This window comes from Stutzerimonas decontaminans, from assembly GCF_000661915.1.
GTDB lineage: Bacteria > Pseudomonadota > Gammaproteobacteria > Pseudomonadales > Pseudomonadaceae > Stutzerimonas > Stutzerimonas decontaminans.
Genome location: NZ_CP007509.1, coordinates 1 through 112498, shown reverse-complemented (window position 1 = coordinate 112498; position 112498 = coordinate 1). Strand labels below are relative to the sequence as shown.

Genomic DNA, 112498 nt, shown 5'->3' with positions numbered 1-112498 from the left:
TTTGCCGAATGCATAGATATAGTTTTCAATATACCCTCGGCTTAAAACGACCAGCTATTGGTAACGGCCTAGCCGTATGGCTTTACTTCACTTGCATCAGCCTTATAGTTTATTGGATCAGCATGTTTATTGGTTTTGTTGGCCATCAATTTGGAATAAGCATCTTGAATTGAATTGCTATGAGCAGATACGTCAGCGACTCTTCTATAATCCGCAGATTAACTTCTTCTGGCGCAATAGCTGAAAACCGAATGCGCGATTAGCGTGAGAAGCTGAATTCGAAGGCTACCCATCCAAGCAGGCACAACCGTTCGGCAGCCAAACGGTGGCGGCCGATGAACGGGCAGGGATTAAGTCGCGCGAAGTGACAAAATGACATCACAGCTGCGGGTGCAGCCCTTCTGATGATCAGAGTCACTTTCATGTCCGCCAATCGCCGCTATTCCATCATCCTCGACCACACCGGCCAGGTCCTGCTCGAGCAGGCCTCACTTGAGCAGGTCGAGGCGTTCTGGGACGCCAATGATGCTCTTTACTTCGGCCTGCGCATCGAAGACGCGCAGAGCGATCACGCTCGCGTGTTCGTCACCGACGTGATTCCGGAAGACGAGGAAGCGATTTTCTCCTGAGTCGGCAAAACCGCGCCTTTCCCGCCCGGCCCGCTGTGAGTTCGGCATAATCGTCGCCCCGCCCGCGGAGCCAACGCCATGCAGATCGACGAAGAACTGACCCTGAAGAAGCTGGAAGTGTTTCTGGCCTTCATGCGCAGCGGCAATCTGGGCAAGGCGGCGGTCGAGCTGAACACCAGCAATGTCAGCGTGCATCGCGCCATCCATTCGCTGGAAAGCGCGCTGCGCTGCCCGCTGTTCAAGCATGAGGGGCGCAATCTGATTCCGCTGGAAAGCGCCTACGTGCTGGAAGAGCGCGCCCAGCAGCTGATCAAGGACGTGCTCGAGACGGTGCGCCAGACCCGCGAAGCCGCCGGCTTCTCGGCCGAGCGCTTCAAGCTCGGGGCGCTGTATTCGCTGACGGTGAAGACCGTGCCGCAGCTGATCATGGGTCTGAAACTGCGCCGCAGCGAACTCAACATAGACCTGATCCTCGGCTCCAACGTCGACCTGCTCTACAAGCTGAAGAACATGGAGCTGGACGCCATTCTTGTGTCGCTCAACGAAAGCGTGGCCGACCCGGACTGCGCCCAGGTGCAGCTGTTTTCCGACGACATTTTCCTCGCCGCGCCGGCCGACTCGCCGTTCGCCAACCAGGCCGAGGTGGACCTCAGCGACCTGCGCGACGCCACCTTCATCACCCTGTCCCAGGGCTTCGCCACCCACCAGGACGGCAACCGGGTGTTCCAGCTGGCGGGCTTCGAGCCGAAAGTGGCGATGCAGGTGAACGACATCTTCACCCTGCTCAGCATGGTCAATTCAGGAGTTGGCTATGCGCTGCTGCCGGGGCGCGTGGGCATGGTCTACGAATCGCGGGTGCGGCTGATCCCGCTGCAGGCGCGTTATCACCTGCAGCAGCATATCGGCGTGGTATTCCTCAAGGCCAAGGAGCGCGACCCCAACCTGCTGGCGCTGCTCGCCGAATGCCGGATGTACAGTCTGAAACATCCGAGCTGAAGCGTCGGCATATGGCCAGCCGGATCGGCATGATCGGCGCCGCAGTGGTGGAAGAGGCTTCGCCGTCTTCCACCCTACGACGGCTGTGTTGGGCGAGGTAGGGTGGATAACGCGAAGCTTATCCACGCGGCCTTTCGCAACGCCGCAGGAATACGATGACGCCAATGCCGACATGGCCAATCAACGCGGGGCCGGAACGCACAAGGCTGCACCCGACGTGAAGCCAGCCACACCGTGGGTGCAGAGCCGGCGCCGCAGCGGTGGAAGAGGCTTCGCCGTCTCCCACCCTACGGCCGACTGCGTTAAGCGACGGCTGTCTGCTCGGACGCTACCGGAGCCGGGCGGCCCAGGCTTTGCGCCACCACGTCACCGATCATGTCCGCAGTGATCGCGCTCAGCGTCCAGCCCAGGTGCCCGTGGCCGGTGTTGTAGAACACGCAAGGCGAGCTGCCGCGGCCGACCTTGGGCATCATGTTCGGCATCATCGGCCGCAGGCCGGCCCAAGGCACCACGCTGCGGGTGTTAACGCCGGGGAAGCACTGATTGACCCAGTCCACCAGCGGACGGATGCGATCGGCACGAATGTCGCGGTTGTAGCCGTTGAACTCGGCGGTGCCGGCGACGCGGAAACGATCATCGCCGAGACGGCTGCTGACCAGCTTGGTCTCGTCGTCTAGCAGGCTGACGATGGGTGCCGAGGCGCGGCTGATCTCGTCGCTCAGGTTGACGGTGATCGAGTAGCCCTTGACCGGATAGATGTTCACCCGGTCGCCGAGCTGCGCGGCCAGTGCACGGCTGGCGGTGCCGGCGCAGATCACCAGGCCATCGAACTCCAGGCGCTCGCCACCGGCCACGCCACCCAGCGTCACGGTCGCGCGCTTGCCGTCAGTGGCCACCGCCTGCACGTCCTCACCATAGCGGCAACGCACACCGAGCCGCTCGATCGCCATGGCCAGGCCATGGGTGAACTTGTGGATGTCGCCGGTGGAATCGCACTCGGTGAAGTAGCCGCCGTAGTAGGTACCGGCCAGGGTCGGTTCGATCGCGCGCATCTCCTCCGGCGTCACGCTGCGCCGCGGCAGGCCGCCTTCGGCAAGCAGGCGTGAGACCAGCCCGGCATGCTCGAAACCGGCCTTGTCGCGGTAGATGTGCAGGATGCCCTTCTTCTTCAGGTCGAAGTCGATGCCTTCGGCCTCGGCCCAGGCGAACAGGTGCTCGCGCGCGGCGATGGCCAGGCGTGCGGTTTCGATGGTGTTCTGCCGATAGTTGGGAATCGAGCCGATGAACTCGGCGAACCAGGAGAGCTTGTGCCAGCTGGGCTTGGGATTGACCAGCAGCGGCGCATCGCTCTTGAGCATCCACTTGAGGCCCTTGACGATGGTCGACCAGTGGTTCCAGACCTCGGCATTGGACGCGGACAGCTGGCCGCCGTTGGCGAACGAGGTTTCCATCGCCGCGTAGCGGTGCTTTTCCAGCAGGGTGACGGAGAAGCCGCGCTTGGCCAGGGCATAGGCGGTGGTGACGCCGGTGATACCGCCACCGATGACTGCGATTGTTTTCATTGTTGTCGCTCCAGAACGTCAAGGGGGTCATAGCCCGTGCGCCCAACGCGCGGCGGGCGCCCCCTCTGTTCTGGACCTGAGAGATTCACGAGCGCGTGACGGCTCGCTTGCTCCTTCGGTGCGCCCGGCGACGAAAACCAGGCGGCTCTTCAGAGTTTCAGCAGTGATAGCGGTCCTTTTGCCTGAGAGTTTCCGGGGCGGTTGCTCCTTCGGCGCTGCCATGCGGCAGTCTCTCCCGCAATCACATCGATCCACGTCGACCGCCAGCTGTGGCAAATCGTCACGCAATCGCAGGAGACACCCTGCCAGAAAAACCCACCGCTGTAACCCCCGACGTTGGGCCGGGTGGCCAAGAGGCCGGGTGGCAGCAACATCAGCTCACGCGCCGAATCCGCTGGCGGAATCGCTTCAGACCTGGAAACGCGCGGTCAGCTCCTGCAGCTCGCTGCCCAGCCGGGCCAGCTCCACGGTCGATGCTGCGGTCTGCTGCGCGGCGGCGGCTGACTGGTCAGCCACATCGCGCACACTGAGCACGCTGCGGTTGATGTCCTCGGCCACCGAGCTCTGCTCCTCCGATGCCGTGGCGATCTGCAGGTTCATCGCCTGGATGGTGGAGATGGTGCGGGTGATGGCCTGCAGCTCCTCGCCGACATCACGCGCCAGGCTGACCGTCTCGCCGGCAAGCCCGCGGCTGCTGTCCATCAGCGAAGACGCATGCAACGCGCCCTTCTGCAGATTGCCGATCAGCTCCTCGATCTGCGCCGTGGACTGCTGGGTACGCTGCGCCAGGCCGCGTACCTCGTCGGCGACCACGGCAAAACCGCGGCCGGCATCACCGGCGCGGGCCGCTTCGATGGCGGCGTTGAGAGCGAGCAGGTTGGTCTGTTCGGCAATGCCGTTGATCACCGTAAGCACGGTGCTGATCCCTGCGGTTTCCTGGTTCAGCTGCGCCATGGCTTCGGCGGACAAGCCGACCTGGGACGACAGCCGGTCGATCTGCGCCAGCGCGCGCTGCACCACGATGTCACCCTGGGCCGCCTGGCGGTCGGCATGCTGGGCGGCGCTGGAAGCTTCGTCGGCATTGCGCGCCACCTCCTGCACGGTCGCGGCCATCTCGTGCATGGCGGTGGCGACCTGATCGGTTTCCAGGCGCTGGCTCTGGATGCCCGCGCTGGTCTGTTCGGTCACGGCCGAAAGCTCCTCCGCGGCACTGGCCAGCTGGCCGGTGATGGCGCTGATGCGGCCGATCAGATCACGCAGGCTGCCGCGGGTACGGTCCAGCGCATCGAGCAGCTGACCGAACTCGTCGCTGCGCCGCTGCCGCGGCTGCTCCGTCATATCGCCTGCGCCGATGCGCTCGGCGATGCGCACGGCCTGGGCCAGCGGCTGCGTGAGCTGACGCACGATCAGCCAGCTGATGACCAGCCCCAGGGCGATCGCCAGCAGGGTAATGCCCAACAGCAAGGCCTTTTTCTCGCCGGCTTCGGCGCTGCGCTTGTCGGTCTGCGCCTGCACGATTTCGCTGGTGTTGCGGTAAATGCTGTCGAAGATGCCCTGCATCTCCTGACGCGCCTGCACCTGCGCGGCGACGATGGGCGGCAGTTGGCCGAACTGGCGGACGTAGGTCGCCACCGAGTCACGCAGAGGCTGCAGATCGACGCCGGGCGTGCCGGCCAGTTGCGCATCCAGCCGGTCAACGGCCGCCTGCAGCGTGCTGAACTGCTGCTGCAATTGCTGCAGCGACTGCTCGGTCTCGGTCATCAGGTAGCCGCGCACCATGAAGCGCACCATGCGGTTGTGCTTGGATACCTCGCCGGCCTGCAGGCCGATGGCTGCGCTACGCGGATCCTCATGCATGACCGGTGCGTCCGGCGTGCCGGCCCAGCGCGCCTCCAGCTCGGCGATCAGTGCATCGGACGTGTTGCCGGCCTCGACCCAGCTGCTGCGGGTCTTCACCTTGCGCTCCCAGAGCGCCGCCAGATCGAGGAAACGCTGGCGGTAATGCTGCACGTCGGTGGTGATCGCCTGCAGGCGCTGCAGGTCCTGCGGATCGCTGAACTCGGCCTTCTGCTGCTGCACCAGTTCGACGATGCGGGCGACCGATTGCTCGACCGCCTCGACATGCAGCGGATCGCCGCGGGTCTCGAAACTGACCTGCGCATAGCGGATGCGGTTAGCCTCATCGAGCAGGCGAGCCGCGCTCTGTGCCTTGTCGCTACGGGAGACCAGCGCGTCCATGCCGTAGATGCCGATCAGGGCAACGCTCAGGGTTAGCGCCAGTACGGCAGCAAAGCCAAGAATCAGCTTATGACTGACCTTAAGAGTGCTCATCTTTCTACCTTCCTTGTTGAACGCAAGCGCGCTCCGAAGAGCGCGTTGCGAATGACGACGGGGGTGAGTAGCAGCGCGCTAGCCAAGCAGCCCGCGCATGACGAAGAACAGCAGCGACGGGCCAAGCAGGCAGCCCAGTGCGGTATAGAACGCGGCCGTCAGACAGCCGTAGGGCACCAGCTTCGGATCGGTGGCCGCCAGGCCACCGGCGACGCCGCTGGAGGTGCCGATCAGGCCGCCGAAAATAACCGCCGAACGCGGGTTGTTCAGGCCGATGTAGGGCGCGACAAAGGGCGTCGCGACCATCACCACGATCGCCTTGACCAGGCCGGCGGCGATGGACAGCGCCATAACCTCGGAGCTGGCGCCAATCGCTGCGCCGGTGACCGGGCCAACGATGTAGGTCACCGCGCCCGTACCGATGGTGGTCAGGCTGACCGCATCGGTGTAGCCGAACGCGAAGGCAACTGCCACGCCAGCGACAAAGGAGGCGAGCACACCGATGAACAGCGCCAGCACGCCGACCATGCCAGCCCGCTTGAGCTCGTCGACGCTGACGCCAAAACCGGTGGCAACGATGGCGAAGTCACGCAGCATGGCCCCGCCGAGCAGGCCGATGCCGGAGAACAGCGCGATATCCACCAGGCCCTTCTGCCCGCCGGTAACGACGCCGCCGATGTACGACAGCAAGAGACCGATGAGGATGGCCACTGCAGAGCCATGCAGTCGGCCCTTGGTGAGCTTGTCGGAGAGCCAGTAGGACAGCCACATGGTGGCGCCGATGATGGCGAAGCCGCTGATCAGACCGTAGCCGCTGATCACTTTCATGAGCGATTCGTACATGGCCGTTACCCCCGTGCGCTGCTGGTGAGCGGCTTGGCTGGATCAGCCGGCAGTGTCGGGTCGGCCTCAAGCTTTTTTCGGCCGATCCGATCAAGCACCGGGACCAGCATGAAGGCCAGCGCGACCGCCGCGACGCCGGCAAGAATGGCCATCGGCCCGCCGCTGAGAGCACCGTAAACGTTCTGCTGCGCGGCCATGGCGACCACGATAGGGATATAGACGGCGCTCCAGAACTTGATGCCCTGCTCCGATTCCGGATTGAACAGGCCGCGTTTCTTCAGATAGCTGCCGATGAGGATCAGCAGCACCATGGCGATACCAACGCCGCCGACGTTGGCCGGCACGCCGATCGCCTTGCCGAGCAACTCGCCGACGAAGATGCCGGTGAGGGTACACAAGGCCAGGAAGGCCACACCAAAGATGATCATTGTTCTTGTCCTTTTTGGTTGCGCTGCAGCCTGCAGAGGGCTGGGCGCGTGTTGTCGAGGTAGTTGTTTTTATCCATCGATCAGTCGGCGAGTTAAGGCTGCTCGCGCTGAATCTGCACGCGGTCTATTGGCTCTGGCTGCCCTCCTGACGCAGCAAGGCGTCCAGTGTGTCGAGCCGGGCGCCGTCGAAGGCAACCAGCGTACCCTGTTCAAAAACCCGCCGCGCCAGCCCGGTCAGCACCGAGCCCGGCGGCATTTCAATGTGTAGGCGCACGCCTCGCTCGTAGGCGGTGCGCAGGGTGCCTTGCCAGTCGACGACGCGGCACATGTTGAAGGCGAGGTCGTCGCGCAGGCGCTCGGTATCGAAGATCGGGCGCGCCGATGAACCGCTGAGGTAGCGAATCCGCGGCGCGCTTAGCTGGACCTTGGCGAAAGCCTCGGCCAGCTGCTGTGCCGGCTGCTCGAGCAGCACGCAATGCGAGGGCACGCTCATCGCCAGACGCCGCGCGCAGGATGCACCGAGCGCTTTGGCCTGGGCAGCGACTGCAGTCATGGCGGCATCGCTGCCGGCGATGACGATCTGGTTGTCGGCGTTGATATTGGCCAGGTAGGCGGACTCCGCAGCTTCCGCCAGCAGCCGCTCGACCGTCGCCAGCGACAGCCCGAGGATCGCGGTCATGCCATAGCCCTCGGGATAGGCTTGCTGCATCAGCTCGCCCCGCAGCGCGACCAGACGCAGTGCATCGGCGTAATCCAGCGACTCGGCAACCACCGCCGCGGCATAGGCACCGATGGACAGCCCGGCGACGTAATCCGGTCGCTGCTCACCACGCATTAGCAGCCGCGCGCCGGCGACCCCGGCGATCAGCAGGCAGAGCTGCACGGCACGGGTCGATTGCAACGCCTCGGCCGAGTCGAGCAGCAGTACATCCTCGCCGAGCACAGCGCTGGCCTCGGCCAGGGTCGCGGCAACTTCCGGCGCTTCGGGCAGGCGCTGCAGCATGCCGGGCTTTTGCGCGCCCTGGCCGGGAAAGGCGAACAGGCTGCTCATGCCGCACGCTCCGCTTTCCAGGGATCGCCGACAAGCCGGGGGCCGTCCGCAGTCTTGACCATCACCCGCGCCGCGCCACTCGCCCATTCGCTGAGCGCCACGCCGCCCAGCGGGGTTTCCAGTTGCAAATCGACGCGGCAGGCGCGGCGTTCCAGCAGCTGCAGCAACGGGCGCGCTTCGCTGCGTGGCAGCGGATGCTCGGTTCTGAGCAGCAGATCAAGATCGCTGTCCGGATGCGCCGTCGGGAGTCCGGTGGCGAGCTGAAAGCCCGCCGAGCCGGTAACGCCCCAGACATACCCCAGCGCATCGAGCAACGGGCGGATCTCGGCCAGCACGCGGAACACTGGCAGATCCTCGCTGGCCTGACGAGCGAGCAATGCTTCCGGCGCGAGCCGACGACTGATCGCCTCGATCGGCATCAGGGCGGCCAGGCGTTGATCACGCGTCGCACCCCGCAGCCCCACCGCGACCAGACCGGCGGCCACACGCGCACGCCGCACCACCACCGGCTGGCCGGCGGCGAGCACGGCGACCGCCCAGGCCGGGGCATCGGCCGGCAGCTGCTCGCGGGGCATACCCCAGAGCAGGTCGTGGGGGCGCGGAGTGTCGTGCATCTACAGCCTCCTCGGGATTGTTGTTGTCGAGTCGCTGATCGGTTCGGCGGATACCGCCGCTTCAGGTGTTCGCTACCACTGCGCGCGCAACAGCTCGCGCACCCGCGACGAGGCCTCGCGGTTCGGCGCACCGAGGCGGCCGCGCAGGTCGGTGCTGCTGCCGATGTCCTCGACGGCCTTGGCCAGGCAATCGCGCACTCGCTGCAAGTCGGCCGCCGCGGGCTGCTCGATGTTCTCCACCGAGAGGGTTTCCCAGAGCAGGCCGAGGGTCGCGTAATTGTCGATGTCGTAGGCCATCGGTGGCACCGATTCGGCCAGGGCTTCCAGCTCCTCGACGCTGCGCAGGGTGATGCGCGCCGCCGCGGCCTTGCCCATGGCGTGCACCATCACGCCCGGATCGCGCAGGGCGATGATCCGCTGGGCCTGATAGCCATGAGCGAGAAAGGCGCCGGACATGGCCTTGCCCACCAGCAGCGCGATCACCGGATGCCCGGCCAGCCGTGCGCGGGCATAGCCGTCCACCGCACCAGCCAGCGCCTGATGAATGCCCAGCGCCTCTTCGCGACGGCCGTAGGCCTGGCTCGGCACATCGACTATGGCGACCACCACACGCTTGTCCGCCTTGTCGCGATCGGCTTCGATCACCTCGTCCAGCGCCTGACCCAGCGCCCAGCCTTCGAGCAGGCCGACCTCGCCATTGCGCGCGCGCGGGAAGGGATTCTCGGCATCCGGCACCACGGCGATATAGCGCGCGGCGCGCTCACCCAACGTGCCGTCAACCACCTTCACCGAGGCCGGATAGCCCGCCAGTGCCTGACCGCCGGCCAGGGCTTGCAACCAGTTCAGTCCACGGCTCATTGGGCATCTCCTTCGTAGAGGGCTCGCACGGCGGCGGCATCGAGCTGCGTGCGGGTGTCGACGTCAGCCAGCCGCTGGAGGAACCAGGCGTGGCGGCGACTGCGTGGCTGCAGCGGCTTGCCGAGGGCGAACAGTTCGTGCAGTTGCGCGCGGATGGCATCGGTGTCGTCGGCGACGTAAGCGTCCACCAGACCCGAGGCATAGCGTTGCTCGCCGCCGGTCAGGCTCCAGATGAACGGACGGTCACGCGAGTCGTACTCGTCGAGCCCGGCTTCCTGCTCGATCACCTGCGGGCCATTGAGGCCGACGCGGGCTTCGCGGGTGACGACCAGGTAGCTGCACAGCCCGGCAGCGATGGACATGCCACCAAAGCAGCCGACGGAACCGGCGACCACGCCGATCACCGGCTGGTAATCGCGCAGCTCGACGATGGCCGCCTGGATTTCGGCGATGGCGGCCAGGCCCAGGTTGGCTTCCTGCAGGCGCACGCCGCCGGTTTCCAGCAAGAGCACGGCGCGGGTCGGGATGCCGTTGCGGTTGTCTTCGGCAGCCAGTTCCAGCGCGCCGGCGATCTTCGCGCCGCCGACCTCGCCCATGCTGCCGCCCTGGAAGGCGCCTTCGATAGCGGCGATCACCGCCGGCTGGCCGTCGATGGTGCCCTTGGCGACCACCACGCCGTCGTCGGCCTGGGTGACGATGCCCTGCTTCGGCAGCCAGGGCGAGGTGACGCGATCGAACGGATCGAGCAGTTCGCGGAAGCTGCCTTCGTCCAGCAGTGCGCGGGCACGCTGGCGGGCACCGAGTTCGACGAAGCTGCGCGACTCGAGTAAACGGGCCACGGAGTTAGCGGACACATCAGTCATGGCCGACCTCCTCCAGTCCCTGCTCCAGGCGCAGACGCACTACGCCGGGCGTGGCCCCAAAATCGTGAATATCGATGTTCAATGCCGGTGGCGTCTGCTCGCGGAACATCCGCTCGAACAGGCTCTTCCAGCGTTGCTCGGCACCATTGACCGAGGTGACTACCTGGATCGCCAGCTTGCCGGCCTGGCCGGGTTCCAGCAGCACTTCCAGATCGCCCGAGCCGACCACGCCGACCAGGGCCTTGCCGCGGGCGGGTTGCCCCGCGGCGAATTCGAAAGACAGGGTTTCCATGTTCAGTTGCTCCCAGTCGGCGCCGGCGCATGCGGCGCCAGGCGGTCGAGGAAAAGGGTGGCGGCCAGCAGGTCGGCGGCGCCGCCCGGCGAGGCGTTGAGGGCGAGCATGTCGCGATCGAGCAGCCGCAGCTGGCGACGACCGGCGAGGCTGGCGGCACCACCGGCTTCGAGCACGGCGCGGGCACCGGCCTGCATGCGGGTCAACCCTTCAAGACCGGCGCGATGCAGCACGCAGGTGTCGGTAAGGCTGCTCATGATCGCCAGCAGCGCATCGAGCCTGGCGTTCTGCTCGCCGGCGCCGGCGCGGCGGCTGGCGTGGAGCTGCGGCACGCCGTGCTCGATGACCGCGGGAAAGCCGTGCTGCGCCTGTTCGCGGGCGCCGAGCACGCCGTAGCGACGGCAGACCCGCGCGCCGTGGCTGTCCGGGTTGTGCGGCGCGGCCGGGTCGTCCAGCCGCGCCAGGGCGGCCGCGCTGGCGGCAATCTCGCCAGCCGAAGCGCCGCTTTCCAGCATCGCCGCCGCGCTGAGCAGCCCCAGCGCCCAGATCGCGCCGCGATGGGTGTTGACCCCGGCAGTGACGCGCAACATCTCCGCTTCGCCGTCGCGGCCCAGCTGGCCAAGGGTTTCACGCAGCGCCTGGCTGACCCGACCTTCGCTCCGCGCCGCATCGGCCATGGCGGCGAACGCCGGCCACAGCGACTGCGCCGAGGCGTGCATCAGCCCCAGATGCAGGTCCTGATGGGCGCCACTGCCGCGCCGGTCGACCAGCCCCGGCTTGGGCGACAGGTCGGCCTCGTCGACCAGCGCCTGCACCGCCAGATCGGCCAGGCGTTCGGCCGCGGACGGCGCCTGTCGTGCAATGAGTGCGCTCATCACCAGCTCCTGAACTTGGCAGGCGGGTTGTAGAGGCCGCCGGACCACTCCACCAGCTCGGCGATGCTCTTGGCGGCGAGCAGCTCGCGGGTGGCGTCGTTGCGGCGGATGCCGAGGTCTTCCGGCAGCGCGATCAGCCCTTCGCGGCGCATGCGCTCGGTGTCCTTCGGGTTGTGCCGAAGGCCTATGCTGGTGACGCCGGCCACCGCGGCGATCATCGCCTGACGCTCTTCCAGCGAGCGGGCCTTGTACAGGTAGGCGATGCCTTCCTCGGTGAGCAGGTGGGTGACGTCGTCGCCGTAGATCATGATCGGCGCCAGCGGCATGCCGCTCTTCTTCGCCACCTCCACCGCGTCGAGCTGCTCGACGAAGGTGGGTTTGCCGCCTTCCTGGAAGGTCTCGACCATCTGCACCACGAGCTTCTTGCCGCGCTCGAGCATGGTCACCGGGGCCTCGCCGCCGGGCATGGCCATGTCCAGCCAGGCCGGCGTGGGGTGGCGGCGACCACGCGGGTCGTGGCCCATGTTCGGCGCACCGCCGAAACCGGCCAGGCGGCCGCGGGTGACGGTGGAGGAATGGCCGTCGCCATCGACCTGCAGCGTCGCGCCGATAAACAGGTCCACGGCGTACTGCCCGGCCAACTGGCACATCATGCGGTTGGAGCGCATGGAGCCGTCGCGGCCGGTGAAGAACACGTCCGGGCGCTGGGCGATGTAGTTCTCCATACCCAGCTCGGTGCCGAAGCAATGCACGCTTTCGACCCAGCCGGTCTCGATCGCCGGGATCAGCGTCGGGTGCGGGTTGAGCGTCCAGTTGCGGCAGATCTTGCCTTTCAGGCCCAGCGATTCGCCGTAGGTCGGCAGGATCAGCTCGATGGCCGCGGTGTTGAAACCGATGCCGTGGTTGAGCGACTGCACGTTGTGTTTTTCGTAGATGCCGCGGATCGCCATCATCGCCATCAAGACGTGTACCGGCTTGATATGGCGCGGGTCGCGGGTGAACAGCGGCTCGATATAGAACGGCTTGTCGGCCACCACGACGAAATCGACCCAGCTCGCCGGGATGTCCACGCGCGGCAGCTCGTCGACGATCTCGTTGACCTGAAAGACGACGATGCCATCGCTGAAGGCGGTCGGCTCAACCAGCGCCGGAGTGTCCTCGGTGCTCGGGCCGGTGTAGATGTTGCCGTGGCGGTCGGCCTGGAAGCCGGCCACCAGCGCGACGTTGGGGATCAGGTCCACCAACAGGCGCGAATAGAGTTCGATGTAGGTGTGGATGGCGCCGACTTCTAGCAGGCCGTCTTCCAGCAGCTGGCTGATGCGCAGGCTCTGCGGGCCGGCAAAGGAGAAGTCGAGCTTGCGGGCGATCTGCCGTTCGAACAGATCCAGGTGCTCGGCGCGACTGACGCTCGGCATGATCATGTGCAGGTCGTGCAGCTTGCCGGGGTCGGCCTTGGCCAGGGAGCGGGAGAGGAAATCCGCCTGCTTCTGGTTGTTGCCCTCGAGCACCACCCGGTCGCCGGGGGCGATCAAGAGTTCCAGGGCCTCGACGATCCGCTCGCTGGGCAGCACCACGCCATCGGCGAGGCTCTGCACCTGATCGAGACGACGGGCTTTTTCAGCGCGACGACGCGACCACTGCGGCGGTGGGGAGATTGTTGTTGTCATGGCGACTCCACAGTTTTTCCGCTTGTGGAGCGCACAGTAGGGAGGTGACCGAAGGGTCATCAATCAAGCAGCGGACGCAACCGTTACGATCAGGTTAACGATGCGTCTGAACGGCGGGTTTGCGGGAAATGCAGCAGGCGCGGCGCATTGCACGCCACGCCTTGCGAAGCAACTTACTTGTCGCGATCGATATTGAACGGCGACCAGGCCTGACGCGTCGGCATCACTTCCAGGCGGTTGATATTGATGTGATCCGGCAGCGTCGCGACGTAGAAGATCTGCTCGGCAATGTCCTCGGCAGTCAGCGGCGTGGTGCCGCGGTAGAGGCGGTCGCTGGCGTCCTGATCGCCCTTGGTGCGCACCAGGGTGAACTCGGTCTCGGCCATGCCCGGGGCGATGTCGGTGACGCGCACGCCGGTGCCGAGCAGGTCGCAGCGCAGGTTGTAGCCGAACTGCTCGACGAAGGCCTTGGTCGCGCCGTAGACGTGGCCACCCGGATACGGCCAGTGGCCGGCCACCGAGCCGATATTGACGATGCTGGCGCCCTTGCCCGTTTCGATCAGCGTCGGCAGCAGCGCGTGGGTGACGTTGACCAGGCCGGTGATGTTGGTGTCGATCATGGTGTGCCAGTCCTGCAGGTCGACCTGCTGCGCCGGCTGCGGCGCCAGCGCCAGGCCGGCGTTGTTGACCAGGCAATCGATCTGGCGGAACTCGGCCGGCAGCTGCTCGACCACCTCCTTCACCGCGCCGGCATGGCGCACGTCGAGGGTGGCGATATGCACCGGCACCTTGCCTGACAGCTCGCCCTGTAGCTCTTCCAGGCGCTCGCTGCGTCGCCCGGTGAGGACCAGCGCCCAGCCGGCCTCGGCGAAGCGACGAGCGGTGGCGCGGCCAAAGCCGGAGGTGGCGCCGGTAATGAATACGATCTTCTGTTTCATGCTCTTCCTCTTTCTGTTCAATGCCTGACGGTCACGTAGACGACGCGCCAGCACGGGACGCAATGACGGCGTCCAGCTTAGGGCGCCGGCTCGCCGAGGCAAAGCGCCGCGTGCGCTGATCGCGCGCCAAGCGGCCGCCGCTGCGCTGACCATCGAAGCTTCACCGAACGGTCATCGCAGGTTCATCGACGCTTAGTCGGACTGCAACACAGCCTGACTACCTTCTCGTCTAGACAAGTTGGCCGACCTCCCCGGCCGCGCAGACGAGAGGGCAAGACGATGAATGCGGCTATTCGAGTCGAGCGACTGAACAAGACCTTCGCCGGCAAGCAGGCGCTGTTCGACCTGGGCCTGGCGGTACAGCCCGGTGAAATGGTGGCGCTGATCGGCGCTTCCGGTTCCGGCAAGTCCACCCTGTTGCGCCATCTGGCCGGGCTGGCCTGCTGTGACCGCACCGCGGGCGGGCGCATCGAGGTGCTCGGTCGCGAGGTGCAGGCCACCGGCCAGCTGCATGGCGAGGTGCGTCGACTGCGTGCCGACATCGGCTACATTTTCCAGCAGTTCAACCTGGTCAACCGCCTCAGCGTGCTGGACAACGTGCTGCTCGGCTTTCTCGGCCGCATGCCGCGCTGGCGCGGTTCGCTGGGCATGTTCAGTGACGAACAGAAGCGTCAGGCCCTCGCCGCGCTGGAGCGCGTCGGCCTCGCCGAGCGCGCCGCGCAGCGTGCCTCCACGCTCTCCGGTGGGCAGCAGCAGCGGGTGGCGATCGCCCGTGCACTGACCCAGCAGGCCGAGGTGATCCTCGCCGACGAGCCCATCGCCTCACTCGACCCGGAGTCGGCGCGCAAGGTCATGGAAATCCTCGCCGACATCAACCGCCAGGACGGCAAGACCGTGGTGGTCACCCTGCATCAGGTCGACTACGCGCTGCGCTACTGCTCCCGCGCCGTGGCGCTCAAGGGCGGGCGCATCCATTACGACGGCCCCTCGGCGGCGCTCAGCGACCGCCTGCTCAACGACCTCTATGGCGCCGATCTGGACGCCAGCCTGCTGTTCTCCGACCGCGCCCGTAGCGCCGAGCCGCGGCAGTTGCAGCTGGTCAACGGCTGAGCCGCACGCCGACCCGACAACCAACGCCACACCCCCAGGAGTGATCTTCATGTTGAAACGCTTCAGCCGTGCCCTCGCCGCCTCCACGCTGCTCGCCGGTGCGATGTTCGGCACCGCCCAGGCCGCCGAGACCATCACCTTCGGCATCATTTCCACCGAGTCCTCGCAGAACCTGCGCAGCGTCTGGGACCCCTTCCTCGCCGACATGAGCAAGCAGACCGGCTACGAGGTGAAGGCCTTCTTCGCTCCCGACTACGCCGGGGTGATCCAGGGCATGCGCTTCGACAAGGTCGATCTGGCCTGGTACGGCAACAAGTCGGCGATGGAAGCGGTGGATCGCGCCGGTGGAGAAATCTTCGCCCAGACCGTCGCCGCCAACGGTAGCCCGGGCTACTACAGCCATCTGATCGTGCACAGGGACAGCGCCCTGAACTCGGTCGAGGACGTGCTGAAGAACGCCAAGAGCCTGACCTTCGCCAACGGCGACCCGAATTCCACCTCCGGCTACCTGGTGCCCGGCTATTACGTGTTCGCCAAGAACAAGGTCGACGCCACTCAGGCCTTCAAGCGCAGCCTCAACGGCAGCCACGAAGTGAACGCGCTGTCGGTGGCGAACAAGCAGGTCGATGTCGGCACCTTCAACAGCGAAGGCATGGAGCGCCTGCAGATCACCGCGCCGGACAAGGCCGCGCAGCTGAAGGTCGTCTGGACCTCGCCGCTGATCCCGGCCGACCCGCTGGTGTGGCGCAAGAACCTGAGCGACGAGCAGAAGAACAAGCTGCGCGAGTTCTTCCTGAGCTACGGCGCCAAGCCGGCCGAAAAGGAAATCCTCGCCGGGCTGCAGTGGGCACCGTTCCGCGCCTCCGACAACGACCAGCTGCTGCCGATCCGCCAGCTGGAACTGTTCAAGAAGCGCAGCGAAGTCGCCGCCGACAGCAAGCTTTCCGACAGCGACCGCCAAGCCAAGCTGCAAGGCATCGACCAGGAGCTGGCCAAGCTGGAGCAGCGCATGGCCGAGCGCGAGCAGAAGAGCGCCGCCGCCAAGGCCAGCTGATCCCGCCGCCGGGCGTGGCGCAGCATCGCCACGCCCGCGTCGTCCATGCCGCGAGAGAACGACATGACCACTCTGAGTACCACACCGCCGCTGGCGGGCAACGACAAGCGCAGCTGGCTGCGTCTGCTCGGCTGGGGCCTGTGCCTGGCCGTGCTGGCCTGGTCCTGGCAGGGCGCGGAGATGAATCCGCTGCTGCTGATCCGCGACAGCGCCAACATGGCGACCTTCGCCGCCGACTTCTTCCCGCCGGACTTCAGCAACTGGCAGCTGTACCTCAAGGAAATGGTCACCACGGTGCATATCGCCCTCTGGGGCACCCTGCTGGCGATCGTCTGCGCCATCCCGCTGGGCATTCTCAGCTCCGAGAACATCGTGCCCTGGTGGGTCTACCAGCCGGTGCGCCGACTGATGGACGCCTGCCGTTCGATCAACGAAATGGTCTTCGCCATGCTCTTCGTCGTTGCCGTCGGCCTCGGCCCCTTCGCCGGCGTGCTGGCGCTGTGGATCAGCACCACCGGCGTGCTCGCCAAGCTGTTCGCCGAGGCGGTGGAAGCCATCGAGCCAGGCCCGGTGGAAGGCGTGCGCGCCACCGGTGCCAGTGCGCTGCAGGAAGTCATCTTCGGGGTGATTCCGCAGGTACTGCCGCTGTGGATTTCCTACTCGCTGTATCGCTTCGAATCCAACGTGCGCTCGGCCACGGTGGTCGGCATGGTCGGCGCCGGCGGCATCGGCGTGATCCTCTGGGAAGCCATCCGCGGTTTCCAGTTCGGCCAGACCGCCGCCCTGCTGCTGATCATCATCGCCGTGGTGAGCCTGATCGACCTGCTCTCCCAGCGCCTGCGCAAGCTCTTCATCTGACGGAGTGAAGGCCCGCGCGGCCTTCTAAAAAACCATGCAGTTGTCTAGACAACCCAGCGAACCGCTCTACCTAGAACTGGCCCAGGTGCTGCGCGGCGAGCTGCGCCACTACCGCATCGGCGACTTCCTGCCTGGCGAGATGCAGCTGGCGCGGCGCTTCGCGGTCAACCGCCACACCCTGCGCCGCGCCGTCGACGAGCTGATCAACGAGGGCCGCCTGCTGCGCCGCCAGGGCAAGGGCACCCAGGTGCTGCAACGCCCGCTGGTCTACCCGCTGCAGGCCGACAGCGCCTACAGCGATGCGCTGGCCGCCCTTGGCGTGCGCACCGAGGCGCGCCTGCTCGATCGCCGCCAGCTGAGCGCCAGCGCCGAGGAAGCGCGCCACCTGCAACTGGCCGAGGGCGCTGCGCTGATCGAGCTGAGCACCCTGCGCCTGCTCGACGGCGAGCCGGTCAGCCTGATCCGCCACCGCTACTGCGCCAGCCACGCCGAGCTGCTCGCCGACTACCAGGGCGGCTCGCTGCGCCGCTACCTCGGTGAGCGCGGCCTGCCGCTAACGCGCCGTTTCAGCCTGATCGGCGCGCGCCTGGCCGATCGCGACGAGGCCGCACAGCTGCTGATGCCCCTGCGCATGCCGCTGCTGTCGGTGTTCACCCTGTCCTGCGACGCCAGCGGGCGACCGGTGGAGATCGCCCTCTCGGCCAGCCGTTCCGACCGCTTCCAGTACCAGGTCGCCACCTGATGGAGAACCCCATGTACACCCGCGAACAATCCCCCCGCCAGCGCTGGATGACCGTGCTGGCCCGCGCCAGCGCCGCCGAACTGGCGCCCTTCGAGAGCGCCCTGCGCGACTGCGCCTACCAGCTGATCCGCCCGGCGGAAATCGGCATGACCCTGGTGCGCGGCCGCATGGGCGGCACTGGTGCGCCGTTCAACCTCGGCGAGATGAGCGTCACCCGCTGCGTGGTGCGCCTGGCCGACGGCAGCACCGGCTACAGCTACCGCGCCGGCCGCGACAAGCGCCAGGCCGAGCTCGCCGCACTCGCCGACGCCCATCTGCAAGGCCCGCAGCAGAGCCGCTGGCTCGCCGAGCTGATCGAACCGCTGGCCGCCGCGCAGGCCCGACGCGCCGCGCAGAAGGCTGCCGAAACCGCTACTACCCGCGTGGAGTTCTTCACGCTGCTGCGAGGAGAAGACTGATGAATCGCGCCCCATCCGACCTGTTGCAAGCCGCCTTCGCCGACCCGGTGCTGGACGCGCAGAAGTGCTTCCGCGCCGCGCTCAAGGCTTTGTCCGAGCCAGGCACGCACCAGCCGCTGGTCAGCGTCGCCGCCATCGAGCCGCTGCAGGCCGCCAGCTACGCGCTGTGCCTGAGCCTGCTGGATAACGACACGCCGCTGTGGCTGGCGCCGGCCTTCGACACCCCGGCGATCCGCGCCAACCTGGCCTTTCACTGTGGCTGCCCAATCGTCGAGACGCGCGAGGACGCCATGTTCGCCCTGCTCGATGCCGCCGCCCTGGACGACCTCTCCGGCTTCTACAACGGCAGCGAACGCTATCCGGACCAGTCCTGCACGCTCTTGGTCCAGCTCAACCGTCTCGACCGCGGCCCGGCGCTGAGCTGGCAGGGCCCGGGTATCGACGGCAGTCGCCTGGTCGGTTTGCCGCTGAAGCCGACGTTCTGGCAGCAGCGCGCCGCGCGCACCGACTTCCCGCGCGGGCTGGATGCACTGTTCTGCGCCGACGGCGAAGTGCTCGGCCTGCCGCGCAGCACCCGCATCGGCGATTCGCTGCAGGAGGTGGCCTGATGTACGTCGCAGTCAAGGGTGGCGAACAGGCCATCGACAACGCCCACGCGCTGCTGGCGAAGAAGCGCCGCGGTGAAACCGATGTCGCCGAGCTCGGCGTCGAGCAGATCCGCCAGCAGCTGCCGCTCGCCGTGGCGCGGGTGATGAGCGAGGGTTCGCTGTATGACGAAGAACTCGCCGCGCTGGCGATCAAGCAGGCCGCCGGCGATCTGGTCGAGGCGATCTTCCTCCTGCGCGCCTACCGCACCACGTTGCCGCGCTTCGCCGAAAGCCTGCCGCTGGACACCGGCGCCATGCAGCTCAGCCGGCGCATCTCGGCGACCTTCAAGGACGTCCCCGGCGGCCAGCTGCTCGGCCCGACCTTCGACTACACCCACCGCTTGCTCGATTTCGCCCTGCTCGCCGAAGGCGAACGCCCCGGCCCGCCGGTGGATGCCAGCGCCACGCTGAGCAACTGCCCCCGCGTACTCGGCCTGCTCGGCGAGGAAGGCCTGATGACCCCGGAAATCGACCGCGGCGAGCCGGTACCGGACCTCACCCGCGAGCCACTGGAGCTGCCCTGCAGCCGCGCCGAACGCCTGCAGGCACTGGCGCGCGGCGACGAGGGCTTTCTCCTGGCGCTGGGCTATTCGACCCAGCGCGGCTACGGCCGCAACCACCCGTTCGCCGGCGAGATTCGCATCGGCACCGCCGAGGTCTGGATCGAGCCGCAGGAGCTGGGCTTCCCGGTCTGCCTCGGCGAGATCGAGCTGACCGAGTGCGAGATGGTCAACCAGTTCGTCGGCGAGAGCGCCGCGCAGGCGCAGTTCACCCGCGGCTACGGCCTGGCCTTCGGCTATGCCGAGCGCAAGGCGATGGGCATGGCACTGGTCGACCGCGCGCTGCGTGCCGGCGAGTACGGCGAGGAGGTGCAGGGTCCGGCGCAGCAGGAGGAATTCGTCCTGATGCACTGCGACAACGTCGAGGCCGCCGGCTTCGTCTCGCACCTGAAATTGCCGCACTACGTCGACTTCCAGTCCGAGCTGGAGCTGATCCGCAAGCTGCGCCAGCCGCAGGCCGAGCCGGCCGAAGCCGACGCCGCGACGCCAGCGAAGGAGAAACGCGCATGAATGCCCACGCCATCCCCGCCAGCGAGGCGGGCTACAACTTCGCCTACCTCGACGAACAGACCAAGCGCATGATCCGCCGCGCACTGCTCAAGGCCGTCGCCATTCCCGGCTATCAGGTGCCCTTCGGTGGCCGCGAGATGCCGCTGCCCTATGGCTGGGGCACCGGCGGCATGCAGCTGACCGCGGCCATTCTCGGCGCCGACGACGTGCTCAAGGTGATTGACCAGGGCGCCGACGACACCACCAACGCGGTGTCGATCCGCCGCTTCTTCGCCCGCACCGCCGGGGTCGCCACCACCGAACGCACCCCCACGGCGACGGTGATCCAGACGCGCCACCGCATCCCGGAAACCCCGCTCGCCGCCGGACAGATCATGGTCTATCAGGTGCCGATTCCCGAGCCGCTGCGCTTCATCGAGCCGTCGGAAACCGAGACGCGCACCATGCACGCGCTGGGCGACTACGGCGTGATGCACGTGAAGCTCTACGAAGACATCGCCACCTTCGGCCACATCGCCACCAGCTACGCCTACCCGGTGACGGTGGACGGGCGCTACGTGATGGACCCTTCGCCGATTCCCAAATTCGACAACCCCAAGCTGGACCGCAGCCCGGCGCTGATGCTGTTCGGCGCCGGCCGCGAGAAGCGCCTCTATGCCGTACCGCCGTACACCCGCGTGGTCAGCCTGGATTTCGAGGATCACCCGTTCCAGATCCAGCAATGGGAACAGTGCTGCGCCATCTGCGGCAGCGGCGATTCCTACCTCGACGAACTGATCGTCGACGACGCCGGCAGCAAGCAGTTCGTCTGCTCGGATACCGACTATTGCGCGCAGCGCGCCCAGCAACAGGAGAGCCGCCCATGAGCGCCGCCGAACAACTGCTGCCCGCCCCGAGCGTCGGCACCGAGCCGCTGTTCGCGGTGCGCGACCTGACCCGCCTGTACGGCCCGGACAAGGGCTGCCAGGGCGTTTCCTTCGACCTCTACCCCGGCGAAGTGCTGGGCATCGTCGGCGAGTCTGGCTCGGGCAAGTCCACCCTGCTCTCGCTGCTCTGCGGCCGCTGCCCGCCGGACCGCGGCACGGTGCTATACCGCGATGACGCCGGCGACTGGCTCGACCTCTACGCCGCCAGCGAGGCGGAGCGGCGCACGCTGCTGCGCACCGAATGGGGCTTCGTCGAGCAGAACCCGCGCGACGGCCTGCGCATGGGGGTTTCCGCTGGCGCCAACATCGGCGAGCGGCTGATGGCCCAGGGCGTCAGGCATTACGGCCAGCTGCGCGCCGCCGGGCTGGATTGGCTGCAGCAGGTGGAGATCGACCCGGCGCGCATCGACGACCTGCCGCGGACCTTCTCCGGCGGCATGCAGCAGCGTCTGCAGATCGCCCGCAACCTGGTTTCCAGCCCGAAGCTGGTGTTCATGGACGAACCCACCGGCGGCCTCGACGTGTCGGTACAGGCACGTCTGCTCGACCTCTTGCGCGGGCTGGTGCGCGAGCTGGATCTGGCGGTGGTGATCGTGACCCACGACCTCGCCGTGGCACGCCTGTTGGCCGACCGGCTGATGGTGATGCGCCGCTCGCGGGTGGTGGAGTCGGGCCTGACCGACCAGATCCTCGACGACCCGCAGCACCCCTACACGCAGCTGCTGGTGTCCTCGGTGCTGCAGCCATGAAGGAATCCGCCATGAACACGCTGATCGAGGTCCGCGACCTCGCCAAGACCTTCACCCTGCACCAGCAGCACGGCGTCAGCCTGCAGGTGCTGCGCGGGCTGAACTTCACCGTCGCCGCCGGCGAATGCCTGGTGCTGCACGGTCAGTCCGGCGCCGGCAAGTCGACCCTGTTGCGCACGCTGTACGGCAACTACCTGCCCGCCGGCGGCAGCATCCGCATCCGCCATGCCGGTGACTGGCTGGAGCTGGTCGGCGCCGAACCACGCCAGGTACTCGCCGTGCGCCGGCAGACGCTGGGCTACGTCAGCCAGTTCCTGCGGGTGATCCCGCGGGTGCCGGCGCTGGAGGTGGTGATGGAACCGGCGCTGGCGCGCGGCTGGACGCGTGTCGATGCCGAGGCGCGGGCCAAGGCGCTGCTGACCCGGCTGAACATTCCCGAGCGGCTCTGGCAGCTCGCCCCCGGCACCTTTTCCGGCGGCGAGCAGCAGCGGGTCAACCTGGCGCGCGGCTTCATGGTCAGCTGGCCGGTGATGCTGCTCGACGAACCCACTGCCTCGCTGGACGAAGCCAACGCCAGCGTGGTGCTGGAACTGATCGACGAGGCCAAGGCCGCCGGTAGCGCGCTGATCGGCATCTTCCACGACCGCGCGATCCGCGAGGCAGTCGCCGACCGTTACCTGGACATGACGCAGGAGGACCTGGCCCATGCCATCTGAACAGATACTCAGCAACGCCCGACTGGTGCTGGCCGATCAGGTGATTCACGGCAGCCTGCTGATCCGCGACGGCCGGATCGCCGACATCAGCGCAGGCGCCAGCAGCCTGCCGCAGGCCCAGGACCTGGACGGCGCCCTGCTGCTGCCGGGGCTGGTGGAGCTGCACACCGACAATCTGGAAAAGCACATGAGCCCGCGCCCCGGCGTCGACTGGCCGTCCGCCTCGGCAGTGCTGACCCATGACGCGCAGATCGTCGCCGCCGGTATCACCACGGTGTTCGATGCGTTGTCGATCGGCGACATCAACCCCAAGGGCAAGCGCATGCAGCAGCTCGGGGTGATGCTCGAGGCCATCGCCGAGGCCGAAGCGGCCGGGCAGACTCGCGCCGAGCACCGCCTGCACCTGCGCTGCGAAGTCAGCCACCCGCAGTGCCTGGAACTGTTCCGCGAGCTGGTCGAGCAGCCGCTGGTGCAGCTGGTTTCGGTGATGGACCACGCGCCGGGCCAGCGCCAGTTCGCGCGCATGGAGAAGTACCGCGAGTACTACATGGGCAAGTACCACCTGAGCCCGGCGGAGATGGATCATTTCGTCAGCGAGCAGCTGGCCAACTCGGCGCGACACAGCGACCAGCAGCGCGCGGCCATCGTCGACATCTGCCGCAGCCGCGAACTGGCGCTGGCCAGCCACGACGACGCGACCCTGGAGCACGTTACTGAGTCGGCCGACTACGGCATGGCCATCGCCGAATTCCCGACCACCTTCGAGGCCGCCGAGGCCAGCCACGCGCGCGGGCTGAAGGTGCTGATGGGCGCGCCGAACATCGTTCGTGGCGGCTCGCACTCGGGCAACATCGCCGCCGCCGACCTGGCGCAACGCGGCGTGCTGGACATCCTCTCCAGTGACTACTACCCGGCCAGCCTGCTGCAGGCCGCGCTGGGCCTGGCCGAGCAGGACAACGGCTACGACCTGCCGCGCGCCATCGCCACCATCAGCCTGGCGCCGGCACGCGCGGCCGGGCTGGATGATCGCGGCGAGATCGCCGTCGGGCTGCGTGCCGATCTGGTCCAGGCGCAGGTGCACAAGGGCCAGCCGGTGATCGGTCAGGTATGGCGCCAGGGCCGGCGGGTGTTCTGATGGCGCATTCCGACAAAGCTGACAAGGCGCCGGCGGGTCGCCCGGCTGGCTCTATACTGCCTGCCTCTGCGCTGGCTTCGATGATCGGGAGTAACCCCATGCAAGGCCGCTTGATCTACCTGATCGGCCCCTCCGGTGCCGGCAAGGACAGTCTGCTCGACGCCGCCCGTGCTGCGCTTGCCGAGCGCGGCGTGCGCATTGCCCGGCGGGTCATCACTCGCTCGCCGGAGGCTGTCGGCGAAGCCGCGCACTCGGTGAGCGCCGAGCAGTTCGAGCGCATGGAGGCCGGACAGGCCTTCGCCCTCAGCTGGCGCGCCAACGAGTTGGCCTACGGCATCCCCGCAGAAATCGACGCCTGGCTGGCCGCCGGCGAGCACGTGCTGGTCAACGGTTCGCGCGGCTATCTGCCCGCGGCGCGACAGCGCTACCCGAACCTGCTGGCGGTGCTGCTGACCGTCGAGCAGGACGTGCTGCGCGAGCGCCTGCTGACCCGCGGCCGGGAAACGCCCGAGCAGATCGAGGCGCGCCTGGCGCGCAACGAGCTGTTCAGCGGCGAGCTGGACGACTACATCCGTCTGGACAATTCCGCCTCGCTGGCGAGCAGCGTCGAGCGCCTGCTGCAACTGATCGACGAGCACCGCCAATGCGGCTGACCTTGCTCGGCACCGGCGGCGCCGCGCAGGTGCCGGTGTACAACTGCAGCTGTCCGGCCTGCCGCGCCGCGCAGCTCGATCCGAACCGTCGCCGCCGTGCCTGCTCGGCGCTGGTGGAGTGCGGCGAGCAGCGCTGGCTGCTCGACAGCGGCCTGGCGGATCTCTGCGAGCGCTTCGCCCCGGGCAGCTTCAACGGCATCCTGCAGACCCATTACCACGCCGATCACGCCCAGGGCCTGCTGCAACTGCGCTGGGGCACCGGGCTGCGCATTCCAGTGCTGGGCCCGGACGATCCCGAAGGCCTTGCCGATCTCTACAAACATCCCGGCATCCTCGATTTCAGTGAGCCGTTCGCCGCCTTTGAACAGCGCATGCTCGGCACGCTGCGGGTCACCGCGCTGCCACTGGTGCATTCGAAACCCACCTTCGGCTACCTGCTGGAAGGTCACGGCCGCTGCATCGCCTACCTCACCGACACCGTCGGCCTGCCGGACAGTACGCGCGAACTGCTGCAGGACACCGCGCTGGACCTGCTGGTGCTGGACTGCTCGACCCCGCCACGCGATACGCCACCGCGCAACCACAACGACCTGACTCGCGCGCTGCAAAGCATCGATGAGCTGCAGCCGGCGCAAGCCGTGCTGACCCACATCGGCCACGAGCTGGATGCCTGGTTCATGCAGGCGTCACGGCGACTGCCGGACAACGTGTGCCTGGCGCACGACGGGATGACGCTCTAGCGCTGCACGGACGACGCGAAAGCTGACTTCAGGGAACGGGACGAAACAGCCGTTGGTCAGCTGGTGACGCGTGGAAAAACGCTGCGCGGTTTTCCACCCTACGAGTACCAATCCGATGGCGATGGCGATGGCGATGGCGATGGCGATGGCGATGGCGATGGCGATGGGATCGTAGGGTGGATAACGCGAAGCTTATCCACCATGGGTCCGTTGCATGGCGAAACGTCGGGCAGGGCCTCCGACGCGTGGAAAACGCTTCGCGGTTTCCACCCTACGGCCATGAAGCATGGAGCGGATTCCGGGCTGACGTCGGCTCTAACGCCCCGGCTGCGGACGGAAACCCGGCACGCTGCTCGGCCGGTCGACCCGCGCGGCCGGCATGCTGCAGTTGAGATCGCGGAAGGGCCGGCCGTCGAGCTGCTCCCAGCCTTCCCCTGGGGAGGTTTGGCGGCAGATGATGGTGCCGTCGAGCTTGCTCTGCCATTGATAATAGGGCGCCGGCGCGGCGCTGGCCGCGGTGGGCAGGAACAGGCTGAGGGCGAGCAGGAAAATGCGCATGGCGGACTTCGACGGTGCGATGGCGCCACTCTAACCGTTCGGCTGGCCTTGGCAAGCGCCGTCCGGCGCGCTCAGAACCAGACCCGCGCTGCCTCGCGCATAAAGATCTCCACGGTCTTCGGCCCGACGCCTTCGAACGCCAGCAGGCGCTTCTCCACCCCGTCACGCGTCACACCCAGTTCACGCAGGCAGCCCAGCCTGCCGTCGTACTCCGCCAGCAGCTTGTCGCCCAGCTTCAGCAGCCGCGTAGCGGTGGACTCGTCGTAGCGCACGTAGCGCGCCTGCCCAAGCAACTGGACCAGCCGGCGCTGGCCACAGTCACGCAGCTTGCGCGGCGTGTCCAACTGGTTGCGCTCCACCAGCACGCGGTAGGCCTCGGCGGCGATGTCGCGCTGGATGCGTTTGCCGAACAGAAAGCTGGCGACGAACCACTTGAACAGCTCCACCTCGCCGCGGGTGATGCCGATGCCCAAATCCTCTGCGCTTGTTTCTGCAGCCATACAGCCTCCGCGTTCGCTCATTCATTCGAAGGCCGCAGCGGGCAGGGGTTCGCCTGAGTATGAGCGCTTTTCCGCCGACCTAACGGCAGCAATAGGCGGATTCTTGCCGATGTGCCACCAAGTGGCGCCAGCAAAGGCCGGTCCAGAGCGCCGCGGCGGGCTGGCACGGCTTCTGCTACTGGCAATCTGCTCGATGCGATTCCAACGACAAGAAGAGCTGCCAGCGATATCACCTGCCGGGTTAGCCCCCGCTGCCATCGCCCCTCCGCTTGTTCGTCTGGCGCGTTCCCCGAACGCGGCATCGTCTATCGTCAACATGCTGCGTCAACCAATAAAAACGAAACGGAGATCCACCATGAGACTGACCAAACGCTTGGGCCTGCTCGCTGCCGCTGCGGCCTTCACCGCCAGCACCGCGGCCGTCGCTGCACCGACCTTCATCAACATCCTCACCGGCGGCACCAGCGGCGTGTACTACCCGATCGGCGTGGCCCTGTCGCAGCAGTACAACAAGATCGACGGCGCCAAGACCTCGGTACAGGCCACCAAGGCCTCGGTCGAGAACCTCAACCTGCTGCAGGCCGGCCGTGGCGAACTGGCCTTCTCCCTGGGTGACTCGGTTGCCGACGCCTGGAACGGTGTCGAGGACGCCGGCTTCAAGGCTCCGCTCAAGCGCCTGCGCGCCATCGCCGGGACCTACAACAACTACATCCAGATCGTCGCCAGCGCCGAATCCGGCATCAAGACCCTGGAAGACCTGAAGGGCAAGCGCATCTCCGTCGGCGCGCCGAAGTCCGGCACCGAGCTCAACGCCCGCGCGATCTTCAAGGCCGCCGGCCTGGACTACAAGGACATGGGCCGCGTCGAGTTCCTGCCCTACGCCGAGTCGGTCGAGCTGATCAAGAACCGCCAGCTGGACGCCACCCTGCAGTCCTCGGGTCTGGGCATGGCCGCCATCCGCGACCTGGCCAGCACCATGCCGGTGACCTTCGTCGAGATTCCGGCCGCCGTGGTCGAGAAGATCGAGAGCGACGCCTACCTGCCCGGCGTGATCCCGGCCGGCACCTACGACGGTCAGGACGCCGACGTTCCCACCGTGGCCATCACCAACATCCTGGTGACCCACGAGAAGGTCTCCGATGAAGTGGCTTACCAGATGACCAAGCTGATGTTCGACAACCTGGCCGCCCTGGGTAACGCCCACTCCGCCGCCAAGGACATCAAGCTGGAAAACGCCACCAAGAACCTGCCGATTCCGCTGCATCCGGGCGCCGAGCGCTTCTACAAGGAAGCCGGGGTTCTGCAGTAACCCGTGCGCTAGACGACGGGCTGAGCAGGCCGTAGCGCCTGCTCCGGCCCGCTCCTTGTAGCAGCAGGCTTGCCCGCGTTGCCTCGTTGGCAAGCCTGCTTCTACAGGCCCCACCTTGCAGTGAGAGAGTGATTTCCATGAGCGAAAGCCAAGGGCTGCATGCAAGCCCCAGCGAATGGCCGAGGGCGCTGTTCTACGTCGCCCTGCTGTTCTCCATCTACCAGATCGTCACCGCCGCCTTCCATCCGGTGTCCAGCCAGGTGCTGCGGGCCGGTCACGTCGGTTTCCTGTTGCTGCTGGTGTTCCTCTGCTACCCGGCGCGTGGCAACGGCAAACCGTTCCAGCCAGTGGCCTGGGTACTTGGCCTGGCCGGTTTCGCCACCTTTTTCTACCAGTGGTATTTCGAGGCGGACCTGATCCAGCGTTCCGGCGACATGACCACCACCGACATGGTGGTCGGCCTGACGCTGATCGTGCTGGTGTTCGAGGCCGCACGCCGCGTCATGGGCATTGCGCTGCCGATCATCTGCGGACTGTTTCTCGCCTACGGCCTGTTCGGTGAGTACCTGCCCGGTGATCTCGCGCACCGCGGCTATTACTTGGACCAGATCGTCAACCAGCTGTCGTTCGGCACCGAAGGCCTGTACGGCACGCCGACCTACGTTTCGGCGACCTACATCTTCCTGTTCATCCTGTTCGGCTCGTTCCTCGAGCAGGCGGGGATGATCAAGCTGTTCACCGACTTCGCCATGGGCCTGTTCGGCCACAAGCTCGGCGGCCCGGCCAAGGTGTCGGTGGTGTCTTCGGCACTGATGGGCACCATCACCGGTTCCGGCGTGGCCAACGTGGTCACCACCGGCCAGTTCACCATCCCGCTGATGAAGCGCTTCGGCTATCGCCCGGCGTTCGCTGGCGGCGTCGAGGCCACTTCCTCGATGGGCAGCCAGATCATGCCGCCGGTAATGGGTGCGGTGGCCTTCATCATGGCCGAGACCATCAACGTGCCCTTCGTCGAGATCGCCAAGGCCGCGCTGATTCCGGCGCTGCTGTATTTCGGCTCGGTGTTCTGGATGGTCCACCTGGAAGCCAAGCGCGCCGGCCTCAAGGGCCTGCCGAAGGACGAGTGCCCGAGCGCCTGGGCCGCGGTGAAGGAGCGTTGGTATCTGCTAATCCCGCTGCTGGTACTGGTCTGGCTGCTGTTCTCCGGGCGCACGCCGATGTTCGCCGGCACCATCGGCCTGTCGTTGACGGCGATCGTCATCCTCGGCTCGGCGATCATCCTCAAGGTCTCCAACTTCGCCTTGCGCATCGCCTTCTGGATCGCCCTCGGCCTGCTCTGCGCCGGCTTCTTCCAGCTCGGCATCGGGGTGATCTTCGGCGTCATCGCCGCGCTGGTGGCGGTGTGCTGGTTCATCAAGGGCGGTCGCGACACCCTGGTCATCTGCCTGCACGCGCTGGTCGAAGGCGCGCGCCATGCGGTGCCGGTGGGTATCGCCTGCGCCCTGGTCGGCGTGATCATCGGCGTGGTCTCGCTGACCGGCGTGGCCTCGACCTTTGCCGGTTACATCCTGGCGGTCGGCGAGAACAACCTGTTCCTCTCGCTGCTGCTGACCATGCTGACCTGCCTGGTGCTGGGCATGGGCATCCCGACGATCCCCAACTACATCATCACCAGCTCGATCGCCGCGCCCGCGCTGCTGGACCTGGGCGTGCCGCTGATCGTCTCGCACATGTTCGTCTTCTACTTCGGCATCATGGCCGACCTCACCCCGCCGGTGGCACTGGCCTGCTTCGCCGCTGCGCCGATCGCCAAGGAAAGGGGCCTGAAGATCAGCATGTGGGCCATCCGCATCGCCATCGCCGGGTTCATCGTGCCGTTCATGGCGGTGTACAACCCGGCGCTGATGATGCAGGGCGGCGACTGGGGCGCGACACTGTACATGCTGTTCAAGGCGGCCTTCGCCGTCGGCCTGTGGGGCGCCGTGTTCACCGGTTATCTGCAACGGCCCATGGCCCTGTGGGAGAAGGTGCTGGCCTTCGCCGCGGCCGCCTCGATGGTGCTGGCGATGCCGATCAGCGATGAGATCGGCTTCGGCCTCGGTGCGCTGTTCCTTATCCAGCACATCTGGCGCGCCCGTCGCGCCGAGCCGGCGGCGGCGTGATCGGTCTGTGCCTGGGGCTGGCCGGCGTAGTGTGGGCCGAAGTGCCCACGCCCGCCTTCACCCTGGCGTGGAACCACACCATCGAGAAGATCCGCTGGGAAGAGGATTACCGCGTGACGCCGGATGGGCTGCTGCTCGGCGAAGCGCGGGTCAAGGGTTCTGGTGCCGGGATGGAAATCCCGGATGACGCCGAACTGCGCGACGGGGCCTGGCACTACCAGCGCCAGATGCCTGCGTTGCCACTCCTGCGCCTGGGGCGAACCCCCGAGGCAGGGGATTACCAACTGTGTTTTGACCAGCGTTGCCACGCCATGAGCGAATGGCTCGGCCCGCCACAAGCGGACCAGCCGGCGCTGGAAGTCTGGGGCTGTACCGTGCAAACGGCGAGTGTCGGGAACGATTGACCGGCTATTCGGTGATCGTTGAGAGGGGTGTTCGCGCAGGCGGCACCCCTTTTTCTTTGGTTCTTTTCCGGCCAGGCAGGCTGGGTGCGTTGGATGAACGTTTTGCTTCATGGCCGTTTGCGAGTTGCCTGAAAGGCTTGGTTTCGCCCTGCTGGGCGAGTCACTTTTTCCAAACGCCGAAAAAGTAACCAAAAACGCTTTGCCCCTGCATCCGGCCCTGCGCTTCGCTCCGGGTTCGTTCACTACGCCGCCGCTCCGAGGGTCGCCGTACAAGGGCCATCCATGGCCCTTTACGGCTCTTGCCGCATCCCTGCGGCTCGCCCCTCTGCGCGACGGCTCCGTTCACCCTCCTGAAGGGGCGTTTGGAGTCGCCTGGTGGGCCGTGCGAGCAAAAAAATGGACCGATTTACCTCGGCGATTAGGTGTTCGCTGATGGCTCCAAGTTCCTACGCGTAGGCCCCTCGAAGTTTGCATTGAGGGCGCGAAAAATCTCTACGGTCTGCCCACGCGGAAGCGTGGCCATGATCATTCGCTTTGCTTGGATCTATGTACAAACCATCAGGCGACGCCATTCGCCCCTTTCAGGAGGCCGAGTGGAATCGTTGCGGAGGGGAGCGAGCGGCATGGATGCCGCGAGAGGCGTAAAGGGCCATGGATGGCCCTTGTACGCCGGCCCCGGAGCGACGATGGAACGAGGGAAGTCTCGCGAAGCGAGACCCGGATGCAGGGGCAAGACTTTTTGGTTCCTTTTGGGGCGACTGCCAAAAGGAACTCGCCCAGCAGGGCGAAACCAAGCTCCCAAGCAGCTCGCAAATAGTCCAAAAACACAACACTCAACACTCAACACTCAACACTCAACACCCCAAGCTCGCTCCTCCAAACGCCGCATCAACCTTTCCTTAGCCCATAAAAAAGGCGCACATCCCTCTCGGTGGTGTGCGCCAAAGCGTCCCGCTCGCACGCTGTTACTTGGTCTGCATGATCAAATCCCGACGCATCAACGTCTTGATCTTCACCAGATGATCGTCTTCCTGGGTCTTCGCCTTGACGAAGCTGTCGGCGATATTCGGATGCCCCGCCGCCTGCGCCAGCTCGATCAGCAGTTCCCAGGCGGCGTTATCCGCCAGCTCGGCCGTCAGCAACGCATTCAGGCACTGCGGCACATTGGTCCGCGGATCGGTCAGCACCTGCATGATGCCCATCGCCATGACCCCGGCGACGTCGGCGCAGGGCGTCTGCGCGGTCGGGTCGGCACCGAGCTTCTCCATCGCCGCATGCACCAGCATCATGTGCTCGAACTCTTCGTCGCGGATGTGCTGCAGCACGCCCACCAGATCGTTGCCGGTGTCCAGGTTGCGCGCCTTGGCGATCATCGCCTCGTACAGACGCACGCCGTTGCGCTCGAAGGCCAGGCGCTCGCCAAGCTTGTCGATGAACACCTCGGGGCTCTTGCCCTTCATCATGTCGAAGCCGGTCTTGAGCATGCCCTTGGCCGAACCTGGCACTGGCACGGAGCCGATGCGGTCGGCCTCTTCATTGCGCTCGGCGCGTTCGACGAGCATGCCGCGCTCGTCGCCCGGCACGTCCGGATGAATCTCGTTGACCGCGTCGAGCAGGCGTTTGGTGTCCTTCGGGGACATCTGTACACCGGTGAAATTGGTACCCACTTTCGCTGCAGTAGCCATGTTCGTCTCCTCAGGAAGCCTTGCGCATCAGTTCGCCACCCGGCGCCCACTGGTAACCCGCCGAAACGATGTCCGAGGCGAGCCCTTGCGAGGCGAGGTGGTTGCGGTAATCGAGGGAAGATTGCGGTTCCTTGGCCTTGTCCACGTACACCGGGCCGGCGGTACGCAGGTTGACCTCGGCGGCCAGCACCTGGCGGACGAAGTCGCGCTGGCTCTTGAACTCGACCATCTTCGGTAGCGGGCCACCAAGGATTTCCGCAGGATCGCGACGTTCGATCTTCTTGAACCATTCACAGGCAACGTTGAGGTGGCCCAGCTCGTAGTCGAGGAAGCGCTCCCACATGGCCTTGATGCGCGGGTTGCTTTCCTGCTCGGCGCAGCTGGCATACATGTAGACCTCCATCGCCTCATGCACCAGCCACTTCTCGATATGGCTTTCGCTGGGGTCGGAGAGCGAGCCGTACTGGGTCACGTGCTGCTCTTCCACCGAGGCGATCTCAGCATACAGCTGGCGCGCCAGCGGGTCGGCGAACAGCGGGCCGATGTTCATGTAGTAATCGTGGGTCTGGTATTCAGCGCCGGTGATCAGCGCCGCGTGGATCTTGGTGATCAGCGCGGCGCTTTCCTTCTCGTAGTTGTCGCGGATGTCGTTCTCTGGGTGCCGATGATGCTCGGAGGTCTTGCGGCCCGGGACGATGTCGGTATAGCCCTGCAGGATGTTGTTGGCATCCTTGCCCTCGAGGCGGTCGAGCATCGCCGAGTAGCGGTACAGGTGGTCGAAGTCTTCCAGCAGGCCGAAGCGATAGGTCTGCGCCTGGTAGTGATCGGGCTCGTTCTGCGCCACGGCCGCGGTCACCTCGATGGCGACCTGCTCGTAGGCGACGGTGGTTTCCAGCGGCGAATGGTCGGCGCCGATCAACCAGTTGATCATGGTCGCCTGGTGTTGCTCGGTGCGACGGATTTGCGCCAGCGGCAGGCGCAGTTCCTTGTTGAAGCGAGCGATGCCGTGGCTCAGGCGCAGGGCGTCGGTCTCGACCCCGTTCATGAGGATGATGCGGACACGGGTAAAGGCATCGTCATCGAGCTTGCTGATCGGCTTGCCGGCCATTTCCTTCCATGTGAACTTCTGCTTCTCCAGTGGCGTGCCTTTGTTGTCGAGAATTCCGGAAATGGTCTCCATGGAGCCTCCGTTGTTATGCGTGGGTATCAGGCATGGGGGATCGTCGCCGTATGAAATCGGCGACCTAGTAAAGAGGACCGGAGACCTGGAGAAAGGATTCGCACCGTTCAGCGGACAGGCGTATCGCAGCCGATGAACGGCAGATCGGGGATTTTCGACGCAAGAGCCATAACGGCGCGTAACGCCCACGGCAACAGGCCGCGCCGTTTCGCTTGTTTAGTCGCCCAGTTCCGAAAGCCTGGCTTCCCGCTCGTCGGCAGGCAGTTCCGTTAGCGCCGCAACCGCCTGGTGAAAGCGCGCCCAGTCCCGCTCGCACCGCTCGAACAGCGCAGCAAAGGCCGGTACCCAGCGGTCATACAGGCCGAACGGCAAGAGCGTGGCGTTGTTCAGTGGCTGGGCGAACCAGCGATCGAAGCGCGCATCGCCGCCCCACTGCTCGTCACGCAGCGCCCGATAGCGCTGGCGCAGCGTCGCGAACTCGGCTTGCTTCAGCGCGCGCATCTCGGTTGTCGAGCGACCCGACGCATACAGCTGGTCCAGCCGCTGGCGGGTATCGAGTAGCAGCTCAACCAGTTGCCGATAACGCACCCGCGCCTGTTCATCCCGCTGCGGCAGGTCGCGATGGACACGCCACTGGCGCAGGCCCTCGCGCTCGACAAAGGTGGCGTAGGACTCGTTGAAGGCGGTGTCGCCGGGCAGGTAGAGCTGCTGATGAGCCAGTTCGTGGAAGATCAGCGCCGCCAGCTGCTCGTCGTTGCGCCGCAGCATGGAGCTGAGTAGCGGATCGGCGAACCAGCCCAGCGTCGAATAGGCCTCGACGCCCGCCACATGGGTATCCAGCCCGGTCATGCGCAGCCGTGCCGCCTCGCCGCGGGCAGCGCCTTGGCGGAAATAGCCGCGATAGGCGACGCAACCGGCGATGGGAAAGCAGTGCTCCAGCGGTTTGACCGAGAACTCCTCGGTGGCGAACAGGTTCCACACCACGTAGGGCCGCCCGAGTTCAGCGTAGAGCCGATAGCTGCGGTTGTCCGGCAGGTCCAGCGCCTGGCTGGCAAACGTGCGCGCCTGCAGCACCTCCGCCAGCCGCTGGCGCAGCGCCGGGTCGCGCGTGTCATCTGCGATCAGCGCTTCGATGGGCTGGCGTTGGCGCAAGAGATCGAGCTGGCCGACCGCGAGCTGGCTGTAATAGCTGCAACCATTCAGACAGACGGCAAGCAACAGGGGAACCCAGCGCAGGTTGCGGCTGTCGATCAAGGCGGCGTTGGGCTTGGGCATCGGATGAACCGGTCAGAGGTCGGGCAGGCGCCGGCGCGCGTAGCGCACCCTACAAAGGCCATGCGGCCCAATGCAACCTGCGGCGATTGGCAGGCTTTCTCAATTTCGATTTCTCGCCGGGCCGGATGGGTTCGGCTGGAGCATTGCACATGCGCGGTTTCCTTCTCCTCCTGTTCGTCACCAGCCTGACCGGCTGCGCTGCCATGATGCCCAAACCCGACCCCGCACAAGCCTGGATCGACCTCAATCCGAACGGCGAAACCCAGCTGCAGGCCGTGGCCGTCGATGGCCGCACACTGGATGATCCACGCTATTTCCAGGTACCGCCCGGCAGCCGCAAGCTGGAGATGCGCTACCGTTTCGACGTCGATGGCGCCAACATCGGACCGGGCAGCAATGCCCTGGCGCGGGACTGCAAGTTGACCCTGGAGTACGACAGGTTCACCGCCGGCGCGCGCTATCGACTGGTCGCCGGCGGCTATGGCTTCCGCCCGTGGGCCAAGCTCTACGACCAGCACCAGTACGTGCTGGCGCGTGCCGAGGAAAAGGGCTGCGGCGACCTCGCCGGGCGCTGACCGCGCGTTGAAATGCGCCGTCATCTGGCGCACCCTCGGTGGCATCGGATAGGCGCCAACGCGCCTTGCCCAGCCATTCGCCGAGGATTCAGCCATGCGTCGCTCACTCAGCCTCGCTTTTTTTGCCCTGCTACTGGCCGGCTGCGCCGGACCGTTGCCGCAACCCGACCCGAACATGGCCTGGGTCGACATGACCGCGCAGACCAGCGACATCTTCATGTCCGACCAGCTGGACGGCAAACGCACGCCGGACGGCCGCTATTTCCAGGTCCCGCCGGGCGCGCATGAACTCGAAGCGCGCTATGAATTCGAAGTGACAGGGGGCGCGTTCGGCCTGTTTGGCGAAACCCACACGATGCGCTGTACCCTGGTGATCCGCTACGACGACTTCCAGCCGGGCCAGCGCTACCTGTTCCAGGCCCGCTCGCTGGGCTTCACCCCGCAGGGCTGGTTGCGCGACGAACAGCGCAACGTGGTGGCCGAGGCCCAGGCCGAGCACTGCCGCTGAGCCGGCCGCGTCCCGCGCGCATTCATTGCATGAGGTAACCGATGTCCCGCATTACCCAGACCCGTTTTTCCGCACTCGACCTCGCCCCCATTCGAGACGACGGCACGCCAGCCCAGGCCCTGCACAACGCCCTGGCCCTGGCGCGCCACGTCGAACAGCTCGGCTTCGAGCGCTTCTGGGTCGCCGAACACCACAACATGGACGGCATCGCCAGCGCCGCAACCGCCGTGCTGATCGGCTACCTGGCCGCCAACACCTCGCGCATCCGCCTCGGTGCCGGTGGCGTGATGCTGCCGAACCACGCACCGCTGGTGATCGCCGAGCAGTTCGGCACGCTGGAGGCGCTCTACCCGGGCCGCATCGACCTCGGTCTCGGCCGCGCGCCGGGTGCCGACCAGTTCACCGCGCACGCCCTGCGCCGCGACCGCATGGGTAGTGCCGACGATTTCCCGCAGGACGTCGAGGAGCTGGAGCTGCTGCTCGGCCCGCGCCAGCCGAGTCAGCGCGTCATCGCCATGCCCGGCGTGAACAGCAATGTGCCGATCTGGCTGCTCGGCTCCAGCCTGTTCAGCGCCCAGCTGGCCGCGGCCAAGGGCCTGCCGTACGCCTTCGCCTCGCACTTCGCGCCGCGCTACATGCACCAGGCGATCAAACTCTACCGCGACAACTTCAAACCCTCGGCGGTGCTCGACAAACCCTACGTGATACTCGGCGTGCCGCTGATCGCCGCCGACAGCGACGTGCAGGCCGAACACCTGGTGACCAGCGTCTACCAACGCATCCTCTCGCTGATCCGCGGTCAGAGCCTGGTGCTGCGCCCGCCGGTGCAGAGCATGCAGGGGCTGTGGCTGCCGCATGAGCAGCAGGCCGTGGGCGACTTCCTCGGCCTGGCGCTGATCGGCGGCCCGGAAAAGGTTCGCGCGCGCCTCGAGGTGCTGCTGGAGCAGACCCAGGCCGACGAGCTGATCTTCACCTGCGACCTCTACGAAACCACCGATCGCCATCGCGCCTTCGAGATCGTCGCCGATCTGCGCCAGTAGCAACGGACACTGCCCTGACCGGCGGTGGCCTAGTACGGCCCTGCCGGCGAACCCAGCCGCCGACCACCGTTCCAATGGCACACATTCCTGAGCGCAACGACGCGCCCCGCCATCGGAACACGCATGAATTTTCTCGAATGGATGGCCGTACTCGGCGTCCTGCTACTGATTCTCGCCCTTGCCTCGGCCTACCTGCGCTGGCTGCCAATCACTACCTCACTGATCTACCTCGGTTTCGGCGTGCTCATTGGCCAGCTCGGTATCGGCCTGTGGGAGATGGAATTCCTGCATATCGCCGGCTGGATGGAACATCTCACCGAGGTCGCCGTGCTGGTGTCGCTGTTCGTCAGCGGACTGAAACTGCGCATGCCGCTACGGCATCCGGCGTGGAAAAGCGCCTATGTGCTGGCCGGGCCGGTGATGCTCGCCTGCATCGGCGGCGTCACCCTGCTCTGTCACTACGTGTTCGGCCTGAGCTGGGGCGTCGCGGTACTGATCGGCGCGATCCTGGCGCCCACCGATCCGGTGCTGGCCAGCCTGGTGCAGGTCAACGATGCCCGCGACAGCGACCGGCTGCGCTACGGCCTGTCCGGCGAAGCGGGATTCAACGACGGCACCGCGTTCCCCTTCGTGGTCTTCGGGTTGATGCTCATCGCCCAGGGCCAGCTGGAAGCCGACTGGGTCGGCGAGTGGGCGCTGCATCGGCTGCTATGGGCGGTGCCGGCTGGGCTGCTGATCGGCTTTCTGCTCGGCAAGCTGGTCGGTCGCGTGGCGATCTACCTGCGCGCACGCCACACCGACACCGCCATGTCGCCCAACGACTCCCTGGCCCTGGCGCTGATCGCGCTGGCCTACGTCGGCGCCGAGCTGGCCGGTGCCTGGGGCTTTCTCGCCGTGTTCGCCGCCGGCCTCGGCCTGCGCCATGCGGAATTGGCCGCCGCGGATGACTCGGAGACGCCGTCCGAAGAGCTGATCAACGATGCCGTGCCGCATCTTGCCGAAGGGGGTCTGGCGCCGCGCGCGCTGTCACTGGATGACCGACAGCTCGGGCAACCGCGGGTCGCCGCCGGCGTGCTGATGGGTGATGTGCTGGCCTTCGGCGGGCAGCTGGAACGCAGCCTGGAAGTGCTGCTGGTGACCATGCTCGGCGTGCTGGTCTCGGTGCACTGGGACTGGCGCGCGGTGCCGCTCGGCCTAGCGCTGTTCCTGCTGATTCGGCCGCTGAGCGTGATGTTGCTGATGCCGCGGCGCTACCTCGACCGCGGCCAGTGCCTGACGGCCGGCTGGTTCGGCATCCGTGGCATCGGCAGCCTGTACTACCTGAGCTATGCGGTGACCCACGGCCTGCTGCCGGAAGAAGCGCATACGATCATCGGCCTGGTGCTATCGGTAGTAGCGCTGAGCATCGTGCTGCACGGCCTGAGCACCCAGCCGCTGTTGCGGCGCTACGAACGCAGCCGCGGCGAGACGCCCGACGGCCAGGGGTGAAGCCGGCATCCCGGGCAGCCGACCAATCAGTCGCTGCCGGGTCGCCTGAGCGGCAGATCAGCTATTGGCGAGGCGGAAGCCGACCTTCATGGTCACCTGGAAATGCCCGACCTTGCCGTTTTCGACGTGGCCACGGATCTCGCCAACTTCGAACCACTCGACGTTCTGCAGCTTGCTGCTGGCCTCGGCGATGCCGTTCTGAATCGCCTCATCGACGCTGTTGCGCGAGGAACCGACGATTTCAACCTTCTTGTACGTGTGATGATCCGACATTGAAACAATCCCCTTCTGGTCTGGAGAGCCTCCGCTCGGTGATGACGCGTCCTGTTGATTGAGGCCCGCAGATCGCCCCGGAAGTTCAGCGCAGCGGTCGGTCCGCCGATGGCGGGCGGCGAATCCTGATGGCGGAAAATGCCGCGCGGTTCGTAGGGTGGATGTCGCTTTCTACATCCACCGCACCGCCACCGGGTGGATGGCACCCCGAGGATCGGTGGAGCACGATCCTCCCGACGGCCTGCTACGGCACACGTAGGGTGGATAACGCGCAGCTTATCCACGCGGTTTCCCGGCGCGATCACTCCACGCGCTGATAGCGGTAATGCTGCGGCTTGAATACCTGGTTGAAATGCCGGCCCAGCGAGTCGGCTGCGAGCAGCGCCTGCACCGCCTCGGGCGGGACTTCTTCATAGCGGTACAGCGCGCCGCTGCTGAATTCCACTTCCAGCACCTGTTGCTCGGGGTCGTAGCCGAGCGAGCGCAGGCTGCGCGAGGACACTGCTGCACGCTTCATAGGGCCGGCCCGGGTTCCTGAGCAAAGCCTTCGGCCTGCATACGCCATAGCGCGTCGAACTCACCACCCTGACGGCGCAGCTCCTGCGGCGGGCCGTCTTCGACGATACGGCCTTCGCGCAGCACGATGATGCGGTCGAAGCTCGCCAGCGTGGACAAGCGGTGCGCCACCGCGACCACGGTGCGGTTGTGCACCAGGTTGTTCAGCGCCGCCTGGATCTCGCCTTCGGACTGGGTATCCAGCGCCGAGGTGGCCTCGTCGAGGATCAGGATCGGCGCGTCCTTGAGGAACGCGCGGGCGATGCCCAGGCGCTGGCGCTGGCCGCCGGAGAGCATCACCCCGCGTTCGCCAACTAGGGTGTCGTAACCCTGCGGCAGCTCGCGGATGAAACCGTCGCAGAAGGCACTGCGCGCCGCCTCGACTACTTCCTCGTCGCTGGCGTCCGGGCGACCATAGCGGATGTTCTCGCGGATGCTGCGGTTGAACAGCGCGGTTTCCTGCGGCACCACGGCGATCTTCTCGCGCAGGCTGTCCTGGCTGACGCCGCGGATATCCTGGCCGTCGATGAGAATGCGCCCGTCCTGCACGTCGTCGAGGCGCTGGATGAGGTTGATCAGGGTCGACTTGCCAGCGCCGGACGAGCCCACCACGCCGACCTTCTGCCCGGCCGGAATATGCAGGTCCAGGCCTTCGAACACGGCGCCGCGGTCCGGGTAGCTGAAGCTGATGCGTTCGAAGGTGATATCGCCTTCGGCCAGCATCAGCTGGTTGTCGGTATCTTCCAGGCCGTGGGGCTGGACGATGATGCGCAGGGTGTCGTCGATGGCACCGATCTGCTGCGTGGCATCCACCAGCGCCAGTGCCAGGTCCCGAGAGCCATGCAGGATGCGAAAGGTCAGTGCGCTGACCAGCACCACGTCGCCGGCCGTGACCTCGCCACCTACCCACAGCTGGATCGCCCAGATCAGCATGCCGCCGGCCATCACCGACAGGCAGATGTCGTGCATCACCCGGGCCTTTTCCAGGTACATCCAGCTGCGCCGCTGGGCGCGGGCCTCGAAGCCGATCTCGTGGGCCAGGCGCTCGGCCTCGCGGTCGCGGGCGGAAAAGGCCTTGATGGTCCAGACATTGGAGACCGCATCCACCAGCTCGCCGCCGACCCGCGCCGATTGCGCGGCGAAGCGCTGATGCTTGTAGCGGCCACGAATGCCGAAGCCGGTGATCAGCACGGCGACGATGGCGACGAACAGGATCAGCGCCACCGCCATGCGCACGTCCACGGTGAGCAACACCACCACGGCGCCGAGAAAGTCGACGATCGGCGGCACGATCTTCCACGCCAGCCCGCCGTAGATGGCGCCAGCCGCCTGGCCAACGGCAGAGATGCGATTGCCCAGCGAGCCGGCGAAATGCTCGGTGAAATAACGCATCGGGTGGCCGGTCAGGTGCTTGAACAGGTCGACGCGGATATCCACCACGCTGGCGACCACGGTGCGGCAGCCGAGCCAGCCGCCCAGGCGCCAGAACACGTTCTCGGTGACGATCAGGCCGATGAACAGCCCCAGCGGCCACCAGACGTTGGCCGAGCCGCGATCCGCAGTGCCCTGGGCCATGGCGTCGACCAATAACTTCATGCCGTACTGCACCGCCACCGCGCAGCTGGCGGCACCGATGATCAGCGCCAGCAAGCCGCCGAAATGCCAGGGCCGGGCGCAGATGTAGTGCCAGAGAAAGGCGACCGGGCGGCTCGGCAACGGCAGCTCGTCCGCCTGCGCCTGCGGCACCCCGGCCACCTGGTTCATGGCGTGACTTCAGCGAGCCGTGGAGCCGGGCTGGAATGGCTGAAGCGCGTCTGCTGCAGGCGCAATTCGTCGGCCAGGCCCTCATGCACGCAGCGCTTGCCATTTTCGTCGGGGAAGCCGAGCAGCCCGACTGGACAATGCCGCTCATCAGCCCAGCCCGGGTAATCCAGCACCGGATACAGGCAGATGCCTTCCACCGGCACCCCGGCCTGCATTGCCAGCCCCGCCTGCTCGCTGACGTAACGCAGCCAGTCGCCGCGCACGTCGCCTTCGGCACCGGTCTCGGCGATCAGCAGCGGCCGCTGGTAGCGCTGATAAATCTCGCGAAGGATGCCCTTGAAGGGCCGGTAATCAGGGTTTTTCCGCTCGATGGTACGGCCATCGCCGTGGTACCACTGGTTGTTCGAGTAATAGTTGATGCCGAGCACGTCGAGGTACTCCGGCGCACCGCCGAGACCCGGCCACTGCTCGCCGCAGAGCATGTCCCAGGCCTCGAACTGCGACTGGCGGAAGCGCTCGGCGTCACGCTGCGGCCCGGGCCGGTCATTCGCCGCGACCACATGAATGGCCGGGTCGACCTGGACGAAACGCGCCCGAGGCTCGACCGCACGGATCGCCTGCATCGCCGCGATGGTGGCGCGCACCAGCTGATGCTTGAGCTCGAAGCCGCGGCCGCGGGCCATCGGATTGAAATAGGCCTCGTCGCCACCGGCCCAGGCCCAGAAGGAAATTTCGTTGAGGGGAGCATAGAACGGCACCTCGTTGGTCTCGTCCTTGATCAGCTGCGCTGCCGCCGCGGCGTAGCGGGCAAAGCGCTCGACGAACTGCGGGCGCCAGATGTCGATGTCGTCCGGCCAGCCGTAATGGCACAGATCCCAAATTACCTGGGTGCCCTGGCGCTTCGCCGCCTGCAGCATCGGCAGGAAGCTTGACCAGTCGTACTGCCCCGGCGCTCGCTCGATCAGGTGCCAGCGCAAGCCATCGCGCACGCTGTGCAGGCCATAGCGGTGCAACTCGGCGTAATCGTGGGCAGCCCAACGGTCGTGCCCCGTCGCGGCGATCAGGTCGAGGCGACGGCCGTCGCTGCGCCGGTGGTTCGAACACTCGAAACCGCCAAGGAAGAAGCTCTTGAACAGGCTGGGGTGGTGCATCTTGTACCTCGTGGATGACTCGCTGCCGGCCCGAGCAGCCGCCGAGCGGCAGCGGCCCGTCAGTAGCGACGGGCCTCATGCATAACGACAGTTTTGCTTCAGCCGAGTTGTTCGGGCACCAGTTGCGGCTGCGTTGCCAGCTCGGCTTCCTCGATGCGCTTGTACAGCGCCAGCGCCTGGCCGACCACCTGATCCATGTTGTAGTACTTGTAGGTGCCGAGCCTGCCGACAAAAGTCACACCGGGCGTCTCGTCCGCCAGCTGCTGGTAGCGCTTGTACAGCTCGGCGTTCTCTGGACGTGGGATGGGATAGTAGGGATCGCCCTCGGCCGAGGGGTATTCGTAGGTGATGCTGGTTTTCGGATGGACCTGTCCGGTGAGGTGCTTGTACTCGCTGATCCGCGTGTAGGGCACGTCCTCGCTCGGATAGTTGACCGTGCCCACGGCCTGGAACTGCTCCTGGTCGAGCTGCTTGTGCTCGAACTTCAGCGAACGATAGGGCAGCTTGCCGAAGCGGTAGTCGAAGTACTCGTCGATCGGGCCGCAGAAGATCAGGTGGTCGAACTGCACCTCATCGCGAATTTCCCGGTAGTCGGTATTGATCATCACCTTGATGTTCGGGTGCGCGAGCATCTTCTCGAACATCTTGGTGTAGCCGTACTTGGGCATCTGCTGGAAGGTATCGGTGAAGTAGCGGTCGTCGGTGTTGATGCGCGTCGGGATGCGCGAGGTTACCGACTTGTCCAGCTGCGACGGGTCCAGGCCCCACTGCTTGCGGGTGTAGCCGCGGAAGAACTTCTGGTACAGCTCGCGACCGATGCCGTTGATCACCACGTCTTCGCTGGTCTGGATGTCTTCCACCGGCTCGGCGCGGCTGGCGAGGAAATCTGCCGCTTCCTCTTCGCTGGTCATGTTCAGACCGTAGAGCCTGTTCAGCGTGGTCATGTTGATCGGGATCGGCACCTCCTGCCCGTCCACCTGCGCCAGCACGCGATGCTCGTAGGGCCGCCACTCGGTGAACTGCGAGAGGTAGTCGACGATGCGCTGGGCGTTGGTGTGGAAGATGTGCGGGCCGTAGCGGTGGATCAGCACACCCGCTTCGTCGTAATGGTCATAGGCATTGCCGGCGATGTGCGGACGGCGGTCGACCACCAGCACGCGCTTGTTCAGCCCCGCCGCCAGCCGTTCGGCCAACACGCTGCCGGCAAAACCAGCGCCGACGATGAGGTAGTCGAAGCCATGCCTGCGCGCCTGCGACTCTTCGCCACCGCCGCCGAGACGTTCCGGATGGCTGTCCTGCGGGCTCATATCGCGCATTGCATCTTCTCCTTCATCAGGCTCCAGGTGTGATCCCAGGACATGTCGCCGAGGATCTCGTCGGCCTTGGCCAACAGCGCATCGCGGTCTTCGGCATCGGCCAGCGCAGCTTCGGTGGCGGCGACGAACTCCTCGGCGCTGTCAGCGATGCGCACGATCCCGGTGTCACCATAGGTGCGCACCACATCGGTAATCGGCGTGGAGACCACCGGGCAACCGCCGGCGAGGTATTCGGGGGTCTTGGTCGGGCTGATGAAACGGGTCGACTCGTTCAGCGCGAACGGCATGATCGCCACGTCCCAGCCGGACAGGTACTGCGGCAACTCGTCGTAGGTCTTGCCGCCGAGGTAGTGGATGTTGTCGCGTTGCGGCAGCTCAGCCGGGTCGATCTTCACCACCGGGCCGATCAGCACGATCTGCCAGTCCGGCTTCATCCGCGCGACCTGTTCGATCAGTTCGAGATCGAGGCGCTCGTCGATCACGCCGTAGAAGCCGAGACGCGGATGGGGAATCTCCGCCTGATCATCTGGGTCGTGCTGTGGCCGGCGCGCGGCGGCGAAGTGCTCGACATCGACACTGCTGGGGAATGGATGGGCGTTGTCGTGGCGCTGGCGCTTGGCTTCGTAGAGGCTGTAGCCACCGGTAAAGACCAGATTGGCGCGGCACATCAGCTCCACCTCACGCTCGATCAACTGTGGCGGCGCCCCGCGAAACGCCGAAAGCTCGTCCATGCAGTCATACACGATCAGGTTCGGCGCCAGGTGATCGGAGAAGGCCAGGCTCATCGGCGTGTAGTACCAGAGCAGCAGCTCGCCCACGCCGAGCTTTTCCAGGTAGCCATCGAGCAACTGGCGCTGCACGCGGGTCGCGTCTTCGCCCTCGCAGCCCGCCGGCAACCGGGGAATCAGCACCTGCACGCCATTCTCCTCGGGGCGCACTTCCAGCCAGGGCTGGGCATCCTCGGTGGGGATCGGTTCTTCATGGAAGAGCACGTTGTAGTCGCGGGCGAAGCGCGACATCAAATGCTGCGGGCGCTGGTAGACGAAACTCCAGCGCAGGTGCGACAGGCATAGCAGGGTCGGAACCTGATCGTCGAAGACAACCTCGGCCGGCGCCTGCTGCGCGTTGCGGGATTTACCGATGTCGTATTGGAACGGGCCGGCCCAGCTCATTTAGCACCTCATTTCGGTAGCTGTGCCCAAGCGTTCCTGCTTGCTCACCTCGCCACTTCGATGCCAGCGCTGCCCTGCGTAAGGCGTGTCATCTCGCGGTGGCAGCGGGTCGTTGCAACGTCCTGCAACCCGCGCCACCTGCCGGTAGTGGACGGCAATCAGCGGTACGGGTTCCCGCCAATCATCAGATAGCGCAGGCCATCGACCGGCTGGCAGGTCGATGGAACTCGCTCGAACCTCACCCCGTCCCTATCAGCAGGACGCCTGATTTAAACCGGCATCGGAACCCCCTGCGCGCAGCTCGTCGTCGCCGCCCTGTTCCGTTTCGCCGATCCCAATTACGGAGACGCATGCAGCGCCAGACATGGCCAGCCGCAGCGTCCCGAGCGTGTCGAAAAGACTGCGAATTTCGGAGGTAGACAGATGATTCTGGTAACAGGAGGGGCTGGATACATAGGCTCACACGCAGTGCTCGAACTGCTGCAGGCCGGCCACGAAGTGCTGGTGCTCGACAATCTCTGTAACAGCTCGCAGGTGGCCCTGGACCGGGTCGAGCAGCTGGCCGGGCGGCCGCTGCACTTCGTCAAGGGCGACGTGCGCAACCGTGCGTTGCTCAAGGCCCTGTTCGCCGCCTATCCGGTCACCGCTGTCATGCACTTCGCCGGTCTCAAGGCGGTTGGCGAAAGTGTGCGCGAGCCGCTGCGCTATTACGAAGCCAATGTCGGCGGCAGCATCGCGCTGTGCCAGGCCATGGCCGAAGCCGGAATCTTCAAGCTGGTGTTCAGCTCCTCCGCCACCGTTTACGGCGAATCGCCGGTGATGCCCATCACCGAAGACCGTCCCACCGGCGTACCGACCAACCCCTACGGCCAATCCAAGCTGATGGCCGAGAACGTACTCAAGGGTCTGGCCGACTCCGACCCGCGCTGGTCCATCGGCTTGTTGCGCTACTTCAACCCGATCGGTGCGCATGAGTCGGGGCTGATCGGCGAAGACCCGAATGGCGTGCCGAACAACCTGCTGCCGTACATGCTGCAGGTAGCGGTGGGCCGTCGTAAGCAACTGAGCGTCTACGGTAACGACTATCCGACGCCTGACGGCACGGGCGTGCGCGACTACATCCATGTGGTCGATCTGGCCAGGGGTCACCTCAAAGCGCTGGAGCGTCTGCAGTTGATTCATGGTGTTTCCACGTGGAACCTCGGCACCGGCAAGGGCCATTCGGTACGCGAAATGATCACCGCCTTCGAGGAAGTCACCGGCCGCCCCCTGCCCCACGTGATCAAACCACGCCGCAGCGGCGACATCGCCCAGTGCTGGTCGGACCCGAGCAAGGCGGAACAGGAACTCGGCTGGCGCGCCGAGAAAGACCTGACCACCATGCTCGCCGACGCCTGGCGCTGGCAGAGCCGCAACCCGCGTGGGTTTGCTGTGGAGAAAGTTGCGGCAGCAGACGCCATCCCCACACAAACGGCGCTGGCCAGCTAAGACCCTTTTCAGCGATACGGGGGGCTGAAGCAACCCTACGGATTCACTGCGCAGCGGACGCGCTCGTGAGTAGCCGAGCGCTGGTGAGGGCGCTTCTGGTCGTGACAGCGCCAGTCACGTGGCGCCTCTCACGCCGTTAGTTGATCATCTCGGCGCCGCGCAACTCGACACGCAGCCAGTCCGCCAGCCGCTCGGCCCGTCGATCCAGCCGCCGCGCCGGCACCCACAGCGCCAGCCGCGCGCTGGTTTCGACGAAACCCCAGGGCGCCAGCAACCGTCCCGCTTTCAGATCATCGGCGACCAGCTGCTGCGGCGCGATGGCCACACCCAGCCCGGCCAGTGCCGCTTCCAGGAGGAAATACAGGTGCTCGAAGCTTTGCCCGAGGCGCAGCTGCGCCGGGTCCAGCCGCTGCTGGCTGGCCCAGGTCGGCCAGGCCTGTGGCCGCGAGGCGGTGTGCAGCAGTGCTTCGTCAAGCAATGCCGCGGGTGGCGCGCTGCGCAGTTCGGCGCAACGCGGGTGGTAGGGGCTGAGCACCGGGCCGATACGCTCGGCGGCCAGCTCGAACACCTGCATATCCGCCGGCCATGGCGGCTCGGCATACCACAGCGTGGCGTCCAGCCCCGGTTTGCGCGGGTCCAGCTCGCCCTCGCTGGCCGACAGCTGCAGACGCAACTCGGGCAGGTCGCGATTGAGCCGATCCAGCCGCGGAATGAACCAGCGCGCCAGCAGGCTGCCGGGGCAACCGAGCACGAACGGCGCTTCGGCCGTCTGTCGCTGCAGCTCGGCGCAGGTGCTGCGCAGGCGCTCGAAAGCCTCGCTGGCCGCGTCACGCAGGCGCACACCAGAATCGGTGAGTTTTACGCCGCGCCCTTCTTTGACGAACAGGCTGACACCGAGCTGCACCTCCAGCTGTCTGACCTGACGACTGACGGCTCCATGGGTGACGTGCAGCTCGCGCGCCGCTTCGCTGACGCTACCCAGACGGGCGGCCGACTCGAAGGCACGCAAGGCGTTGAGCGGTGGAAGATCCTGGGCCATATATGTGAGTTTTCCTGACAGGTTGCGGCGATCTTATCGCTTTTAACCAGGCGCCCATAGCCGTACCCTGTGGCCATCGCATCTTCCGTTCGCCTGTGGAAGCGGTCTCGTCCTGAACTCAGCAAGCCACGTCAGGACAACCCAAGATAGGCCCGGCAACCGTTACAGGAGCCTCACATGACCTCATATCGCACCGGCCCGGACAACCGCGGGCTGTTCGGCCGCTTCGGCGGCCAGTTCGTCGCCGAAACCCTGATGCCGCTGATCAACGAGCTGGCCGCCGAATACGAGAAGGCCAAGAGCGATCCGGCCTTCCTCGAAGAGCTGGCCTACTTCCAGCGTGACTACATCGGCCGCGCCAGCCCGCTGTATTACGCCGAGCGCCTGACCGAGCACTTCGGCGGCGCGAAAATCTACTTGAAGCGCGAAGACCTGAACCACACCGGCGCGCACAAGATCAACAACTGCATCGGCCAGATCCTGCTGGCCAAGCGCATGGGCAAGCAGCGCATCATCGCCGAGACCGGCGCCGGCATGCACGGCGTGGCCACCGCCACCGTGGCCGCGCGCTTCGGCATGCAGTGCGTGGTCTACATGGGCACCACCGACATCGACCGCCAGCAGGCCAACGTCTTCCGCATGAAGCTCCTGGGCGCCGAGGTGATTCCGGTCACCGCCGGCACCGGCACGCTGAAGGACGCGATGAACGAGGCCCTGCGCGACTGGGTGACCAACGTCCACAACACCTTCTACCTGATCGGCACCGCCGCCGGCCCGCACCCCTACCCGGCCATGGTGCGCGACTTCCAGTCGGTGATCGGCAACGAGGTGCGCGAGCAGATCATGCAGAAGGAAGGCCGCCTGCCCGACTCGCTGGTCGCCTGCATCGGTGGCGGCTCCAACGCCATCGGCCTGTTCCACCCGTTCCTCGATGACGAGTCCGTGCAGATCGTCGGCGTCGAGGCGGCCGGCCACGGCATCGACACCGGCAAGCACGCCGCGAGCATGGCCGGTGGCGCGCCGGGCGTGCTGCACGGCAACCGCACTTTCCTGCTGCAGGATGCCGACGGCCAGATCACCGACGCGCATTCGATTTCCGCAGGCCTCGACTACCCGGGCGTCGGTCCCGAGCATGCCTGGTTGCACGAGATCAAGCGCGTCGAATACGTGCCCTGCACCGATGACGAAGCCCTTGAGGCCTTCCACCAGTGCTGCCGCCTGGAAGGCATCATCCCCGCGCTGGAATCCGCCCACGCCCTGGCCGAGGCCTTCAAGCGCGCGGCGAAGCTGCCCAAGGAACACCTGATGGTGGTCAACCTCTCGGGCCGCGGCGACAAGGACATGCAGACCGTGATGCACCACATGAGCCCCAAAGTAGAACAAGAGCAGGAGACGCACGCATGAGCCGCCTGCAGAGCCGCTTTGCCGAGCTGAAAGAACAGAACCGCGCCGCCCTGGTCACCTTCGTCACTGGCGGTGACCCGGACTACGCCACCTCGCTCGCCATCCTCAAGGGCCTGCCGGATGCCGGCGCAGACGTCATCGAACTGGGCATGCCCTTCACCGATCCGATGGCCGACGGTCCGGCGATCCAGCTGGCCAACATCCGTGCCCTCGGCAACGGCCAGAACCTGCCGAAGACCCTGCAGATGGTTCGCGAATTCCGCGAAAGCAATGCCAGCACCCCGCTGGTGCTGATGGGCTACTACAACCCGATCTTCGCCTATGGCGTCGAGCGCTTCGTGGCAGACGCCAAAGAGGCGGGCGTTGATGGCCTGATCGTCGTCGACCTGCCGCCGGAGCATAACGACGAACTCTGCGACCCGGCCCAGGCCGTCGGCATCGACTTCATCCGCCTGACCACCCCGACCACCGACGACAACCGCCTGCCCACCGTGCTCAACGGCAGCTCGGGCTTCGTCTACTACGTCTCGGTGGCCGGCGTGACCGGTTCCGGTTCCGCCACCATGGAACACGTCGAAGAGGCGGTCGCGCGCCTGAAACGCCACACCGATATCCCGGTGTGCGTCGGCTTCGGCATCCGCACGCCGGAACAGGCCGCCGCCATTGCCCGACTGACCGACGGCGTGGTGGTGGGCTCGGCACTGATCGACCAGATCGCCAGCGCCAAGAGCCCGGAAGACGCGGTAGAAGGCGTGCTCGGCCTGTGCCGCGAGATCAGTGCCGGAGTACGTGGCGCCCGCGGCTGAGGTTCTAGTTCCGCAACCGAAAAAGCCGCTGCCCCGTGAGAGGTCAGCGGCTTTTTCGTTTATGTACCAGGCGTCCCGATTTGCGTCGGAACATGGCGACTCCGGTGGGATTCAGTCCGCCACTGGACCGCAGCAATCACCACTGCTTTCTGCAAGACCACCAAGAGGCGTCAGACATGGACATCAACGACCTTCCCTTCGGCACCACCGACTGGGCGACCATAGAACCCACCCTGCATCCAGGCGAAACCGGCAGCGCTTACTGGCGCACTCGCCAGTTCGGCCCCATCCGCGTGCGCATGGTGGAGTACACCCCGGGTTATCTGGCGGACCATTGGTGCAGCAAGGGCCATATCCTGCTGTGCCTGGAAGGCGAGCTGCACACCGAACTCCCTGATGGTCGCCACTTCGTCCTCACGCCGGGCATGAGCTACCAGGTCGCCGACGGCGCCGAGCCGCATCGTTCATCCACCGAAGTGGGGGCGAAGCTGTTCGTGGTGGATTGATTGCAATCGGCAGCCGCTGCAACCTGAGGCGCAACGCACTAAATCAGCGCCTGCGAGGCAGTACGCGGCTGGTGACCACACCGTCATCGGCAGCGAAGGCGCCCCATCGCCCGGCCATCACTTCTTTTTCTTCTTTTTCAGTGCCTTCAACCGCTGCGCCGCGCGCTCTACCGTGGCCTTCTTGTCCAGGCGCTTCATGCGCTTCCACTTACGGATCTCGTCCTTGGTACGGCCGCAGCTGGTACACAGCTCGTCACTGAGCTTGCAGACGGAAATGCACGGATTCTCGACGTCCTTGCCCACTGTCAGTGCCGTGTCGTGGCGTTGCGGGCCAGGCGACGTTGCCAGTCACCGCCATCGTTGCGCTTGCAGGCTTCCTCGCTGTCAGAGCGCACCGGGGCGATAAGAGCACTCATGTCGATACCCGCCTCAGCCAGCGCCGCTTGGGTGAGCGCCTGCATGCGGGCGCCCTGCCCTTGGCCAATCGCCAGCGCCCTCTGCGCCTCCGTGACGAATACCCAGGTGACCTGCAGACTCTCGGGAAAGCGCGCGTAATCCACCTCATGGGTGAGCCAGCTGAATCCGACGATCTCCGCCTTGCCCGCTTCGCAGGCCTGGCTCAGGCAGCTGGAGAGTTGCCGTTCCATACGGGTCTGATCGCGTTTGCTGAGAAGCATCGTGCCGTCCTGTTACGGTTTGGCCCCGAGTCGAAGGGACAGTAAGCAGGAGTCTAACGCGCCCCCTGCATGCCGGACCGTCAGCACCGCTTGTTGTCAGTACCACTGATCGATTACTGACTATGGTTGCCACGCTCGCGGCAATCTCACCCAGCGAGGCCCTCGCGTGCGCTGTAGGCATTCACGAAGGAGGACCCTGGCCGCTACAGCTTGCGGTAGCGGCGGCACTGCTGAACGACGTATTTGCGCACATGCTGCACCTTCGCCCAACCCGCCTCATCCATGCCAACCGTCTGCAGTTCAGCTTGCAACTCGGCGCTATTGGCAGCTGGCTCGAGCAGATCCAGCATTTGCCGCAGCTCCCGCAGTACGAACGGCGGCGCGAGGCCCATGTGGCGCGCCAGCTCTTCCCAATCGGCTCTGCGCAGCTGCTGCGGATGGAAGTTACCGCCGACCGCGAAACCAAGACTGGGGCTGTATGGCAGCACCATCGTACATACCAGGTCATAGGCCGGCGCCAATGACCAGCGCCCCTTGGCGTCTTGTAACAGCGAAATGTTCTTGGCATGGCCATCGCTGTTGCCGGCCAGCACGTTGAATATCTGCCAGCGCAGCAGCTGGCGCACCTGCAGCGCAGGCATGGCCGTCACCGCGCGCAACAGGTCTGCGCAGGCAGCCAGCGTCGGGCCGCCCTCCTCCTGGTACTTGAGCCGCCGCGGATAGCCAAGCGCCTGGCACATGTCCTCCTGGTGCACACGCTCGATCTGGTTATCCACTCGCTCACGATCGTAACGAGTCACAACAAGATAGTGAGCCTTCCCTGCCTGACCTGCGTGCGAGTCGGGAACCACAAGCCCAGCGATCCGAGCCAGGCGGTTCATATAGAGCTCGTTGAAAACCAGCGCCGGCTTTAGCGAGAACTTGATCAGATGCGAAGAAGCGGCGGCACCGCTCGGGAGGTAGAGCTGGCCGCCTTCGAGGATTACGGGAATCTTGTCCTGGGCGCCGGCAAGCGAAAGCCGTGTCGCCTTGCCCGGCTGGAACAAGGCGTAGCGCTCCTTACCCTGCGCCCAGCGCGCCAGCTGATTGGGGTCGACCGGCTCCTGGCCACATTCGATCAACGCATCGGCCCGCTCCGGGTCAACAATGCGCAACGCACCGGCACAATCACCACCGATGGCGGCCAACAGCGAAAAGTCGTCATCGGCGATCCCAAGCCGGTTCACCAGCAACTGCCGCGAAGCTTCTTCGGGAAGCAGATTGGCAAACCAGTTGTGTGCCGTGCCGAGCGTTGGCGCAAACATACCGGTTGCAAGCGGCAAGCTATTGGAGATTGCAAACCGCGCTGCTTCGCTATAACGAAAACCCATGCTGCGGCCATCGTCACCCAGCCAAAGCTCACCGATACGGCAATCACCCCGGTAGACGCCGAGCAGCCCGCTCACAGGTCGCTCCCGTCACGTCTAGCCGCCAACAGCTCGATGCCAAGCGTATGACACACGTTCAGCACCCGCCCGAACGAACAGCTCTCACGGCCATTTTCCAGCTCGCTCAGAAAGCGCACGCTCACGCCGCATAGGCCGGCAGCGTCCACCAGACGCAGCCCCTGACCCTTGCGGGTGCGCTGGATCATCTTGCCCAGCTCGGCCATTGATACAAAAGCGGTAGGTCCACCCATTTTCCCGTTCCGTACAATTTGTTCTTCGGAAACAGCTCACTTCCGCTTTTTTCCCAATAGGGAAAATACTCTCCACCGCTGGCCGGTGCACTGGGTTTTTTACCGATCGGGAAAAAGATCTTCGAGTTCATCTCAAAAAACCCCGCGCAGAACAAACCATCGCCCATCGATGACCAATATCGACCCGCTTGATTTCGACAGCGCCGGCCGAGGGCGTAGCATGCCCGGCACATCCCCAGAGCCACCGAGGAGATTGTTCATGCCTGATACCCCTTACGTCCCGCCAAAGGTCTGGACCCACGATGCGCCCTCGGGCGGCAAGTTCGCCAGTATCAATGCCCCGACCGCCGGCGCGCGGCAGGAGAAGGTGCTGCCGGTGGGCAAGCATCCGTTGCAGCTCTACTCACTGGCGACGCCAAACGGCGTGAAGGTCTCGATCATGCTCGAGGAGCTGCTCGCCGCCGGCCACAAGGGCGCCGAGTACGACGCCTGGCTGATCAACATCGGTGATGGCGACCAGTTCGGCAGCGGCTTTGTCGAAATCAATCCGAACTCGAAGATTCCCGCCCTGGCCGATCACAGCGTCGCAGGCGGACCGCTGCGGGTGTTCGAGTCCGGCTCGATCCTCGTCTACCTGGCGGAGAAGTTCGGCGCCTTCCTGCCCACGGAAATCCGCGCGCGCACCGAAACGCTGAACTGGCTGTTCTGGCAGATGGGTTCGGCGCCCTTCCTCGGTGGCGGCTTCGGCCACTTCTACGCCTACGCGCCGGAGAAATATGAATACCCGATCAACCGCTATGCCATGGAGGTCAAGCGCCAGCTCGACGTGCTCGACCGCCAGCTGGCGGAGAATCGCTACGTGGCCGGCGATGACTACAGCATCGCCGACATGGCGATCTGGCCCTGGTACGGTGTGCTGGCGCGCGGTGAGCTGTACGACGCCGGCGAATTCCTCTCCGTGCAGGACTACAAGCACGTCCAGCGCTGGGCCGCGGAGATCGCCGAGCGCCCGGCCGTGATCCGCGGGCGCAAGGTCAATCGCACCTGGGGCGACGAATCCGAGCAGGTGCCCGAGCGCCACAGCGCTGCAGATCTGGACTGAGCCAACCGGCAGGGTGGAAAACGGCGAGGCCTTTTCCACCCACTGCCCACCATCGCGCTGCTGCGTTGCCCACCGCCCACCGGCACGCCCTTGTCGTTTCCCACTGCGCCTGAGCAAAGCGCGCCGACACTCGCACGAGCCTCCGTCCTGGCGACCCCCGGGGTTCAACTGCGAAGCCGTCCTCGCCCTGTGCCGACGAACCTCGCCTGACCGCTGATCCTCCCCGCTGAACTATGCCGGTGCGCTCCGACCCAATACTTCATGAGCGCCGCCTTTGCGCGGAAGACGCAGCCAGCGGCGGCCAATCGGCCGTAGTCCGTGCATGCGCAGCGCTCGACAACCCAGTTGTTCAACACAACGTGAGGTGGATCATGAGACACACACTGGTAGCAGCGTTCGCCACGCTGACCGACGCCAACCGCACCCGCGGCGACCTGATGTCGCGGGGCATTCCGCGGGAACAGATTCACGCCATTGGCGCCGAGAGCGCCGACATCCATGCCTACGACGCGCCCTACAGCACCACTCCCGACGTCCCGGTGGACCGCACGCACCACGAGTCCAAGGTCGCGCACTTCTTCAAATCGCTGTTCGGTCACGAGCCCCATGAAGAGCATCGCGCCTACGCCAGCGCCTACCCCGATGCGGTACGTCGCGGCGCCCTGGTGATCGCCGTGGATGTCGACGATGAGGATCAGCTGGCCAAGGCGCGCGACGCCCTGGAATACAACGGCGCCATCGACATAAACGAGCGCGGCGGCAGCGGCACAGTCGATGGCTACCCTGGCCCGAGCAGTCCCTATGCCGGCGCGACCGGCGGCGACAGCCACCTGGACAAGCACTTCACTACCCCAGGCACCAACACCGGAACGGTAACAGCCGGGCAGCAATCGGCGAGTGAGCGCTTCGGTGAAGGCGCCGGGGTACGTGCCGCAGCCGAGGTCGGCGGGCATACCTCGGCCCCAACCGACTACAGCAACCGAAGCGACGCCGACACTGGCCGCTATGACATCGGCAGCGCGGCCAAGCGGGCCGGCACCGACTACCCGGAGACCACAGCCACCACCGCGCCGACCGGTGCGGGCACAACCGGTCACGGGGTCAGTACTGAAACGCCAGAACTCGCGCCCGGTGTTAGCAGCCGCGACCGCATTTGCGTGATCCAGCGCCCGAGCTGACGGCAGTTATCCACGGGCCGTAACGCGGCCCGTGGTTATCTCGCTGTGCCGCCTCGCTGCCAGCCGCGGACATTCCGTTGGCCCGGATAGAGCGCCGCAGGCCCCGAGCAGAAGTCGCACGCCAAACCTCGCGGCACGCCTAGCGTGGGCTTTCCCATAGCCCTGCCCTGCCCGCTCGAACGCGGCGCTGCCGGAACCCTGCGACGATTGATACAGGGCCGAGGTGGTCAGCGTCCGATGCCGCAGGCGTATGCTGGATTTCCCGGTGGCCAATGCGCTGCCCTGTTCTGCCGAGCGCCCAGCCATGCGTATGCTGACCACCATCCCGCCCTGCCTGCTGCTTTGCCTGATCAGCTTAACCACCTGGGCCGCACAGCCGGCGACGGAGCAGACGGAGGGTGATTCGAAGAGCGCCTTCCTGCTACATGAAGGCGGCAACATGCACACCGACCAGGCCGCCCTGCGCGAGCGTCGCGCCAAGGCTTACGAAATGGAACTGCGCGAAGCCCATGACGAGCTGATGGCCGCCAAATACGCCATCACTCAAAAGTACCTGGCCAAGCTGCCCGCCCACGAACGCGAAGCACTGCAGGCCGAACTGGCCGCGCAGCACGCCACCTTCGCCTACCGCTACCCCGAAGCCCACGCGCGCTTGCTGCAGAGCAATCCGCACAAGACCGAGATCAGCCTGGACTGACGACCCCAGAGCGAACCGCGATGGGGTGGAAAACGGCAACGCCTTTTCCACGCGCCCGCATCACCGCCCCGCGAAACGCGCGGAGTACATGGCTTCTTACCGTCCGTGCCGACCCTCGCCCAACGCCCGCCGCAACCCAGCCTTGCCCACCGCCAATGCCACGCACTCCTCCACCGCACCCAGCGCCGCATTCACCAGCGGCCTCGGCTGATACGGTTTGCGCAGGCTCAGCCCGACCCTAGACGCGATCAACGCCGCCGTTGCGCCGAGCAATGCCGGCAGCAGCACAGGCTCGCGCCGCACACCCGCCAGCGCCGCCGCGCTGACGCCGCCGGACAGCGCACGAAACATCATCGATGGCACGATGGTGCGATCCGGCGCAAAGGGCATCTTGTCGCCAATCATCTCGGCCGCCGCGAGCACGGGCAGAAAGGTCTGCGCGGTGTCCGACGTCAGCAGCTGTGCCGCCTCCCCCGCCCCGGCGAGGTCATCGCGCTCGCTCAAGGCCCGGCTGACCAGCGTCGGCGCCAACATGCTGCGCATGCCCGTCACCGCCCCGATCGCCACGGCGGCCCAAAACAGATTGCTCGAAGTCGACATCGTCAGATCTCCCGGTGGTTGCTAATACCGACCGGGCCCCCGCCGCCAGCGTTCGGCTGCACGCGCAGCCAGCGACGGATGACACGCTCAAGGCACCATCACCACTGATAGAGCCCGTAGGCGAACACGCCAAGGCCAAAGCCCATCTGCGCTAGCAGCAGCGCGCGAATGGCGAAGGTGTAGCTGATCACCCGGCTCTGCCCCAGCGCATCGGCGGCGAACAGCCGATAACTCTCGGGATACTCGGCTTCCATCTCCTTCAGCGCCGTGATGGTCAGCTCCAGCAGCTGTCGGCTGCGTGCATCCACCAGCCAGAAGACCTGCGCCAGCAGGACTGTGAAGGCACCGAGCAGGATCAGCAGCCCCGGCGAGAAGCCGCGCTGCAGCGCCGCCAGTACACCGCCATCGGCAAAGATCGCCAGCACCACGAAGAAGTTGAAGCCACGCAGGCGCTGCTCGGCATTGAGCTTGAAATGCGCCCAGACAAACTCTCGACCATCCACGCGCTATCCCTCTGCCGAAACCGGTTGCTGGAGCGATGCCGTGCCGGCGCAGTGGCCGATAGCGGCCCAGCAACGATCACTCAGGTAAGAGCGCTGCCCGCGGCAATAAATCCCGCCAGGAAAGGCGCCGGTCAGGCAGGGTCGACCAGATCCTGCCATTCCTCGTGGTGCTCGATGTACTTGGCGATGAACTCGCACTGCGGCACCACCCGCTTGCCGCGCCGCCGCGCATCCTCCAGCGCACCCTTGGCCAGCACACTGCCCAAGCCCCGCCCGGACAGGCTGGAGTCGACCTCGGTATGGGTGAAGACCATCTGCTCGCCCTGCTCGCTGTACTCGGCGACGCCGAGTGGCTGGCCCTCAACCAGCAATTCGTAGCGCTGCTGCTCTGCGGCGTGGCGCACGCTGGCTTGTCTATCGCTCATGGCGGACTCCCTCTCGGTTAATGACGGCTAGAGGTACGAGTGAGCGCGGCGGATAAGGGTTCAGCTGGGTCGACGAGTCGTAGCGGCCTGAATGACGGGCGCGGTTCAGCTGACGTCAAACGCATACCGGCAGGACTCAAGGTGGAGAGCCCGCTCATCCTGAACGGTGCCGGAACTGTTATGCGCCACCCGTGGACTCAGCGAGCACGCGCGTGAGGCGATCAATGTTTTGCTCGTTCGCGGAGCCCGCTCTTGCCTTGACCGCTTGCGCGGTTTGCGCATCCTCAAAGACCTGGCTCCAGGTCATGCGCGTGCCATCCTCGGCAGGGATAAGTTCGATCGTCAGCGTAAAGTGCGGTGGGCAATCATGCCTGATGACCAGCATTGAACCGGGCACGAGTTCTTCGAACCTGCTCTCATTGCTATAGCTCTTCCCATCAGGCCCATGCATCACGAACTTCCAGCGACCGCCCGGTGCAAACTCGAAGATCTCGAATGTATTGCTGAAACCTTCCGGCCCCCACCATGCAGCGAGCAGATCGGCTGAGGCAAAAGCGCCGTATATCTCGGCTGGCGTGTACGGCAGTGTTCTTGCCGTAGTTAACGTTCTGTTTTCACTCATGCGCCTGGCTCCAGCTGGACGTTGATTTGTGCAGTACAACGATCAAGCCAAGCAGCGTAGTTCGTTTTCGCGAATAGGCGGTCTTTCCGCTTGGCTTCGTTGGGCGCCATAACCCCCGGCGGCGTTTCGCTAACAGCATGCCCCTCCCCATTGGTCGCATTGGTGGACAAGCAGAGCGTTGTCCACCCTACGCCACCCCAGCCCGCGCCGCCGACGCTCAATATCTGCGTAGGGTGGAAAACGGCGAAGCCTTTTCCACGCGTCACCTCCAGGCTGCATCGCTTGATGAGCACGCTGCGGTGCACCGCCACCGCCGTCAATCCACCCCGACAAAACCACCGGTCTGGTGCTGCCACAGCCGCGCATAGAGGCCGCCGCGGGCGATCAGCTCGGCGTGAGTGCCGGTCTCGATCACCCGGCCCCCGTCGATCACCACCAGCCGATCCATACGCGCGATGGTCGACAGCCGGTGGGCGATGGCGATCACCGTCTTGCCTTCCATCAGGGTATCCAGGCTCTCCTGAATCGCCGCCTCGACTTCCGAATCCAGCGCCGAGGTGGCTTCGTCGAGCACTAGGATCGGCGCGTCCTTGAGCAGCACCCGAGCGATGGCGATGCGTTGCCGTTGCCCGCCGGAGAGTTTCACGCCGCGCTCGCCGACCATCGCCTCGAAGCCCTTGCCGCCCTGGCTGTCGTCCAGGGTCTTGATGAATTCGTCGGCGCGGGCCTTGCGCGCCGCGGCCCAGAGTTCTTCCTCGGTGGCGTCGGGCTTGCCGTAGCGCAGGTTGTCGCGGATCGAGCGGTGCAGCAGCGAGGTGTCCTGGGTGACCACACCGATGTTGGCGCGCAGGCTCTCCTGGCTGACCTCGGCGACGTCTTGCCCATCGATAAGGATGCGCCCGCTCTCCAGGTCATAGAGGCGCAGCAGCAGGTTGACCAGCGTCGACTTGCCCGCACCCGACGGCCCGACCAGGCCGATCTTCTCGCCCGGGCGAATGTCGATGGAGAGCCCGCTGATCACCCCGCCCTGCTTGCCATAGTGGAAATGCACATCCTCGAAGCGCACGCCGCCCTGCTCCACCTGCAGCGGCTTGGCGTCCTCGGGGTCGAGCACATCGCGCGGCCGGACGATGCTCTTCATGCCGTCCTGCACGGTGCCGACATTCTCGAAGATGCCGTTGACCACCCACATGATCCACTCGGCCATGTTGTTGATGCGGATCACCAGGCCCAGCGCCAGGGCGATGGCGCCTGTGGTGATCAGCGCCTCGCTCCACAGCCACAACGCCAGCGCGCCCGTGCCGACAATCAACAGGCCGTTCATGCAGGTGATGAGGAAATCCAGGCTGGTGATCACCCGCGACTGCAGGCGGAACTTGCCGAGCAGCTCCTGCATCGCCTCGCGGGCGTAGCTCTCCTCCTCCCGCGAATGGGCGAACAGCTTGAGCGTGGCGACGTTGCTGTAGCCATCCACCACCCGCCCCATCACCTTCGAGCGCGCCGCCGACGCCGCTGCCGAACGCGCACGGATACGCGGCACGAAGTACCAGAGCGCGGCGCTGTAGCCGACGATCCACAGCAGCAAGGGCACGATCAAACGCAGATCCGCGGCTGCAAACAGATACAGCGCACTGCCGGCATAGACCACCACATGCCACAGCGCATCGATCACCTGCATGGCCGAATCGCGCAGCGACGGGCCGGTCTGCATCACCCGCTGGGCGATGCGCCCGGCGAAATCGTTCTGGAAGAAGTTCAGGCTCTGCTTGAGCACGTAGCGGTGGTTCTGCCAGCGGATCAGATTGGTCAGCCCCGGGTTGATCGCCTGATGCGTCAGCAGGTTGTGCAGGCCGAACACCAGTGGCCGGATGATCAGCGCCACCGCCACCATCCACAGCAGCTCGTTGCGATGCTCGGCGAAGAAGGTCCGCGCGTCATCAGTCGCCTGGGCCATATCGATCAACTGGCCGAGAAAGCTGAACAACGCCACCTCGATCAACGCCGCGAAAAAGCCGACCACCAGCACAGCCGTCATCAGCGGCCAGACCTGCTTCAGGTAATGGGCATAGAAGCGCAGCATCCCGGCCGGCGGCTCTACGTCCGGGCTGGGCTTGAAGACATCGATCAGGTTTTCGAAACAGCGGAACAACATGGGGAGGTCTGCTTTGTGGCGAGGTGGGCGAACGTCGTTCGCAAATACGACCGCTTGGGCGCGGCATCCCGGTTGGACGCCCCGAGCCCGCGAGCGTTTCGCCAACCACCTGCTCTGCCCGTCGATTCGCATCGGTGGACAAGCGCAGCGTTGTCCACCCTACGCCACTCGGCCCCCTTTGCCGACACCGTGCTTGCGTAGGGTGGAAAACGGCGAAGCCTTTTCCACGCGCTACGTTCAGGCCACCTCGTTAGCCCTTCGGAATCGATTCCGGTCGCAGATAGGGCAGCATATGTGCCACGTAGTCCGCCTTGCCCAGCTCGATCCCTGCCTTACGCAGGATCGAATACGCGGTCATCACGTGGAAGTAGAACTGCGCCAGCGTCCAGTCGCGGGCGTATTGCTCCGCGGTCAGGTCGAAGATCATCCCGTTTGCCAGCTCATGGGCGATTGGCTTGTCCGCGTCCATATCCAGCGCATCGGCGGCGAGACCGTCGAGCAATGCCACCGTCTCATCGATCCGGGCATAGGCATCAGCCAGCGTGCCCGGCCGCTCGCCAGCCTGCCGCCCCTCGTCCAGCAGCTCTTTGATCACAGCCGGAAACGCCTCGCCTCTCAGCCGACACACGGCCTCCCGCGCCTGCACACAGGCAAAGCGAACCTGCGTCGACAGCGGAAACATATCCGGTGCCAGCCGCGCGGATAACAACGCCTGCGCCTCCGCTTCCGGTAGCTGGGCCTGCGCCTTCTTTAGCCAGCCGGCGAGGGTTTTGAGCATTTGGGTGTAGGTCGGGGCGAGAAGGGTTGTTAGCTGCATGGGTTTGGACCTTGTGGAGAGCTACGCCGGAGAAAATGACAGGGTGCTACGAAGCTAGCCACCTGAAAATAAATCTGTCCCTTTTTCCCGAGCGGCTGACGGATCTCGCGTGGACAAGCGCAGCGTTGTCCACCCTACGCCACTCCGCTCGCTCTGCCGACACCGCGTATGCGTAGGGTGGAAAACGGCGAAGCCTTTTCCACGCGTTACGTCCAGGCTACCTCGCTCCTGCCTTCATTCTCCGATGAGGTGATGTCCGGCTCGCTTCAAAGCTGCCACCGCATTAGCAAGATTCTCCGACTTGACCAATATGTAATCCGTATCGAAGGTGCTCACCGCAAAAATGCCGACGCCAGCTACCGCGAGCGGATCAAGAAAGGACGCCAGGATTCCTGTCTGATCAAAGGCAAACGGCCCCTGCACCTTGATCGCGCGCCAACTGCTGTCCACTCGGGGCAACCCGGCCGCGACATCCACCGCGCAGACGATCGACAGCTCATCCTCCGTCCGGGTGATGGACATAAAACCCGGTGACGCCAATACCGCGCTCGGCAGCTCAGCACCAGGCTCCAACCGTGCGATCGCGAAGTTTTGCGGGAGTACGGAAAAGGATTGAGTCATGCAATGTCACCTTATGAATAAAGAGACGTGGCGCGAAGCGGCGGCGCTGAGCTCAAAATGTTCAGTGGAGAATTCTATCCCCTTTCACGCTCTTACCTTTTGAATTGACCGCGAGCTTCGTAGAAATGCTTAAAGTTAGTCAATCGCCCGCGATTTCCATTCAATGAATATTTAAAAAAGCCCTGTAGGCAATGTGAACCGACCAAGTGATCGCATCAGCCATATTTTCGTTACTTCGAAACAGATCCGGGTCATCTGTAAAGTGAGTAAAGTTTTTTCCGTTCTCATGAACTTTTGAAATCAGACCAATCTTGTATGAGAACTCGCCAAAATCATCCAGAGCGGCATAGATTTTTCCATCTATCTCTGGGATATCATTTATAGAACGCCCCCGAACAAAATTATTCTCAAATAAAGCTGAAAGCGATGTCCGCGTATACGTCCTGCTATTGGCTCGAAAAGCATCTATCAATTTATCTAGCTCATCAAATTGGTGCTGATGTTCTTTAATAAGATCATCCTTTCGGTTTTTGCCGTATTTTTCCAATATTTGTTTAATGTGCTCCAAGTCTATTATTTTATTTCTAGGATTATTCTTTTTTGCCTGATCCGCAGCCATTCTACATAACTGCCCCATCCAACGAGGCCGCTTATTTGAAAAAGAATATATAGCATCAAATATTGAAGCTTCTGGATCGTCTCTCCATCGAATGGGAGTCCCAAAAACAAGCGCGAATAGTTGATTATAGTCTCTACTTATTTTCAGACGGGCCTCCTTTGATTTAGGAGATTTCCTTTTTACATACGAAAGTATTCGATTAGCAAGCATGTCTCGCAATTGTTTTTTAGTCCAGTATATCTCGACTACATATTGTTCCCACTTATCTAAATCTTCTAAATGCCTGAGATTTGACCAAACATCCGATCTAACGCTCGCTCTAATGTTCAAGTTCTTCATATCAAACGCCAAGGATCTAATTGCGCTAAAAAAAGACCCTACTCTAGCTTGATACTCTGGAGTGTCTTTGTATTTAGCGTCTATATCATCGATGAGTACCCACACGCTTGAGTCACTATGCTGATCTTGATAATTTTGCAAGAGGCTAGCCGGATTGGCTGGCAACGACTGCCTTATCTCTGCATCAACTAACGGTAGTTTTCCTTTGATCCTAGCAATCAACCCTCCGATAATATTTTTGCTTTTCATACCTTCCAGCTCTGCCATTTCAACCATCGACATTTCGTCGCTAGTTAAGGCAAATCCTATAGAATTCCCTATTTCTAGTATGATTTTTTTGCAAATAATCTGTTTCCAGTAGTTCTCCAAATACGCTTGATCATGGCCTTGGAAGTCGCCTAGACCCAGAAGAGAATTTCCAGTAACCCTTATTACAATAGTATCGCTGCTCTCTTTAAGCTTAGAGGTCATACGAGAAATCATCGCAGACTTCCCCATCCCTTTCCTCGCACTTACTACGTTAAGGCGGATTGAAGGATTAAAAAAATCGTCAAAATCTGGGTTATCCACGTAGTATGAATTTAAAACCTCAATGCTTTCATCTTCACCTGCGTCGTTACCAAACAGATCTTTATCTTTAATATTTATCGTAGCCACTTTATACCATCCAAAAAACTGTAAAAGCGCAAAGATAGAGCTTGAATTATTTCATGACAGCCCTTGAATAATTGAAATCATTTAACTTTATTGCGCACTCTATTACATAATCAATACAAAACCCTACATACTGTTCATTTAGCTCGTCCGCTCTACCGGCAAATTGTTGAACGACATAATCACCCGACATTACACGACTGGCATGAGGAGTTAATAATTTAAACTTAGAATACTTACGGTAATCCAGCCCCAGCGCGAGGATCTTAACCGCTCGCTGGATTGCGCCGATTGACTCATTTACGCTATCCACGAACCGCGACATATCCGGATATTCGCGTCGATCCAAACGCATGTGGAACGACGATAAAAAGGTCATGTTTTCTCCAAAAAAGAATGGGGACCCCGTGCCTAACCCCCCTTTATCAGCTTCATATTCATCGACCATTTTTTCGAAAGCGACCGCAATCTCGACTGCTGCACTATTAAGCTCCCCATTTACCTTGAGTGCCTCTGCTTTTCGAAGGTGATTTCTCGCTTCTTCAGATGGAACATATTCAATCATTGAGATTTCAGAAAACTCAACTCCGAAAACCAGCCTCGTTGCTTCTTGGAAAAATAATGCAGCAGCGGCCCTAAATGCTTCAACATCTAACCTAGACGGCAAAGTTCCACTGTGTTTTAAAGCTACGCGCGCCTTGTTTAGGCGACGCATTGCCTCCTTCTGCGGAAGTGCCTCACCAAGTGCATCAGACAAAAAATCCCAATAGTCCATAAAGTTTGGTTGTTTTTTTCCAGCATCTAGATGCTCGCTTGCAATTTGCAAGAAAAACTCGATTGCATCATGAAATGTTAGTACAGACGCGGAGGAAAGTATTTCTGGCGCTCTTGATTGTTCTATAGCAACAGAGAAAAGGTATTTGGCAAAAGCTAACCGCTGTAAAGTAGAATGATGCACTTACACCTCCTTAAATTAACCAACCAAATAAATGAAGTGATATAGATGTATGTTCCACTACACTACTTCTCCTGATGCTTCTAAGCCCGACCCTCACGCCACCAATCGCCTCCTGCGCCCCTTGTAATTTCGTCGCTGACGCGGGTGACGAGGCAGTCCCATTCTGCCGATGGTCTTGGCAGTGGATGAGTTCGGTGAGCGCGTCGCGGCGGCCGGCGCTATCGGGGACGATGATGGAGCGCCGTCTTCGCCGGCATCACGGCCGGAGAGCGGTTCGGTGGCGAAGGGACGGCCCGCCGGGACCACTTCCACCGCAAAACCCCGCTCGCCAGGCATATCGAACTGACATTGCGAGCGAACAGGGATAAAGCGCGCCATCTGTACCTTCCTTGGTAGCGGACCGGTGCAGACCGTAGCGTCGCAGCGGAACCGTGATCGAGTGCGCAATTGCTGCGCGTGATGGCACATTAGCCACTGCTTCCGTGTGGGTAAAGCAGACGATGGATTAATCCCCAGTTTTCATACTGTTGCCTGACGCGCGGTCATTTGCGCCGTCTGCACTTTCCGCCCGCCTACCCTGTCCACCCCTGCATAGGTCAGTTATGGAGGTGATTGTGGAAGGCATGTTTTTCAGTAGCGGAATGACATTGATACGCACGCTGGTGGTGGGCGTGCTGGCCTATATCAGCCTGGTGCTGCTGTTGCGTCTGTCGGGGCGGCGGACGTTGTCGAAGATGAATGCGTTCGATCTGGTGGTGACGGTGGCGCTGGGTTCGACCTTCGCGACGATTCTGCTCAACCGGGATGTGTCGCTGGCCGAGGGGGTGCTGGCGTTCGCGCTGTTGATCGGGCTGCAGTATGTGGTCACCTGGTCCAGCGTGCGGGTGGCGTGGGTGCGGCGTACGGTGACGGGCGAGCCGGCGTTGCTGTTCTATCGTGGGCGTTTTCTCGGCGATGCCTTGCGTGCGGCGCGGGTGACCGAGAACGAGGTGCGTGCCGCCGCGCGCAGCCAGGGGCTGGCCGCGCTGGATGGCATCGAGGCGGTGGTGCTGGAGACCGATGGCAGTTTCAGCGTGATCACCGATGGCGCCGGCGACAACCGTTCCACGCTGGACGGGGTGAATGTGCCGGGGCCGAATGATAAGGGCGTTTGAGGCCTTGGCACCCCTCGCCGGCGGCTGATCGATGGGCCCGCCGCCGGGGGCCCGCTGCCGGTTCGGTTGCCGCCACGTGGCGGTGCCGCCAGACTCGTTGCTTTCCGCCACCCCTTCGATGCGACCTCACCGATGAAAACCAACCTCGACGAAATGCTCGCCTTTGTCAGCGTGGTCGACAGTGGCTCGATCAGCGCCGCGGCCGAGCAGCTGGAACAAACCGCCTCGGGCGTCAGCCGGGCGTTGAGTCGGCTGGAGGACAAGCTGGCGGTGACGCTGTTGCGCCGCACCACGCGGCGCCTGGAGCTGACCGAGGAGGGCGAGGTGTTCCTGGCGCAGGCGCGGCGCATTCTGGCCAGCGTGGAGGAGGCGGAGGAGCAGATGGCGCTGCGGCGTCAGACACCGGCGGGGCGCTTGCGGGTCAACACGGCCTCGCCGTTCATGCTGCATGTGATCGCGCCGCTGATCAGCGACTTTCGCACGCGCTATCCGCAGATCGAGCTTGAGCTGTACAGCGACGACCGCATCATCGACCTGCTGGAGCGGCGCACCGATCTGGCCATTCGCATCGGCCCGCTGCCAGATTCCAGCCTGCATGCGCGGCCGCTGTGCCACACCATGCGCCGGGTGCTGGCGAGCCCGGCCTATCTGCAGCGGCATGGCGTGCCGCTGCAGGTCGAGGACCTGGCCGGGCACAGCCTGATCGGCTTTACCGAGCCGGATCGGCTCAACGATTGGCCGTTGCGTCATGCGCTGGGGGAGAGCTGGCGGATCACCCCGGCGCTGCGTGTCTCCAGCGGCGATACGGCGCGTGAACTGGCGCTGGCCGGTGAGGGGCTGGTGTGCCTGTCCGACTTCATGACCGAGAAGGATCGCCAGCGCGGCGAGCTGGTCGAGGTGCTGGCGGCGCAGCGCGTCGACGTGCGCCAGCCGATCAATGCCGTGTATTACCGCAACAGCGCGCTGGCCTCGCGCATCGCCTGCTTTATCGACTTTCTCAGCGAGCGGCTGGGCGGGTAGCCGGCCACGGCTCAGCCGTTGCGGATGCCCAGCATCTCGCCGACCTTGCTGGCGAAGGCATCGATGGCGAAGGGCTTGGTGATCACCGCCATGTCCGGGCCGAGAAAATCGTTGGCGGCAAAGCTCTCGGCATAGCCGGTGGCGAACAGCACCTTCAGGCCGGGACGTTGCTGGCGAGCAAGGTCGGCCAGTTGTCGGCCGTTCATGCCGGGCAGGCCGACATCCGAGATCAGCAGGTCGATGCGCTGCTCGCTCTCGGTAATGCGCAGCGCTTCGCTGGCCTCGGCGGCCTCCAGGGTCTCGTAGCCCAGATCGTTCAGCACTTCGACCACCAGCGAGCGGACCACCGGCTCGTCCTCGACCACCAGAATGGTTTCACCGGCACCTGCTGGTGCGTGTTCGGGCTCGTGGACAACGGTAGGGCTTTCGCCGTGGTGAACCGGCAGATAGAGGTCCACCCGGGTGCCGACATCCGGTTCGGATTCGATCTGGATATAGCCCTTGGCCTGCTTGATATAGCCATACACCATCGACAGCCCCAGGCCGGTGCCCTGGCCGATCGGTTTGGTGGTGAAGAATGGCTCGAAGGCCCGCTTCATGACATTCGGCGCCATGCCGGTACCGGTGTCGGCGACGCTGAGCAGCACGTACTCGCCCGCAGCCATGCCGCTTTTCTTCGGGTCGGGCGTTTCGCCCATGCTGAAGCTGGCGGTGGAGAGGGTAATCTGCCCGCCATAGGGCATGGCATCCCGCGCATTGATGACGAGGTTGAGCAGGGCACTTTCGAGCTGGTTCACGTCCATGCAGGCGGGCAGCAGCCCGGCGCTCAGGCGCGTGACGATGGTGATGTTCTCGCCGGTGGTGCGATGCAGCAGATCCTCCAGCGAAGCCACCAGCTGGTTCACGTCGCCGGGCCTGAGGTTGAGCGTCTGCCGGCGGGCAAAGGCCAGCAACCGCTGGGTCAGCGCTGCCGCGCGCTGGGCGGAAGTCACCGCGGCGCCGATGTAGCGCTCCAGGTCGAGCGGCTCGCCGCGCTGATGGCGGCGTTGCATCAGGTCGAGGCTGCCGATGATGCCGGTCAGCAGGTTGTTGAAGTCGTGGGCGATGCCGCCGGTCAGTTGGCCGACGGCCTCCATCTTCTGCGCCTGGCGCAGGGCGTCTTCGGCGCGGCTGCGCTCGGCGACTTCGGTGGCGACCCGCGCCTCGAGGGTCTCGTTGAGCTGGCGCAGGCGGTTCTCGCTGTCGCGCAGGGCGTCTTCGGCATGCCGACGCGCGCTGATGTCGGTGCAGGCGCCGGCAACGTAGGCGAGCGTGCCGTTGGCATCGCGAAACGCCTTGGCCTTGCAGGCCAGCCAGCGCTCCTCGTCCGTGTGCACCAGGCGAAACTCCGCGGTGAAGTCGTCGCCGTTGGCGTAGTGCTCGAAGGCCAGGCGCACATAGTGCCGGTCGTCCGGGTGAACCTGAGCGATAAAGCCTTCGACACTGGTGACCTGCTGGCCGAGCGGCAGGTGGAAGATCTGCTCCAGCGCACTGTCCAGGCTGAGCGTGCCGTCACTGAGAAACCAGGTGAAGGTGCCGGTGCCGGAGGCCAGTAGCGCTGCACGAAAGCGTTCCTCGGAGTGAACGAGGCTGGCACTGTCCTGGCGCAGCACCTTGGCGGTGACGTCTTCGACCTGATGGATGATGTAGAGCACTTCACCGTGCTCATCGAGCACCGGAACGTTCAGCGGCCGCCAGTAGCGCAGCTCGAAACCGCCACCCTGCGCCGCCGGACGCGGGATGTCGTAGCGGGTGATCGCCATGCGATCTGGCGCGAGGGTTCGCACTACGCGTTCGAGCGAGTCGCGCAGTGCGCCGGTGCCGAACTCGGTCGGGTCGTCCGGGTTCTTGCGGAACACGTCGAAGACCGGTCTGCCGATGCTGTCTTCCCTGCGCGTATGGGTGGCACGCAGACGCGCGTCGTTCGCCGCGAGAATGGTGAAATCCTGATCAGGCGCGAGGATCAGATACGGGTCGGGGACGGCTTCGAATATCGCCTGATAGTTGAGCGTCTGCGTCATCGGACAAACGGAACCTTTGGATTGAAACCTTGGCGGGAGCTATCCCCCTGTCCGAGGCTGCTGCGTGAATAGTCGTGGGGTTGGCTCGTTGCGTCGGGCCCGACCGCGAGTTTCTGCTAGGCCTGGCACAGCCTCCATATTCAGCAGAGGCGGCGAACGCGAGGATGGTTCCAGCGACCTGACGGAGCGCAGCTCCGGACCGGCGCGGCGCGGCGGGCCATTCGCTGAACAGCGTGGGTCAGTGTCGGATGCGGCGGGATCAAGATCAACAGCGGCACAGCCGACTCGGGGCTGGCGAGGGGGGAATGACGATTACAGCGTGGCGAGGCACGTTCAGCAGGGCGGACGTCAGCCGAGGCTACGCGGACCCGCCCAGCGAAGCGCCGGGCAGGTCCAGAAGCGGTGTTACTGGCCAAGCATCCCGGCGTTCTGCACCGAGCCGAAGGCAAAGCCGATGAACTCCTGCACGCTCATTTCGCGGCCATTGAAGGTCACCTGGTCGTTGGCGTAATGCAGGGAACTGAGCAGGCGGCCGCCTTCCAGGCGCGACCAGCCGGCGTTGAGCGCCATGCCGCTGAACAGCTCGGTGGCAGCGTCGGCTTCCTGCTGCAGCGCCACCGGATCGAGCTGGCCGCCGCGCGGGTTGTTCTGCGCGACCAGCCCGGCGATGTCGTGCACGAGGTCCTTGTCGATAGCAGCTTCGGCTTTGAGCGAGGCGAGCATGCTGGTGATCATCGCATCCGGGGTGAAGGCCTCTGCACTCGGCGATTGCAGGTCCAGCACCACGGACAGGCTGGCGACGCCGTGGGCGGTTTCGAAGCCGAACTCGTCGAGGGCGAGGGTGGGTTTGTGTTCCAGCAGCTGCAGGGCATGGGCCTGCAGCGCCTGCTGCTGGGCATCGGTGATGCCGGCGAAGGATTCCTGCGGGGTGGTGCTGCTGTCGAGGATTTCCTTGTAGCTGGCCACCAGCGCCTTGAGGCTGCTTTCCTCGAGGTTGCGCAGGCTGAAGGCGAGGGCGAGGTTGCGGAACGTCTGGCCTTTGGCGCTGACCTCGCCGATGCGGTAGGCGATGGTCTGGTCGAGACCACGGCTGCCACGGCTCAGCACTTCGTCGACCGAGGCGTTTTGCAGGACCACTGCGGGTTCATCGCCCGCCTTGATCTCCATGCGTTGCAGGGTGATGGCGGACGGGCCGAAGCCGAAGCCTGCGTCATAGTCCTGCTTGTCGGCGCTCAGGCCGATGCCGCGCAGGCTCAGCTGTACCGGCCGGCCGTTGTCACCGCGCTGCAGGTCGATATCGACTTCCGCCAGCTCGCCGTCCATGCGCACGTTGCTGCCGTCCTTGTTCGCCTCGAAGTTGAGGGTCGCCGGGGCGACGCGCACCGTGCCGTCTTCGTTCTTCATGTTGAAGGCCGCCGTGCGCAGATCACCGGACTGGCCGCCGTCATAGCCGATGGTCACGTCGCCCACCAGCGGCGCTTCGCCGGCGGCAGCGTCGAACAGCTTTTGCGTCAGCGGGGTGCGTTCGAGCTCGAAGCGGCTCTGCGCGGCGACCGGCATCAGCTGGCCACGGCTCAGGCGCGAGAAGGGGAAGGGGCCGTGTTCGAGGCGATCTTTCAGCAGCAACGCGTAGTGCTCGGAGTGGCCTTCGTCATCCGCCACTTCGATATCGATCTGGTAGAGCGCGGCGCTGGACAGCAGGCCGCGCTCGAAGCTGAGCAGCGTGAGGCTGACATCGGTGCCGGCGCCAATGCCCATCTCGCGCAGCTTGAGGTTGGCCTGGTCGACGGCATCACGGGCGGTCGATTCGACCTGGGTGCTGGTGTAGAAGGTGGCGGCCCCGAAGAGGGCCAGGGGTACGGCTACGGCGAACGCGAGCTTTTTCATGGATGCATCCTGTGCGGCGGCTGGGCAGACGTCCTGTCAGCCGGTGGTTGGCAAGCGGCGGCACTCTAGCAGCGCGCGGCGACAGGCTCCAGCGCACCGGGGCAGAGGATGGGAAGGGTGAGAACGTGGCAACAGAATCGGGCGGGACGGCGCGTGCCGCATCTTCGCCGCCCTGCCTGCGTGGTTAATGCGTTTCGTCCGATTTCGGCATTGGAATGGCCACGCTGCTTTCCACGCTGCCGGCCTCGGCGTCTCCTTCCTTGTAGAAGGGCTCCATCTCGTCACGGGCGCGCTGCCAGTGCTCGGCCTCCTTGCCTTCCGGCTGTCCCTCGGCCTGCCAGATCTCATAGGCGCGCTGGCGGATTTGTTCGTCGTTCATGGGAACCTCCAGATCAACCGGGCTCGCGAACGCGGGCCGCTAAACAGTGGAAAGGGGGCTGCGGTGGAGGTTCCGGCGGGGCGACGAGCGCGCTTGGCCAAAACGTCGCAGGCTGGATAACGCCGCGCATGGAACCGCCGGCGCTGATGCGGTCGAAGCTCTGGATAAATGGCGCCGACTGGCGTTTCATTCGCTTCGCGCCACGCCCGCCTGGGCCGGCGTACCGCCTTTTCGCACAGGACTGACCGATGAGTATCGCCGCCAACGCAGGACGCCTGCCCGACCCGCACACCCTGACCCACCTGCCACGCCTGGTGGCGCGCTACTACAGCGACCGGCCGGACCCGTCCGACCCGGCGCAGCAGGTGGCGTTCGGCACCTCCGGGCACCGCGGTTCCTCGCTCAAGGGCAGCTTCAACGAGTGGCACATCCTCGCCACCACCCAGGCGATCTGCGATTACCGCCGCCAGGAAGGCATCGACGGCCCCCTGTTCATGGGCATGGACACCCACGCGCTGTCCGAACCGGCATTCATCTCGGCGCTGGAAGTGCTGGCGGCCAACGGCATCGAGACACGCATCGACGCCGGCTGCCCGGAAACCAGCGGCGAGCCGGGCTACACACCAACCCCGGCGATCTCCAACGCGATCCTCAGCTACAACCGCGGCCGCAGCAGCGGGCTGGCCGATGGCATCGTCATCACCCCGTCGCACAACCCGCCGGGCGATGGCGGCTTCAAGTACAACCCCACCAATGGCGGCCCGGCCGACACCGGTGTGACCAAGTGGATTCAGGAACGCGCCAACGCGCTGCTGGTCGCCGGCCTCGATGGCGTCAAGCGCATGGATTACCGCCAGGCGCTGAAGGCATCGACCACCCAGCGCTTCGATTTCATCGACGCCTATGTAGGCGGGCTGGAGCAGGTGATCGACCTCGACGCCATCCGCGGCTCGGGCCTGAAGTTCGCCGTCGACCCGCTGGGCGGCGCCGGTGTGCACTACTGGCCGCGCATCGCCGAGCGCTTCGGCCTGCCGCTGGAGGTGCTGTCCACGGTGGTCGATCCGACCTTCCGCTTCATGCGCCTGGACTGGGACGGCAAGATCCGCATGGACTGCAGCTCGCCACATGCCATGGCCGGGCTGATCGAGAACAAGGACCGCTTCGACGTGGCCTTCGCCTGCGACACCGACCACGACCGCCACGGCATCGTCACCCGCTCCGGCGGGCTGATGAACCCCAACCATTACCTGGCGGTGGCCATCGAATACCTGTTCACCCATCGCCCGGGCTGGAGCGCCGAGGCCGGCATCGGCAAGACGCTGGTGTCCTCGTCGATGATCGACCGCGTCGCCGCCGGCATCGAGCGTCGCCTGGTGGAGGTACCGGTGGGCTTCAAGTGGTTCGTCGACGGCCTGATGGATGGCAGCCTGGGCTTCGGCGGAGAGGAATCGGCCGGCGCTTCGTTCCTCGACAAGCAGGGCGGCGCCTGGTCCACCGACAAGGACGGGCTGATCCTTGGCCTGCTCGCCGCGGAGATCACCGCGGTGACCGGCAAGGACCCCAGCGAGCGCTACAAGGCACTCACCGACCGCTTCGGCGCGCCGGTGTACCAGCGCATCGACGCCGCGGCCACTCGCGAGCAGAAGGCGCGCCTGGGCAAGCTCTCCGCTTCGCAGGTCAGCGCCAAGGAACTGGCCGGCCAGCCGATCACGCGCATCCTCACCGAGGCACCGGGCAACGGCGCGGCCATCGGCGGGTTGAAGGTGGAAACTGCGAACGGCTGGTTCGCCGCAAGGCCGTCCGGCACCGAGGACGTCTACAAGATCTACGCCGAGAGTTTCGAAGGCGAGGCGCACCTGGCGCGCATCCAGGCCGAGGCCAAGGCGCTGGTGGATTCGGTACTGGCGGGCTGAAAGCCAAGGCCGGGCCTCAGGCGTCGGGCTCAGCTGCTGGCGGTCGCTGATGTTGACCGCCAGCTGCGCGGCTTCGACGTCGTCGGTCAGGTAGCGGCTGTTGCCATTGGCATCGGTGACTCGATACACCATGGCGATATCCGGGTGGCGCAAATGCTCGGGAATGTCGTCGCCTTCGAGCTTGGTCACGGTCACACTCATGGCTCGGCTCCTGTTGGCGGTATCTGTCTGGCATGTGACTGCGCCGCGGCCGATCCGATCCGCTGAAGCCGGGCGCCGCGCATCCGCTGCGACCGCTCAGGGTCGCGCATCCAGCGCCTTCTCTACCTCGAGTTCCAGCGCATAGGCCGGCTGCTCCACGGCCCGATAGTCCAGCGTGTAGCGCCGGGCGAATTCGGCGACGCCCCATTCCAGATACTGTTCGACGTGCTTGAGCTCATGGGCCCAGAGCGCGACGTTGTCCTGCGCGTCGCTGGCGTGGCGGAAGACGATGACGTCGATCAGGGTGACGGCGTTGACGTCCGGGTTGCGCAGCAGGGTGTTGCCGGCATTCAGCGCTACCTCGTCGCCGACGCGGTAGTGCGCGCTTTCCAGCACGGCGAGATCGAAAAAGGGTTCGAGCTGCGAGCGGATATGCAGCGGCATCGACTCGACACCGCCGGCCACCAGCCGATCGCGCGATTGCTGGATCCAGTTCTGCAGCGCCAGCGTGGTCATGCGTTGCACGCGGTCATACACGGCCTGGGTATCGCTTGCCGAACCGGGCACGCACAGGCAGTTGCCAGCCAGGCAGATCGGCTGTTGGCCGGGCGGGCAGGCGATCTGCGCCAGAGCCGGTGCGCAGGCCAACGCCATGCAGGCGAGCAGCAGGGAAAGGCGGCGAAGAAGCGGGGTGAACGACACGCGAAGTCCTCGAAGGCGAGGGCGAGCCCCGGGCGGTTGCGCACTATAGCCGTGCGCACGGGGCTCGCGAAGAGGGCCTTCAGATCACCGGCGATGCCGCGCTCACCACCCGCAGGGCCAGGCCTTCGTAGGGGTCGAGGTTGAAGGTCAGCTCGCAGTTCTCGGTGAGATCGCCTTCGACCCGCTCGTGGATGATGTCTACCACCGGACCGGGTGCGACGCCGGGCAGGCAGACGGTTTCGCTGATGGTCTCGGCGCTGAAGTTCAGCGCGGTGATCTGCACGCCTTTGCCGGCCGGCAGTTCGTGAACCATGATCAGCAGCCCCGGTGCCTGCACGTCGGGAATCAGGATCTGCTTGCTCGCGGCGATGTCGTAGGCCTGGCGCACGCTGAGGATGCGCTTGAGCTGGCAGGCGAAGGAGCCGCTCTGCTGCAGCTGCTCGGCCAGGCTGCCGTACAAGGCGCGGGCTTTCGGCAAGCCTTCGGCCGACGTGGATGCCTCCGGTGCCAGGTCCGCCAGGTCATAGGCGCCGCGGTTGATCCAGCGCGTGTCGCCGTCGCCCATCAGATGCTCGACCTGCTCGGCGGGCAGCGGCAGGGCGCCGACCAGATCCCAGCCGGAGAGGGCGAACACGCCGGGCTGCATGGCATTGAACATCACCAGCAGGATATGCAGGCGCTGGATCTGCTCGACCTCGGCCGGGCCGATGGCGTCCAGATCGCGGATGTTCAGCGCCGCCGCGATCACGCTGGCGGTGGTGCAGGCCACGCCGTTGGTGACGAACTTGAGGTTATAGGGCGCATGCTCGCCGGTCAGCCGCTCGTACAGTTCCTCGCGGATCAGCTCGCGCAGGTGCCCGCCGGGCAGGGTCTGGCCCTTGTAGTGGTAATGGTCGTAGGCATGCAGGGTCCAGAAATGCACCAGCTCCAGGGTCAGTTCGTCGTGATTTTGCAGCGCGTGGATCAGCGATGCCGGGTCGATACCGAAGGCGTGCACCTCGCGCAGCATCATGCGCAGGAACTCGGTGTCGCCGGTTACCAGCGCGTGGTGATAGGCCGGGCGGGTGATGAAGTCGTAGGACAGATCGGCGCCGCCGTGTGACATGGCGGCGATGTCGTCGATGGTCAGGTTCAGTTCCTGGAAGCTAAAGCCACCGGCCTTGCGGATCGCCCCGGCGAGCAGCTGGTTGCCGGTGACCGACAGCGGATGGCTCTCGGACCAGGCGGTGCCCTCGGCACGCCGCTCGACGCCGAGAAAGCCGTTGGCATCCAGGCGCAGCACGCGGGCACCGGCGACGTCGATGGCGTGCAGGGCATCGCCGATGATCAGCTGCTGGGCGGCGAAGGTCGGATCGAGCCAGTTCAGCGATGGCTGGCCTTCCTTGAAATAGTGCAGGTAGACCCAGCGCCTGACCTTGCCGTCGACTCCGGTGATCTCGCCGGTGACGCTCCAGTCGGTGTCCTTGATACCGGGTTCGAAGAAGATCACCCGCTGCAGCTGGCCGACGATGTAGTGCTTTTCCTTCAGCCGGTCGACCACTGGCGGCTCGAGGTTCACCGCGTCGCGCTCCGGTGGGACCTCGGGCAGCAGCTCCCAATCCTCCTCGCGGATCTCGACCATGTGGTAGAGCCCGGGATAATCGCCGTAGGCCATTTCGGCGAGGCGGAAGTCGGCGCCTTTGCCAGTGTGCGCCGGGACGATGTCGTCGATGACGATGGCATTGTGTGCAGCGGCGACCCGGCTCAGCTGCAGCATCTGCTCCTCGGTGCCAAGCTTCGGGTCGATGTCGAAGCTGATGCGGTCGAAGTTGCCATCGATGGTCGGCGTGAATTCGCGCCCGCGCAGGCCGCCGGAGCGTTTCATCGGGCCGTTGTGGATGCCCTGCACACCCAGTTCGGAGAGCGCGCTCCACAGCCGGTCGTCACCCAGCGTTTCGAGCACCGAACAGCCCTCCGGGGTGATGATGGCCGCAGGATAGGCGGTGAACCACACCGAGGCGATGGCGCTGGCATCACGCGGCCGCGCCTGCGCGTAGGGCCGCTGCCAGAGCCGCGCCTGGCCGGCATAGAGGCGCGCGCGTTCGCGGGCCGCATGCAACATGGACTGCTCGACCAGCCACTGGATATAGCTATTGTCTGGGGTGCTCATTCGACGTCGGTTCCCGCTGTGCTAAGGGAAATGTAGTCGTTTGAGTCGGCCGCTCGGCCATCGTTGCATCGAATTGATCGCCGCCAGCCTGGCGCAGACGGGAACCGTGGCGACAGCGATGCCTCGAAAGGCCCAGGCGATAAGCTTTGCTCATCCAACTGCAGACCAATCGTGGAGTTATCGATGCTGCGTCTCCCCCTGCTGTCCGCGTGGCGCTCGCTGTCCGGCTTCGGTCTGCTGCTGGGCACGCTGTTTTTCTGCGCGGCGCTGACGCCGTCGCTGGTGCCGCGCTCGACGCTGAGCCAGGGTGTGCTGGCCGGCGCGGCGCTGGCGGTCGGTTACGGCATCGGGGTGCTCTGGCGCTGGCTGTGGCGCTATCTGGGCCTGCCGGAGCGGCCGGAGCACCTGCGCGAACGGGTCAACCTGGTGATTGCCGGCGCCTGCGTCCTGCTGGCGGGGGCGGTTCTCAGCCAGGTCGCCGGCTGGCAGAACGCGGTGCGCGCGCTGATGGGCATGCCGCCGGTGAGCAGTGCGCATCTGATCGAAGTGGTGCTCACTGCGCTGGCGACCTTTCTCATCCTGCTGACGCTGGCACGGCTGTATCGGCTGGTGTCGCGCTTCGTCTCGCGACATGCCGACCGCGTGCTGCCGCGCCGGGTGGCCAACGTCATCGGTGTGCTGGTAGCGCTGGCGCTGTTCTGGTCGCTGGCCACCGACGTGCTGGTGGCGCAGGCACTGCGCATGCTGGATGCCTCGTTCGCCCAGTACGATGCGCTGATCGAGCCGGAAACGGCGCCGCCCGCTTCACCGCTGAAAAGCGGCAGTGCCGCCTCCGCGCTGCGCTGGGAGGAACTGGGGCGCACCGGCCGCGGCTTTATCGGCTCCGGTCCTTCCGCGGCAGAGATCTCGGCGGTGAGCGGTGAGCCGGCGCTGGAGCCGATCCGCGTCTATGTCGGTCTGCGTGCCGCCGAAACGCCGCGCCAGCGTGCCCGCCTGGCGCTCAGCGAATTGCAGCGCAGCGGCGCCTTCGAACGCTCGGTGCTGGTGGTGGTGACGCCGACCGGCACCGGCTGGATCGATCCCGCGGCGATGAATACGGTGGAGTACCTGCACCACGGCGACATCGCCAGCGTGGCGCTGCAGTATTCCTATCTGAACAGTCCGTTGGCATTGCTGGTGGAGGCCGACTACGGCCGCGACGTGGCCCGAGCGCTGTTCGCGGAAATCTACGCCTACTGGACGCAGCTGCCGCCCGAGCGCCGACCGCGCCTGTATCTGCACGGGCTGAGCCTCGGTGCCCTGCATTCGCAACGCTCATGGGAGCTGCACGAGCTGCTCGGCGACCCCATCCACGGTGCGCTGTGGAGCGGGCCGCCGTTTCGCAGCGATCTGTGGCGCTCACTAACCGACAGTCGCAACGAAGGCAGCCCGGAGTGGCGCCCGCAGTTCCGCGATGGCCGCTTCGTGCGCTTCATGAACCAGCAGGGCACACCGGAGCCGGTCGATGCCCCCTGGGGGCCGATGCGCCTGCTCTATCTGCAGTACGCCAGCGACCCGATCACCTTCTTCGACCATCGCTACGCCTGGCGCCGCCCGGACTGGCTGGCCGAGCCGCGCGGGCCGGATGTGTCGCCGTCGCTGCGCTGGTTCCCGCTGGTGACCATGCTGCAGCTGGCGGTGGACATGGCGGTGACCACACCGACGCCGCCCGGCTACGGGCATGTGTATGCGCCGGCCGATTATGTCGATGCCTGGCGGATCGTCAGCGCCCCGGCAGGCTGGAGCGACGCCGCGCTGCAGCGCCTGAAGCGGCATCTGGCCCATGAGCTGGCCCGCGCCAGCGAGGAGGACAGCGAGGAAGCCGCCTACGGCAACCGTGGCGGCTGAGCGGCACGCACTGTCCTCTCCCGGGCTCGCCGTGGTCGACCCCGCAGCCGCCGCCAGCCCAACAGCACGCCGCTGATGGCGATCAGCAGCACGCCGGCGCTGAATACCAGCAGCAGGCCGTCACGCAGCAGCGGCCGTTGCAGCAAAGGCGGCCAGTCCCAGCTGTGCAGCAGCTTGAACGCCCAGCGCACCGCACGCCGGCGCTGGTCGAGTTGCTCAATGACGGTGCCGCTGTAGGGGTCGATGTGCAGCCAGGTCGCGGCCGGGTCGTCGAAACGCACCCGCAGCAGCGGCAAGCGTCGCGGCAGATGGCTGTAAAGGCTCGGTTCGCTGCGGGCGTAGTAGTGGAAATCTTCCCGCTCCAGCCATTCGAAGCGCAGCTGCTGTTCCGGCCAGGCCTGGCGGACCTGACGCTCCAGCACCGCGCGCTCAAGGTGTTTCTGCGCCGGCCGGGCGGATGCCGCGGGCAGAATGCGCGTCTCGCCCCTGGCATCGAGGCCGAGCAGATAGGGCTCCTCGCCGAGCATGTGCCACTGCAGCTCCACCGCTTCGAAACCAGCCCCGCGGAATCGGGCCAGTGCGGACGCCAGATCCATATCCAGCGCCTTGGCATTTAGCGGCGCCTGCCGTAGCGCGGCGGCGTCGATGGTCGAGCGTTTTTCGAACAGCCCCCAGGGCTCCATCGACAGCATGCCGCTGACCAGCCAGACCAGCAGCACGACGCCGACCAGCAGCCCGCCAACGTGGTGCAGGCGGCCAGCGCCGGCCGGGTAGGGCGACCGCGAGCCGCTGCGGTAGCGCCCGGCGAAGCGCCAGCGCATTAGCCCGATCAGCATGCCCAGCAGCACCAGCACCGCAGCCAGCAGCGCACCGTAGACCAGCGCCACCGACCAGAGCGCCTTCGGCATGACCTCGCGCAACGGGTAGAGCCAGTGCAGCCAGGCGCCCAGCAGGTTCCAGGCCCGCTCATGGGCAGTGGCGTCGCGCACCACCAGCCCGGTATGGCTGGAGACGTACAGCAGCCGACCTTCGGCATCGTCCGCCTGCACGCGATACAGCGGTCGCTCGCGGGCCAGGGCGTGGTTGCGCGTCCAGGCATCTTCCTCGACCCGATCGAGCAAGCGCACCTCGGCACCGTCCGCGAACTGCCGCGCACTGGCCAGTGCCTCGGCAGCGCCGATGTGCTCGATGCGCTTGCCGCTACGCGCATCGACCGCCAGCAGCGGGCCGTCGCCGTAGTCCAGCAGATAGCGCGGCGAGCCACCGGCGCCGGTCAGGCGCAGGCTGAGCGGCGTGCGCGGGTCCTTGCTGGCGGCAAGCGCTGCGCCCGGTGCGATGCAGCAATCGACACTCAGCGGCTGCAGGCGTGACAGGTGCTCCTCCGGCGTCAGCTTGGGGTAAGCGACGAACAGCATCACCACGCCGCTGACGATCCAGAGCAGGACGAACAGGCCGAGCCCGATGCCCAGCCAGCGATGCGCGAGGTACAGATAGCGCTTCATGCGGCTCAGAAGTCCAGGGTCACGGCGGCATACAGCGCGCGGCCATCGCCCGGCGCATGCAGCGACTGGACACCGTCGTACCAGACGTACTCGTAGTAGCGGTCGGTGAGGTTCTTCAGCTGCAGGTCGACGGCCAGCTGCTCGGTCAGCTGGTAGCTGGCGCCGAGGTTGAACAGCACGTAGCCGCCGTACTTGCCCTGGGTGTTCTCGCGTTCGAGGTAGTAGTCGGTCTGGCCGTTGAGCCAGGCGCTGAGCTGCAGGTCCGGCGTCGCCTGGTAGGTGCTGCCGGCCGAGTACAGCCGCTGCGGCACATGGTCGATCTGCTGGCCCTGGCTGGACGGCAGGCTGGGGTCGGCCTTCTCGATTTCGGAGAACTGCCAGGAGTGCGCCAGCCACAGATTCAGATCGCTGGCGGGGTAGAGGTTGAGCTGCGCGTCGTAGCCCCAGCGGCGCGTCTGCCCGAGGTTCTCCGATTCACCGCTGGGGTCGTTGAGCCGGCGCCGCACCTCGTCCGTGGCCACCTGCTCCCAGTAGGCGATGCGGCCATCGATCCAGTGCGCCGGGCTGAACTTGATGCCGGTCTCCCAGCCGTCATTGATCGACGGCGAGAGATCTCTGGTGCGCGGCGGCACCTTGTAGGCGGCCGCCCCGGTGCCGATCTGGAAGGTCCGACCCCAGTTGCCATACAGGCTCAGCTGCTCGATGGGGGTGTAGATCAGGCTGATCTTCGGCTGCTCGATACTGCCGTAGTCGTTGATCGCGTAATCGTTGCCACTCAGCTCGTCGGTGAAGTCGCCCTCGATGCGGTCGACGCGAAACGCCGGGATGATCTTCAGCGACTCGACCGGCTGGATCACCGCCTGCAGGTAGGCTCCGTAGCTGTCGTAGTCGAAGCGCTGGTCGCGGGTCTGAGTCACGACCTGGCGCTCGACGGTGGTGTAGCGCTCGCTGCGGTTGCGCTGCTGTTCGGTGTCCAGCCCGCCTTCGAGGGCCAGGTCGTACAGCCAGGACACGTCCGGGCGATAGGTCAGCGAGGTACGCGCGCCGTAGTGCTTTTCCTCGCTGGTACGCCGCTGCTGTGGCGCCGATTGCGAGAAACGCACCCAGCGGTCGTCGTCCAGGGTGTTCAGCCAGACCTTGGTCGCCCAGCTGAGATCGCTGGTGAGCTGGCTGTCCAGATGCAGGCTGAGCTGGTTCATGCGCCGCTCGCCCATGTCGCTGGCCGACAGCGCGTAGGACTGGCGTGGCGATTGCCACGCGTCCTCACGCGACAGGTAACCCGGCTCGTCGGCATCGGCCTCGTAATGCCGGGCGATCAGGCCGAGGCGCCAGTTGCCGGCATCCGGCGTGTAGAACCATTTGCCGGACAGGCTGGTGCGCTCGCTGCCGGCGTGGTCGCGATAGCCGTCGCTTTTCTGCTGGCCGATGAAGTAGTTCTGCGTCCAGTTGCCGCTTTCGATGCCCTTGGCCAGCTGCAGCTCCTGGGTGTCGTAGCTGCCGTAGCGGAGCCGCGCCTTGCCGTAATCGCCGCCGATGCGCGACTGCACGGCGACGTTGCCGGCGATGTTGTACAGGCCGTAGCGCGGATCGTTGGTACCGCGCACCACCTCGATGCCGTCGATTTCCAGCGGGAACAGCATGTCCAGATAGGGCATGTTGCCGTCGTTGCTGTTGCTCGGGATGCCGTCGATCAGCAGCTTGACCGCGTTGACCTCGCCTTCGCCATTGAAGCCGCGGAAAGACAGCTTGCCGGAGCTGGTGCCCTGGCCGAATTCGGTAAGCATCACCCCCGGCGCGCGACGAAACAGCTCCCAGCTGTAGAGCACCGGCTGTTGTTCGAGGATGTCGCCGCCGAGCAGATCGACCGAGCTGATCACGCTGCTGGTCGGCAGGCCGCCGCTCGATTGGCTGGCGGTGACGGTGCTGCTGCCCAGCGACAGCGCGGAAGCGGCGCTATCGGCAAGGCTTGCCGGCAGGTAAGCAGCGGCCAGGGCCGCGATAAAAAGACGTGGCAGCGCAGAGCGCCGCGAAGGGTGCGCAGGATGATCGAGCATCTCGCATGTTCCTTGTGCAACAGACAGGGCCGCACGGCGAATAGCCGGCGACAGATGCCCGCACGCCGGCCATTGGCGGGTGCAGGTCAGTTCAGGCGTAGCAACGAGGAGTGACGCCAGCGGCGTCAGGCGAGGGGTGAGGCGCGCGGGTTGAGGGCTGGCCATTGTTGCCGTGGCGACGGCCGATGGGCGCCTACTTCGACAGCGAGAACCGGGCCGCCACGAATTTCCTGCGGTAGCAGCGGTGCGGCGCCGGGCAGCGCTGCCACGCCCATCGAACCGGCGCAGCAGCAGCACGGCGGCATCCCACCATGGGTGGCCGGTTCATGCTCGCCATGCTCCGCCGACCCATGCAGTGCGTGCGACTGCTGCAGCTGTGCCTGCATCAACGGGCAATGCCCGCTCCAGCCGAGCAGCCGCTTGCTCTCCGCCGGCAACAGGCCCGACAGCGGCATGCTCAGCAGATGGATCAGCAGGGCCAGGCTGGCGAGCCAGGCAGGGAGGCGGCGACGATTCATCAAGGATTCGACAGGGCGTAGTTGCGAATGACGTTCATGATAGGAACGACTCTCGGCAAAAAGAGTTGCGCAAACTCAAGAATACCCATCGATTCTCATCTGAGGCGCTGCGCGGACCGGTTCGCGCAGCGCGCACAGGGCTCAGCGGGTTTCCAGCAGCGCTTGGGCAGCGTCCGCCGGTTGGCCGGCCAACTGGCGCTGGGCCTGCTTCTGCTGCTTGTAGGCCAGCGCGGCGGCGGGTACCGGGGTCACGGTACCGGTTTCCAGCCACTTCTTCAGGCGGTTGGCGTCGGCCATATGGGTGTACTTGCCGAACGCATCGAGCACCACGAAGGCCACCGGGCGCTGCTTCATGGTGGTGCTCATCACCAGGCAATGGCCGGCAGCGTTGGTGAAGCCGGTCTTGCTCAGCTGGATGTCCCAGTTGTTCTTGCGCACCAGGGCGTTGGTGTTGCGAAAGCCCAGGGTGTAGTTGGGCTTGCGAAAGGCCACAGTCTTCTCGTCAGTGGTGCTGAACTGCTGGATCAGCGCGTACTGGCGGCTGGCACGGATCAGCTTGACCAGGTCATTGGCACTGGAGACGTTGCGCTCGGACAGCCCGGTGGGCTCGATGTAGTGCGTGCGGCTCATGCCCAGCGCCCGCGCCTTGGCGTTCATCGCCTGGATGAACGCCGAGTAACCACCCGGGTAGTGGTGGGCGAGGCTGGCGGCCGCGCGGTTCTCGGAAGACATCAGGGTCAGCAGCAGCATCTCGCGACGGCTGATCTCGCTGCCGATGCGCACGCGGGAGAACACGCCCTGCATTTCCTTGGCGTCGCGGATGGTCACCGGCAGCACCTGATCCAGCGGCAGCTTGGCGTCCAGCACGACCATCGCGGTCATCAGCTTGGTCACCGAGGCGATCGGCACCACCATGTCGGGGTTGCTGGAATACAGCACTTCGTTGGTATTGAGATCGACCAGCAGCGCACTGCCGGAGGCGAGTTCCTGGACGGCCGGCTTGGCGGCCTGGGCATGAAGGGCCGGCGACGAGGCCAGGCAAACAAAAAACAGGCTGGCGAGGGTACGACGAAAGTTCACGATGGGCTTTTCCCCGCGATGGAAGGTCGAAATGCGCTAAATGCGACGTGGTAGACGTTGCGCCAGTATAGGGAATCGCCTGACGGCTCGCCTGTTCCCGATGAACGGTTCGTCGGAAGCGAGCCGCTCGCTGCCAGTGCTGGGGAAACATTCTGAGGTGCTTCCCGCTGCATCCGCATCCTGTTCAGCAGCACCTCTCGGCCTTTTCGAGGTCAAACAACCACACTTACCGAGGGGAGGTCACACCATGTCCCGTTTCAGCCACAAAGCCACCACCCGCGAAGAAGTCCAGCACGAGATCGACAGCCTGATGCGCGCGCTCGACGAGCTCAAGCACAACGCTGCCCGCGACTCACACAAGCGGCTCAGCGCCCTGCGCTCACGTGCCGAGTCGCTCTGGCACGACAACGACTGGGATGAGCATTACGCCGATATCTCCCGACGCACCCGCGAAGCCAGCCGCGCCGCGCGTGACTGCGCCAAGGAGCACCCGCTGGGCACCCTGGCCCTGGCCGCCGGCGCCTTTGCCGTGATCGGTTACCTGATCACGCGCCGCTGATCGGCTGTCGTCATGCTCAACGCTGAAACGCCGCGGCTGAAGTTCGCCCTTTACGGTGCGCACGACGACCTCGGCAGCGCGCTGCTGGTGGAGCTGCTCAGCCGCCAGCATGAGGCTGTGGCGTTGCTCGACGACCTCAATTCGATATCCGCCCGGCCAGGCCTACGCACCAAACCGGGCGATCCATTCGATGCAGTGAGCGTCAGCGAAAGCGCGGCCGGAATGGATGCGGTGATCTGCCTGTTCCAGACGCCGCGGCTGCCGGGTGCCGATGCGGTTACCGGCGAGTCACCCCAACGGGATTTCTATCAGGCAGTCGCGGCGCTGTTGCTCGGCCTGGAGCGCGCCAAGGTCGACCGCCTGCTGCTGGTTGCCGACTTCCCGGCAATCGAGCTGCAGCCGGAAGTCGAAGCGGCGCTGCAACGCCTAGTGGCTCATCCGCTGCGCTGGACGCTGGTGGATGCGCCCTCAGCCGGCAATCATTTGACCGTCGAGGCGCTGGCCGAAGCGGCGGGCAAGGGCGAGGCCAATCCCTATCGGGAATTGCAGCGCATCGCCGCCGGCATCGTCGACGAACTCGAACGGCCCCAGCATATTCATCAGCGCATTCACTTCCGCGGCTAGCTGAGCTGCCGGCGCAGCGCCTCGAGCACCGGCACCGTATCCGGACGCACGCCGCGCCAGAGTTCGAAGGCTTCCGCCGCCTGTTCCACCAGCATGCCGAGCCCGTCACGGGTCTTCGCACCCAGCGCCGCCGCCCACTCGCAGAACGCCGTGGGCCTGGCGGAGTACATCATGTCGTAGCAGAAGGTATGACCCGGCTGGATCAGGCTGTCGACCAGCGGTGGCAGTTCACCACCAAGACTGGCCGAGGTGCCGTTGATGATCAGGTCAACCGGTTCGGCAAGATCGGTGAACGTGCTGGCCGACAGCGGACCGAGTTCGCCGAATTCCAGTGCCAGCTGTTCGGCCTTGCTCACGGTGCGGTTGGCGATGATCAGCGCGGCGGGCTGCTGCACCAGCAACGGTTCCAGCACGCCACGCACGGCCCCGCCAGCTCCGAGCAGCAAAATACGTTGGCCCGCCAGCGCCACACCGGCGTTCAGCAGGTCGCCGACCAGCCCGGCGCCGTCAGTGTTGTCGCCGAGCAGCCGGCCGTCTTCGAGCTTCTTCAGGGTATTCACCGCACCGGCGCGACGGGCGCGCTCGGTGAGCTGATCGGCCATCCGGAATGCCTGCTCTTTGAACGGCACCGTGACATTGGCACCCAGGCCCTGCTGGAAGAAGGCCCGGGCATATCCGGGGAAGTCATCCAGCGGCGCCAGCAACGCCTCGTAGCAAAGCGCCTGGCCGGTCTGCGCGGCGAACAGGGTATGAATCTGCGGCGACTTGCTGTGGCCGATGGGGTTGCCGAAGACGCCGTAGCGGTCCATGGGTGAATCCTTGCAGTGTGGGTGCAGATAGCAGTCGAAGTCAGGGCTGCTCGGCGAGCCAGTCGCGGTCCTGCAGGAAGTATTCGGTGAGCCGCGCTTCCGGCGTGCCCGGCTCGGGATGCTTGTCATAGCCCCAGGCCACTTGCGGCGGCAGCGACATCAGGATGGATTCGGTACGCCCGCCCGATTGCAGGCCGAACAGGGTGCCGCGGTCATAGACCAGGTTGTATTCGACGTAGCGGCCGCGGCGCAGCAACTGGAACTGCCGCTCGCGCTCGCCGAACGGCGTGGCCTTGCGCCGCTGGACGATGGGCAGGTAGGCGTCGAGGTAGGCATCGCCCACCGCACGCATGAAGGCGAAACTGGTGTCGAAATCCCACTGGTTCAGGTCGTCGAAGAACAGCCCGCCGACCCCACGCGGTTCATGCCGGTGCTTGATATGGAAATAGCGATCGCACCACTCCTTGTAACGTGGGTAGACCTCGGCGCCAAACGGCGCGCAGGCATCCCGCGCGACCCGGTGCCAGTGCACGCAGTCTTCCTCGGCGCCGTAGTAAGGCGTCAGGTCGAAGCCGCCGCCGAACCACCAGACCGGCTCCTCACCTTCCTTCTCGGCGATGAAGAAGCGCACGTTGGCATGGGACGTGGGCACGTAGGGGTTGTGCGGATGGATCACCAGCGACACACCGAGTGCCTCGAAGCCGCGCCCGGCCAACTCCGGCCGATGCGCGCTGGCCGACGGCGGCAGGCTGTCGCCATGCACATGGGAGAAGTTCACGCCGCCTTTCTCGATCAGTGCGCCGTTCTCGATCACCCGGGTCCGCCCGCCGCCGCCACCCGGCCGCGTCCAGGCATCCTCGGCGAAGCGCGCGCCGCCGTCTTCGGCCTCCAGCGCAGCGCAGATGCGGTCCTGCAGATCGAGCAGATAGGCTTTGACGGCTTCGGTCCTGTCGTTCACGAAATCACCTTGCGAAAGACCGCTCGCAGCCCGCGGGGCGCGATTGAGCGGTGCTTGAAACGGGGTAGGCCGGCAAGCATAGCATCCAGCCGATTGACGAACGCAGCCCCGGCAGGTTGGATAGGCGCTCTGTCAAAGACCAGGAGCCAGACATGTCCCAGCGCATCCAATTCAGCCAGCACGGCGGTCCCGAAGTCCTGGAACAGGTTGATGTACCGCTCAGCGCGCCGGCCGCAGGCGAAGTGCGGGTGCGCAACCACGCCATCGGTCTGAACTTCATCGACACCTATTTCCGCAGTGGCCTGTATCAGCCGCCAAGCCTGCCATCCGGGCTGGGAACCGAAGGTGCCGGCGTGGTCGAAGCGGTCGGCGAGGGCGTGCAGCACCTGCAGCCTGGCGACCGGGTCGCCTATGCCACCGGCCCGCTCGGCGCCTACGGCGAACATCACACGCTGCCGGCGCGGCATCTGGTCAAACTGCCGGATTCGATCAGCTTCGAGCAGGCGGCCGCAGTGATGCTCAAGGGCCTGACCTGCCAGTACCTGCTGCGCCAGGTCCACCCGTTGCAGGCCGGCGAAACCGTGCTGTTCCATGCCGCGGCCGGCGGCGTCGGCTCCATCGCCTGTCAGTGGGCGCGCGCACTGGGCGCGCAATTGATCGGCGTGGTCGGCTCCGCGGAAAAGGCCGAGCGGGCCAAGGCCCTGGGCGCCTGGGCTACCATCGATCGCACCCGTGAAGATGTAGTGCAGCGTGTACTGGAGCTGACCGAAGGCAAAAAATGCCCGGTGGTCTACGACTCGGTAGGCAAGAACAGCTGGGAAGTTTCCCTCGATTGCGTCGCCCCGCGCGGCCTGCTGGTGAGCTTCGGCAACGCCTCCGGCGCGGTCACCGGGGTGAACCTGGGTGTGCTGGCGCAGAAGGGTTCACTGTTCGTCACCCGACCGATTCTGGCTGGCTACGCCGATACGCCGGAGAGGCTGCAGGCCATGGCCGACGAGCTGTTCGAAATGATCGGCAGCGGCAAGATCCATGTCGAGATCGGCCAGCGCTATCCTCTCGGCGAAGCAGCCGAAGCCCAGCGCAAGCTGGCCGCGGGGCAGACCACCGGATCGACCATCCTGCTGCCTTGACGCGGTGACGGCTGCCGCTAAAGGCAGCCGCGCAGCCGTCGATTCGCCGGCTCAGGCCGGACGAATCACTTCGCCCGTGCGCAGATCGCGGATGACGCTAGGGTTGCGCCGTCCCCCCAGCGGGCCGGTGAACACCGCGTCGAGCTGACGGGGGAAATACTGCTCGACCCGCAGCCGCGAGCGCGCTGCGGGACGGCCGGCAGGGTTGGCAGAGGTCGATACCAGCGGCCCGGTCAACGCACACAGCCGTGTGACCAATGGATGATCGGTTACCCGCAGGGCCACGCTGTCGTGCCGCCCGGTGATCCACTCCGGCAGCCGGCCGCGATGCGGCACCAGCCAGGTGTTCGGCCCTGGCCAAGTGCCGGCCAGGCGATCGAGCCAACGCTCGGGCAGGTCGTCCAGCAGGAAATCGAACTGCTCGACGGCGTCGGCAATCAGGATCAGGCCCTTCTCCACCGGCCGTTCCTTGAGCGCCAGCAGACGCATCACTACGTCTTCATCCCAAGGGTCACAGCCAACCCCCCAAACCGCTTCGGTCGGGTAGGCGATTACTCCGCCAGCGCGAACCACCCGCGCCACCTGCTGCACACGCCAATCGCCGATCATGCCGACCTCTGCCTGGATGAAAAAGCGGCAGTGTACCCAAGGCAAATGTCGTCGAGCAGGGGGCCGCGCAACTGATTCGCTACAGGCCGCAACAGAACCGCCCGATATCCGGACATCGTCCAGCCCCCCTGACGGCCTGCGACCTGGTTCGACGAATGACGTACCGCAGCCGGGCGCAGGCTCAGCCACAACCGTCGCCGCGAACCCCCGCTAGCGGGTAATTACCGACCACAACCCGTTCTCGCAGGCAACCTTGCCCTCGACTTCCAGTTCGGTGAGTTGCGCCAGTACCTGCCCCAGCGGCTGTCCGAGCGCCATGGCCAGCGCTTCGCTGCTGCGCGACGCCGCCAGCAATTCGCGCAGCAGCGGATTGCCCGGCTGCGTCGACTTCGGCGTGTCATCGGCCAGTGGTTCGACCTGCTGCCAACCGCGCAGGGCTTCGAGCACATCCTCGACCGACTCCACCAGCGCAGCGCCCTGGCGAATCAGCTGATGACAACCACGGGCACCGGGGTGGTGGATCGAGCCGGGAATCGCATACACCTCGCGACCCTGCTCGGCAGCGAGTCGCGCGGTAATCAGCGATCCACTGGACGGGCTTGCCTCGACCACCAGCACACCCAGCGACAGGCCACTGATGATGCGATTGCGCCGCGGAAAGTTGCTCGCCTGTGGCGGGCAGTCCAGCGGCAGCTCGGACACCAGCGCACCGCCTCCCTCAACGATCTGCCGCGCAAGGCCGGCGTGACGCTGCGGATACAGCCGTTCGAGACCGGTGCCCAGCACTGCGACGGTTCTGCCGCCGGCATCCAGTGCACCCTGGTGCGCAGCGCCATCGATGCCCAGCGCCAGCCCGCTGGTGATGACGAAGCCGGCACCGGCCAGGCTGCGGGAGAAGGCCCAGGCGTTGTCCAGGCCATTGCGCGAGGCGCGACGACTGCCGACCATCGCCAGCTGCGGCCGCTCGAGCAACGTCGGGTCGCCGGCAATGAACAGCAGCGGCGGGGCATCTGGCAGCTCGGCGAGCAAGGCGGGGTAGCTCGGATCGTCCCAGCAGAGCAGATGCCGGTCGGGCTGCTCCAGCCAGGCGAGGGCGGCGCTGGCACGCTCGCGGATTTCGGCACTGCGTCGCGGCTCGGCACAGCTTGCCGGCAGCCCCAGCGAGCGCCAGGCACTGGCTGGCGCGCTCAGCGCCGAAGCGGCATCCGGAAAGGCACTGACCAGTTTGCGCAGACGACGCGGACCGAGCTCGGGCAGCAGATGCAGACGCAACCGGGCTTCGAGCTCGGCAGGAGAAATGGCGGGCATGGGCGAGCACTCCTTGTCTCGTGGCACCGCATCCTTACGGTGCTATCGCAGCATGAAAAAGCCCCGCGTTTGCGGGGCTCTCTTGTTTCAGGGGTTACGGACCTTGTCCTTCACCGCCAGCGAACGGGTCGCCTGCAGCACCAGGCCATAGCTGAGCTTGTCGTAGGTACGGAACACCATCAGCAGACCGGAACGCTCATCCGGAATCTTCACGTTTTCGCCGGTCACACGATCACGCACGGTTTCGCCGGTCTTGTACACCGCCAGCACGTTGCCGTCCTTCAGGCCGTCGCGCGCCCCCTTGTTCAGCGTGACCACATCGAACTGGCCGATCTGGGTAACGCCACGCGGTACATCGAGAATCACGCCTTCGACATCGGTCGACGGCGCGCTGGGCATGAAGGTGGAGTTGACCGCACGCTCTTCACCCGGAAACAGGCGATCACCGATGCGCGCTTCCTGGGTAGTACGGGTCAGCTGCATGGTGGCGATGTCGCCCTCGATTTCGGCGATCTCGACGGTGCCGACGTCGTCGGCGTTGATGCCGAGGAACTCGCCACTGTCCGGATCGACGTAGGTCTTGCCCTGACGGAAGATGCCGTAGGCCGGCATGTTCGCTTCGAAGGCGCCGCGGCCGTAGATGCGATCGCCGGCACCGCTGATCACGCGCTCGGCATTGCCGGCGACGATGTAGGGAGCACCCTGGAACTGTTCGGCGGTGTCGATGATGCGGTTGCTCAGCAAAAAGCTGTTGATCGCTTCCAGCGGAATGGTCGGGATGGCTTCGGCCATCGGCGTGGTGCGCACGGTCGGCGACAGCTTGATGGTGCCGCGCGAGGCGCCGCGGTCGAGCACCAGACGCGGCTGACCGTCGACATAGACCAGGCTCAGGGTGTCACCGGGGTAGATCAGATGAGGATTGGCGATCTGAGGGTTGGCATGCCACAGCTCCGGCCATTTCCACGGCTCGCGCAGAAAGCGGCCGGATATGTCCCAGAGTGTGTCGCCCTTCACCACGGTATACCGCTCCGGGTGATTGTCCTTGAGCTGCACCGCAGCCTGGGCGAGCCCGCCTACGGCCACCAGCAGCAGGGCGAGTAGTGATTTCCTCATGTGGTGAATCCCTTTATTATGTGCCTTCACGTAAAGCGCCCTAGCGCCGCGGAACCCTTTTGGATCGCGGCATTAAGCCGTTTTCCATGCTGCTCGGCATCTTAGCAGCGGCTTTTGACTTTATTCCATAAGTGCATCACAAACGCATATGGCCATTCTGAACATCCTTGAATTTCCCGATCCGCGGCTGCGCACCATCGCCAAACCGGTGGATGTGGTCGATGACGAGCTTCGTCAGCTGATCGACGACATGTTCGAGACCATGTACGAGGCTCCAGGCATCGGCTTGGCCGCGACGCAGGTCAATGTGCACAAGCGCGTGGTGGTGATGGACCTGTCCGAAGACCGGTCGGAGCCGCGGGTTTTCATCAACCCCGAATTCGAATCGCTGACCGACGAGATGGACCAGTACCAAGAAGGCTGCCTGTCGGTCCCGGGCTTCTACGAGAACGTCGATCGCCCGCAGAAGGTGCGGATCAAGGCGCTGGATCGTGATGGCAAGCCTTACGAGATGGTTGCCGAGGGTCTGCTCGCGGTGTGCATCCAGCACGAATGTGATCATCTCAACGGTAAGCTGTTCGTCGACTATCTCTCCAGTCTCAAGCGCGATCGGATCAAGAAGAAGCTGGAAAAGATCCACCGCCAGCAGGCTTGATTCCCGAACCTCAAAGGCTTGCTATACGGGCTGAGTGAAAACGCCGCGAGCGAAGGTTAGGCAAGGACTAGGCGTCCCCGCAAAACAGGCGAGGAAGCGGAGTTTACGGGTTGTAAATGAGCATTCCGAGCCTGGTTTTAACGCAGCATTAACCGAGCGCAGCAGTTTTCAGTCGCCTGTGCCGCAAGCCTTTTTCTTAGCGAGCCCCCATGACCCAACCCTTGCGCATCGTTTTCGCCGGCACCCCGGAATTCGCCGCCCAGCACCTGCAGGCCCTGCTCGACGCGGGCAAATCGATCGTTGCCGTCTACACCCAGCCGGATCGCCCCGCCGGTCGTGGGCAGAAGCTGATGCCCAGCCCGGTCAAGCAGCTCGCGGTGCAGCACGGCATTCCGGTGTTTCAACCGCAGACCCTGCGTGACCCGGCGGCGCAGGCGGAACTGGCAGACCTGCAGGCGGACCTGATGGTGGTGGTCGCCTATGGCCTGATCCTGCCGCAAGCGGTGCTCGACCTGCCGCGCCTGGGCTGCATCAACAGCCATGCCTCGCTGTTGCCGCGCTGGCGTGGTGCCGCACCGATCCAACGAGCGATCGAAGCTGGCGACAGCGAATCCGGCGTCACCGTGATGCAGATGGAAGCCGGCCTGGACACCGGGCGGATGCTGCTCAAGGTCCATACGCCAATATCCGCCGACGACACCGGCGGCACGCTGCACGACCGTCTCGCCGAGCTCGGCTCGCAGGCAGTGGTGCAAGCGGTCGATGCCCTGGCCGACGGTACGCTCGCAGGGGAAGTGCAGGACGATAGCCTCGCCACCTACGCCCACAAGCTCAGCAAGGACGAGGCGCGCATCGACTGGGCTCGCCCGGCGGTCGAGCTGGAGCGGCTGATTCGCGCCTTCCATCCCTGGCCGATTTGCCACAGCACGCTTGCCGGTGAAACTTTGAAAGTACATGCCGCGCAGCTGGCCGGAGGGCAGGGCGAGCCCGGCCATATCCTCGAAGCGAGCAAGGAAGGGCTGACCGTTGCCTGCGGCACAGGCGCCCTGCGTCTGACTCGCCTGCAACTGCCCGGCGGCAAGCCGCTCGGCTTCGGCGACCTGTACAACAGCCGCCGCGAGCAGTTCGCCCCCGGCCTGGTGCTCGGTCAATGAACCCGCGCCTGGCCGCGGCCCGTGCGCTGAGCGTCGTGCTCTCCGGCAAAGCCTCGTTGGGCAGCAGCCTGCCAGAAGTGCTGGGCAAAGTGGACGCCCGCGACCGCGGCCTGACCCAGGACCTGGCCTTTGGCACCGCGCGCTGGCATCCGCGCCTGGCAGGTTTGGCCGACAAGCTGCTGCAGAAGCCGTTCAAGGCTGCCGATCGCGATGTCGAAGCCCTTCTGCTGGTCGGTCTGTATCAGCTGTTCCATACCCGCATCCCGGCCCATGCCGCCATCGGCGAAACCGTCGGTTGCGTCGACAAGCTGAAGAAGCCCTGGGCCAAGGGCCTGCTCAATGCCGTGCTGCGCCGTGCCCAGCGCGAAGGCGAAGCGCTGCTGGCTGAACTCGAACATGACCCGGTGATCCGCGTCGCCCATCCGCGCTGGCTGCAGAAGGCGCTCAAGGCGCACTGGCCGGAGCATTGGGAAGCCATCTGTGCGGCTAATAATGCCCATCCGCCGATGATGTTGCGGGTCAACCGCCGTCAGGTCAGCCGCGACGGATACCTGGCCGAGCTGCAAAGCGCCGGTATCGAAGCTCATCCCTGCGAATTCAGCGAGGACGGCATCCGCCTGGTTGCGCCGTGCGACGTGCATCAGCTGCCGGGCTTTGCCGAAGGGCGGGTCAGCGTGCAGGACGAGGCCGCACAGCTGGCCGCCTCGCTGCTCGACCTGGCGCCGGGACAGCGTGTGCTGGACGCCTGTTGCGCACCGGGCGGCAAGACCTGCCACCTGCTCGAACGCGAGCCGCAATTGGCCGGACTGGTTGCGCTGGATCTGGAACCCAAGCGTCTGGTGCGAGTTCGTGAAAACCTCGATCGTCTGCATTTACAGGCCGAACTGGTCGCCGACGATGCCCGCGCCACCGAACGCTGGTGGGATGGCAAGCCGTTCCAACGCATCCTGCTCGACGCACCCTGTTCGGCCACCGGCGTGATCCGCCGCCATCCGGACATCAAGCTGACCCGCCAGGCCGATGACATTGCCCCCCTTGCTGCACTGCAGGGCGAGATGCTCGATGCGCTGTGGCCGACCCTGGAAGTCGGCGGCGTACTGCTCTATGCCACCTGTTCGGTGCTGCCGACCGAAAATCGCGAGGTGATCGGCGCCTTCCTCGAACGCACGCCGGGCGCGCGCGAGCTGGATCTGCCGGGCAGCTTCGGCCTTCCGCAGCCGCACGGACGCCAGTTGCTGCCGCAGGAGAACGGCCACGACGGCTTCTACTATGCCAAGCTGATCAAGATCGCGGCGCAACCACGTGGTCATAAGTAAGCCGAAGCCGGGCAAGCCCGGCTCGACCTCAACATGGAAGCGGCGGCTTTCACCCGCCTCTCAGGAGTGATCGCGTGAAGATCATCATTCTCGGTGCCGGGCAGGTCGGTGGCACTCTCGCCGAACACCTCGCCAGCGAAGCCAACGACATCACCGTGGTAGACACTGACGGTGACCGCCTTCGCGATCTTGGCGATCGCCTGGACATCCGCACCATTCAGGGCCGCGGCTCGTTTCCCACGGTGCTGCGCCAGGCCGGAGCCGACGACGCCGACATGCTCGTGGCGGTGACCAACAGCGACGAAACCAACATGGTCGCCTGCCAGGTTGCCTACACGCTGTTCCACACGCCGACCAAGATCGCCCGAGTGCGCGAGGCGGCTTATCTGGTGCGATCGGGCCTGTTCAACAACGAAGCCATTCCGGTGGACGTGCTGATCAGTCCCGAGCAGGTGGTCACCAACTACATCAAGCGCCTGATCGAACATCCCGGCTCGCTGCAGGTGATCGACTTCGCCGGCGGCAAGGCGCAGCTGGTCGCGGTGCGTGCCTACTACGGCGGCCCGCTGGTCGGCCAGGAGCTACGCCAACTGCGCCGCCACATGCCCAATGTCGATACCCGCGTGGCAGCCATCTTCCGCCGCAACCACGCGATCCTGCCCCAGGGCGACACGGTGATCGAGGCCGATGACGAGGTGTTCTTCATCGCCGCCCGCGGCCATATTCGCGCGGTGATGAGCGAAATGCGCCGGCTCGACGAGAACTACAAGCGCATCGTCATCGCCGGTGGAGGGCATATCGGCGAACGGCTGGCCGAAGCCATCGAGAGCCGCTACCAGGTCAAGATCATCGAGATGAACCCGGCACGCTGTCGCTACCTCTCCGACACACTGGACAGCACCATCATCCTGCAGGGCAGCGCTTCGGACCGCGATCTGCTGGTCGAGGAGAACATCAACGAAGCGGACGTCTTCCTCGCGCTGACCAACGACGACGAGGCCAACATCATGTCCTCGCTGCTGGCCAAACGCCTCGGCGCGCGCAAGGTGATGTGCATCATCAACAACCCGGCCTATGTCGACCTGGTCCAGGGTGGCGAGATCGACATCGCCATCAGCCCGCAGCTGGCTACCATCGGTACGCTGCTGACCCATGTGCGCCGCGGCGACATCGTCAGTGCGCACTCGCTGCGCCGCGGTGCAGCAGAAGCCATTGAGGTGATAGCCCATGGTGATCCGCGCTCGAGCAAGGTCGTTGGCCGTGCCATCGAACAGATCGCCCTGCCGCCGGGCACCACCATCGGCGCGGTGATCCGCGACGATCAGGTGCTGATCGCTCACGATGACACGCGCATCGAATCCGGCGACCACGTCATTCTGTTCCTCGTGGACAAGAAGCACATTCGCGACGTGGAACGGCTGTTCCAGGCTGGCCTGACCTTCTTCTAGACCGCCGCGTCGCCAGACAAGCGACCCGCCAATTGGCGGGTCGTTTTGTTTTATCAATCAGCAAATCCTGTTTTTCATTTACTTACGCTTTTCAGCATTCCTTCCAATCGCATCCATTCGAGCCAGATGCCTTCTGATTTCCAATTTATGGCCATCTTTTGTAACCTCCTGGCTTGCCGCACGCCGACGCCTTCGATTGAAAACGGCTATCGTCTTTCGGTTTAACGGCACCATATCGCGCCGAATGCGCTCTTAACCTGAGCATGAGCAATGCCCCTCCTAGACAAATAACGATCCGATTCCTCGGGTCTCTACAAGGAACAGGAGAAACTCCATGAGGAACAGCACCATCACGACAAGCTCCCGCCGGCTCCTGATCGCCTGCGCCGCCCTGGCCAGCATCGGTTTCGCCAGCCTGACCCAGGCCGATACCCTGGAAAAGATCAAGGACAGCAGCAGCGTCCGCATCGGCTACGCCAACGAAACCCCCTTCGCCTACACCGCTCTCGACGGCAGCGTCACCGGCGAATCGCCAGAAATCGTGCGCAAGGTGTTCGAGCGCATGGAGATCGACACCATCAAACCGGTGCTCACCGAATGGGGCTCGCTGATCCCAGGCTTGCGCGCCGGGCGCTTCGATCTCATCGCCGCCGGCATGTACATCACCCCTGAGCGCTGCAAGCAGGTGTTGTTCACCGATCCGCACTACCGCCTGCTCGACACTCTGCTGGTGGCCGAGGGCAACCCGAAGAACCTGCGCAGCTACGAAGACATCGCCAACAACCCCGCGGTGAAGATCGCCATCATGTCCGGCACGGTGAACCTCGGCTACGCGCGCAAGGCCGGCATCAAGGATTCGCAGATTCTGCAGGTCCCGGATACCACCTCGCAGCTGCAGGCCGTGCGCAGTGGCCGCGCCGACGCCGCCATCGGCACCCAGCTGACCATGAAAGGGCTGGCGGACAAGGCCGGCGACGATGTCGAAGCCATCGCCGACTTCAAGGACGACCCGTCCCGTGCCGGTTATGGCGCGCTGGCGTTCCGTCCGCAGGACAAGGCGCTGCGTGACGCGGTCAATGCCGAACTGAAGCAGTGGCTGGGCAGCGAGGAGCATCTGAAGACCATCGAGCCGTTCGGCTTCGATCGCTCCAACGTCACCGACAAGACTGCCGCCGAACTCTGCGGCGCCTGAAGCCCGTCGGGGCGGCTGGTTGGCGCCGCCGACCCACCGCCCCGCCTGTGAACGCTGACCAAGGCTGCGCCGCTGTTTGCGCAGCCTCGCTCAGCGCTCCGGAAAACCGGATAGCGCCATCATGATCGAACTGCTTCCTCTGCTGCTGCAGGGTGCCTGGATCACCGTGAAGGTGACCTTCTTCGGCTCCCTGCTGGCGATCGCCTGCGCGCTGATCGCCGCACTGGCACGGCTCTCGCCAGTGGCGCCGTTGCGCTGGCTGGCCATCACCTATATCGAGGTCTTCCGCGGCTCGTCGCTGCTGGTGCAGCTGTTCTGGCTGTATTTCGTGCTGCCGATGCCGCCGTTCAATGTCGAGATGAGCGCCTTCGCCGTCGCCGTGGTCGGCCTGGGCCTGAATATCGGCGCCTACGGGGCCGAGGTCCTGCGCGGTGCGATCCGCTCGGTGCATCAGGGCCAGCATGAGGCCTGCCAGGCACTGAACATGACGCCACTGACACGCATGCGCCGAATCATCCTGCCCCAGGCGCTGCTGGCGGCGATTCCGCCGGGCACCAACCTGCTGATCGAGTTGCTGAAGAATACCTCGCTGGTTTCGCTGATTACCCTGTCGGATCTGGCCTTTCGCGCCCGTCAGCTGGATCAGGCGACGCTGATGACCATGGAGATCTTCGGCCTCGCACTGGTGATCTATTTCGTCCTGGCCCAGGCGATCAACTTCGGCATGCGCCAGCTGGAACGCCGGCTGGCCCGCGGGCGGATGCGCGGAGGCCTGTCATGAATTTCTTCGATTGGGCATTCGCCCGCGAGATCCTGCCGCGCCTGCTGGATGCCTCGCTGACGACCATCGGCATCGCCCTGGCCGGCTTCGCCATCGCCGTGGTGCTCGGCCTGTTCCTCGCCATCGGCCGGCGCAGCCGCCTGCGCTGGCTGTCCTGGCCGATCACCGGGCTGATCGAGTTCATCCGCAGTACACCGCTGCTGATCCAGGTGTACTTCCTGTTCTACGTGTTCCCCAACTACGGCCTCAATCTCAGCGCCATGCAGGCGGGCATCATCGGTATCGCCCTGCACTACGCCTGCTACACCGCAGAGGTCTACCGCGCCGGCCTGGACGCGGTGCCCCGTTCGCAGTGGGAAGCCGTCACGGCGCTGAACATGAAGCCCTGGACCGCCTACCGTGACGTGATCCTGCCGCAGGCCTTGCGCCCGGTACTGCCGGCGCTGGGCAACTACCTGATCTCGATCCTCAAGGACACGCCCGTTCTTTCGGCGATCACCGTGGTGGAAATCATGCAGCGAGCCAAGAACATTGGCTCCGAGAGTTTCCGCTACCTGGAGCCGATCACCATGGTCGGCATCTTCTTCCTCATTCTCAGCCTCGGCCTCGCCTGGTGCGTGCGTCGTCTGGAGAACCGCATGGAGCTGGCCCGATGAATACCTCGATGCACTCAGCAGCAACCCTCAACCCGACGGCCGAATCGGCGCCAGCACAGCCGATGGTGCGTTTTGCTGGTGTGACCAAGCGCTACGGCGAGCTGACCGTACTCGAAGGGTTGGACCTCGATGTGCACGAGGGTGAGAAGGTCGCCATCATCGGACCCAGCGGCTCGGGCAAATCGACGCTGCTGCGGGTGCTGATGACCCTGGAGGGCATCGACGAGGGCGTGATCGAGGTCGACGGCGAGCCGCTGACCCACATGCCCGACGCCCGCGGCCAGTTGGTTCCGGCCAATGCCCGTCACCTGCGACGGGTGCGCGGCAAGGTCGGCATGGTGTTCCAGAGCTTCAACCTGTTCCCGCACATGAATGCCCTGCAGAACGTCATGGAAGCGCCAGTACAGGTGCTTGGCCTAAACAAGGCCGAAGCCCGCGAACGCGCCGAAGAGCTGCTCGCCATGGTCGGTTTGGAGGATAAGCTCGAACACTTCCCGGTCCAGCTCTCCGGGGGCCAGCAGCAACGCGTGGCGATTGCCCGCGCACTGGCGATGCGGCCCAAGGTGATGCTGTTCGACGAAGTGACCTCGGCGCTGGACCCGGAGCTTTGCGGCGAAGTGCTAAACGTTATCCGTCGTCTCGGCGAGGCGCACAACCTGACGATGCTGATGGTCACCCACCAGATGGGGTTTGCCCGCGAGTTCGCCGATCGGGTGTGCTTCTTTCACCAGGGCCGGATTCACGAGCAGGGCAGTCCGGACAAGCTGTTCAACAATCCGCAGGAAGAACGCACCCAGGCGTTTCTCAGCGCGGTCAACGAAGCCCACTGATTGCACCGATCTTTCATGCGCAGCACGCCGGATGCGAGGGCACCAGCTAAGACCATTGGCGTATGCTGGTAGCCTTGCCCGGCAAGTACTTTGCACTAAAGTGAAGACACTCCCTGGGTACCGCGCAGCAAAAGGTCCGAACATGCTCGAATCGCTGGAAAAGATGCTCTCCCAAGGCATGGACAATCCGATGCTGCGCTTCGGCCTCGGCAAGGGCTACATGGATGCAGGCCAGCCTGGTCGAGCAGCGCAGCATCTGCGCCGCTGCGTCGAGCTCGACCCGAAATACTCCGCCGCGTGGAAGCTGCTGGGCAAGGCGTTGCAGGCCGATGGCGACAAGCAAGGCGCCCATCAGGCCTGGGAGCGCGGCATCGCGGCAGCTAGCGCTCAGGGTGACAAGCAGGCGGAAAAGGAAATGAGCGTGTTCCTGCGCCGGCTCGACCGGCTGACGCCCGACTGAACCACCAGGCCGCCGCGCGCCGAAAGGATCAGTCCTCGCGCAGGAACTGCAGGCCGACCCCTTCGGCATCGACCCGCATGACCACCATTCGCAGTTCCGGCGCCGGAATGGGCAGATCCTGGACCTGACCAGTCACTTCGTCCCCGGGGTGTAAAACCACCAGTTCCGGATGCCGCACATAGACACCGCCATCGGACAGATCCCGGGTATGGGCGAAGACCTCACCGAAGGCCGGATGCGCGATGCGGATGCGACACTTCATGTTGGTACGCGGATGCTGACGCTGGTTGCGCATTGAGTTCGTCCTTGTCGTTCTTGTTCGAGTTTGGTCAGTACCAGCGCTTCTCGCCGGCGGGGCGTTTCTTGAAGCGCTTCATGGTCCACATGTATTGGCTGGGATAGGCGCGGACATACTTCTCGATCATCGCGCTCATGGCCGCCACACCGGTTTCGGCATCCTCGCTGTACATGCCTTGGGGCGCGGCCTCGAGTACCACTTTGTAGCCTGAGCCATCCTCCAGGCGCAACGCGTGAAGAAACACGCCAACCGCCTTGCCACCGGCCAGCATGCCGGGCACGAACTTGCTGGTTAGCGCCTGGGTGGCGAGAAATGGCACGAATATGCCGCTGCCTTCACTGGGCTCAGGGTCGGCCGGGATGCCCACAGCACCGCCGCGACGAACTTCCTTGATGACGCTGAGAATCCCTTCACGAGTCGACGGCGCGACGCGATTGCCCAGCTGCACGCGCTGCTGTTGCAGCAACTCGTCCACCGCCTTCAGCTTCGGTGGCCGGTAGAAGATGATCGGTTTGCATTGCGCGCAGTAGAAGTGATTGAGCACTTCCCAGTTGCCCAGGTGGCTGGTGATGCCGACCACGCCCTTGCCCGAGGCCAGCGCCGCCTGCAGCACGTCGAGGCCTTCCACCTCGCGGACCAGTCTCAAGGTCTTCTCCGCCGGCCAGATCCAGGCACAGGCGCTTTCGGTGAAGGTCATACCGGTTTCACGCAGGGTACGCCCGAGCAGGGCATCGAGTTCCGCCGGGCTCAGCTCGGGGAAGCACTTCTGCAGATTGATCCGTGCCACTTCGCGCGAGCGGTTCGGCAGCTTCCACATCAGCCAGCCAATCATCGCGCCCAGCCCCTGGACCATGCGCCAGGGCAGTCGAGCGAAGAGTCGCAGGGAGCCGACGACGATGGCACCTTTGAGCTTTTCCACACCGCACTCCGAAATTTTCAGGTTGCCTAGTCTACCTGCAACCGTGATCAGCTTTCAGGCGCAGCCGTCGCAATGCCCTGCATCTTGGCAACGCAGCCCTGCGGTGGATCATTCGGTGCCAGCCAGCACGGCATACCGCTCGCAGTCGGTGAGGTGATCCATGACCAGGCCGCAGGCCTGCATGTAGGCGTAACAGATGGTCGGCCCGACAAAGCTGAAGCCGGCTTTCTTCAGGCCCTTGCTCATGGCCTCCGCCTCGGGCGAGACGGCAGGGACCTGATCGATGCGCTCGAAGCGGTTGATCTTCGGGTCGCCGCCGACAAAGGACCAGATGAAATCCACCGGATCTTCCAGCTTCAGCCAGGCATGAGCATTGCTGCGCGCGGCCTCGAGCTTGCGCCGGTTGCGGATGATGCCAGGGTCCTGCATGCGCTCGTCGATCTCGGCATCGCTCATGCGCGCCAGGCGCTCGGCGTCGAAACTGAACAGCACCTGCCGGTAGCGCTCGCGCTTGCGCAACACGGTGATCCAGGAAAGCCCGGCCTGGAAGGCCTCGAGCAAGAGGAATTCGAACAGGACCTGCGGGTCGCGCACGGGGACGCCCCATTCGCGATCGTGGTAGTCGATGTACAGCGGATCCGTGCCGCACCAGGCGCAACGTGGCATGCAGTCTCCTTGCGCAGGCCTCGTCCGATGGCCGAAACCATCGCAAGCGCGACCATGCGGGGGGTATACTTCGAGGCTTTCTGTCGAAGCCCAGCACAGGTGAAATTTTGAGCCAGACTACGCCTGCCGTGCGCACCTTCCAAGACCTGATCCTCGCCCTGCAAAGCTACTGGGCCGAGCAGGGTTGCGTGGTCCTGCAGCCCTATGACATGGAAATGGGCGCCGGTACATTCCACACCGCCACCTTCCTGCGCGCCATCGGTCCCGAGACCTGGAACGCCGCCTATGTTCAGCCTTCGCGTCGCCCGGCCGATGGCCGCTACGGCGAGAACCCCAACCGTCTGCAGCACTACTACCAGTTCCAGGTGGTGCTCAAGCCCAACCCGGACAACATCCAGGACCTGTATCTGGAGTCGCTACGCCGCATCGGCGTCGACACCTCGGTGCACGACGTACGTTTCGTCGAAGACAACTGGGAATCGCCGACCCTCGGCGCCTGGGGTCTGGGCTGGGAAGTCTGGCTCAACGGTATGGAAGTCACCCAGTTCACCTACTTCCAGCAGGTTGGTGGCGTCGAGTGCTATCCGGTCACCGGCGAGATCACCTACGGTCTCGAGCGCCTGGCCATGTACCTGCAGGGCGTCGACTCGGTCTATGACCTGATCTGGGCCGACGGTCCGTTCGGCACCGTGACCTATGGCGACGTGTTCCATCAGAACGAAGTGGAGCAGTCGACCTATAACTTCGAGCACGCCAACGTGCCGAAGCTGTTCGAACTCTTCGACTTCTACGAAAGCGAAGCCAACCGCCTGATGGCCGCCGAACTGCCGCTGCCGGCCTACGAAATGGTGGTCAAGGCCTCGCACACCTTCAACCTGCTTGATGCCCGCCGCGCCATTTCGGTCACCGCTCGCCAGCAATACATCCTGCGCGTACGCAGCCTGGCGCGCTCGATCGCCCAGAGTTACCTGCTGGCCCGCGCCAAACTCGGCTTCCCCATGGCCACCCCCGAATTGCGTGACGAAGTGCTGGCGAAGCTGGAGGCTGCAGAATGAGTGCACTGGATTTCCTCGTCGAACTGGGTACCGAAGAACTGCCCCCGAAGGCGCTCGCCAAGCTGGCCGAAGCCTTCTGCGCCGGTATCGAGAAGGGCCTGAAGGACGCCGGCCTGGGCTTCGTCAAGGCGCAGGCCTATGCCGCACCCCGGCGCCTGGCGGTGCTGGTCGAGCAGCTGGCCACGCAGCAGCCTGATCGCAGCATCAACCTCGACGGCCCACCGATGCAGGCCGCCTTCGACGCCGACGGCGAGCCGACCCAGGCCGCCCTGGGCTTTGCCCGCAAGTGCGGCGTCGACCTCGCCGAGATCGATCGCAGCGGCGCGAAACTCAAATTCAGCCGTACCATTGAAGGCCAGCCCGCCAGCCAGCTGCTGCCAGGTATCGTCGAAGCTTCGCTGAACGATCTGCCGATCCCCAAGCGCATGCGCTGGGCCGCACGCAAGGAAGAATTCGTTCGCCCGACCCAGTGGTTGGTGATGCTCTTCGGTGAGCAGGTGATCGATTGCGAGATCCTCGCCCAGCGTGCCGGTCGCGAATCCCGCGGCCACCGCTTCCACAGCCCGGGCCAGGTGCACATTTCCAAGCCTTCCAGCTATCTGGAAGACCTGCGTGGCGCCCATGTGATCGCCGACTTCGCCGAGCGCCGCGAGCTGATCGCCAAGCGCGTCGAGCAGCTGGCTGCCGAGCAGAACGGTACGGCCATCGTGCCGCCGGCGCTGCTCGATGAAGTGACCGCGCTGGTCGAGTGGCCGGTGCCGCTGGTCTGCTCGTTCGAGGAACGCTTCCTCGAAGTGCCGCAGGAAGCACTGATCACCACCATGCAGGACAACCAGAAGTACTTCTGCCTGCTGGATGCCAACGGCAAGCTGCTGCCGCGTTTCATCACCGTGGCCAACATCGAATCCAAGGACCCGGCGCAGATCGTTTCCGGTAACGAGAAGGTCGTGCGCCCGCGTCTGACCGACGCCGAGTTCTTCTTCAAGCAGGACAAGAAGCAGAAGCTCGACAGCTTCAACGAGCGCCTGAAGAACGTGGTGTTCCAGGCCCAGCTCGGCACCGTGTTCGACAAGGCCGAACGCGTCTCGCGCCTGGCTGGTCTGATCGCCGAACGCACCGGTGGCGACAAGCAACGTGCCGCCCGCGCCGGTCTGCTCTCCAAGTGCGACCTGGCCACCGAAATGGTTGGCGAGTTCCCGGAAATGCAGGGCGTTGCCGGTTACTACTACGCGCTCAATGACGGCGAGCCGGAAGACGTGGCGCTGGCGCTGAACGAGCAGTACATGCCGCGCGGCGCCGGTGGCGAATTGCCGACTACTCTGACCGGCGCCGCCGTGGCGGTCGCGGACAAGCTCGACACCCTGGTCGGCATCTTCGGCATCGGCATGTTGCCCACCGGCTCCAAGGACCCCTACGCCCTGCGCCGTGCCGCCCTTGGCGTGCTGCGCATCCTCATCGAGAAGCAGCTGGACCTGAATCTGGTCGAGGCAGTGAACTTCGCCATCGGCCAGTTCGGTACGCAGGTCAAGTCGGCCGGCCTCGCCGATCAGGTCCTGGAGTTCATCTTCGATCGCCTGCGTGCGCGCTACGAGGACGAAGGCGTCGACGTCGCCGCCTACCTATCGGTGCGTGCCGTGCAGCCGGGCTCGGCGCTGGACTTCGATCAGCGCGTGCAGGCCGTACAGGCTTTCCGCACGTTGCCGGAGGCTGCAGCACTGGCCGCAGCCAACAAGCGCGTCTCCAACCTGCTGAGCAAGTTCGATGCGAAGCTGCCGGAAGCGGTCGAGCCGCGCTGGTTCGACAACGCCACCGAGTTCTCGCTGTACTCGGCGATCCAGCAGGCCGAGCAGGCGGTGCAACCGCTCGCCGCGGCGCGTCAGTACCGTGAGGCGCTGGAGCGTCTGGCGCACCTGCGTGGCCCGGTGGATGCCTTCTTCGAGGCGGTGCTGGTGAATGCCGAAGATGCTTCGGTGCGCGCCAACCGTTATGCCTTGCTGGCCCGGCTGAGAGGACTGTTCCTTGGCGTTGCCGATATTTCCGCACTTGGCTAAGCCCGTGAAGCTGATCGTGCTGGACCGTGATGGCGTGATCAACGAGGACTCCGACGAGTACGTGAAGTCGCTGGAGGAGTGGATCCCCATTCCCGGCTCGCTGGAAGCCATCGCGCGGCTATGCAGGGCTGGCTGGACGGTGGCTGTGGCCACCAACCAGTCGGGCGTCGCGCGCGGCAAGTTCGACCTCAGCACCCTCGGTGACATGCATTTCAAGATGCAGCAGCTGGTGATGGAGCAGGGCGGACGTATCGATCTGATCGTGCACTGCCCGCACGGTCCGGACGATGGCTGCAACTGCCGCAAGCCGAAGCCTGGAATGTTTCGCAGCATTGCCGAGCACTTCGGCCTGGCGGACCTGAAGGGCGTGCCGGTGGTTGGCGACAGCCACCGCGATCTGCATGCCGGCATGCTGCTCGGCGGCGTGCCCTACCTGGTCAGAACCGGGAAGGGCCTGCGCACCCTGGAAGGTACGTTGCCGCCAGGTACCCAGGTCTTCGACGACCTGGCCGCTGTTGTCGATCATCTACTCGAGAGTTCTCGATGAGCCTCCTGTTACCCGTTCGTATCGCCCTGTTCTATTTCATGCTGGCGTTCACCGCGTTCGCCTGGTGCCTGGTGAGTCTGGTGTTCGCCCCGTTCATGGCGTTCCGCGCGCGCTATCGCTTCGTGGTACAGAACTGGTGCCGCTGTGCCGTATGGCTGGGCAAGACGCTGGTAGGCCTGCACTACGAGGTGCATGGTACGGAGAATGTACCAGCGCGCCCCTGCGTGATCCTGGCCAAGCATCAGAGCACCTGGGAGACCTTTTTCCTCTCGGCCTACTTCGAGCCGCTGACCCAGGTGCTCAAGCGCGAGCTGCTGCGGGTGCCGTTCTTCGGCTGGGCAATCATGCTGCTCAAGCCGATCGCCATCGATCGCGACAACCCCAAGGCGGCGCTACGCCAGGTTGCCAAGCAGGGTCACGAGCGTCTGGAGCAGGGCGCCTGGGTGCTGATCTTTCCCGAAGGCACCCGTGTACCGGTCGGCCAGCAGGGCAAGTTCTCGCGCAGCGGCGCCGCACTGGCGGTGAACGCCGGTTTGCCGGTGCTGCCCATCGCGCACAACGCCGGCTTGTTCTGGCCGAAGGCAGGCTGGGGCAAGCGACCCGGCACCATTCAGGTCGTTATCGGCCAGCCCATGTTCGCTGACAGCGAAAGTCCGCGCGCCATCGCCGAGCTGAACCAGCGCGCCGAAGACTGGATCAACGCACGGGTCAGCGAGCTTGAAGCTCAGAGTCGCGCGACCCTCTGATCAATACGCCGGGGCAGGGCAGGGACGTCCACCCATCTTAGCGAGTCCCCTATGCAGCAAATACCCAACCACCAGCTGGTCGCCGAATGGCTGCGCCTACTCGACGGCTACCCGACCGAAGCGGCTGCCGCACTGCATGCCGTTGCCGAAGAGAAAAGCGCCGAACTGGCCGAGCACTTCTATTCGCAGATGCTGGCCGACCCGCACTCGGCCAGCTTCCTGTCCCACGAGCAGGTGAAGAGTCGCCTCGGCAAATCAATGCAGAAGTGGATCGTCACGGTGTGCTCCTCGACCGCCCATAGCGACCTCGACGCCGTGGTCGACCTGCAGCGCAAGGTCGGCGACATCCATGCGCGTATCGAGATTCCGGTCAGCCTGGTACTGCGCGGCTCCCGCTCGCTGAAGGGTCGGCTGCGCCAATTGTTGGAAGAGCGCGATCTCGACGAGCCGGTGCGGCGCAAGGCTGCCCGCATGGGCGCCGATCTGATCGACCTGGCCGTGGAAATCATCTGCTTCGCCTATTCCCAGTCCCACGATCGCAACTCCCGTGCTGAGGAAGCCTATCGGCTGTTCTCCGTGTCACAGAATATCGGCGTCGAGAAGGAACGTCAGCGCGCGGCACTGCTCGATTGGGAAAACCAGCTGATGTTCGATCTGGCGATCGGCAACCTGAGCGGAGCATTGCCACAGCTGGCCGGTTCCGAGTTCGGCTTGTGGTTTCGCCACAAGGCATCCCACGCGTTCCAGGGTTCGCCGGAAAGCGCGAGCATCCTCGATTACATCGAGCGCATCGACGAGGAACTCAAGGCGATCGCTACGCTGCAGGATACTGGCGAGCGCCTGGCCAAGCTGCATCAGATTCGCGAACAGACTCGCTCGATCAAATTCCTGCTCGACAGCCTGTTCGAGCAAGCCAATGACCTGGAAGCCGGCCGTGACGTGCTGACGCGCTTGCTCAATCGCAAATTCCTGCCGGTGGTAATGGCCAAGGAAGTGCTCTACGCGCGTCAGTCGAACAACACCTTCGGCGTGCTGGCCATCGACGTCGATCACTTCAAGCGCATCAACGACACCTACGGCCACGAAGCCGGTGATCAGGTCCTGCAGCAGGTCGGCGCATTGCTGGCGAGCAACACCCGTGGCGGCGACTACGCGTTCCGCCTGGGTGGCGAAGAGTTCCTGCTGGTGCTGGTGGACATCGATGCCAACAAGGCACTGGCGGCGGCGGAGAAGCTGCGCGAACGCATCGCCCGCGAACACTTCCGTCTTTCCAGTGGCGACGTGCTGCAGGTGACGGTCAGCATCGGTATGGCAGTGCACGACGGCCACCCGGACTACGAACGCCTGCTGCAGCAGGCGGATCGCGCGCTGTACCAGGCCAAGCACGGCGGCCGCAATCGCTGCGTGCTGCATCAGGACTGATCGCAACACGTCGCTACGAAGCAAAAAGGGGAGCAGCCTCGCGGCTGCTCCCCTTTCTTTTTGCGCCTTGATCAGGCCGGTGCGGAGCTGCGGATCAGGTGGTCGAAAGCGCTCAGCGAGGCTTTGGCGCCTTCCCCGACAGCGATCACGATCTGCTTGTACGGCACCGTGGTCACGTCACCGGCGGCGAACACGCCGGGGATGCTGGTCTGGCCCTTGGCATCGACGATGATCTCACCGAAGCGCGACAGCTCCAGGGTGCCCTTGAGCCATTCGCTGTTGGGCAGCAGGCCGATCTGCACGAAGATGCCTTCCAGCTCGACGGTGTGCATGTCTTCGCTGCTGCGGTCCTTGTAGACCAGACCGGTGACCTTTTGGCCGTCGCCCTTGACCTCGGTGGTCTGCGCCATCTTCAGCACGCGGACGTTGGGCAGGCTGAACAGCTTGCGCTGCAGTACGGCGTCGGCCCGCAGCTCTTCGCCGAACTCGAGCAGGGTCACGTGGGCGACAATGCCGGCCAGGTCGATGGCCGCTTCCACGCCGGAGTTGCCGCCGCCAATCACCGCCACGCGCTTGCCCTTGAACAGCGGGCCGTCGCAGTGCGGGCAGTAGGCGACGCCACGGCCGCGGTATTCCTGCTCGCCCGGCACGTTCATTTCGCGCCAGCGGGCGCCGGTGGCGAGGATCAGGGTCTTGGCCTTGAGCTCGCCGCCGTTTTCGAACTGCACGCGGTGCAGGCCGTCGTCGCCAGCCGGAATCAGCTTGCTGGCGCGCTGCAGGTTCATGATGTCGACGTCGTATTCACGCACGTGTTCTTCCAGCGCGCGGGCCAGTTTCGGGCCTTCGGTTTCCTTCACCGAGATGAAGTTCTCGATGGCCATGGTGTCGAGCACCTGGCCGCCGAAGCGCTCGGCTGCTACGCCGGTGCGGATGCCCTTGCGCGCGGCGTAGATGGCCGCTGCGGCGCCAGCCGGGCCACCGCCGACCACCAGCACGTCGAAGGCGTCCTTGGCCTTGAGCTTCTCGGCATCACGGGCGCTGGAGCCGGTGTCGAGCTTGGCAAGGATTTCTTCTTCGCTCATGCGGCCCTGGGTGAACAGCTCGCCGTTGAGGTAGATGCTCGGCACCGACATGATCTGGCGCGCCTCGACTTCGTCCTGGAACAGCGCGCCGTCGATGGCCACGTGCTTGATGTTCGGGTTGAGCACGGCCATAAGGTTCAGTGCCTGGACCACGTCCGGGCAGTTCTGGCACGACAGCGAGAAGTAGGTTTCGAAGCTGTAGTCGCCCTCCAGCGCCTTGATCTGCTCGATCACTTCCGGCGCGGTCTTCGACGGGTGGCCACCGACCTGCAGCAAGGCCAGCACCAGCGAGGTGAACTCGTGGCCCATGGGGATGCCGGCGAAGCGCAGGCTGATGTTGCCGCCGATGCGGTTGAGCGAGAACGACGGCTTGCGTGCATCGTCGCCGTCGGTCTTGAGGGTGATCTTGTCGCTGAGGCCGGCGATGTCTTGCAACAGGTTCAGCATTTCCCGGGATTTCTCGCCGTCATCGAGGGACGCGACGATCTCGAAGGGCTGGGTGACCTTCTCCAGGTAGGCTTTCAACTGGGTCTTGAGATTGGTGTCCAACATTGGCAACTGTCCTCGTGAATTGTCCTGCCCTACGGGCTCGGTAAGGTTATGAATTTCGGATAGAGCAACCTTACTCCGGGAAGGGATGATTTCTAAATTGATTAAACCAGTCGAGACGATTTAGACAGCCTATCTTCCAATAACAAAAAACCCCGACCTTTGAGGGACCGGGGTTTTGGTGCTGCATTGGCTAATGTCTGCTGATCTAGAAATCCGAAAATCAGAAGTCCAAGTTCGACACAGCCAGAGCGTTGGTTTCGATGAAATCTCGACGCGGCTCGACAGCATCGCCCATCAGGGTATTGAAGATCTGATCCGCACCAATCGCATCCTCGATAGTTACCTTGAGCATGCGCCGCACGTTCGGGTCCATCGTGGTTTCCCACAGCTGATCCGGGTTCATTTCGCCCAGTCCCTTGTATCGCTGAACGCTATGGCGGCGGGTGCCTTCGGCCATCAACCATTCAAGTGCTTGCTTGAAGGTGGACACCTGTTTCTTGCGCTCGCCCCGCTGAACGTAGGCGCCTTCTTCGAGCAGGCTGTTCAACTTCTCGCCAAGCGCCGTAACGGTTCGGTAGTCGTTGCTGCCGAAGAAGTCACGGTTAAAGGTGATGTAGCTAGCCAGGCCGTGCGAACTGATCTCCACTTCCGGCAGCCACAGATGGCGTTCCTTGTCCTCGCGCAGGCTGACGTTGTAGATCAAACCGGAGCGTTCGCCAACCTTGAGCAGCGCGCTGTATTGCTCGAGCCATGCCTGCATCGCCGAGTGATCGGCCAGTTGCTCTACAGGCACACGCGGCAGGTAGATGAAGTGTTCCGTCAGTTCCTGAGGGTACAGACGTGACAGCCGCTGCAACGTCTTCATCACCGTGCGGTAATCGTTGACCAGCTTCTCCAGCGCTCCGCCAGAAAGCCCCGGGGCGCCTTCGTTAACGTGCAGGCTGGCGTCTTCCAGAGCGGACTGAGTGAGGTATTCCTCCATCGCCTCATCGTCCTTGATGTACTGCTCCTGCTTGCCGCGTTTGACCTTGTACAGCGGCGGCTGAGCGATATACACGTAACCGCGCTCGATCAGCTCAGGCAGCTGACGGAAGAAGAACGTCAGCAGCAGAGTCCGGATGTGCGAACCGTCGACATCGGCGTCGGTCATGATGATGATGTTGTGGTAGCGCAGTTTATCGATGTTGTATTCATCGCGGCCGATACCACAGCCCAGAGCGGTAATCAGCGTGCCCACTTCCTGGGAAGAAATCATCTTGTCGAAGCGTGCTTTCTCGACGTTGAGGATCTTGCCCTTGAGCGGCAAGATTGCCTGGGTCTTGCGGTTACGGCCCTGCTTGGCCGAGCCACCCGCAGAATCACCCTCCACTATGTAGAGTTCGGACAGCGCAGGATCCTTTTCCTGGCAATCTGCGAGCTTGCCCGGCAGGCCGGCGATATCCAGAGCGCCCTTGCGCCGGGTCATTTCCCGTGCCTTGCGCGCAGCTTCGCGAGCACGGGCAGCGTCGATCATCTTGCCAACCACTGCCTTTGCTTCGCTTGGATGCTCAAGCAGGAAGTCGGCGAAGTGCTTGCCCATCTCCTGTTCCACGGCGGTTTTCACCTCCGAGGAAACTAGTTTGTCCTTGGTTTGCGAGCTGAACTTAGGATCCGGAACCTTCACGGAAATGATCGCGGTCAGACCTTCGCGGGCATCGTCGCCGGTAGTGGCGATCTTGTGCTTCTTGGCCAGGCCTTCCTGCTCGATGTAGCTGTTCAGGTTTCGCGTCAGCGCGGAGCGGAAACCGGCCAAATGGGTGCCGCCGTCGCGCTGCGGGATATTGTTGGTAAAGCAGAGAATGTTCTCGTTGAAGCTGTCGTTCCACTGCAGCGCCACCTCGACACCAACGCCGTCGTCGCGCTGAACGTTGAAGTGGAACACCTCGTTGACCGGCGTTTTGTTGGTGTTCAGGTAGGCAACGAAGGCGCTCAGACCGCCCTCGTATTTGAATAACTCTTCCTTGGCAGTACGTTCGTCACGCAGAACGATACCGACGCCAGAGTTCAGAAAGGAAAGCTCGCGCAGACGCTTGGCCAGAATGTCCCAGCTGAAATGGATGTTCTGGAACGTCTCTGCTGACGGTTTGAAATGGATTTGCGTGCCCGAGGAATCGGTTTCACCGACCGGGGCGAGCGGCGCCTGGGGCACACCATGACGGTAGAGCTGCTCCCACACTTTTCCCTCGCGGCGGATAGTCAGCATCAACTCCTCTGACAGCGCGTTGACCACCGAAACACCTACGCCGTGCAGTCCGCCGGATACCTTGTAGGAGTTGTCATCGAACTTACCACCAGCGTGCAGCACGGTCATGATGACCTCGGCCGCCGAAACACCTTCCTCGTGGATATCCACCGGGATACCGCGACCGTTGTCACGAACGGTGATGGACTCATCGGTATGGATGGTGATGGAGATGTCACTGCAATGGCCGGCCAGCGCTTCGTCGATCGAGTTATCCACGACCTCGAAGACCATGTGGTGCAGGCCGGTGCCGTCGTCGGTATCGCCGATGTACATGCCAGGGCGCTTGCGCACTGCATCGAGGCCTTTGAGTACCTTGATGCTCGACGAATCGTACGTGTGGTTTTCGCTCATGCCTTCACTCCCGAGGGGCCGTGGACCTGGGTGATTTCCCCATGTTCCACGTGAAACATTGAGACTGGCGTCTGTTCCTGCCAGCCTGCTTGCAAAACGGTTGAATCTACACAGGTGATAAAAACCTGACAGTTAAGTTGCTCGAGCAACTTGCACAGCGCCAGCCGATGCTGAGCGTCCAACTCGGACGGCAGGTCATCGACCAGATAAATACATTGCCCGCGCTTGGCCTCACTGACGAGATGGCCTTGAGCGATGCGCAACGCACAGACAACAAGCTTCTGCTGGCCGCGCGACAACACTTCAGCCGCATTGTGATTGCCAACTTTCAGTCGGAGGTCGGCACGCTGCGGACCTGACTGGGTATGTCCCAACGCACGATCCCGCTCCAACGACGAAGCAAGTACATCCGCCAATGGGCGGTCTTTGTCCCATCCGCGGTAATAGCTAAGCTTCAATCCATCCAGCTCCAGCAACGCTTTAAGCGTGGTCTCGAAGACCGGCTTCAGTGCCTGTATATAGGCCCGCCGATAGGCGTCGATCTCATCACTGGCGAGGGTCAGCTCGCGGCTCCAGGCCGCGTCCGAAGCGCCGTCCAGTGTACCATGCCGCAGCCACGAGTTACGTTGCCGCAGGGCCTGCTGCAGGCGCTGCCAGGAGGTCAGAAAACGACGTTCCACGTGGAACACACCCCAATCCAAGAACTGCCTCCGCAGCTTGGGCGCGCCTTCGAGCAGGCGGAAACTGTCGGGATTGATTAGCTGCAGCGGGAGCGTATCGGCGAGTTCGGCTGCTGACCTCACGCTATTTCCGTCGATACGGATCCGGACTTCACCGCTTCGATCACGCGAGACACCGAGCGCGCGACTATGCTCATCGGGCAAATCCACCTGACCGAAGACGGTGCAAGCAGATTGCTCGTACGTGATTACGGGGTTGAGCCGGATGCTGCGAAAAGACCGCGCCAAGCCAAGCAGATGGATGGCCTCGAGCAGACTGGTTTTACCGCTGCCGTTGTCACCGAAAAGGATGTTGATGCGAGGAGAAGGAGACAACGTCACCGGGTGCAGATTGCGGACCCCGGTGACGGAGAGACGACTAAGGGACATTAAGCAGAATTACAGGCGCATCGGCATCACGACGTATGCAGAGTCGTCGTTGTCGAATTCCTGGACCAGCGCGCTGCTGTTTGCATCGGAAAGAATGAGACGAACCTGCTCGGTGGTCATCACACCCAGCACATCGAGCAGGTAGCTGACGTTGAAACCGATTTCCAGAGAGCCGCCGTTGTAGTCGACTGCCACTTCTTCCTCTGCTTCTTCCTGCTCCGGGTTGTTCGCCTGTATTTTCAGCAAGCCGCTTTCCAACTGCAGACGAATACCACGGTATTTCTCGTTCGACAGAATCGCCGTGCGGCTGAACGCCTCGCGCAGCAACTGGCGATCGCCTACCACCAATTTGTCACCGCCCCGCGGCAGCACGCGCTCATAGTCCGGGAACTTGCCGTCCACCAGCTTCGAGGTGAAAGTGAACTCGCCAGTAGTGGCGCGGATATGATGCTGGCCCAGGACGATGCTGACTTCAGCGTCCTGGTCGTTGAGCAAGCGAGCAAGTTCCAGAATGCCCTTACGCGGCACGATCACCTGATGCCGATCGGGTTGTTCGATACCCGCCTGCATCGAACACATCGCCAGACGATGCCCATCGGTCGCCACGGCGCGCAACATGCCGTTGGAAACCTCGATAAGCATGCCGTTCAGGTAATAGCGAACGTCCTGCTGCGCCATGGCGAAGCTGCTGCGCTCGATCAGCTTGCGCAGCTTGCCTTGTTCGACGCTGAAGGAAAGCGAACCTGGGCCCTCTTCCACAGTAGGGAAGTCATTGGCCGGCAAGGTGGACAGAGTGAAACGGCTGCGCCCGGATTTGATCACGACTTTCTGATCATCCAGACGGATGCTGATCAACGCGTCGCTCGGCAGGCTCTTGCAGATATCCATGAGCTTGCGCGCCGGAACGGTGATCTCGCCCGGCTCGGCAGCATCTTCAAGTGCCACGCGACCAACCAGCTCGACCTCAAGATCGGTACCGGTCAGCGACAGTTGCTGGCCTTGCACCACAAGCAGAACGTTGGACAGCACCGGCAAGGTCTGACGGCGCTCGACGACGCCAGCAACCAGCTGCAGGGGTTTCAACAGGGCTTCGCGCTGAATGGAGAAATGCATGGTCTGGTCCCTTGCCTATAGATTAGGTAGCACTCAGGTTGTCAAAGTTCGCAGCAAATTCTTGTAATCTTCGCGGATATCCGCGTCGGTTTCCCGCAGTTCGGCGATCTTACGGCACGCGTGCAGAACCGTGGTGTGATCCCGCCCACCGAATGCATCGCCGATTTCCGGCAGGCTGTGGTTGGTCAGCTCTTTCGACAGGGCCATCGCCACCTGACGCGGGCGCGCCACCGAACGGGAACGCCGTTTCGACAGTAGATCGGAAATCTTGATCTTGTAGTACTCGGCCACGGTGCGCTGGATGTTGTCGACGCTGACCAGTTTATCCTGCAACGCCAGCAAGTCCTTCAGGGATTCGCGAATCAGCTCGATGGTGATATCGCGCCCCATGAAGTGCGCGTGGGCAATCACCCGCTTCAGTGCACCTTCCAGCTCACGGACATTGGAACGGATGCGCTGGGCAATGAAGAATGCCGCATCGTGAGGCAGATCGACCTTAGCCTGATCGGCCTTCTTCATCAGAATCGCGACACGGGTTTCCAGCTCAGGCGGCTCGACCGCGACGGTCAACCCCCAGCCGAAGCGCGATTTCAAACGTTCCTCTAGACCATCAATCTCTTTCGGGTAGCGATCGCTAGTGAGAATGACCTGTTGGCCGCCCTCGAGCAGCGCATTGAAGGTATGGAAGAACTCTTCCTGCGACCGCTCCTTCTTGGCGAAGAACTGGATATCGTCGATCAGCAGCGCATCCACTGAGCGGTAGAAGCGCTTGAATTCATTGATCGCGTTGAGCTGCAGCGCTTTCACCATGTCAGCCACGAAACGCTCGGAGTGAAGGTACACCACCTTGGCGTTCGGATTCTTTTTGAGCAGGTGATTGCCCACCGCGTGCATCAGGTGGGTTTTACCCAGGCCGACACCGCCATAGAGAAACAGCGGGTTATAGCCGTGCTTGGGGTTGTCGGCTACCTGCCAGGCAGCCGCCCGGGCCAACTGGTTGGACTTACCTTCGACGAAATTTTCGAAGGTAAAGGTGCGGTTCAGGTAGCTGGTGTGCTTAAGGCCGCCTTCCACCTGAACGTTCCGCTCCCCCCGAGGTTGTTCGGGTTCGCTGGTGTCCGCCGACAAAGGCTCGAAACGGGCTGGCGATGGCGTCGTCGGTGCGCTGACTGCGACTGACTGCGGCTGGGCACGCGCAGCAACGGCTGCAGAGGGTAGCGCTGCCGCAGCGGTTCGCTTACTACCTATCAACAGAGAAAGCGCCGGAGCCATTCCGCTCGAGCGCTCGGATAGCAACTCCAACAGGCGCGACAGGTACTTCTCGTTGACCCAGTCGAGCACGAAACGGTTGGGCGCATAGACACGCAGCTCATCGCTGTCGCCTTCAACCTGAAGTGGACGAATCCATGTGTTGAATTGCTGAGCAGGCAGTTCATCGCGCAAAAGCTCAACACACTGCTGCCAAAGTTCCACCGACACGGAAACTCCTATCGACTCTGTCGTGGTAAGACGGCGGCCATTGTAGCTGCGCGCCCCTCGGTTATCCACAACAACTCGGCTGCGCGGTACCGCGGTGGAAGGCATAGCGAA

General features: G+C 64.5%; 109 protein-coding genes and 1 riboswitch. Of the genes, 50 read left to right on the top strand and 59 right to left on the bottom strand.

The genetic code is table 11. The features are described 5' to 3' along the window. Positions 1-422 precede the first annotated feature (422 nt). On the top strand, positions 423-629 hold the full coding sequence (locus UIB01_RS00550; RefSeq protein WP_038665270.1) for a hypothetical protein: 207 nt from the start codon (positions 423-425) through the stop codon (positions 627-629). 78 nt (positions 630-707) lie between these two features. Further along, the gene (locus UIB01_RS00545; protein ID WP_038655874.1) at positions 708-1625 is read left to right on the top strand and encodes a LysR family transcriptional regulator; all 918 of its coding nucleotides are present in this window, start codon (positions 708-710) and stop codon (positions 1623-1625) included. Between the two features lie 302 nt (positions 1626-1927). Here the strand turns inward: UIB01_RS00545 and UIB01_RS00540 are convergent, their stop codons facing one another. The 12 genes from UIB01_RS00540 to UIB01_RS00485 form a co-directional block, all read right to left on the bottom strand. Further along, on the bottom strand, positions 1928-3187 hold the full coding sequence (locus tag UIB01_RS00540; RefSeq protein ID WP_038655872.1) for a D-amino acid dehydrogenase: 1260 nt from the start codon (positions 3185-3187) through the stop codon (positions 1928-1930). Positions 3188-3347: 160 nt separating this feature from the next. Next, a riboswitch (glycine riboswitch) is annotated at positions 3348-3435 on the bottom strand. A 160-nt stretch (positions 3436-3595) separates the two neighbouring features. Further along, entirely contained in the window at positions 3596-5518 is a 1923-nt protein-coding gene (locus UIB01_RS00535; protein ID WP_038655870.1) for a HAMP domain-containing methyl-accepting chemotaxis protein, read from the bottom strand. Between the two features lie 78 nt (positions 5519-5596). Next, positions 5597-6361, bottom strand: coding sequence for a malonate transporter subunit MadM (gene madM / locus UIB01_RS00530; protein ID WP_038655868.1), 765 nt, complete (start codon positions 6359-6361; stop codon positions 5597-5599). A gap of 5 nt (positions 6362-6366) precedes the next feature. Beyond that, positions 6367-6789 (bottom strand): malonate transporter subunit MadL, encoded by a 423-nt coding sequence (madL, locus tag UIB01_RS00525; RefSeq protein ID WP_038655866.1) that lies wholly within the window; start codon positions 6787-6789, stop codon positions 6367-6369. Between the two features lie 124 nt (positions 6790-6913). Further along, the gene (mdcH, locus tag UIB01_RS00520; RefSeq protein WP_038655864.1) at positions 6914-7840 is read right to left on the bottom strand and encodes a malonate decarboxylase subunit epsilon; all 927 of its coding nucleotides are present in this window, start codon (positions 7838-7840) and stop codon (positions 6914-6916) included. Further along, entirely contained in the window at positions 7837-8454 is a 618-nt protein-coding gene (locus tag UIB01_RS00515; protein ID WP_038655863.1) for a malonate decarboxylase holo-ACP synthase, read from the bottom strand. Before UIB01_RS00515 ends, mdcH begins: the two co-directional genes overlap by 4 nt. Before the next feature lie 72 nt (positions 8455-8526). Next, a complete protein-coding gene (gene mdcE / locus UIB01_RS00510) occupies positions 8527-9312 on the bottom strand; it encodes a biotin-independent malonate decarboxylase subunit gamma (RefSeq protein WP_038655861.1) in 786 nt (261 codons plus the stop codon). After that, positions 9309-10175 (bottom strand): biotin-independent malonate decarboxylase subunit beta, encoded by an 867-nt coding sequence (locus UIB01_RS00505; RefSeq protein ID WP_038655859.1) that lies wholly within the window; start codon positions 10173-10175, stop codon positions 9309-9311. The genes mdcE and UIB01_RS00505 overlap by 4 nt, the downstream gene beginning before the upstream one ends. Further along, positions 10168-10467 carry a malonate decarboxylase subunit delta gene (locus UIB01_RS00500; RefSeq protein ID WP_003281886.1) on the bottom strand — a complete coding sequence of 100 codons (300 nt, stop codon included), beginning with the start codon at positions 10465-10467 and terminating at the stop codon, positions 10168-10170. Before UIB01_RS00500 ends, UIB01_RS00505 begins: the two co-directional genes overlap by 8 nt. Positions 10468-10469: 2 nt before the next feature. Next, positions 10470-11342: a triphosphoribosyl-dephospho-CoA synthase gene (locus UIB01_RS00495; protein WP_038655857.1), complete on the bottom strand. Its 873-nt coding sequence runs from the start codon at positions 11340-11342 to the stop codon at positions 10470-10472. Beyond that, complete coding sequence (mdcA, locus tag UIB01_RS00490) at positions 11342-13009, bottom strand: malonate decarboxylase subunit alpha (RefSeq protein WP_038655855.1); 1668 nt, start codon at positions 13007-13009, stop codon at positions 11342-11344. Before mdcA ends, UIB01_RS00495 begins: the two co-directional genes overlap by 1 nt. Before the next feature lie 173 nt (positions 13010-13182). Continuing rightward, the gene (locus UIB01_RS00485; protein ID WP_038655853.1) at positions 13183-13947 is read right to left on the bottom strand and encodes an SDR family oxidoreductase; all 765 of its coding nucleotides are present in this window, start codon (positions 13945-13947) and stop codon (positions 13183-13185) included. 279 nt (positions 13948-14226) lie between these two features. On the opposite strand from UIB01_RS00485, the gene phnC reads away from it, so the two are divergent. The 13 genes from phnC (at position 14227) to phnP (ending at position 24805) form a co-directional block, all read left to right on the top strand. Next, a complete protein-coding gene (phnC, locus tag UIB01_RS00480; RefSeq protein ID WP_038655851.1) occupies positions 14227-15057 on the top strand; it encodes a phosphonate ABC transporter ATP-binding protein in 831 nt (276 codons plus the stop codon). 49 nt (positions 15058-15106) lie between these two features. Next, positions 15107-16111: a phosphonate ABC transporter substrate-binding protein gene (gene phnD, locus UIB01_RS00475; protein WP_038655849.1), complete on the top strand. Its 1005-nt coding sequence runs from the start codon at positions 15107-15109 to the stop codon at positions 16109-16111. Between the two features lie 63 nt (positions 16112-16174). Next, complete coding sequence (gene phnE, locus UIB01_RS00470) at positions 16175-16969, top strand: phosphonate ABC transporter, permease protein PhnE (protein ID WP_003303859.1); 795 nt, start codon at positions 16175-16177, stop codon at positions 16967-16969. Positions 16970-17003: 34 nt separating this feature from the next. Then, positions 17004-17711, top strand: a complete 708-nt coding sequence (gene phnF, locus UIB01_RS00465) for a phosphonate metabolism transcriptional regulator PhnF (RefSeq protein ID WP_038655845.1) — start codon at positions 17004-17006, stop codon at positions 17709-17711. 11 nt (positions 17712-17722) lie between these two features. After that, on the top strand, positions 17723-18169 hold the full coding sequence (gene phnG / locus UIB01_RS00460) for a phosphonate C-P lyase system protein PhnG (protein ID WP_038655843.1): 447 nt from the start codon (positions 17723-17725) through the stop codon (positions 18167-18169). Next, the gene (phnH, locus tag UIB01_RS00455) at positions 18169-18777 is read left to right on the top strand and encodes a phosphonate C-P lyase system protein PhnH (protein ID WP_038655841.1); all 609 of its coding nucleotides are present in this window, start codon (positions 18169-18171) and stop codon (positions 18775-18777) included. Before phnG ends, phnH begins: the two co-directional genes overlap by 1 nt. Further along, positions 18777-19886 carry a carbon-phosphorus lyase complex subunit gene (locus UIB01_RS00450; protein ID WP_038655839.1) on the top strand — a complete coding sequence of 370 codons (1110 nt, stop codon included), beginning with the start codon at positions 18777-18779 and terminating at the stop codon, positions 19884-19886. The genes phnH and UIB01_RS00450 overlap by 1 nt, the downstream gene beginning before the upstream one ends. Beyond that, the gene (locus UIB01_RS00445) at positions 19883-20752 is read left to right on the top strand and encodes an alpha-D-ribose 1-methylphosphonate 5-phosphate C-P-lyase PhnJ (protein WP_038655837.1); all 870 of its coding nucleotides are present in this window, start codon (positions 19883-19885) and stop codon (positions 20750-20752) included. Before UIB01_RS00450 ends, UIB01_RS00445 begins: the two co-directional genes overlap by 4 nt. Beyond that, positions 20749-21561 (top strand): phosphonate C-P lyase system protein PhnK, encoded by an 813-nt coding sequence (gene phnK / locus UIB01_RS00440; RefSeq protein WP_038655835.1) that lies wholly within the window; start codon positions 20749-20751, stop codon positions 21559-21561. Before UIB01_RS00445 ends, phnK begins: the two co-directional genes overlap by 4 nt. An 11-nt stretch (positions 21562-21572) precedes the next feature. Then, entirely contained in the window at positions 21573-22277 is a 705-nt protein-coding gene (gene phnL, locus UIB01_RS00435) for a phosphonate C-P lyase system protein PhnL (protein WP_038655833.1), read from the top strand. Continuing rightward, positions 22267-23412 carry an alpha-D-ribose 1-methylphosphonate 5-triphosphate diphosphatase gene (locus UIB01_RS00430; RefSeq protein ID WP_038655831.1) on the top strand — a complete coding sequence of 382 codons (1146 nt, stop codon included), beginning with the start codon at positions 22267-22269 and terminating at the stop codon, positions 23410-23412. Before phnL ends, UIB01_RS00430 begins: the two co-directional genes overlap by 11 nt. Positions 23413-23510: 98 nt before the next feature. Next, on the top strand, positions 23511-24065 hold the full coding sequence (phnN, locus tag UIB01_RS00425) for a phosphonate metabolism protein/1,5-bisphosphokinase (PRPP-forming) PhnN (RefSeq protein ID WP_038655829.1): 555 nt from the start codon (positions 23511-23513) through the stop codon (positions 24063-24065). Further along, entirely contained in the window at positions 24056-24805 is a 750-nt protein-coding gene (phnP, locus tag UIB01_RS00420; RefSeq protein WP_038655827.1) for a phosphonate metabolism protein PhnP, read from the top strand. The genes phnN and phnP overlap by 10 nt, the downstream gene beginning before the upstream one ends. A 315-nt stretch (positions 24806-25120) precedes the next feature. Here phnP and UIB01_RS00415 read toward each other — a convergent pair whose 3' ends face one another. Beyond that, positions 25121-25363 (bottom strand): hypothetical protein, encoded by a 243-nt coding sequence (locus UIB01_RS00415; RefSeq protein ID WP_038655825.1) that lies wholly within the window; start codon positions 25361-25363, stop codon positions 25121-25123. A 71-nt stretch (positions 25364-25434) separates the two neighbouring features. Then, positions 25435-25863 carry a hypothetical protein gene (locus UIB01_RS00410; protein WP_038655823.1) on the bottom strand — a complete coding sequence of 143 codons (429 nt, stop codon included), beginning with the start codon at positions 25861-25863 and terminating at the stop codon, positions 25435-25437. A gap of 355 nt (positions 25864-26218) precedes the next feature. Here UIB01_RS00410 and UIB01_RS00405 point away from each other — a divergent pair, with 355 nt between their 5' ends. The 3 genes from UIB01_RS00405 to UIB01_RS00395 all read left to right on the top strand — a co-directional run bounded on the left by UIB01_RS00405 (position 26219) and on the right by UIB01_RS00395 (position 29738). Next, a complete protein-coding gene (locus UIB01_RS00405; RefSeq protein ID WP_038655821.1) occupies positions 26219-27172 on the top strand; it encodes a TAXI family TRAP transporter solute-binding subunit in 954 nt (317 codons plus the stop codon). Positions 27173-27309: 137 nt separating this feature from the next. Then, on the top strand, positions 27310-29334 hold the full coding sequence (locus UIB01_RS00400) for a TRAP transporter permease (protein WP_038655819.1): 2025 nt from the start codon (positions 27310-27312) through the stop codon (positions 29332-29334). Continuing rightward, positions 29331-29738 carry a DUF1850 domain-containing protein gene (locus tag UIB01_RS00395; protein WP_017244207.1) on the top strand — a complete coding sequence of 136 codons (408 nt, stop codon included), beginning with the start codon at positions 29331-29333 and terminating at the stop codon, positions 29736-29738. The genes UIB01_RS00400 and UIB01_RS00395 overlap by 4 nt, the downstream gene beginning before the upstream one ends. 965 nt (positions 29739-30703) lie before the next feature. Here the strand turns inward: UIB01_RS00395 and UIB01_RS00390 are convergent. The 3 genes from UIB01_RS00390 to UIB01_RS00380 all read right to left on the bottom strand — a co-directional run bounded on the left by UIB01_RS00390 (position 30704) and on the right by UIB01_RS00380 (position 33878). Then, the gene (locus tag UIB01_RS00390; RefSeq protein ID WP_038655814.1) at positions 30704-31423 is read right to left on the bottom strand and encodes a ferritin-like domain-containing protein; all 720 of its coding nucleotides are present in this window, start codon (positions 31421-31423) and stop codon (positions 30704-30706) included. A 10-nt stretch (positions 31424-31433) separates the two neighbouring features. Further along, positions 31434-32603 (bottom strand): hypothetical protein, encoded by a 1170-nt coding sequence (locus UIB01_RS00385; protein ID WP_038655812.1) that lies wholly within the window; start codon positions 32601-32603, stop codon positions 31434-31436. A 216-nt stretch (positions 32604-32819) separates the two neighbouring features. Further along, positions 32820-33878, bottom strand: coding sequence for an aminopeptidase (locus UIB01_RS00380; RefSeq protein ID WP_038655810.1), 1059 nt, complete (start codon positions 33876-33878; stop codon positions 32820-32822). A gap of 149 nt (positions 33879-34027) precedes the next feature. Between UIB01_RS00380 and UIB01_RS00375 the strand changes: the two genes are divergently transcribed. The 4 genes from UIB01_RS00375 (at position 34028) to UIB01_RS00360 (ending at position 37489) form a co-directional block, all read left to right on the top strand. Then, entirely contained in the window at positions 34028-34453 is a 426-nt protein-coding gene (locus UIB01_RS00375) for a PA0061/PA0062 family lipoprotein (RefSeq protein WP_038655808.1), read from the top strand. Positions 34454-34547: 94 nt separating this feature from the next. Further along, positions 34548-34961, top strand: coding sequence for a PA0061/PA0062 family lipoprotein (locus UIB01_RS00370; protein ID WP_038655806.1), 414 nt, complete (start codon positions 34548-34550; stop codon positions 34959-34961). 41 nt (positions 34962-35002) lie between these two features. Beyond that, the gene (locus tag UIB01_RS00365) at positions 35003-36001 is read left to right on the top strand and encodes an LLM class flavin-dependent oxidoreductase (protein WP_038655805.1); all 999 of its coding nucleotides are present in this window, start codon (positions 35003-35005) and stop codon (positions 35999-36001) included. Positions 36002-36124: 123 nt separating this feature from the next. Further along, positions 36125-37489 (top strand): cation:proton antiporter, encoded by a 1365-nt coding sequence (locus UIB01_RS00360; protein WP_051605034.1) that lies wholly within the window; start codon positions 36125-36127, stop codon positions 37487-37489. Between the two features lie 57 nt (positions 37490-37546). On the opposite strand, the gene UIB01_RS00355 is transcribed toward UIB01_RS00360, so the two are convergent. The 6 genes from UIB01_RS00355 to UIB01_RS00330 all read right to left on the bottom strand — a co-directional run bounded on the left by UIB01_RS00355 (position 37547) and on the right by UIB01_RS00330 (position 43720). Further along, complete coding sequence (locus UIB01_RS00355) at positions 37547-37762, bottom strand: dodecin (protein WP_038655803.1); 216 nt, start codon at positions 37760-37762, stop codon at positions 37547-37549. Positions 37763-38063: 301 nt separating this feature from the next. Further along, positions 38064-38279, bottom strand: a complete 216-nt coding sequence (locus tag UIB01_RS00350; protein ID WP_038655801.1) for a KTSC domain-containing protein — start codon at positions 38277-38279, stop codon at positions 38064-38066. Then, complete coding sequence (locus tag UIB01_RS00345; RefSeq protein ID WP_038655799.1) at positions 38276-40081, bottom strand: ABC transporter ATP-binding protein; 1806 nt, start codon at positions 40079-40081, stop codon at positions 38276-38278. Before UIB01_RS00345 ends, UIB01_RS00350 begins: the two co-directional genes overlap by 4 nt. Continuing rightward, on the bottom strand, positions 40078-41232 hold the full coding sequence (locus UIB01_RS00340) for a glycoside hydrolase family 1 protein (RefSeq protein ID WP_038655797.1): 1155 nt from the start codon (positions 41230-41232) through the stop codon (positions 40078-40080). The genes UIB01_RS00345 and UIB01_RS00340 overlap by 4 nt, the downstream gene beginning before the upstream one ends. Positions 41233-41330: 98 nt before the next feature. Next, the gene (gene glf / locus UIB01_RS00335; RefSeq protein WP_038655795.1) at positions 41331-42548 is read right to left on the bottom strand and encodes a UDP-galactopyranose mutase; all 1218 of its coding nucleotides are present in this window, start codon (positions 42546-42548) and stop codon (positions 41331-41333) included. Further along, entirely contained in the window at positions 42536-43720 is a 1185-nt protein-coding gene (locus UIB01_RS00330) for a glycosyltransferase family 1 protein (RefSeq protein WP_038655793.1), read from the bottom strand. The genes glf and UIB01_RS00330 overlap by 13 nt, the downstream gene beginning before the upstream one ends. A gap of 423 nt (positions 43721-44143) precedes the next feature. On the opposite strand from UIB01_RS00330, the gene galE reads away from it, so the two are divergent. Continuing rightward, complete coding sequence (galE, locus tag UIB01_RS00325; RefSeq protein WP_038655791.1) at positions 44144-45208, top strand: UDP-glucose 4-epimerase GalE; 1065 nt, start codon at positions 44144-44146, stop codon at positions 45206-45208. 136 nt (positions 45209-45344) lie between these two features. Here the strand turns inward: galE and UIB01_RS00320 are convergent, their stop codons facing one another. After that, complete coding sequence (locus UIB01_RS00320; RefSeq protein WP_038655789.1) at positions 45345-46247, bottom strand: LysR family transcriptional regulator; 903 nt, start codon at positions 46245-46247, stop codon at positions 45345-45347. A 177-nt stretch (positions 46248-46424) separates the two neighbouring features. Here UIB01_RS00320 and trpB point away from each other — a divergent pair, with 177 nt between their 5' ends. The 3 genes from trpB to UIB01_RS00305 all read left to right on the top strand — a co-directional run bounded on the left by trpB (position 46425) and on the right by UIB01_RS00305 (position 48963). Continuing rightward, positions 46425-47651: a tryptophan synthase subunit beta gene (gene trpB / locus UIB01_RS00315; protein WP_038655787.1), complete on the top strand. Its 1227-nt coding sequence runs from the start codon at positions 46425-46427 to the stop codon at positions 47649-47651. Further along, on the top strand, positions 47648-48457 hold the full coding sequence (gene trpA / locus UIB01_RS00310) for a tryptophan synthase subunit alpha (RefSeq protein ID WP_038655785.1): 810 nt from the start codon (positions 47648-47650) through the stop codon (positions 48455-48457). Before trpB ends, trpA begins: the two co-directional genes overlap by 4 nt. A gap of 176 nt (positions 48458-48633) precedes the next feature. Then, positions 48634-48963, top strand: a complete 330-nt coding sequence (locus tag UIB01_RS00305; protein ID WP_038655783.1) for a DHCW motif cupin fold protein — start codon at positions 48634-48636, stop codon at positions 48961-48963. Positions 48964-49080: 117 nt separating this feature from the next. On the opposite strand, the gene UIB01_RS00300 is transcribed toward UIB01_RS00305, so the two are convergent. From UIB01_RS00300 to UIB01_RS00285, 4 genes are all read right to left on the bottom strand, one after another. After that, positions 49081-49266 carry a DUF1289 domain-containing protein gene (locus tag UIB01_RS00300; RefSeq protein ID WP_038655781.1) on the bottom strand — a complete coding sequence of 62 codons (186 nt, stop codon included), beginning with the start codon at positions 49264-49266 and terminating at the stop codon, positions 49081-49083. Positions 49267-49268: 2 nt separating this feature from the next. Further along, positions 49269-49640, bottom strand: coding sequence for a hypothetical protein (locus UIB01_RS00295; RefSeq protein WP_038655779.1), 372 nt, complete (start codon positions 49638-49640; stop codon positions 49269-49271). Positions 49641-49843: 203 nt separating this feature from the next. Then, complete coding sequence (locus UIB01_RS00290; protein WP_051605033.1) at positions 49844-51085, bottom strand: type II toxin-antitoxin system HipA family toxin; 1242 nt, start codon at positions 51083-51085, stop codon at positions 49844-49846. Beyond that, entirely contained in the window at positions 51082-51318 is a 237-nt protein-coding gene (locus UIB01_RS00285) for a helix-turn-helix domain-containing protein (protein WP_230585274.1), read from the bottom strand. The genes UIB01_RS00290 and UIB01_RS00285 overlap by 4 nt, the downstream gene beginning before the upstream one ends. Before the next feature lie 259 nt (positions 51319-51577). On the opposite strand from UIB01_RS00285, the gene yghU reads away from it, so the two are divergent. From yghU to UIB01_RS00270, 3 genes are all read left to right on the top strand, one after another. Continuing rightward, the gene (gene yghU / locus UIB01_RS00280; protein WP_038655773.1) at positions 51578-52420 is read left to right on the top strand and encodes a glutathione-dependent disulfide-bond oxidoreductase; all 843 of its coding nucleotides are present in this window, start codon (positions 51578-51580) and stop codon (positions 52418-52420) included. Positions 52421-52791: 371 nt separating this feature from the next. Then, a complete protein-coding gene (locus UIB01_RS00275; RefSeq protein ID WP_038655771.1) occupies positions 52792-53598 on the top strand; it encodes a hypothetical protein in 807 nt (268 codons plus the stop codon). 304 nt (positions 53599-53902) lie between these two features. After that, positions 53903-54295: a hypothetical protein gene (locus UIB01_RS00270; protein WP_038665261.1), complete on the top strand. Its 393-nt coding sequence runs from the start codon at positions 53903-53905 to the stop codon at positions 54293-54295. A gap of 96 nt (positions 54296-54391) precedes the next feature. Here UIB01_RS00270 and UIB01_RS00265 read toward each other — a convergent pair whose 3' ends face one another. The 9 genes from UIB01_RS00265 to UIB01_RS00220 form a co-directional block, all read right to left on the bottom strand. After that, entirely contained in the window at positions 54392-54895 is a 504-nt protein-coding gene (locus tag UIB01_RS00265) for a DUF4126 family protein (RefSeq protein ID WP_038655769.1), read from the bottom strand. A 98-nt stretch (positions 54896-54993) separates the two neighbouring features. Continuing rightward, positions 54994-55398: a hypothetical protein gene (locus UIB01_RS00260; RefSeq protein WP_038655767.1), complete on the bottom strand. Its 405-nt coding sequence runs from the start codon at positions 55396-55398 to the stop codon at positions 54994-54996. 131 nt (positions 55399-55529) lie between these two features. Beyond that, on the bottom strand, positions 55530-55823 hold the full coding sequence (locus UIB01_RS00255) for a GNAT family N-acetyltransferase (RefSeq protein WP_038655763.1): 294 nt from the start codon (positions 55821-55823) through the stop codon (positions 55530-55532). Between the two features lie 178 nt (positions 55824-56001). Continuing rightward, on the bottom strand, positions 56002-56445 hold the full coding sequence (locus UIB01_RS00250) for an SRPBCC domain-containing protein (RefSeq protein WP_038655761.1): 444 nt from the start codon (positions 56443-56445) through the stop codon (positions 56002-56004). Between the two features lie 316 nt (positions 56446-56761). Next, a complete protein-coding gene (locus UIB01_RS00240) occupies positions 56762-58597 on the bottom strand; it encodes an ABC transporter ATP-binding protein (protein ID WP_038655756.1) in 1836 nt (611 codons plus the stop codon). Positions 58598-58847: 250 nt separating this feature from the next. Beyond that, positions 58848-59414 carry a DUF1993 domain-containing protein gene (locus UIB01_RS00235; protein ID WP_080695033.1) on the bottom strand — a complete coding sequence of 189 codons (567 nt, stop codon included), beginning with the start codon at positions 59412-59414 and terminating at the stop codon, positions 58848-58850. Positions 59415-59648: 234 nt separating this feature from the next. After that, positions 59649-60035, bottom strand: a complete 387-nt coding sequence (locus tag UIB01_RS00230; RefSeq protein WP_038655753.1) for an ACT domain-containing protein — start codon at positions 60033-60035, stop codon at positions 59649-59651. 160 nt (positions 60036-60195) lie between these two features. Beyond that, positions 60196-61650 (bottom strand): P-loop ATPase, Sll1717 family, encoded by a 1455-nt coding sequence (locus UIB01_RS00225; protein WP_038655751.1) that lies wholly within the window; start codon positions 61648-61650, stop codon positions 60196-60198. Between the two features lie 46 nt (positions 61651-61696). Then, positions 61697-62605, bottom strand: a complete 909-nt coding sequence (locus UIB01_RS00220) for a hypothetical protein (protein ID WP_038655749.1) — start codon at positions 62603-62605, stop codon at positions 61697-61699. Positions 62606-63219: 614 nt separating this feature from the next. Here UIB01_RS00220 and UIB01_RS00215 point away from each other — a divergent pair. Together UIB01_RS00215 and UIB01_RS00210 are read left to right on the top strand one after the other, a co-directional pair. After that, positions 63220-63759, top strand: coding sequence for a DUF421 domain-containing protein (locus tag UIB01_RS00215; protein WP_038665258.1), 540 nt, complete (start codon positions 63220-63222; stop codon positions 63757-63759). Between the two features lie 132 nt (positions 63760-63891). Further along, the gene (locus UIB01_RS00210; RefSeq protein ID WP_038655747.1) at positions 63892-64779 is read left to right on the top strand and encodes a LysR substrate-binding domain-containing protein; all 888 of its coding nucleotides are present in this window, start codon (positions 63892-63894) and stop codon (positions 64777-64779) included. A gap of 11 nt (positions 64780-64790) precedes the next feature. Here the strand turns inward: UIB01_RS00210 and UIB01_RS00205 are convergent, their stop codons facing one another. From UIB01_RS00205 to UIB01_RS00195, 3 genes are all read right to left on the bottom strand, one after another. Continuing rightward, on the bottom strand, positions 64791-66839 hold the full coding sequence (locus UIB01_RS00205; RefSeq protein WP_038655744.1) for an ATP-binding protein: 2049 nt from the start codon (positions 66837-66839) through the stop codon (positions 64791-64793). Between the two features lie 405 nt (positions 66840-67244). Then, positions 67245-68726: a YdgA family protein gene (locus tag UIB01_RS00200; RefSeq protein ID WP_038655742.1), complete on the bottom strand. Its 1482-nt coding sequence runs from the start codon at positions 68724-68726 to the stop codon at positions 67245-67247. Positions 68727-68910: 184 nt separating this feature from the next. Beyond that, positions 68911-69105, bottom strand: coding sequence for a DUF2934 domain-containing protein (locus tag UIB01_RS00195; protein ID WP_038655740.1), 195 nt, complete (start codon positions 69103-69105; stop codon positions 68911-68913). Positions 69106-69353: 248 nt separating this feature from the next. On the opposite strand from UIB01_RS00195, the gene pgm reads away from it, so the two are divergent. Next, positions 69354-71018, top strand: a complete 1665-nt coding sequence (gene pgm, locus UIB01_RS00190) for a phosphoglucomutase (alpha-D-glucose-1,6-bisphosphate-dependent) (RefSeq protein WP_038655738.1) — start codon at positions 69354-69356, stop codon at positions 71016-71018. Positions 71019-71315: 297 nt separating this feature from the next. Here pgm and UIB01_RS00185 read toward each other — a convergent pair whose 3' ends face one another. Together UIB01_RS00185 and treS are read right to left on the bottom strand one after the other, a co-directional pair. Then, the gene (locus tag UIB01_RS00185) at positions 71316-71921 is read right to left on the bottom strand and encodes an eCIS core domain-containing protein (RefSeq protein WP_038655735.1); all 606 of its coding nucleotides are present in this window, start codon (positions 71919-71921) and stop codon (positions 71316-71318) included. Between the two features lie 79 nt (positions 71922-72000). Next, on the bottom strand, positions 72001-74070 hold the full coding sequence (gene treS, locus UIB01_RS00180; RefSeq protein WP_038655732.1) for a maltose alpha-D-glucosyltransferase: 2070 nt from the start codon (positions 74068-74070) through the stop codon (positions 72001-72003). A 183-nt stretch (positions 74071-74253) separates the two neighbouring features. On the opposite strand from treS, the gene UIB01_RS00175 reads away from it, so the two are divergent. Then, positions 74254-75957 carry an alpha/beta hydrolase gene (locus UIB01_RS00175; RefSeq protein ID WP_038655730.1) on the top strand — a complete coding sequence of 568 codons (1704 nt, stop codon included), beginning with the start codon at positions 74254-74256 and terminating at the stop codon, positions 75955-75957. On the opposite strand, the gene UIB01_RS00170 is transcribed toward UIB01_RS00175, so the two are convergent. The 4 genes from UIB01_RS00170 to pbpG all read right to left on the bottom strand — a co-directional run bounded on the left by UIB01_RS00170 (position 75936) and on the right by pbpG (position 81111). Next, complete coding sequence (locus UIB01_RS00170) at positions 75936-77459, bottom strand: PepSY domain-containing protein (protein ID WP_038655728.1); 1524 nt, start codon at positions 77457-77459, stop codon at positions 75936-75938. The genes UIB01_RS00175 and UIB01_RS00170 overlap by 22 nt on opposite strands. Positions 77460-77464: 5 nt before the next feature. Next, positions 77465-79513 (bottom strand): TonB-dependent receptor, encoded by a 2049-nt coding sequence (locus UIB01_RS00165; protein ID WP_038655726.1) that lies wholly within the window; start codon positions 79511-79513, stop codon positions 77465-77467. Between the two features lie 125 nt (positions 79514-79638). Next, positions 79639-80031, bottom strand: a complete 393-nt coding sequence (locus tag UIB01_RS00160) for a DUF2946 family protein (RefSeq protein ID WP_038655724.1) — start codon at positions 80029-80031, stop codon at positions 79639-79641. 141 nt (positions 80032-80172) lie between these two features. Next, a complete protein-coding gene (gene pbpG, locus UIB01_RS00155) occupies positions 80173-81111 on the bottom strand; it encodes a D-alanyl-D-alanine endopeptidase (protein ID WP_038655722.1) in 939 nt (312 codons plus the stop codon). A 247-nt stretch (positions 81112-81358) separates the two neighbouring features. On the opposite strand from pbpG, the gene UIB01_RS00150 reads away from it, so the two are divergent. After that, complete coding sequence (locus tag UIB01_RS00150; RefSeq protein ID WP_038655720.1) at positions 81359-81670, top strand: ElaB/YgaM/YqjD family protein; 312 nt, start codon at positions 81359-81361, stop codon at positions 81668-81670. Between the two features lie 12 nt (positions 81671-81682). Next, complete coding sequence (locus UIB01_RS00145) at positions 81683-82294, top strand: NAD(P)-dependent oxidoreductase (protein WP_038655718.1); 612 nt, start codon at positions 81683-81685, stop codon at positions 82292-82294. Here UIB01_RS00145 and aroE read toward each other — a convergent pair. Then, positions 82291-83103: a shikimate dehydrogenase gene (gene aroE / locus UIB01_RS00140; protein WP_038655716.1), complete on the bottom strand. Its 813-nt coding sequence runs from the start codon at positions 83101-83103 to the stop codon at positions 82291-82293. The two genes, UIB01_RS00145 and aroE, sit on opposite strands and share 4 nt — an antisense overlap. A 40-nt stretch (positions 83104-83143) precedes the next feature. Beyond that, positions 83144-84061 (bottom strand): oxygen-dependent coproporphyrinogen oxidase, encoded by a 918-nt coding sequence (gene hemF / locus UIB01_RS00135; RefSeq protein WP_038655714.1) that lies wholly within the window; start codon positions 84059-84061, stop codon positions 83144-83146. Positions 84062-84213: 152 nt separating this feature from the next. On the opposite strand from hemF, the gene UIB01_RS00130 reads away from it, so the two are divergent. Next, positions 84214-85191 carry an NADPH:quinone reductase gene (locus tag UIB01_RS00130; RefSeq protein WP_038655712.1) on the top strand — a complete coding sequence of 326 codons (978 nt, stop codon included), beginning with the start codon at positions 84214-84216 and terminating at the stop codon, positions 85189-85191. 51 nt (positions 85192-85242) lie between these two features. Here UIB01_RS00130 and tsaC read toward each other — a convergent pair whose 3' ends face one another. From tsaC to UIB01_RS00115, 3 genes are all read right to left on the bottom strand, one after another. Then, on the bottom strand, positions 85243-85800 hold the full coding sequence (gene tsaC, locus UIB01_RS00125; protein WP_038655710.1) for an L-threonylcarbamoyladenylate synthase type 1 TsaC: 558 nt from the start codon (positions 85798-85800) through the stop codon (positions 85243-85245). A 210-nt stretch (positions 85801-86010) separates the two neighbouring features. Beyond that, on the bottom strand, positions 86011-87108 hold the full coding sequence (gene dprA, locus UIB01_RS00120) for a DNA-processing protein DprA (protein ID WP_038655708.1): 1098 nt from the start codon (positions 87106-87108) through the stop codon (positions 86011-86013). Positions 87109-87195: 87 nt separating this feature from the next. Continuing rightward, positions 87196-88221, bottom strand: coding sequence for a LysM peptidoglycan-binding domain-containing protein (locus UIB01_RS00115; protein ID WP_038655706.1), 1026 nt, complete (start codon positions 88219-88221; stop codon positions 87196-87198). Between the two features lie 148 nt (positions 88222-88369). Here UIB01_RS00115 and def point away from each other — a divergent pair, with 148 nt between their 5' ends. From def to UIB01_RS00070, 9 genes are all read left to right on the top strand, one after another. Continuing rightward, complete coding sequence (def, locus tag UIB01_RS00110) at positions 88370-88876, top strand: peptide deformylase (protein WP_038655704.1); 507 nt, start codon at positions 88370-88372, stop codon at positions 88874-88876. A 209-nt stretch (positions 88877-89085) separates the two neighbouring features. Then, positions 89086-90030: a methionyl-tRNA formyltransferase gene (fmt, locus tag UIB01_RS00105; protein WP_038655702.1), complete on the top strand. Its 945-nt coding sequence runs from the start codon at positions 89086-89088 to the stop codon at positions 90028-90030. Further along, a complete protein-coding gene (rsmB, locus tag UIB01_RS00100) occupies positions 90027-91346 on the top strand; it encodes a 16S rRNA (cytosine(967)-C(5))-methyltransferase RsmB (RefSeq protein WP_038655700.1) in 1320 nt (439 codons plus the stop codon). The genes fmt and rsmB overlap by 4 nt, the downstream gene beginning before the upstream one ends. A 74-nt stretch (positions 91347-91420) precedes the next feature. Further along, on the top strand, positions 91421-92794 hold the full coding sequence (gene trkA / locus UIB01_RS00095; protein ID WP_011911269.1) for a Trk system potassium transporter TrkA: 1374 nt from the start codon (positions 91421-91423) through the stop codon (positions 92792-92794). A gap of 334 nt (positions 92795-93128) precedes the next feature. Continuing rightward, a complete protein-coding gene (ehuB, locus tag UIB01_RS00090) occupies positions 93129-93986 on the top strand; it encodes an ectoine/hydroxyectoine ABC transporter substrate-binding protein EhuB (protein WP_038655697.1) in 858 nt (285 codons plus the stop codon). A 121-nt stretch (positions 93987-94107) separates the two neighbouring features. Beyond that, positions 94108-94767 (top strand): ectoine/hydroxyectoine ABC transporter permease subunit EhuC, encoded by a 660-nt coding sequence (gene ehuC / locus UIB01_RS00085; RefSeq protein WP_038655695.1) that lies wholly within the window; start codon positions 94108-94110, stop codon positions 94765-94767. Continuing rightward, the gene (ehuD, locus tag UIB01_RS00080; RefSeq protein ID WP_038655693.1) at positions 94764-95423 is read left to right on the top strand and encodes an ectoine/hydroxyectoine ABC transporter permease subunit EhuD; all 660 of its coding nucleotides are present in this window, start codon (positions 94764-94766) and stop codon (positions 95421-95423) included. The genes ehuC and ehuD overlap by 4 nt, the downstream gene beginning before the upstream one ends. Next, positions 95420-96253: an ectoine/hydroxyectoine ABC transporter ATP-binding protein EhuA gene (gene ehuA / locus UIB01_RS00075; RefSeq protein ID WP_038655691.1), complete on the top strand. Its 834-nt coding sequence runs from the start codon at positions 95420-95422 to the stop codon at positions 96251-96253. Before ehuD ends, ehuA begins: the two co-directional genes overlap by 4 nt. 142 nt (positions 96254-96395) lie before the next feature. Beyond that, positions 96396-96713, top strand: coding sequence for a tetratricopeptide repeat protein (locus UIB01_RS00070; protein WP_038655686.1), 318 nt, complete (start codon positions 96396-96398; stop codon positions 96711-96713). Between the two features lie 28 nt (positions 96714-96741). On the opposite strand, the gene UIB01_RS00065 is transcribed toward UIB01_RS00070, so the two are convergent. From UIB01_RS00065 to UIB01_RS00055, 3 genes are all read right to left on the bottom strand, one after another. After that, positions 96742-97008: a PilZ domain-containing protein gene (locus UIB01_RS00065; RefSeq protein WP_038655684.1), complete on the bottom strand. Its 267-nt coding sequence runs from the start codon at positions 97006-97008 to the stop codon at positions 96742-96744. A gap of 34 nt (positions 97009-97042) precedes the next feature. Further along, positions 97043-97930 (bottom strand): lysophospholipid acyltransferase, encoded by an 888-nt coding sequence (locus UIB01_RS00060; protein ID WP_038655682.1) that lies wholly within the window; start codon positions 97928-97930, stop codon positions 97043-97045. 108 nt (positions 97931-98038) lie between these two features. Beyond that, complete coding sequence (locus UIB01_RS00055; protein ID WP_038655680.1) at positions 98039-98596, bottom strand: DNA-3-methyladenine glycosylase I; 558 nt, start codon at positions 98594-98596, stop codon at positions 98039-98041. A gap of 107 nt (positions 98597-98703) precedes the next feature. On the opposite strand from UIB01_RS00055, the gene glyQ reads away from it, so the two are divergent. The 5 genes from glyQ to UIB01_RS00030 are packed head-to-tail and all read left to right on the top strand — an operon-like array spanning position 98704 to position 104417. Continuing rightward, complete coding sequence (gene glyQ, locus UIB01_RS00050; RefSeq protein ID WP_003284253.1) at positions 98704-99651, top strand: glycine--tRNA ligase subunit alpha; 948 nt, start codon at positions 98704-98706, stop codon at positions 99649-99651. Next, the gene (gene glyS, locus UIB01_RS00045) at positions 99648-101702 is read left to right on the top strand and encodes a glycine--tRNA ligase subunit beta (RefSeq protein WP_038655679.1); all 2055 of its coding nucleotides are present in this window, start codon (positions 99648-99650) and stop codon (positions 101700-101702) included. Before glyQ ends, glyS begins: the two co-directional genes overlap by 4 nt. 4 nt (positions 101703-101706) lie before the next feature. Continuing rightward, complete coding sequence (gene gmhB, locus UIB01_RS00040) at positions 101707-102249, top strand: D-glycero-beta-D-manno-heptose 1,7-bisphosphate 7-phosphatase (RefSeq protein WP_038655677.1); 543 nt, start codon at positions 101707-101709, stop codon at positions 102247-102249. After that, positions 102246-102995, top strand: a complete 750-nt coding sequence (locus tag UIB01_RS00035) for a lysophospholipid acyltransferase family protein (RefSeq protein ID WP_038655675.1) — start codon at positions 102246-102248, stop codon at positions 102993-102995. The genes gmhB and UIB01_RS00035 overlap by 4 nt, the downstream gene beginning before the upstream one ends. Before the next feature lie 51 nt (positions 102996-103046). After that, positions 103047-104417 (top strand): GGDEF domain-containing protein, encoded by a 1371-nt coding sequence (locus tag UIB01_RS00030; RefSeq protein WP_038655673.1) that lies wholly within the window; start codon positions 103047-103049, stop codon positions 104415-104417. 71 nt (positions 104418-104488) lie between these two features. On the opposite strand, the gene ahpF is transcribed toward UIB01_RS00030, so the two are convergent. The 5 genes from ahpF to dnaA all read right to left on the bottom strand — a co-directional run bounded on the left by ahpF (position 104489) and on the right by dnaA (position 112387). Then, the gene (gene ahpF / locus UIB01_RS00025) at positions 104489-106051 is read right to left on the bottom strand and encodes an alkyl hydroperoxide reductase subunit F (RefSeq protein WP_038655671.1); all 1563 of its coding nucleotides are present in this window, start codon (positions 106049-106051) and stop codon (positions 104489-104491) included. Between the two features lie 220 nt (positions 106052-106271). After that, complete coding sequence (gene gyrB, locus UIB01_RS00020; protein WP_038655669.1) at positions 106272-108686, bottom strand: DNA topoisomerase (ATP-hydrolyzing) subunit B; 2415 nt, start codon at positions 108684-108686, stop codon at positions 106272-106274. Continuing rightward, complete coding sequence (recF, locus tag UIB01_RS00015) at positions 108683-109795, bottom strand: DNA replication/repair protein RecF (RefSeq protein WP_038655667.1); 1113 nt, start codon at positions 109793-109795, stop codon at positions 108683-108685. The genes gyrB and recF overlap by 4 nt, the downstream gene beginning before the upstream one ends. Positions 109796-109804: 9 nt before the next feature. Further along, positions 109805-110908, bottom strand: coding sequence for a DNA polymerase III subunit beta (gene dnaN, locus UIB01_RS00010; protein WP_038655665.1), 1104 nt, complete (start codon positions 110906-110908; stop codon positions 109805-109807). 33 nt (positions 110909-110941) lie between these two features. Beyond that, positions 110942-112387: a chromosomal replication initiator protein DnaA gene (dnaA, locus tag UIB01_RS00005; protein WP_038655664.1), complete on the bottom strand. Its 1446-nt coding sequence runs from the start codon at positions 112385-112387 to the stop codon at positions 110942-110944. Between the last annotated feature and the right edge of the window lie 111 nt (positions 112388-112498).

Excerpts from the sequence above, each read along its gene's own strand:
- UIB01_RS00550 (WP_038665270.1), top strand. The coding sequence starts at position 423 with ATGTCCGCCAATCGCCGCTATTCCATCATCCTCGACCACACCGGCCAG.
- UIB01_RS00545 (WP_038655874.1), top strand. The coding sequence starts at position 708 with ATGCAGATCGACGAAGAACTGACCCTGAAGAAGCTGGAAGTGTTTCTG.
- UIB01_RS00540 (WP_038655872.1), bottom strand. The coding sequence starts at position 3,187 with ATGAAAACAATCGCAGTCATCGGTGGCGGTATCACCGGCGTCACCACC.
- UIB01_RS00535 (WP_038655870.1), bottom strand. The coding sequence starts at position 5,518 with ATGAGCACTCTTAAGGTCAGTCATAAGCTGATTCTTGGCTTTGCTGCC.
- madM (WP_038655868.1), bottom strand. The coding sequence starts at position 6,361 with ATGTACGAATCGCTCATGAAAGTGATCAGCGGCTACGGTCTGATCAGC.
- madL (WP_038655866.1), bottom strand. The coding sequence starts at position 6,789 with ATGATCATCTTTGGTGTGGCCTTCCTGGCCTTGTGTACCCTCACCGGC.
- mdcH (WP_038655864.1), bottom strand. The coding sequence starts at position 7,840 with ATGAGCAGCCTGTTCGCCTTTCCCGGCCAGGGCGCGCAAAAGCCCGGC.
- UIB01_RS00515 (WP_038655863.1), bottom strand. The coding sequence starts at position 8,454 with ATGCACGACACTCCGCGCCCCCACGACCTGCTCTGGGGTATGCCCCGC.
- mdcE (WP_038655861.1), bottom strand. The coding sequence starts at position 9,312 with ATGAGCCGTGGACTGAACTGGTTGCAAGCCCTGGCCGGCGGTCAGGCA.
- UIB01_RS00505 (WP_038655859.1), bottom strand. The coding sequence starts at position 10,175 with ATGACTGATGTGTCCGCTAACTCCGTGGCCCGTTTACTCGAGTCGCGC.
- UIB01_RS00500 (WP_003281886.1), bottom strand. The coding sequence starts at position 10,467 with ATGGAAACCCTGTCTTTCGAATTCGCCGCGGGGCAACCCGCCCGCGGC.
- UIB01_RS00495 (WP_038655857.1), bottom strand. The coding sequence starts at position 11,342 with ATGAGCGCACTCATTGCACGACAGGCGCCGTCCGCGGCCGAACGCCTG.
- mdcA (WP_038655855.1), bottom strand. The coding sequence starts at position 13,009 with ATGACAACAACAATCTCCCCACCGCCGCAGTGGTCGCGTCGTCGCGCT.
- UIB01_RS00485 (WP_038655853.1), bottom strand. The coding sequence starts at position 13,947 with ATGAAACAGAAGATCGTATTCATTACCGGCGCCACCTCCGGCTTTGGC.
- phnC (WP_038655851.1), top strand. The coding sequence starts at position 14,227 with ATGAATGCGGCTATTCGAGTCGAGCGACTGAACAAGACCTTCGCCGGC.
- phnD (WP_038655849.1), top strand. The coding sequence starts at position 15,107 with ATGTTGAAACGCTTCAGCCGTGCCCTCGCCGCCTCCACGCTGCTCGCC.
- phnE (WP_003303859.1), top strand. The coding sequence starts at position 16,175 with ATGACCACTCTGAGTACCACACCGCCGCTGGCGGGCAACGACAAGCGC.
- phnF (WP_038655845.1), top strand. The coding sequence starts at position 17,004 with ATGCAGTTGTCTAGACAACCCAGCGAACCGCTCTACCTAGAACTGGCC.
- phnG (WP_038655843.1), top strand. The coding sequence starts at position 17,723 with ATGTACACCCGCGAACAATCCCCCCGCCAGCGCTGGATGACCGTGCTG.
- phnH (WP_038655841.1), top strand. The coding sequence starts at position 18,169 with ATGAATCGCGCCCCATCCGACCTGTTGCAAGCCGCCTTCGCCGACCCG.
- UIB01_RS00450 (WP_038655839.1), top strand. The coding sequence starts at position 18,777 with ATGTACGTCGCAGTCAAGGGTGGCGAACAGGCCATCGACAACGCCCAC.
- UIB01_RS00445 (WP_038655837.1), top strand. The coding sequence starts at position 19,883 with ATGAATGCCCACGCCATCCCCGCCAGCGAGGCGGGCTACAACTTCGCC.
- phnK (WP_038655835.1), top strand. The coding sequence starts at position 20,749 with ATGAGCGCCGCCGAACAACTGCTGCCCGCCCCGAGCGTCGGCACCGAG.
- phnL (WP_038655833.1), top strand. The coding sequence starts at position 21,573 with ATGAACACGCTGATCGAGGTCCGCGACCTCGCCAAGACCTTCACCCTG.
- UIB01_RS00430 (WP_038655831.1), top strand. The coding sequence starts at position 22,267 with ATGCCATCTGAACAGATACTCAGCAACGCCCGACTGGTGCTGGCCGAT.
- phnN (WP_038655829.1), top strand. The coding sequence starts at position 23,511 with ATGCAAGGCCGCTTGATCTACCTGATCGGCCCCTCCGGTGCCGGCAAG.
- phnP (WP_038655827.1), top strand. The coding sequence starts at position 24,056 with ATGCGGCTGACCTTGCTCGGCACCGGCGGCGCCGCGCAGGTGCCGGTG.
- UIB01_RS00415 (WP_038655825.1), bottom strand. The coding sequence starts at position 25,363 with ATGCGCATTTTCCTGCTCGCCCTCAGCCTGTTCCTGCCCACCGCGGCC.
- UIB01_RS00410 (WP_038655823.1), bottom strand. The coding sequence starts at position 25,863 with ATGGCTGCAGAAACAAGCGCAGAGGATTTGGGCATCGGCATCACCCGC.
- UIB01_RS00405 (WP_038655821.1), top strand. The coding sequence starts at position 26,219 with ATGAGACTGACCAAACGCTTGGGCCTGCTCGCTGCCGCTGCGGCCTTC.
- UIB01_RS00400 (WP_038655819.1), top strand. The coding sequence starts at position 27,310 with ATGAGCGAAAGCCAAGGGCTGCATGCAAGCCCCAGCGAATGGCCGAGG.
- UIB01_RS00390 (WP_038655814.1), bottom strand. The coding sequence starts at position 31,423 with ATGGCTACTGCAGCGAAAGTGGGTACCAATTTCACCGGTGTACAGATG.
- UIB01_RS00385 (WP_038655812.1), bottom strand. The coding sequence starts at position 32,603 with ATGGAGACCATTTCCGGAATTCTCGACAACAAAGGCACGCCACTGGAG.
- UIB01_RS00380 (WP_038655810.1), bottom strand. The coding sequence starts at position 33,878 with ATGCCCAAGCCCAACGCCGCCTTGATCGACAGCCGCAACCTGCGCTGG.
- UIB01_RS00375 (WP_038655808.1), top strand. The coding sequence starts at position 34,028 with ATGCGCGGTTTCCTTCTCCTCCTGTTCGTCACCAGCCTGACCGGCTGC.
- UIB01_RS00370 (WP_038655806.1), top strand. The coding sequence starts at position 34,548 with ATGCGTCGCTCACTCAGCCTCGCTTTTTTTGCCCTGCTACTGGCCGGC.
- UIB01_RS00365 (WP_038655805.1), top strand. The coding sequence starts at position 35,003 with ATGTCCCGCATTACCCAGACCCGTTTTTCCGCACTCGACCTCGCCCCC.
- UIB01_RS00360 (WP_051605034.1), top strand. The coding sequence starts at position 36,125 with ATGAATTTTCTCGAATGGATGGCCGTACTCGGCGTCCTGCTACTGATT.
- UIB01_RS00355 (WP_038655803.1), bottom strand. The coding sequence starts at position 37,762 with ATGTCGGATCATCACACGTACAAGAAGGTTGAAATCGTCGGTTCCTCG.
- UIB01_RS00350 (WP_038655801.1), bottom strand. The coding sequence starts at position 38,279 with ATGAAGCGTGCAGCAGTGTCCTCGCGCAGCCTGCGCTCGCTCGGCTAC.
- UIB01_RS00345 (WP_038655799.1), bottom strand. The coding sequence starts at position 40,081 with ATGAACCAGGTGGCCGGGGTGCCGCAGGCGCAGGCGGACGAGCTGCCG.
- UIB01_RS00340 (WP_038655797.1), bottom strand. The coding sequence starts at position 41,232 with ATGCACCACCCCAGCCTGTTCAAGAGCTTCTTCCTTGGCGGTTTCGAG.
- glf (WP_038655795.1), bottom strand. The coding sequence starts at position 42,548 with ATGCGCGATATGAGCCCGCAGGACAGCCATCCGGAACGTCTCGGCGGC.
- UIB01_RS00330 (WP_038655793.1), bottom strand. The coding sequence starts at position 43,720 with ATGAGCTGGGCCGGCCCGTTCCAATACGACATCGGTAAATCCCGCAAC.
- galE (WP_038655791.1), top strand. The coding sequence starts at position 44,144 with ATGATTCTGGTAACAGGAGGGGCTGGATACATAGGCTCACACGCAGTG.
- UIB01_RS00320 (WP_038655789.1), bottom strand. The coding sequence starts at position 46,247 with ATGGCCCAGGATCTTCCACCGCTCAACGCCTTGCGTGCCTTCGAGTCG.
- trpB (WP_038655787.1), top strand. The coding sequence starts at position 46,425 with ATGACCTCATATCGCACCGGCCCGGACAACCGCGGGCTGTTCGGCCGC.
- trpA (WP_038655785.1), top strand. The coding sequence starts at position 47,648 with ATGAGCCGCCTGCAGAGCCGCTTTGCCGAGCTGAAAGAACAGAACCGC.
- UIB01_RS00305 (WP_038655783.1), top strand. The coding sequence starts at position 48,634 with ATGGACATCAACGACCTTCCCTTCGGCACCACCGACTGGGCGACCATA.
- UIB01_RS00295 (WP_038655779.1), bottom strand. The coding sequence starts at position 49,640 with ATGCTTCTCAGCAAACGCGATCAGACCCGTATGGAACGGCAACTCTCC.
- UIB01_RS00285 (WP_230585274.1), bottom strand. The coding sequence starts at position 51,318 with ATGGGTGGACCTACCGCTTTTGTATCAATGGCCGAGCTGGGCAAGATG.
- yghU (WP_038655773.1), top strand. The coding sequence starts at position 51,578 with ATGCCTGATACCCCTTACGTCCCGCCAAAGGTCTGGACCCACGATGCG.
- UIB01_RS00275 (WP_038655771.1), top strand. The coding sequence starts at position 52,792 with ATGAGACACACACTGGTAGCAGCGTTCGCCACGCTGACCGACGCCAAC.
- UIB01_RS00270 (WP_038665261.1), top strand. The coding sequence starts at position 53,903 with ATGCGTATGCTGACCACCATCCCGCCCTGCCTGCTGCTTTGCCTGATC.
- UIB01_RS00265 (WP_038655769.1), bottom strand. The coding sequence starts at position 54,895 with ATGTCGACTTCGAGCAATCTGTTTTGGGCCGCCGTGGCGATCGGGGCG.
- UIB01_RS00255 (WP_038655763.1), bottom strand. The coding sequence starts at position 55,823 with ATGAGCGATAGACAAGCCAGCGTGCGCCACGCCGCAGAGCAGCAGCGC.
- UIB01_RS00250 (WP_038655761.1), bottom strand. The coding sequence starts at position 56,445 with ATGAGTGAAAACAGAACGTTAACTACGGCAAGAACACTGCCGTACACG.
- UIB01_RS00240 (WP_038655756.1), bottom strand. The coding sequence starts at position 58,597 with ATGTTGTTCCGCTGTTTCGAAAACCTGATCGATGTCTTCAAGCCCAGC.
- UIB01_RS00235 (WP_080695033.1), bottom strand. The coding sequence starts at position 59,414 with ATGCAGCTAACAACCCTTCTCGCCCCGACCTACACCCAAATGCTCAAA.
- UIB01_RS00230 (WP_038655753.1), bottom strand. The coding sequence starts at position 60,035 with ATGACTCAATCCTTTTCCGTACTCCCGCAAAACTTCGCGATCGCACGG.
- UIB01_RS00210 (WP_038655747.1), top strand. The coding sequence starts at position 63,892 with ATGAAAACCAACCTCGACGAAATGCTCGCCTTTGTCAGCGTGGTCGAC.
- UIB01_RS00205 (WP_038655744.1), bottom strand. The coding sequence starts at position 66,839 with ATGACGCAGACGCTCAACTATCAGGCGATATTCGAAGCCGTCCCCGAC.
- UIB01_RS00200 (WP_038655742.1), bottom strand. The coding sequence starts at position 68,726 with ATGAAAAAGCTCGCGTTCGCCGTAGCCGTACCCCTGGCCCTCTTCGGG.
- UIB01_RS00195 (WP_038655740.1), bottom strand. The coding sequence starts at position 69,105 with ATGAACGACGAACAAATCCGCCAGCGCGCCTATGAGATCTGGCAGGCC.
- pgm (WP_038655738.1), top strand. The coding sequence starts at position 69,354 with ATGAGTATCGCCGCCAACGCAGGACGCCTGCCCGACCCGCACACCCTG.
- treS (WP_038655732.1), bottom strand. The coding sequence starts at position 74,070 with ATGAGCACCCCAGACAATAGCTATATCCAGTGGCTGGTCGAGCAGTCC.
- UIB01_RS00175 (WP_038655730.1), top strand. The coding sequence starts at position 74,254 with ATGCTGCGTCTCCCCCTGCTGTCCGCGTGGCGCTCGCTGTCCGGCTTC.
- UIB01_RS00170 (WP_038655728.1), bottom strand. The coding sequence starts at position 77,459 with ATGAAGCGCTATCTGTACCTCGCGCATCGCTGGCTGGGCATCGGGCTC.
- UIB01_RS00165 (WP_038655726.1), bottom strand. The coding sequence starts at position 79,513 with ATGCTCGATCATCCTGCGCACCCTTCGCGGCGCTCTGCGCTGCCACGT.
- UIB01_RS00160 (WP_038655724.1), bottom strand. The coding sequence starts at position 80,031 with ATGAATCGTCGCCGCCTCCCTGCCTGGCTCGCCAGCCTGGCCCTGCTG.
- UIB01_RS00150 (WP_038655720.1), top strand. The coding sequence starts at position 81,359 with ATGTCCCGTTTCAGCCACAAAGCCACCACCCGCGAAGAAGTCCAGCAC.
- UIB01_RS00145 (WP_038655718.1), top strand. The coding sequence starts at position 81,683 with ATGCTCAACGCTGAAACGCCGCGGCTGAAGTTCGCCCTTTACGGTGCG.
- aroE (WP_038655716.1), bottom strand. The coding sequence starts at position 83,103 with ATGGACCGCTACGGCGTCTTCGGCAACCCCATCGGCCACAGCAAGTCG.
- UIB01_RS00130 (WP_038655712.1), top strand. The coding sequence starts at position 84,214 with ATGTCCCAGCGCATCCAATTCAGCCAGCACGGCGGTCCCGAAGTCCTG.
- tsaC (WP_038655710.1), bottom strand. The coding sequence starts at position 85,800 with ATGATCGGCGATTGGCGTGTGCAGCAGGTGGCGCGGGTGGTTCGCGCT.
- dprA (WP_038655708.1), bottom strand. The coding sequence starts at position 87,108 with ATGCCCGCCATTTCTCCTGCCGAGCTCGAAGCCCGGTTGCGTCTGCAT.
- UIB01_RS00115 (WP_038655706.1), bottom strand. The coding sequence starts at position 88,221 with ATGAGGAAATCACTACTCGCCCTGCTGCTGGTGGCCGTAGGCGGGCTC.
- def (WP_038655704.1), top strand. The coding sequence starts at position 88,370 with ATGGCCATTCTGAACATCCTTGAATTTCCCGATCCGCGGCTGCGCACC.
- fmt (WP_038655702.1), top strand. The coding sequence starts at position 89,086 with ATGACCCAACCCTTGCGCATCGTTTTCGCCGGCACCCCGGAATTCGCC.
- rsmB (WP_038655700.1), top strand. The coding sequence starts at position 90,027 with ATGAACCCGCGCCTGGCCGCGGCCCGTGCGCTGAGCGTCGTGCTCTCC.
- ehuB (WP_038655697.1), top strand. The coding sequence starts at position 93,129 with ATGAGGAACAGCACCATCACGACAAGCTCCCGCCGGCTCCTGATCGCC.
- ehuC (WP_038655695.1), top strand. The coding sequence starts at position 94,108 with ATGATCGAACTGCTTCCTCTGCTGCTGCAGGGTGCCTGGATCACCGTG.
- ehuD (WP_038655693.1), top strand. The coding sequence starts at position 94,764 with ATGAATTTCTTCGATTGGGCATTCGCCCGCGAGATCCTGCCGCGCCTG.
- ehuA (WP_038655691.1), top strand. The coding sequence starts at position 95,420 with ATGAATACCTCGATGCACTCAGCAGCAACCCTCAACCCGACGGCCGAA.
- UIB01_RS00070 (WP_038655686.1), top strand. The coding sequence starts at position 96,396 with ATGCTCGAATCGCTGGAAAAGATGCTCTCCCAAGGCATGGACAATCCG.
- UIB01_RS00065 (WP_038655684.1), bottom strand. The coding sequence starts at position 97,008 with ATGCGCAACCAGCGTCAGCATCCGCGTACCAACATGAAGTGTCGCATC.
- UIB01_RS00055 (WP_038655680.1), bottom strand. The coding sequence starts at position 98,596 with ATGCCACGTTGCGCCTGGTGCGGCACGGATCCGCTGTACATCGACTAC.
- glyS (WP_038655679.1), top strand. The coding sequence starts at position 99,648 with ATGAGTGCACTGGATTTCCTCGTCGAACTGGGTACCGAAGAACTGCCC.
- UIB01_RS00035 (WP_038655675.1), top strand. The coding sequence starts at position 102,246 with ATGAGCCTCCTGTTACCCGTTCGTATCGCCCTGTTCTATTTCATGCTG.
- UIB01_RS00030 (WP_038655673.1), top strand. The coding sequence starts at position 103,047 with ATGCAGCAAATACCCAACCACCAGCTGGTCGCCGAATGGCTGCGCCTA.
- ahpF (WP_038655671.1), bottom strand. The coding sequence starts at position 106,051 with ATGTTGGACACCAATCTCAAGACCCAGTTGAAAGCCTACCTGGAGAAG.
- gyrB (WP_038655669.1), bottom strand. The coding sequence starts at position 108,686 with ATGAGCGAAAACCACACGTACGATTCGTCGAGCATCAAGGTACTCAAA.
- recF (WP_038655667.1), bottom strand. The coding sequence starts at position 109,795 with ATGTCCCTTAGTCGTCTCTCCGTCACCGGGGTCCGCAATCTGCACCCG.
- dnaN (WP_038655665.1), bottom strand. The coding sequence starts at position 110,908 with ATGCATTTCTCCATTCAGCGCGAAGCCCTGTTGAAACCCCTGCAGCTG.